Source organism: Kitasatospora sp. NPDC048722 (genome assembly GCF_040650235.1).
Lineage (GTDB): Bacteria > Actinomycetota > Actinomycetes > Streptomycetales > Streptomycetaceae > Kitasatospora.
Window position 1 is genome coordinate 1 of sequence record NZ_JBEZGX010000009.1, and the last position, 112,995, is coordinate 112,995.

Below are 112,995 nucleotides of genomic sequence, written 5' to 3' on the forward strand. Positions count from 1 at the left end.
CATCGACGTCCACATGGTCACCCACGAGTTCACCGGCCGCGGCAAGCTGCCCTCGCTCGGCCGGCGCCACTCCAAGCGCCGCACCATCGCCGGCTACGCGGCCGGCTTCGTGGTGCCGTGGATCCTGACCGGGATCCTCTCCCAGGCGCACCACAGCGTGAACCTCACCACCGACGCGCTGATCTTCCAGCTCGGCGTCGTCGTCGTCGCCCTGCTCGGCGGCGCCACCTCAGCGCTGCTGGCCGCCGTCATCGCCTCGGTGCTGCTCAACTACTTCTTCATCCCGCCCGTCCACACCCTGACCATCACCGAGACGAACAACATCGTCGCCCTGGTGGTCTTCGCCGCCGTCGCGCTGGCCGTCTCCACCGTCGTCGACCACGCCGGCCGGCTCACCAGCCGGGCCGCCCGCGCCACCGCCGAGGCCGAGACCCTCTCCACCCTGGCGGGCAGCGTGCTGCGCGGCGCCGACGCGCTGCCCGCGCTGCTGGAGAAGTCCCGGACGGCCTTCGGCATGGACGCCGTCGCCCTGCTCTCCCGCACCGGCGGCGAGGTGCTGGCCCACTCCGAGGCCGAACACCCGGGCGAGCCGGGCGGGGAGACCACCGAGGTGCCGGTCGGCACCGACGCCGTCCTGGTGCTCACCGGCCGCCGACTGCCCGCCGCCGACCAACGCGTCCTGACCGCCTTCGCCGCCCACGTCGGCGCCGCGCTGGAGCGCGACCGGCTGGCCGTCGTCGCCGCGGAGGTCGAGCCGATCAAGGCCGCCGACCGGATGCGCACCGCCCTGCTCGCCGCCGTCAGCCACGACCTGCGCACCCCGCTGGCCGCCGCGCTCGCCTCGGTCGGCTCGCTGCGCAGCCCCGACGTCGAGTTCTCGCCCGAGGACCAGGCCGAACTCCTCGCCACCGCCGACGAGTCGCTGGTCAAGCTCACCCGCCTGGTCGACAACCTGCTCGACATGAGCCGCCTCCAGGCCGGCGCCCTCACCCTGCACCTCTCCGATATCCACCTCGACGAGATCCTGCCGCGGGCGCTGGACAGCCTCCCCGACCCGTACGCGCCGGTCCAGCCGCTCGACCTCGACACCGCCCCGCCGGTGCTCGCCGACCCCCCGCTGCTGGAGCGCGTCCTCGCCAACGTGATCACCAACGCGCTGCGCCACAACGCGCCCGGTGCGCCCGTCCTGGTCACCGCCAGCCACCACGCGGACCAGGTCGAGATCAGGGTGATCGACCGCGGCCCCGGCATCGCCCCCGAGGACCGGGACCGGGTCTTCCTGCCGTTCCAGCGCCTCGGCGACACCGACAACACGACCGGCGTCGGCCTCGGCCTCGCCCTCTCGCGCGGCCTCGCCGAAGCCATGGGCGGCAGCCTGGAGGTCGAGGACACCCCCGGGGGCGGCACCACGATGCTGCTCACCCTGCCCTCAGCAGCCACTCGGGAGGAGCCCGGAAATGAATGAGCGCAGCACGGGGGTCCCCCGGCCGGAGACCGGGGGAGAAGCATCGAGAGGTGCGTGTTCCGCGAAGCGACCGCCGAGCGGGTCGAGGTGGCCGCATGAGTGAGATCCTGATCGTCGACGACGAACCGGCTCTGCTGCGCACGCTGAGGATCAACCTCAGCGCCCGGCACTACGCCGTCCGGACGGCCGCCAGCGGCGGTGAGGCGCTCGACCGCGCCGCCCGCACCAGCCCGGACGCCGTCCTGCTCGACCTCGGCCTGCCGGACGTCGACGGCATGGACGTCCTGCGCGGCCTGCGCAGCCACAGCGCGATGCCGATCATCGTGCTGTCCGGCCGCTCCGGCGCCGCCGACAAGGTGGGCGCCCTCGACGCCGGCGCCGACGACTACCTCACCAAGCCCTTCCAGATGGAGGAGTTGCTCGCCCGGCTCCGCGCGGTGCTGCGCCGGCCCTTAGGCGGCCTCCCGCTGCTCCGGCCGGTCATCGGCGACCACACCGTGGACCTCGCCGCCACCACGGTCACCGGCCCGTCCGGCCCGGTGCGGCTCACCCCGACGGAGTGGCGCATCCTCGCCCTGCTGCTCGCCAACCCGGGCCGGCTCGTGCCCGGACGGCAGATCCTGCGCGAGGTGTGGGGGCCGGCCCAGGAGGAGCGCGGCAATTACCTGCGGGTCTACCTGGCCGGGCTGCGCCGCAAACTGGAGCGGGACCCGGCCCGGCCGCGGCACCTGATCACCGAACCGGGCATCGGGTACCGGTACGAGCCCTGACGGGACGGCTCCGCCGTCAAAGGCCCGTCAAGAGGCGCCGGTTCACCGACAGGAGGGCGTCAAGGCCGGTCGGGAGCGGTCGTGCGCGGGCGTAGCGTCAGTGCTGTCCGAGCGGGCGCCGGCTCCAATGTGGGGGAGGCAGGGGCCCGCTCCCGCCGCCGCAAGGCGGCCAGCAGGTGGGGGAGGGGCGCGCAACTGTCCATTGCGCGCCCCTACGCCTGTTCCCGACGGGCTCAGCCCCCGCCGCTGCTCCCCGACTGCCGCGGCAGCGCCAGCGCCACGGTGTCCGCGAACTCCCGTACGGCGCTGGTCCGGCTGACCACCCGCCCGCTGTGCACCACCAGCCGGCTGTGCCCGCCGGCGAGCGCCCCGGCCAGGCTGTCGCCGCGCACCGCCAGGAGCTCCGCCGGGAACCCGGCGTCCACCCGGACCGGCGGCAGCCCGAGCGCCGTCCGGGCCCGGTTCGCCACCGCGTCGTACGCCTCCTCCGGGCCCAGCGCCCCGCTCGCCGCCAGCAGGTACGCGGCCTCCAGCGGATCCGCCCGGCCGACCGGGTTCGACTGGTCCCGCAGCGTGCCGCTGCCCGCCGACAGCTCGACCCGGGCCTCCGTCAACTCCCTGAGCAGGCCCGGCCGCAGGCCCGTCGGAGGGCCTTCGAGGCCGGAGCAGCCGCCGTTCTGCGGCAGGCACACCACCCGTACCCCGGCGGTGGCCAGCACCGTCGCCGCGCCGCGGGCCAGCGACCCGCACGGGCCGAGCGTCACGCGCGGCTGCAACGGAGCCAACGCGCTGACCAGGCGGGCGAGTTGGGCCGGATCGGCGGCGGTGGTGTGGAGGTCCACCGGGCAGTCCGCCTCGCGGGCGGCCTCCAGCAGCACCTGTACGTACCCGGCCGGGTCCGGGTCCAGCTCCGGACAACCGCCGGCCGCGGTGGCACCCAGCTTGAGCGCGTCGCGCAGCTGCGCCCGGCCGTCCGCCCCGGCCCGGCCGGTCAGCAGCCGGGGCATCGCCACCGCCTGGAGCTCGGCCAGCCCGCGCAGCGCCTGCCGGGCGGTGAGCACCGCCTCCAGCCGGCCCAGCCCGTGCACGTCGCCGATCCGGACGTGGGTGCGCTGGGCGGTGGCGCCGTAGCCGAGCGAGGTGAGTGCGGCCTCGGTGACCCGCCGGGTGAGGTCGGCGGGCGTCTCGGGCGGCGGGGTGGGCAGCGCGGCCGAGAAGGCGACGTCGTAGTGGGCGTGCGCCTCGACGGGCGCGGGAAGCAGCAGGTAGCCCGTGAGGTCGATCTTGGCGCCGGTGGTGACGGTGGGCGTGCCGGGCATGGCGGGCAGCGGGCCGAGGCTGCCCACGGTGCCGACGGCCTGGATCCGGTCGCCGCTGATCCGGACGTCCACCACCCGCCCGTCGGCCAGCCGGGCGCCGGTGAGCAGGAGGACCGGGCCGTGCCCGAGCGGGTTGGCCGCCGGGCCGGGCCCCTGGTGCGGCCCGTCGGCGGCTGCGCTGTCCATCGCCGGCTCCTTCTCGCGCTGGCCCGTCGGGTGGCAGGCCGTCCCGATCAATGAGGGTCGAGCCTATGGGGCCGGGGGGCGGGCTGCTGGGAGGCGGGCAATAGTCGTATCGGCTCGGGCCGCGCGGCTCGCAGGCCGCTCGAACGCGGTGCCTTGGATCGCTCGTCCGTGCACCTCGCCCACCTGCGGTCTTCACGGCCGGATACGGATTTCACCTCTGGGCGCGGAACGTGTAATCTCTTCCTCGTTCGCCCCTATAGCTCAGTCGGTAGAGCGTCTCCATGGTAAGGAGAAGGTCTGCGGTTCGATTCCGCATGGGGGCTCTGGTGAAAAGCAGTCAGCTTCGGCTGTGCTGCGGATCACCGTGGCGGTGTAGCTCAGTTGGTAGAGCAAGCGGCTCATAATCGCTGTGTCACCGGTTCAAGTCCGGTCACCGCTACCCCGCGTAGTCGGTCGGGAGATCGCACTCCCGGTCGGCTACTCTTGTTGTGTTCTTATTCGTTGTCCAAGGAAGGCACTCCCGTGGCTGCCACCGACGTCCGCCCGAAGATCACGCTGGCCTGCGTGGAGTGCAAGGAGCGGAACTACATCACCAAGAAGAACCGGCGTAACGACCCGGACCGTCTTGAGATGAAGAAGCACTGCCCCCGCTGCAACTCGCACACCGCGCACCGCGAGACCCGCTGACCCTCTCGCAGGGCATCGGGCCTGTGTGAATCCAGGTCTCATACTCCGGGCCGCATCCCTCACTGGGTTGCGGCCCGGAGTTTTTTCGTACCCACCGCTTCGTATCCACCGCGTCCTCGAGGAGTTGCCGCCATGGCGCTCGATCCCTCCTTCATCGGGCGGACCTATCCGCCGACCGAGCCCTACGAGGTCGGTCGCGAGAAGATCCGTGAGTTCGCCGTCGCCGTCGGTGACCACAACCCGGCCTACACCGACCCCGAGGCTGCCAAGGCGCTCGGCCACCCCGACGTGATCGCCCCGCCGACGTTCCCGTTCCTGATCACCTACCGGGCCGCGGCCCAGGTGGTCGAGGACCCGGAGCTCGGCCTGGACTTCACCCGGGTGGTGCACGGCGACCAGAAGTTCGCCTACACCCGCCCGGTGCGGGCCGGCGACCGGCTGTCGGTCGACGTGACCATCGACAACATCAAGTCGCTGGCGGGCAACGACGTGCTCACCGTCCGCGGCGAGGTGACGGACGCGACCGGCGAGCACGTGGTGACGTCGGTCATGACCCTGGTGGCCCGGGCCGCCGACGAGGCGGGGGAGTGAGCCCGATGGCGATCAGCTACGACGAGGTCGAGGTCGGCACCGAGCTGCCGGCGCAGTCCTTCCCCGTGACGCGCGACACCCTGGTGCGCTACGCGGGTGCCTCCGGCGACTTCAACCCGATCCACTGGAACGAGAAGTTCGCCCTGGAGGTCGGCCTGCCCGACGTCATCGCCCACGGCATGTTCACCATGGCCGAGGCGATCCGGGTGGTCACCGACTGGGTGGGCGACCCGGCGGCCGTGGTCGAGTACGGCGTCCGCTTCACCCGCCCGGTGCCCGTCCCGAACGACGGCGTCGGCTCCGTGATCGAGGTCTCCGGCAAGGTCGCCAAGCTCCTCGACGACCGCAAGGTCCAGGTCGACCTCGTCGCCACCTTCGGCGGCCAGAAGGTCCTCGGCATGTCCCGGGCCGTCGTCCGCCTCGGCTAGAACCCGTACCGGGTGGAAGGGGTGCCGGGTGGCGTTCCTTCCACCCGTACGCTGGGGGGCGTGCTGGTAGAAAACGACGCCCCCCTTGCCCCGCTGACCACGCTCCGGCTCGGCGGGCCGGCCCGCAGGCTGGTCACCGCGCACACCGACGACGAGGTCGTCGCCGCCGTCCGCGAGGCCGACGCGGCGGGCGAGCCGCTGCTGGTGATCGGCGGCGGCTCGAACCTGGTGATCGGCGACGCCGGCTTCCCCGGCACGGTGCTGCGGATCGCCACCACCGGCTTCGCGCTGGACGGGACGGTCCTGGAGCTGGCGGCCGGCGAGGTCTGGTCGGCGGCGGTCGAACGGACCGTCCTCGACCACGGCCTGGCGGGCATCGAGTTCCTGGCCGGCATCCCCGGCTCGGCCGGTGCCACACCGGTGCAGAACGTCGGCGCGTACGGCCAGGAGGTCGCGCAGACGATCACCGAGGTCGTCGCGTACGACCGCACCGCCGACGAGGTCGTCACGCTGGCGAACGAGGCGTGCGGGTTCTCCTACCGGCACAGTCGCTTCAAGGCGGAGCCGCACCGCTACGTCGTGCTGCGGGTGCGTTTCGCCCTCGCGGACCACGACGGTCTCTCCAGCCCGGTCAAGTACGCCGAGGTGGCGAAGCACTTCGGCGTCGAGCAGGGCGAGCGGGTGCCGCTGGTGAAGGCCCACGACGCGGTGCTCGGGCTGCGCGCGGGCAAGGGCATGGTGCTGGACCCGGCGGACCACGACACCTGGTCGGCCGGCTCCTTCTTCACCAATCCGGTGCTCACGGCTGCGCAGTACGAGTCCTTCCGCACCCGCCCGGGCACCGAGAACGCCCCCGCCTACCCGGCGCCGGAGGGCTGCACCAAGACCTCGGCCGCGTGGCTGATCGACAAGGCGGGCTTCGGCAAGGGCTACGGCAGCGGTCCGGCCACGCTCTCCACCAAGCACACGCTGGCCCTGACCAACCGCGGCTCCGCCACCGCCGAGGACCTGCTCGCACTCGCCCGGGAGATCCGGGACGGCGTGCGGGCGGCCTTCGGGGTGGAGCTCGTCAACGAGCCGGTGATGGTGGGCGTGCAGCTCTAGAGCCGTGGCCCCGGCGCCTCAGGGCGTCGCGCCCGCGGGGCCGTGCCCGTCGGCCAGCCAGGCGTCGATGTCCGCCAGGAGCTCCTTGCGGACGGCCTCCGGCGCGCACGAGCCGCGGACGGACTGGCGGGCCAGCTCGGCGAGTTCGGCGTCGGTGAAGCCCAGCGCGTCACGGGCCAGGTCGTACTGGGCGGCCAGCCGGGTGCCGAACAGCAGCGGGTCGTCCGCGCCGAGCGCGAGCGGCACCCCGGCGTCGAACAGCTTCCGCAGCGGCACCTCGTCCGGGTGCTCGTAGACGCCCAGCGAGACGTTGGACGACGGGCAGACCTCGCAGGTGACCTGCCGGGCGGCCAGCCGCTCCATCAGCCGGGGGTCCTCGGCCGCCCGCACGCCGTGGCCGATCCGGCCCGCGCCCAGGTCGTCCAGGCAGTCCCGGACGGACTCCGGGCCGGACAGCTCGCCGCCGTGCGGGGCGGCCAGCAGCCCGCCCCGGCGGGCGATCGCGAAGGCCCGGTCGAAGTCCCGGGCGAGGCCGCGGCGCTCGTCGTTGGAGAGGCCGAAGCCGACCACGCCGTGGTCGGCGTAGCGGACGGCGAGCCGGGCCAGCGTCCGGGCGTCCATGGGCGACTTCATCCGGTTCGCCGCGACCAGGACCCGGATGCCCACGCCGGTGGCCGCGGCGGCCTGTTCGACGGCGTCGAGGATGAGTTCCAGCGCGGGGATCAGTCCGCCCAGCCGGGGGGCGTACGAGGTCGGGTCGACCTGGATCTCCAGCCAGCGGGAGCCGTCCCGCAGTTCGTCCTGCGCGGTCTCCAGGACCAGCCGGCGGATGTCGGCCTCGTCCCGGAGCACCGAGCGCGCGGTGTCGTAGAGGCGCTGGAAGCGGAACCAGCCGCGTTCGTCGGTCGCCCGCAGCTTGGGCGGCTCGCCGGAACTGAGCGCCTCCGGCAGCCGGACGCCGTGCTTGTCGGCCAGTTCCAGCAGGGTGGCCGGACGCATCGAGCCGGTGAAGTGCAGGTGCAGGTGGGCCTTCGGGAGGCCCCTGACGTCTCGCGGATTCAACAGGCGTTCCATTTGCCGATACTGCCCTATCGGGCCCCCGAACGGGAACCGCCCTCCCCGCATCCCCCGATGGGGTGAAAGGAGGGCGGTCCGCCGGTGAATCCGGCGCGTCGGGTCGACGACGGCCGTCGACCGGGCGTCAGTCGCGGGCCTCGCCGAGCAGCTGCTGGATCCGGCTGATGCCCTCGACCAGGTCGGCGTCGCCGAGCGCGTAGGAGAAGCGCAGGTAGCCGGGGGTGCCGAAGGCCTCGCCCGGGACGGCGGCGACCTCGACCTCGTCCAGGATCAGGCTCGCCAGCTCGCCGGAGGTCTGCGGGCGCTTGCCGCGGATCTCCTTGCCCAGCAGGCCCTTGACGGACGGGTAGGCGTAGAACGCGCCCTCGGGCTCGGGGCAGACGACGCCCTCGATCTCGTTGAGCATCTTCACGATGGTCTTGCGGCGGCGGTCGAACGCGGTGCGCATCTCGTGCACGGCCGAGAGGTCGCCGCTGACGGCGGCGATCGCGGCCCGCTGGGCGACGTTGGAGACGTTCGAGGTGGCGTGCGACTGCAGGTTGGTCGCGGCCTTGATGACGTCCTTCGGGCCGATCACCCAGCCCACCCGCCAGCCGGTCATCGCGTAGGTCTTGGCGACGCCGTTGACGACGATGCACTTGTCGGCCAGGCCGGGCAGCAGGGCCGGCAGCGAGGTGAAGGTCGCGTCGCCGTAGACGAGGTGCTCGTAGATCTCGTCGGTGAGCACCCACAGGCCGTGCTCCAGCGCCCAGCGGCCGATCTCCTCGGCCTCGGCCCGGGTGTACACCGCGCCGGTCGGGTTGGACGGCGAGACGAAGAGCACCACCTTGGTGTTCTCGGTGCGGGCGGCCTCCAGCTGCTCGACCGAGACCTTGTAGCCCGTGGTCTCGTCGGAGACGACCTCCACCGGGACGCCGCCGGCGAGCTGGACCGACTCCGGGTAGGTGGTCCAGTACGGGGCCGGGATGATGACCTCGTCGCCCGGGTCGAGGATCGCCGCGAACGCCTCGTAGATCGCCTGCTTGCCGCCGTTGGTCACGAGCACCTGCGAGGCGTCCACCGCGTAGCCCGAGTCGCGCAGGGTCTTGGCGACGATCGCGTCCTTCAGCTCGGGCAGGCCGCCGGCCGGGGTGTAGCGGTGGTTCTTCGGGTCGCGGCAGGCCTCGACGGCCGCCTCGACGATGTAGTCCGGGGTGGGGAAGTCGGGCTCGCCGGCGCCGAAGCCGATCACCGGACGGCCGGCCGCCTTGAGGGCCTTGGCCTTGGCGTCCACGGCGAGGGTCGCGGACTCGGCGATCGCGCCGATCCGGGCGGAGACCCGGCGGTCGGCGGGGCGGATGGAGGGGTCGGGCTGCGGGGTGGAAGCGCTCATGCCTGCATCGTCGCAGAACCGGGACGGACCGGGCAGCGTGGTTTCACCATCCGTACGGGCCCGTCCGAATCGCGGCCGCCGATGATCGGACGGTGATCATGCGGGCATGCCGGACATAAGCCGGGCAACCGGTGCTCCGGCGAGAAGAGGTTCGACCAAACAGCCCCGGACCACGTACACTCACTGCTCGACGGCCACCGAAAACGACCGGAGCTTTCACCGCATGTGCAGACAGCGGCGGGAGATGCGGTAGGTTGGTCGCTACCGGAGCCGCGAGGCACCGTAGGGCAATAGCTCAATTGGTAGAGCACCGGTCTCCAAAACCGGCGGTTGGGGGTTCAAGTCCCTCTTGCCCTGCTGCTTGACCCGCATTCAGCCCGTTCGCTCCGCAGAGCGAGCGGGCTTGATGCGGAGAGGGCACCGATCAGCACCGCTTTAGCCGGCTAGCACGTGCCCGACCGGGTACGCAGGTGATGCTCGGCAGGACCCGGATTCAGGTGAGGACGAGTGACGGAGACCACGGGCTCCACCGCAACGCCTGAGAGCGGCAACCCCGAGGGTGCCGACGGCGCTGCCGAGAACGCGCCCGCCGAGGGCGAGGAGAAGGCGCTCTCGCGCCGCGACCGCAAGCGCGCCAAGCGTTCGGGCGACAAGTCCGGCAAGCGGGCCAAGAAGGGCCTGTTCGCCAGGATCGGCCTGTTCTACCGCCAGATCATCGCCGAGCTGCGCAAGGTCGTCTGGCCCACCCGCGGCGAGCTCACCAGCTACACCACCGTCGTGGTCACCTTCGTCGTGGTCATGATGGCCCTGGTGGCCGGTCTGGACTACGGCTTCTCCAAGCTCAGCCTGCTGGTCTTCGGCTGACCGAGCCGACCGCCTTCGAAAAGCTTCCCGACCCGGGCCGATCCTTCGGCCCGGGTCGAGCTGTCTGCGCCGCACGTACACGGCCGCTACCGTTGACTCGGTACTGTTGAAGTCTCCGGACATCCACCTGGCGCCCGCGCGAGCGGGGCGCGCGGGCGGGCGTAGCGGAGCGCGCCACCTTCACCATCTCCAGGAAAGAAGCAGCCACCGTGTCTGAGTCCCCCCTGTACGACGCCGACGAGACCGTCCGCGAGGCGGATGTCGCCGCCGAGCTGGACGCGGCCGAGCTGGCTGACGACGCAGAGTCCGCCGAGCAGATCGTGGACGCCGTGGACGGCGACGAGGACGAGGTCGAGGCGTTCGACGAGGCCGAGGCCGGCGAGCCCGCCGAGGAGGCCGCGCTGCACGTGGAGACCGTCGAGGAGCCCGCCGCCGAGGCCGAGGAGGCCGAGGAGGAGGCCGCCGAGGTCGAGGAGGCCGTCGAGGTCGACCCGGTCGCCAAGTTCCGCGAGGACCTGCGCTTCATGCCCGGCGAGTGGTACGTGATCCACACCTACGCCGGCTACGAGAACCGGGTGAAGCAGAACCTGGAGCAGCGCGCCGTCTCGCTGAACGTCGAGGAGTACATCTTCCAGGCCGAGGTGCCGCAGGAGGAGGTCGTCCAGATCAAGAACGGCGACCGCAAGACCATCCGCCAGAACAAGCTCCCCGGCTACGTCCTGGTGCGCATGGACCTCACCCCCGAGTCCTGGGGCGTCGTGCGCAACACCCCCGGTGTCACCGGCTTCGTGGGCAACGCCTACGACCCGTACCCGCTGACCCTGGACGAGGTCGTCAAGATGCTCGCCCCGGACGTCGAGCGCCAGGCGGCCAAGGAGGCCGGCAAGCCCTCGCCGGTCAAGCCGAGCGAGATCCAGGTCCTGGACTTCGAGGTCGGCGACTCGGTCACCGTCACCGACGGCCCGTTCGCGACCCTCCAGGCGACCATCAACGAGATCAACCCCGACTCGAAGAAGGTCAAGGGCCTGGTCGAGATCTTCGGCCGGGAGACCCCGGTCGAGCTGTCCTTCGACCAGATCCAGAAGAACTAGTCGTACGGTCTTCGGATCCGGGGCGGGGCCGTCGGGCCCCGCCCCGGATCCGTTTTGGTCCAGCGGCGCGGACGCGTTAGCCTGGTCCGATGTGTGTGCTGGCGACCGGGTGTCGCCCCGGTTCCGCACGCACCAGCAATCACCTCTCGGAAGGACCCGGAGAGACATGCCTCCCAAGAAGAAGAAGGTCACGGGGCTTATCAAGCTCCAGATCAACGCCGGCGCGGCCAACCCGGCTCCGCCGGTCGGCCCCGCGCTGGGCCAGCACGGCGTCAACATCATGGAGTTCTGCAAGGCCTACAACGCTGCGACCGAGTCGCAGCGCGGCATGATCGTGCCGGTGGAGATCACGGTCTACGAGGACCGCACCTTCACCTTCATCACGAAGACGCCGCCGGCCGCGCGCCTCATCCTGAAGGCCGCCGGTATCGAGAAGGGCTCCAGCGAGCCGCACAAGACCAAGGTCGCCAAGCTCACCAGCGCCCAGGTCCGCGAGATCGCCACGACGAAGATGCCCGACCTCAACGCCAACGACCTGGACGCGGCGGAGAAGATCATCGCCGGCACCGCCCGGTCGATGGGCATCACCGTCGAGGGCTGATCTCCCTTCTCGTCCCCTGTGGTAGGGCCTGCGCAGGTCCGTTGAATACCACAACTCCAATCACCATTCAGGAGCAGCAGTGAAGCGCAGCAAGGCTCTGAAGGCCGCGGACGCCAAGGTCGACCGCGAGCGCCTTTACGCCCCCCTCGAGGCCGTCCGCCTCGCCAAGGCGACCAGCACCACCAAGTTCGACGGCACCGTCGAGGTCGCCATGCGTCTGGGCGTCGACCCGCGCAAGGCCGACCAGATGGTCCGCAGCACCGTGATCCTCCCGCACGGCACCGGTAAGACCGCTCGGGTCCTGGTCTTCGCGACCGGCGAGCGTGCCGAGGCCGCGCGTGCTGCGGGTGCCGACATCGTCGGTGCCGACGAGCTCATCGACGAGGTCGCGAAGGGCAAGCTGGACTTCGACGCCGTCGTCGCCACCCCGGACCTCATGGGCAAGGTCGGCCGCCTGGGCCGCGTGCTCGGCCCCCGTGGCCTGATGCCGAACCCGAAGACCGGCACCGTGACCCCGGACGTCGCCAAGGCTGTCAACGACATCAAGGGCGGCAAGATCGAGTTCCGCGTCGACAAGCACTCGAACCTGCACTTCATCATCGGTAAGGCCTCCTTCACCGACGAGCAGCTGGTCGAGAACTACGCCGCCGCGCTGGACGAGGTGCTCCGCGCCAAGCCGTCCGCCGCCAAGGGCCGCTACATCAAGAAGACCGCGTTCTCGACCACCATGGGCCCCGGCATCCAGGTGGACCCGAACCGCACCCGCAACCTCCTCGTCGAAGAGGACCCGGCCGCGGTCTGACGCCGAGCGAGCGCGAGCGAGCGAAGCGGCGGATCCCGGCCCATGGCCGGTGCCGCGGTCTGAGCCACAGCGCTCCAGAGCAGTCCGTTACGGCGGGCCCGTACTCCCCACGCCGGGAGTACGGGCCCGCCGTCGTTGCGTTGCTGGGCGCGTCGTACGCTCGGCCGGTCGGATCATGTGACCGACTCGTGTCGACCGTCGGAGCGTGCCGTGCTGCCGTCCGCCCAACGCCTCGCCGCCCTCGGGGCCGTCCTGCTCCTGCTCGGGGGCACCACCGGGTGCAGCCTGCTGGCCGTCCCGGAAGCCCGCACCCCCGGCAACGTCGCGGCGGCGGTGCCGCCCAGGCAGGTGGTGCTCGCGGCGGCCCAGGCGCTCGACGACGCCGGCGGGGCCCGGATCGACGTCGTGACGGAGGGCCCGGCCGGCCGTCGCACCGCGAGCGGCACGCTGGTCTGGGGCGACCGGGACGAGACCGACCTGAGCGTCACCGACGAGCTGGGCACGGGGCGGCTGACCGGCCGCGACGGCGAGTTCGACCTCGTCTACCAGGGCGGCGCGGCCAAGCACGCGGACCGTGCGGGCGCCGAGTCGCTGGACCCCCGCGCGGGCGCCTCGCCCGGCGGGTACGCGGGCGGCTGGACGAGCTGGCTGATCAGCACCCCGGGCAGCACGGCGTACACGATGGTCCAGGCCGGGGCGCTCGGTTCGCTCGGTGCCGAGCAGCTGGCCGGGACGACGGTCGCGCACTACCAGGGCGCGGCGCCGGTGGCCGACTACTTCGGTGCGGACAAGGACTTCTCGGCCGAGCGGCTCGCCGGGGTGCTCGCCTACTACCGCGGACTCGGGGTCACCACGATCGGGTTCGACGTGTGGGTCGGGCCGGGCGGTCGGCTGCTGCGGTTGCGCGAGACGGCCAGGGGGAGCGGCGGAACCGTGGTGACCACGACGGACGTCTCCGCCCCCGGGGAGGGAGAGGGAACGCCCGCCCCGACAGGGTGACGGGCGCGCGGGCATCCCCGCGTGCCGGTTCTGGCGATCCGTTAGAGTCCGCCTGAGCGGGAGCCGAAAATCGGCTCTTCAGCGGATCATTCGGATCTTACGGGGGGACTCCCATGCGTGCTGTGCGTCTCGCTTCGGTCGTTGTCACGGCCGCCGTGCTGGTGGGGGGCGTGACCGCCTGCGGCAGCAGCGCCAAGAGCGCGGCCGACACCAAGGGCGGTGACACCAAGGCCGCGGGCGACGCCGTCGCCGGGGCCCTGGCCGGGGACCCGAAGGCCGCGCTGGCCGCCTCCGCGCTGGTGATGCAGAAGGCCGGCAACGGCAAGGTCACCATGGTCGCCCCGGACGGCTCCACCCACACCGGCGGCAGCGGCGACGCCGACTGGAAGGACCCGGGCAAGACGTCCGTGGACCTCACCGGCGAGATGGACACCAAGAAGCTGCGCATCCGGGTGGTCGGGACCGACGTCTACCTCGGCGGAGGGGACGCCGAGGCCGCGGCGCTCGGCGGCAAGCACTGGGTGAAGATGCCGGCCGGCAACGAGATGGGCGACGGCCTCCTGCTGATGACCCAGATGCTCAACCCGGTCGTCCAGCTGACCCTGGCCGCGGCGAACAAGCCGACCAAGGTCGGCCAGGAGGCCGTCGAAGGCACCCAGGCCACCCACATCCGCTCGGTGGAGGACGCCTCCACCATGGTGGCCGGCATGACGGGGCTCAGCCCGGAGCAGCGCCAGGCCGTCCAGAAGTCGCTGGAGCAGGACGGCAAGACCATCACCGTCGACCTCTGGCTCGACGCCAAGCAGCAGCTCGTCCAGCTCCAGGAGTTCGGCGACAAGAACGGCGAGCACGACGCCGTCACCGTCAAGTACACGGGCCTCGGCAGCGCGGCGAAGATCGCGGAGCCCGCCGCGGCGGACCTCGGCAACCCGGCCGACATCCTCAAGCTGCTCGGCTGAGCCGCCCGACCACCGCACGGGGAGCCCATCGGGCTCCCCGGACCACGACTGGCTGCAGCCCCGGACGCGTCGCGCGCCCGGGGCTCCTCAAAGGGGGGGAACCATGGCCGGAACCCGCAAGGCCGCACTCGCCGTCGTCGTCGCCGCACTGGCGCTGACCGCGACCGCGTGCAACGACGACAACGACACCAAGAAGGACGCCGCGCCCGCGGCCCCGACGGCCGCCGCCCCGACGGCCGCCGCCCCGACCGCCGGCGCCCCCGCCTCGTCGGCCCCGGCGCCCGAGAAGCTGACCCCGGCGGCCTTCCTGGAGCAGGTCACCCGCAGGACCGGTGCGGCGCAGAGCGCGAAGATCACCGAAGAGATCTCGATCGCCACCACCAAGATGACCGGGCAGGGCGCGATCTCCTGGGTCGACGGGCTCCAGGGCGACGTCACGATGGACATGTCGGGCTCCCCGCTCGGCAAGCTCCTGGCGCCCCTCACCGGCGGCCAGTCGGCCCCGTACCGCTACACCAAGGACGCGATGTACCTGCGCCTGGGCGGTCAGGCCGCCGGTGCCATGGGCGGGCGGCACTGGCTGCACTACGACAAGGCGGCCATGGCGAAGGCCTCCGGGGGGACGGCCGACCAGCTCCAGAACGCCGACCCGGTCCAGGGCGTGCGCACCCTGATCGCCTCCGGCAAGGTCACCGAGGCCGGCCGGGAGACGGTGAACGGCAAGCCGGCCACCCACTACACCGGTCAGCTCACCGCGGCGGACATCGCGAGCGCCCCGGGCAACGGCCTCACGGCGGAGCAGCTGGAGCAGACCAAGAAGAACCTGGCCACGGCCGGCATCAGCACCGAGCAGATCGACGTCTGGGTGGACGCCGACCAGCTGGTGGTCAAGCGCACCGAGCAGGGCGAGACCAAGAACGGCGCGTTCAAGGTCACCGTCACATACTCGGACTACGGCACCCCGGTGATCGCCCCTGCTCCGGACCCCGCCGACACGGTGGAGCCGTCCGAGCTGGCGGCGATGGACAAGGGGGGCGCCGCCGGCTGACCCGGTCCCGGGTGGCATGGTGGCCGGAACAGCGAGGCCGCCGCGTGCGGCGACCCGGCGGAAGGGGAAGGCGATGGCGGGACGGCGGCGGCTGACGGCCGTGGCGGTCGTCGTGCTGCTGGCGAGCGGGCTGAGCGCGTGCGGCGGTGGCGGCGACGCCGGGCCGACGCCCACCGGCAGCCCGACCCCGACCAGCGCCTCCCCGACCGGGCCGGCCAAGCCGACCGACCGCTCGCCGCACGGCGTCCTGCTCTCCGCCGAGCTGGCCATGCAGACCGCCCGCCGGGCCAAGGTCAGCTACCGGCTGGGGGCCGATGCCGGCGCCGGGCCGCTGTTCTGGCAGCCCAAGACGGCGCTGCAGGTCAAGCGGTCCACCCCGGCCGACGCCGAGCAGCTGATCGTCGTGGACACCGTCGCCTACCAGGGCGGCGACGCGGCCACGGCGGCCCGGCAGGGCGGCAAGCACTGGGAGCGCTTCTCCACGCCGCCGGGCCCGGACGGTCACAAGGAGGTCCCGTACGCGGGGCTGATCGACCTGTTGAACCCGGTCGAGGCGCTGACCGCCGCGACGTCGGACGGCGTGGAGCCGCGGTTCGTCGCCGAGGAGAAGTTCGAGGACTCGACCGTCGAGCACTACCAGGTGACGACGACCGCGGAGAAGTACGCGGCCGCCCAGACCCAGCTGAGCCAGTCCCGCCGGGACGGGCTGCGGGCGGCGCTCGCCCCCGGCGGCTCGCTGTCGCTGACCCTGGACCTGTGGCTGAACGACAAGGACCAGCTGGTCAAGCTGCAGCGCACCGGGACCGGGGACTCCGGCCGGGCGGACGACTCGGTGCTCTACGCCGACCTCGCCGGTGCCCTGCTCTCCGTCCAGGCCCCCGCCGAGACCGACGCCGTGGACACCGGAACGCGCACCGTGTCCCCGCTGGCCCGCTGAGCTTCCGGCGTCCCGGGGACGATTTGCCCCGGACGGCGGAGTCCGGTTACTGTTGCCGAAGCCAAAGACCGCTGGTTGTCGCCACGCGCCCGTCAGGGAGCCGGTGACCGAAGGATCTGCGCCCAGTGCGCAGGCAGCCCGCGCAGGTGTGTCTGGAGCTTCGACTTCCGGGTCCGCGTTCGCGCGAATGCCCGTCGAGGTCGTTCCGAGCCCCGTGCGCCTGCGCACCGGGGCTCATTGCATTTTCCGCAAGAGCTTTCCTTCCGTCCGGTCGGTTCGAGGTGTGAATGGTCGACTTTCGCGGTCGGCCGGACTTCGACATCACGGAAGGAGGCGTAAGCCTATGGCCAGGCCCGACAAGGCTGCTGCCGTTGCCGAGATCACGGACAAGTTCCGTGGCTCCTCCGCGGCGCTGCTGACCGAGTACCGCGGTCTCTCGGTGAAGCAGGTCAAGACCCTGCGTCGCTCGCTCGGCGACAACGCCGAGTACGCCGTGGTGAAGAACACGCTGACCAAGATCGCGGCCAATGAGGCCGGGATCTCCGAGCTGGACGACCTGTTCAACGGTCCGACGGCTGTCGCCTTCGTCACCGGTGACCCGGTGGAGTCGGCGAAGGCTCTGCGTGACTTCGCCAAGGAGAACCCCGCTCTCATCATCAAGGGCGGTGTCCTTGACGGCAAGGCGCTGTCCGCCGATGAGATCAAGAAGCTCGCGGACCTCGAGTCCCGCGAGGTGCTGCTCGCCAAGCTGGCGGGTGCCCTGAAGGCCAAGCAGTCCCAGGCTGCCGCGCTCTTCCAGGCCCTGCCGTCGAAGCTCGTCCGCACTGTGGACGCGCTGCGCGACAAGGTCGAGCAGGGCGGTGCCGGTACGCCGGCTCCCGCCGCCGAGGACGCCGCCGCCGAGTAATTCGGCAGGCTCACGCCTCGCTGCGGGCCCGTGCCCGCCCAACCCGTACATACGGCACCACCTGCCGATTTAGTGGAAGGACGCCATCATGGCGAAGCTGTCCCAGGACGAGCTGCTCGCGCAGTTCGAGGAGCTCACCCTCATCGAGCTCGCTGCCTTCGTGAAGGCCTTCGAGGAGAAGTTCGACGTCACCGCCGCCGCCCCGGTCGCCGTTGCCGCCGCCGGTGTCCCCGGTGCCGCCGCTGAGGCCGTCGAGGAGCAGGACGAGTTCGACGTCATCCTCGAGGCCGCTGGCGACAAGAAGATCCAGGTCATCAAGGAGGTGCGCACCCTGACCTCCCTCGGCCTGAAGGAGGCCAAGGACCTCGTTGACACCGCTGGTGCCAAGGTCCTGGAGAAGGTTGCCAAGGACGTTGCCGAGAAGGCCAAGGCCGCCCTCGAGGGTGCCGGCGCCAAGGTCACCGTCAAGTGATCTCGGGCCCCCTCTGAGGGGGCTCCGGGCCGGGCCGATCACCCTTGCGGGTGGTCGGCCCGGCCTTTTCGCGTTCCCGGCCGCCGGCCGGGACCACCGGTGTGGCCCATCGCTCACTCGGCACTGTCGGTGCCGGGAGGTATGGTGATCACCGTCATCGGGAGTAGCCCCCACCACGGCTTCTGTAACGCCGGAGGGGTTCCGATCGATAGACAGGGCGAGGTCCGCGCCGGAGGCGGGGCCCTTGACGAACCTGGCGTGGCGCGCGATTCTCGAGGCGCGAGTCCCCCCGGTTGGTTTGCGGCTGGATGCATAACCAGCGGCTCCGGCGGGAAGTGACTCCACGTGAGGTGAGCGGCCCGGCTCGGTCCGGGCCGGTGCAGTGCCCAGAGCAGTACCGGTGAGCGCCCGCGCCCGCCGGCTACCGGGAGGAGTCTCCGATTCGGTTTCCGAATCAGAGCTGGACAGCAGTGTGCCCTTTGGCTACACTGTCCCTTTGCGCTGCCTGTTAGCTGCTCCGTGACTCGTCGCCCGGAGTTTGCGTTGCCCTGAAGGGGTCTGGCACCACCTCCGCAAAGCGGCTCTGACCTGGGACTTCGGCCCCGGCGGAGGCCAGTGGCGAGGGAGGCGGGACCAAGCCCAAGCAGGCCCGGCTGGTACGCGCGTAGTGAGCTCCGAGCCCTCGGAAGGACCCCCCTCTTGGCCGCGCCGCGCAACGCCTCGAACAATTCCGCCGCATCCACCGCCCCGCTCCGCGTCTCCTTCGCGAAGATCAAGGAGCCCCTCGAGGTCCCCAACCTCCTGGCCCTGCAGACCGAGAGCTTTGACTGGCTGCTCGGCAATGCGGCCTGGAAGTCCCGGGTCGAGGCGGCGCTGGAGAACGGTCAGGACGTCCCCACCAAGTCCGGTCTGGAGGAGATCTTCGAGGAGATCTCCCCGATCGAGGACTTCAGCGGGTCGATGTCCCTGACCTTCCGCGACCACCGTTTCGAGCCGCCGAAGAACTCGATTGACGAGTGCAAGGACCGTGACTTCACGTACGCGGCCCCGCTCTTCGTCACGGCCGAGTTCACCAACAACGAGACCGGTGAGATCAAGTCTCAGACGGTCTTCATGGGCGACTTCCCGCTCATGACCCACAAGGGCACGTTCGTGATCAACGGCACCGAGCGTGTCGTCGTGTCGCAGCTGGTCCGTTCCCCGGGTGTGTACTTCGACTCCACCCTGGACAAGGTCTCCGACAAGGACATCTACTCCTGCAAGGTCATCCCCTCGCGTGGTGCCTGGCTGGAGATGGAGATCGACAAGCGCGACATGGTCGGCGTTCGCATCGACCGCAAGCGCAAGCAGTCCGTCACCGTGCTGCTCAAGGCGCTCGGCTGGACCAACGAGATGATTCTCGAGGAGTTCGGCGAGTACGAGTCCATGCGCAACACCCTGGAGAAGGACCACACCCAGGGCCAGGACGACGCGCTGCTGGACATCTACCGCAAGCTGCGTCCGGGCGAGCCGCCGACGCGCGAGGCCGCGCAGACGCTGCTGGAGAACCTGTACTTCAACCCGAAGCGCTACGACCTCGCGAAGGTCGGCCGCTACAAGGTGAACCGGAAGCTGGGCAACGCCGAGTCGCTGGACTCCGGCGTGCTCACCGAGCCCGACATCATCGGTGCGATCAAGTACCTGGTGAAGCTGCACGCCGGCGAGACCGAGTGGAACGACGAGACCGGCCGCGACATCGTGGTCGAGGTCGACGACATCGACCACTTCGGCAACCGCCGCCTGCGCAACGTCGGCGAGCTCATCCAGAACCAGGTCCGTACGGGTCTGGCCCGCATGGAGCGCGTCGTGCGCGAGCGCATGACCACCCAGGACGTCGAGGCGATCACGCCGCAGACCCTGATCAACATCCGGCCGGTCGTCGCCTCCATCAAGGAGTTCTTCGGCACCAGCCAGCTGTCGCAGTTCATGGACCAGACGAACCCGCTGTCGGGCCTGACCCACAAGCGCCGTCTGTCCGCCCTCGGCCCCGGTGGTCTCTCCCGTGAGCGCGCCGGCTTCGAGGTCCGTGACGTGCACCCCTCGCACTACGGCCGCATGTGTCCGATCGAGACCCCCGAAGGCCCGAACATCGGTCTGATCGGGTCGCTGGCCTCGTACGGCCGGGTCAACGCGTTCGGCTTCATCGAGACCCCGTACCGCAAGGTCGTCGACGGTGTCGTCACCGAGCAGGTGGACTACCTCACCGCCGACGAGGAGGACCGCTACGTCATCGCCCAGGCGAACGCCCCGCTGACCGCGGACCTGCACTTCGCCGAGCCGCGCGTCCTGGTCCGCCGCCGTGGTGGCGAGATCGACTACATCCCGGGCTCCGAGATCGACTACATGGACGTCTCGCCGCGCCAGATGGTGTCGGTCGCGACCGCCATGATCCCGTTCCTCGAGCACGACGACGCCAACCGCGCGCTCATGGGCTCGAACATGATGCGCCAGGCGGTGCCGCTGCTGAAGAGCGAGGCCCCGCTGGTCGGCACCGGCATGGAGTACCGCTGCGCCGTCGACGCCGCCGACGTCATCACCGCCGAGAAGGCCGGTGTCGTCCAGGAGGTCTCGGCCGACTACGTCACCGTGGCGAACGACGACGGCACCTACACCACGTACCGCGCCGCCAAGTTCACCCGCTCGAACCAGGGCACCGCCTTCAACCAGAAGGTGCTCGTGGACGAGGGCGCCCGGGTCGAGACCGGCCAGGTCCTGGCCGACGGCCCGTGCACCGACGAGGGCGAGATGGCCCTCGGCAAGAACCTGCTCGTGGCGTTCATGTCGTGGGAGGGTCACAACTACGAGGACGCGATCATCCTGTCGCAGCGCCTCGTGCAGGACGACGTCCTCTCCTCGATCCACATCGAGGAGCACGAGGTCGACGCCCGTGACACCAAGCTCGGCCCCGAGGAGATCACCCGGGACATCCCGAACGTCTCCGAGGAGGTCCTCGCCGACCTCGACGAGCGCGGCATCATCCGCATCGGCGCCGACGTGGTCACCGGCGACATCCTGGTCGGCAAGGTCACCCCGAAGGGCGAGACCGAGCTGACCCCGGAGGAGCGCCTGCTCCGCGCGATCTTCGGTGAGAAGGCCCGTGAGGTCCGTGACACCTCGCTGAAGGTCCCGCACGGTGAGTCCGGCAAGGTCATCGGCGTCCGCGTCTTCGACCGCGAAGAGGGCGACGAGCTGCCCCCGGGCGTCAACCAGCTGGTCCGCGTCTACGTGGCCCAGAAGCGCAAGATCACCAACGGTGACAAGCTCGCCGGCCGTCACGGCAACAAGGGCGTCATCTCCAAGATCCTGCCGGTCGAGGACATGCCGTTCCTGGAGGACGGCACCCCGGTCGACATCATCCTCAACCCGCTGGGCGTCCCGTCCCGAATGAACCCCGGGCAGGTCCTGGAGATTCACCTCGGGTGGCTCGCCAAGCAGGGCTGGGACGTCTCCGGCCTCGCCGACGAGTGGGCCCAGCGCCTGCAGGCGATCGGCGCCGACACCGTCCAGGGCGGCACCAACCTCGCCACCCCGGTCTTCGACGGCGCCCGCGAGGACGAGATCACCGGCCTGCTGGACAACACCACGCTCACCCGTGACGGCGAGCGCCTGGTGAACTCCACCGGCAAGGCCCGACTGTTCGACGGCCGCTCCGGCGAGCCGTTCCCGATGCCGGTCTCGGTCGGCTACATGTACATCCTCAAGCTGCACCACCTGGTCGACGACAAGCTGCACGCCCGCTCGACCGGTCCGTACTCGATGATCACCCAGCAGCCGCTCGGTGGTAAGGCGCAGTTCGGTGGTCAGCGCTTCGGTGAGATGGAGGTGTGGGCCCTTGAGGCGTACGGCGCGGCCTACGCGCTGCAGGAGCTGCTCACCATCAAGTCCGACGACGTGCTCGGCCGCGTGAAGGTCTACGAGGCCATCGTCAAGGGCGAGAACATCCCCGAGCCCGGCATTCCCGAGTCCTTCAAGGTCCTCATCAAGGAAATGCAGTCGCTCTGCCTCAACGTGGAGGTGCTGTCCTCGGACGGCCAGTCCATCGAGATGCGGGACTCCGACGAGGACGTCTTCCGCGCCGCCGAGGAGCTCGGCATCGACCTGTCCCGGCGCGAGCCGAGCAGCGTCGAAGAGGTCTGACGGAGGTTGGGCCGGCCCGCTGACCGGGCCGGCCCGCCCCCAGGCCCCCCTCAGACCACATGAACGACTCTCGACTTACGAAAGAGGGCTTGACGACCAGTGCTTGACGTCAACTTCTTCGACGAGCTCCGCATCGGCCTGGCCACCGCCGACGACATCCGCCAGTGGTCGCACGGCGAGGTCAAGAAGCCGGAGACCATCAACTACCGCACCCTGAAGCCCGAAAAGGACGGACTCTTCTGCGAGAAGATCTTCGGCCCCACCCGGGACTGGGAGTGCTACTGCGGTAAGTACAAGCGCGTCCGCTTCAAGGGCATCATCTGCGAGCGCTGCGGCGTCGAGGTGACCCGCGCCAAGGTGCGCCGCGAGCGGATGGGCCACATCGAGCTGGCCGCCCCGGTCACCCACATCTGGTACTTCAAGGGTGTGCCGTCCCGCCTCGGCTACCTGCTCGACCTGGCGCCGAAGGACCTCGAGAAGGTCATCTACTTCGCCGCCTACATGATCACCTGGGTCGACGACGAGCGCCGTCAGCGCGACCTGCCGTCGCTGGAGGCGCACGTCTCCGTCGAGCGCCAGCAGATCGAGAACCGCCGCGACGCCGACCTCGAAGGCCGTGCCAAGAAGGCCGAGACCGACCTGGCCGAGCTGGAGGCCGAGGGCGCCAAGGCCGACGTGCGCCGCAAGGTGCGCGAGAGCGCCGAGCGCGAGATGAAGCAGCTGCGCGACCGCGCGCAGCGCGAGCTCGACCGCCTCGACGAGGTGTGGGCCCGCTTCAAGAACCTCAAGGTCCAGGACCTCGAGGGCGACGAGCTGCTCTACCGCGAGCTGCGCGACCGCTTCGGCACCTACTTCTCCGGCTCGATGGGCGCGGCGGCCCTCAAGGACCGCCTGGAGACCTTCGACCTGGCGGAGGAGTCCGAGCGCCTGCGCGAGATCATCCGCACCGGCAAGGGCCAGAAGAAGACCCGTGCGCTCAAGCGCCTGAAGGTCGTCTCCGCGTTCCTGCAGACCACCAACAAGCCCAACGGCATGGTGCTGGACTGCGTCCCGGTCATCCCGCCGGACCTGCGTCCGATGGTGCAGCTGGACGGTGGCCGCTTCGCGACCTCCGACCTGAACGACCTGTACCGCCGCGTCATCAACCGCAACAACCGCCTGAAGCGCCTGCTCGACCTCGGTGCCCCCGAGATCATCGTGAACAACGAGAAGCGCATGCTCCAGGAGGCCGTCGACGCGCTGTTCGACAACGGCCGCCGCGGCCGTCCGGTCACCGGCCCGGGCAACCGCCCGCTGAAGTCCCTCAGCGACATGCTGAAGGGCAAGCAGGGTCGTTTCCGCCAGAACCTCCTCGGCAAGCGAGTCGACTACTCGGCCCGTTCGGTCATCGTCGTCGGCCCGCAGCTCAAGCTGCACCAGTGCGGTCTGCCGAAGGCCATGGCGCTGGAGCTCTTCAAGCCGTTCGTGATGAAGCGCCTGGTGGACCTGAACCACGCGCAGAACATCAAGTCGGCCAAGCGCATGGTCGAGCGCGCCCGCCCGGTCGTGTGGGACGTGCTCGAGGAGGTCATCGCCGAGCACCCGGTCCTGCTGAACCGTGCGCCCACCCTGCACCGCCTCGGCATCCAGGCCTTCGAGCCGCAGCTGGTCGAGGGCAAGGCCATCCAGATCCACCCGCTCGTCTGCACCGCGTTCAACGCGGACTTCGACGGTGACCAGATGGCCGTCCACCTGCCGCTCTCCGCGGAGGCGCAGGCCGAGGCCCGCATCCTGATGCTGTCCTCGAACAACATCCTGAAGCCGGCCGACGGTCGCCCCGTCACCATGCCGACCCAGGACATGGTGCTCGGTCTGTTCTTCCTGACCTCGGACCGCGACAACGTGAAGGGCGCCGGCCGCACCTTCTCGTCGACCGCCGAGGCGATCATGGCCTTCGACGCCCGCGAGCTGGACGTCCAGGCCCCGATCGAGCTGCGCCTCGGCGCCGGCACCGTCCCGCCGCGCGGCTGGACCGCCCCGGTGGACGAGGACGGCCAGCCGACCTGGTTCGAGGGCGAGCCCTTCCGCCTGGGCACCACCCTGGGCCGCGCGCTCTTCAACGAGCTGCTGCCCGAGGACTACCCGTTCGTCGACTACGAGGTGGGCAAGAAGCAGCTCTCCGCGATCGTCAACGACCTGGCGGAGCGCTACCCCAAGGTCGTCGTCGCGGCGACCCTGGACAACCTGAAGTCGGCCGGCTTCCACTGGTCGACCCGCTCCGGCGTCACCGTCTCGATCTCGGACGTCATCGTCCCGCCGAGCAAGCCCCAGATCCTGGAGGGCTTCGAGGCCAAGGCGGAGAAGGTCCAGAAGCAGTACGAGCGCGGTCTGATCACCAACGACGAGCGCAAGCAGGAGCTCGTCGGCATCTGGACCCAGGCGACCAACGAGGTCGCGGACGCCATGGCCGCGAACTTCCCGAAGACGAACCCCATCTTCATGATGGTCGACTCGGGTGCTCGTGGAAACATGATGCAGATGCGCCAGATCGCCGGTATGCGTGGTCTGGTGTCGAACGCCAAGAACGAGACCATCCCGCGACCCATCAAGGCGTCGTTCCGTGAGGGTCTCACCGTGCTGGAGTACTTCATCTCCACCCACGGTGCCCGTAAGGGTCTGGCCGACACCGCCCTCCGTACCGCCGACTCCGGTTACCTCACCCGTCGTCTGGTCGACGTCTCCCAGGACGTCATCATTCGCGAGGAGGACTGCGGCACCGAGCGCGGCCTGAAGCTGGCGATCGGCTCCGTGGGCGCCGACGGCGTGCTGCGCAAGGCCGACGACGTCGAGACCAGCGTCTACGCCCGCATGCTCGCCGAGGACATCACGGTGGACGGCAAGCTCCTCGCCACCGCCAACACCGACCTCGGTGACGTGCTGATCGACGAGCTGATCCGCCACGGCATCGCCGAGGTCAAGGTCCGCTCGATCCTGACCTGTGAGTCGGCCGTCGGCACCTGTGCCTTCTGCTACGGCCGTTCGCTGGCCACCGGCAAGCTGGTCGACATCGGTGAGGCGGTCGGCATCATCGCCGCCCAGTCCATCGGTGAGCCCGGTACCCAGCTGACCATGCGTACCTTCCACACCGGTGGTGTGGCCGGTGACGACATCACCCAGGGTCTGCCGCGTGTCGTCGAGCTCTTCGAGGCCCGTACCCCCAAGGGTGTGGCCCCGATCTCGGAGGCCACCGGCCGGGCGCGGATCGAGGACACCGAGAAGACCCGCAAGATCGTCATCACGCCGGACGACGGCACCGACGAGATCGCGTACCCGGTGTCCAAGCGCGTGAAGCTGCTCGTCAGCGAGGGCGAGGCGGTCGAGGTCGGCCAGAAGCTGACCATGGGTGCCACCAACCCGCACGACGTCCTGCGCATCATGGGCCAGCGTGCCGTCCAGATCCACCTGGTCGCCGAGGTCCAGAAGGTCTACAACTCGCAGGGCGTGTCGATCCACGACAAGCACATCGAGATCATCATCCGGCAGATGCTGCGCCGCGTGACGATCATCGAGTCGGGCGACGCCGAGCTGCTCCCGGGCGAGCTCGTCGAGCGCGGCCGCTTCGAGCAGGAGAACCGTCGCGTGGTCTCGGAGGGCGGTCACCCCGCCTCCGGCCGTCCGCAGCTGATGGGTATCACCAAGGCCTCGCTGGCCACCGAGTCCTGGCTGTCGGCCGCCTCCTTCCAGGAGACGACCCGGGTCCTCACCGACGCGGCGATCCACGCCAAGTCGGACCCGCTGCTGGGCCTCAAGGAGAACGTCATCCTCGGTAAGCTCATCCCGGCCGGTACGGGTCTGCCCCGCTACCGCAACATCCGGGTCGAGCCGACCGAGGAGGCCAAGGCCGCCATGTACTCGGCCGTCGGCTACGACGACTACGACCTGTCGCCCTTCGGCGCCGGCTCCGGCCAGGCGGTTCCGCTGGACGACTACGACTACGGCCCGTACACCGGCTGAGTCGAGCAGCACTGAGCCGCAGGGCGGTCACCCCTCACGGGGTGGCCGCCCTGCGGCGTTTCCGGGCCCGGATCCCCCGTGCGGGGGAGTGGTGAGGACCGCTCCGGGGAGGGAGGCGGGGGAGGGGGTCGCTGCGGGAGTCTTCTCGGTGTCGGGATGACGGGCTGGCGAAGGGGGCCGGAGATGAAGCGGGTACTGGGTGCGGTGGCGATCACGGGGGCCGTGCTGTTCGGGATGTCGGCGTGCCTGCCGTTCGGGGGCGGCGACGAGGAACACCGCACGGTGAGCTACGGCATCACGGACGGCGTCCGGGAGCTGGTGGTCGAGGGGCACACCGGCGGGGTCGTCGTCACGGGCGGCGGCACCGCGGTCCAGGTGACCGAGAAGCAGAACTACAAGGGGGACGCGCCGAGCACCACGCACGAGGTGAAGGACGGCGTGCTGCGGCTGACGTACGACTGCGACGCGTGCGGCGTCGGGTACGACGTGCAGGTGCCGACCGGGACGAAGGTGACCGTCAAGGAGGCGACCGGCGGGGTGCGCCTGGTCGGGCTGGCCGCCGACGTCGACGCGACGGTGGACAACGGGGGCGTCGAGGCGACCGGGCTCACCTCGCCGCAGGTGCGGCTGAGCGCCACCAACGGCGGGGTGCGGGCGGACTTCGCGGCGGCCCCGACGAAGGTCGAGGCCAGGGTGTCGACCGGCGGCGTGCGGCTCAAGGTGCCGGCCGGCGCGGAGTACGCGGTGGACGCGCAGGCGGGGGTCGGCGGGGTGGACGTCGGCATCCCGTCGAAGGCGGGGGCGGCGCGCAGCATCACCGCGCGGGCCGCGACCGGCGGTGTGACGGTCTCCGGTGCCTGACCGGGCCGTCCTGGCCGGCCCCGTGCGTCCGGCCGCCCGGGCCGTCCCGGAGGTCCTGCCGGTAGGGCATGATCTTCTCCGCGGGGGCGGCGTCCCCGGGTACGGGGGAGGTACGACGGTGGAGCGCGCTGCGCGCTGGCGGGGCTGGACGGCTGGGCGGAGTCCGTACGTGCTGGACACGCTGCTGGCGCTGGCCTCGGCGGCGGTCTCGGTGTGGTCGGTCTACAACGACGACGTGTCGTGGCCCTGGTGGGTCTACCTGGTCGCGGTCTCGACCGCGCTGCCCCTGCCGTGGCGGCGCCGGTTCACGCTGACTTCGCTGGCGGTGGTCAGCGCGGCGTCGGTGGTGCTGTCGCTGGTCGCGCACTCGGCGAACCCGCAGCTGCCGCTGTACGCGGTGATCGGCATCTACACGGTGGCGGAGCGCTCCTCGGAGCGGCAGCGCTGGACGGTCTTCGCGGTGGTGCTGCTCGCCAACGTGCTGGGCACCCACTCGCCGAACGGCATGCTGTTCAGCCTGCTCACCTCGGTCGGCTCGTTCGTCTTCGGCTCGTTGGTGCGCGCCCAGCGGCAGCTGGCCCGGGTGGAGGCGGCGCGGGCCCGCGAGGTCGGAGAGCGGGCGGCCAGCGAGGCGGCCAGGGCGGTCGCCGAGGAACGGGCCCGGATCGCGCGGGAGATGCACGACATCCTGGCGCACGCCGTGTCGCTGATGGTGATCCAGGCCGAGGCGGGGCCGCTGGTGGTGCACAGCAAGCCGGAGCGGGCGATCCGCGCGTTCGACACGATCGCCGATTCCGGCCGCGACGCGATGGTCCAACTGCGGCGCGTGCTGGGGGTGTTGAAGGAGGACGGGGCGAGCCCCGAGCTGGCCCCGCAGCCGCGGCTGGCCGAACTGGCCGACGTCGCCGAGCGGGTGCGCCGGGCCGGCCTGCGGGTGGAGCTCGACCTCGCGGAGGGGCTGGGCGCGGTGCCCGCCGACGTCCAGGCGGCGGCGTACCGGATCGTGCAGGAGGCGCTGACCAACACCGTCAAGCACTCCGGTGCCGACCGGGCCGCGATCCGGGTGCGCCGGGCCGGCGAGGCGCTGGAGGTCGTGGTGTCCGACAACGGCCGCGGCGTGCCGCTCGCCGCCGACCGCGCGGTGGGCGGCTGGTCCGGCGGGCGCGGGCTGGTCGGCATCCGGGAGCGGGCCGCCGCCTGCGGCGGGCGGGCCGAGGCCGGTCCGGGGCCGGCCGGCGAGGGCTTCCTGGTGACTGCCCGGCTGCCGTTGGGGCCGGCCGGGGTGGCGGAGAGGGTGGGCGGATGACGCCGATACGGGTGGTCGTCGCGGACGACCAGGAGCTGGTGCGGGCCGGGTTCGGAATGATCCTGGACGCCCAGCCGGACATCGAGGTGGTGGCCGAGGCGTGCGACGGCGCCGAGGCCGTAGAGGCCGTGCGCGAGCACGGCCCCGACGTGCTGCTGCTGGACGTCCGCATGCCGGTGATGGACGGGCTGGAGGCGGCCCGGCGGGTGTGCGCGGAGTTCCCGGCCACCAAGGTGATCATGCTGACCACCTTCGACGTCGACGACTACGTCTTCGACGCGCTGTACGCGGGTGCGAGCGGCTTCCTGTTGAAGGACGTCCGCCGGGACGACCTGGCGCACGGCGTGCGGATGGTCGCCTCGGGGGAGGCGCTGCTCGCGCCCTCGGTGACGAAGCGGCTGATCGGCGAGTTCGCGGCACGCCGCCCGGGGGCACCGGAGCGGGCCGTCCGCCCGCCGTCCAAGCTGCTGGAGCAGCTGACCCTGCGCGAGCAGGAGACGCTGCGGCTGCTGGCGCGCGGGCTGTCCAACGCGGAGATCGCGGTGGAGCTGGTGGTCAGCGAGCACACGGTGAAGACGCATGTCAGCAACGTGCTGAGCAAGCTGGGGCTGCGCGACCGGGTGCACGCGGTGGTGTTCGCCTACGAGTCCGGCGCGGTGGTGGCCGGGGAGGATTAGGGCGTGTCCTGGGCCCTCCCCCGCGCGGGGGAGGCGGGCAGTTCGCCGGTGCGGGCGATCCGCGACGAGGGCCCCGGCGGACAGCATCTGGGGTGTCGGAGAACGGATCACGGACACCACGGGAGAACGCAGATGAACGCCGCTCGGACCACCAGTACCCGCCTCACCGCCTACGCCGCCGTCGGCGCCCCCGCCCTGATGGCGCTGTACGGCGGAATCCGCCTCGTGCCCGGCTCCCGCGAGCCGGGCCTCGGCTGGACGACCGGGCACGCGCTGATGCTCGCCGGGCTGTTGCTGTTCGCTCCGGTCCTCCTCGGGCTGCGCCGGCTGATCGCCCCGCGCGGCACGCTGGCCGGGCGGCTCGCGGCGGGCACCGCGCTGGGGGTGGCGTTCACGGGGCTGGTGGCCTCGGTGGTCCAGATCGGGATCGACCTGTACGTCGGGGTGGCATCGGCGACCAAGGCCGAGCAGGTGCGGATGTTCGAGCGGATCCAGGCCGTCCCCGGCGTGCTCGAGGCCGTGTACAAGGTCGGCCCGCTGCTGTTCTACGTCGGCCTGCTGGCCCTGCTGGTCGCCGCCTCGGTGGGCGCGGCCCGGGCGCTGCGCTGGTGGAGCCCGGTCCTCATGGTGGTCGGGACGCTCGCGTCGATGGTCGACCTGGCGTTCATCCCGCTGGCCGCCGCCTGCTACCTGATCGCGTTCGTCCCGCTGATTTCCGGTGGCCGTCAGTGGGCCCGTCCCCGTACGGTCCGGGTATGACCAAGCGTCCACTGATCGCCGTGCTCACCGGCGCGGGCATTTCGACCGACTCCGGCATCCCCGACTACCGCGGCCCGAACGGGCTTTGGCACCGCGACCCGTCGGCCCAGAAGCTGGTCACCCTCGGCCCGTACCTGGCCGACCCCGAGGTGCGCCGCCAGGCCTGGCTGATGCGCCGGGACGCCGGCGCGCTGGGCGCCGAGCCGAACGCCGGGCACCGCGCGCTGGTCGACCTGGAGCGCTCCGGGCTGCCCGTGCGGGTGCTGACGCAGAACGTCGACGGTCTGCAGCAGCGGGCCGGCCTGCCGGCCCGCAAGGTGCTCGAACTGCACGGCACCGCACGGGAGGTGCAGTGCGCCCGCTGCCGGGTGGTCGGCGACATGGCCGAGGCGCTGGCCCGGGTCGAGGCGGGCGAGCCGGACCCGGACTGCCGGGAGTGCGGCGGGATCCTGCGCCCGCGGACGGTGATGTTCGGGGAGGCGCTGGACCCGGTGGTGCTCCAGCAGGCCGACGCGATCGCCAAGGCCTGCGACCTCTTCGTCGCGGTCGGCACCAGCCTCCAGGTCTACCCGGTCGCCTCGCTGCCGCAGATCGCGCTGGAGGGCGGCGCCCGCCTGGTCGTCGTGAACGGCGAGCCGACGCCGTTCGACGAGGCCGCGGACGAGGTGATCAGGGAGCCGATCTCCACGGCCCTCCCGGCGCTGGTGCGGAAGTTGCTCGCCGAACACTCTTAAATTCGGACGAACCGCCTGCGTACGATGATCCTTCCGGCTGGCCCCCCTCTTGGCCTGGAGTGATCGACCGATGACGACGACGGCGAAGTTCGACCCCTGGTCGGCGGCGTTCGTGGCCCACCCGTACGACGCGTACGCCGAACTGCGCGAGCACGCGCCGGTGACGTACTACGAGCCGACGAAGCAGTGGCTCGTCTCGCGCCACGAGGACGTCAGCGCGCTCCTGCGCGACCGGCGCCTCGGGCGCACGTACACCCACCGCTTCAGCCACGAGGAGTTCGGCCGGCCCGCGCCCGACCCGGCGCACGAGCCGTTCCACACCCTCAACGACCACGGGCTGCTCGACCTGGAGGCGCCCGACCACACCCGGATCCGCCGGCTGGTCTCCAAGGCCTTCACCCCGCGCATGGTCGAGGGCCTGCGCCCGACCGTCAGGCGGCTCGCCGGGGAGCTCGTGGACGGACTGCTCGCGGACGGCGGCGGCGACCTCGTCGCCGCCGTCGCCGAGCCGCTGCCGGTCGCCGTGATCGCCGAGATGCTGGGCGTCCCGGAGGCCGACCGGCACCTGCTGCGGCCCTGGTCGGCCGACATCACCGGGATGTTCGAGCTCAACCCCACCGAGGAGGCGGCCCGCCGGGCCGTCACCGCGAGCATCGAGTTCTCCGACTACCTGCGCGCCCTGATCCGCGAGCGCCGCGCCGCCCCCGGCACCGACCTGATCAGCGCGCTCGTCCAGGCCCAGGAGGGCACCGACGCGCTCAGCGAGCAGGAGATGATCTCCACCTGCGTGCTGCTGCTCAACGCCGGCCACGAGGCCACCGTCAACACCACCGGCAACGGCTGGTGGGCGCTGCTGCGCAACCCCGGCGAACTCGCCCGGCTGCGCGGCGACGTGGACGGCCTGCTGCCCACCGCCGTCGAGGAACTGATGCGCTGGGACACCCCGCTGCAGATGTTCGAGCGCTGGGTGCTGGAGGACGTCGAGGTCCGCGGCGTGACCATTCCGCGCGGCTCCGAGATCGCCCTGCTCTTCGGCTCCGCCAACCGCGACCCGGAGCGCTTCGCCGACCCCGACCGGCTCGACCTCGGCCGCACCGACAACCCGCACGTCACCTTCGGCGCCGGAATCCACTTTTGCCTCGGCGCCCCGCTCGCCAGACTGGAGCTCACCGAGTCGTACGGCGCGCTGCTGCGCCGGGCGCCGGGCCTGCGGCTCGTCCGTGAGCCCGCGTGGCGCCCGGGCTACGTGATCCGGGGGCTGGAAGAGCTGTTGGTCGAGGTGTGACGGAAGAGGGGGAGCGGCCGTGGGCAAGGCGACGGGCACGCTGCTGGGTCTGGCGATCGGGGACGCGATCGGCCGGGTGACGGAGTTCAAGACGGTCGAGGCGATCGCGAACGACTGGCCCGACTGGCGACAACTGCCCTTGCCGAGGAAGGCGCTGATCACCGACGACACCCAGATGACGCTCGCCCTCGCCCGCGGCCTGCGCACCGCCCTCGCCCGCGGGCCGCTGACGCCGCTCCGGCTGGAGCGGCCCGTCCGCGAGGAGTTCGTCGACTGGTGGCGCTCCCCGGACAACAACCGGGCCCCCGGTATGACCTGCCTGCGCGCCTGCGAGCGGCTCAGTCACGAGAAGGTCCGCTGGCAGCAGGCGAGCGACGTCGGCTCCAAGGGCTGCGGCGCCAACATGCGGGTCGCCCCGATCGGCCTGATCCGCGAGCTCGACGCCCGGCAGCACTCCGGCGCCGCGCAGCTGCAGTCCGCGCTCACCCACGGCCACCCGACCGCGCTCGCCGCGAGCGACCTGACCGCGTACGCCGTCCGCAAGCTCGCCGAGGGCGTTCCGCCGGCCGGCCTGACCGCGGTGCTGCGGGCGTACGCGCTCGCCCGGCGCGACCGGTACGACGACTTCTGGCTCGGCGACCTCGCCGACCGCTGGTTCGGCAGCTCCCCGCAGTCCGTCATCGCCCGCGGCTGGGACGACTGCCTGAAGTCGCTCGACCAGGTCGACGCCGCCCTCGCCGAGCCCGACGTCGAGGCCGACCCGTGCCTGGCCACCGGCGAGGGCTGGATCGCCGAGGAGGCCTTCGCCACCGGCCTGCTCTGCTTCCTGCTGCTGCCGGACGACCCGGTGGCCGCCGTCCGCCGCGCCGCCTACTCCAGCGGCGACTCCGACTCCCTCGCCTGCCTGACCGGCGCCTTCGCCGGTGCCCACCACGGAGAGACGGCCTGGCCGGCCGACTGGGTCGAGCGGATCGAGCACCGCGACGAACTCCTGGAGTTCGGCGCGCTCTGGGACTGAGCCGGACGGCGGGAACCGGTGGGCGGGCGGGCGCGTCGAAGGGCCATGACGTACCGCAGCCCTCACGGAACCCGCCGTAGCTCCCGTCGCCCGGCGGCGGTGCTCCTCGCCGCCGCGCTCGCCGCCCCGCTGGTCGCGGGCTGCGGCAGCACCGGTGCCACCACGCCCGCCGCGCCCGCGGTGATCCGGGTGTCGGTGTCCGGCACCCGCCCCGCGGTCGATCCGGCGCAGGTGACCGCCACCGCCGCCGGCACCGGCGCCTTCGGTCTGGACCTCTTCCACACCCTCACCGCCACCCCGGACGGCGCCGGCCGCAACGTCGTGCTCTCCCCGTCCGGCCTGGCCGCCCTGCTCGCGATGCTGGCGCCCGGCGCCCGCGGCACCACCGCCGACGAGCTGACCAAGGCCCTGCACACGAGCCTCACCCCGCAGCAGTACGCCCTCGCCACCGGCGCGCTCGACCACCCGGTCCAGGGCGGCGACGACGTCACGCTGCGCCAGACCGACGACCTCTGGACGCAGCAGGGCTACCCCGTGCAGCCCGACTACCTGCAGACCCTGGCCGACGCCTTCGACACCGGGCTGCACCCCGCCGACTTCCGCAAGGATCCGGAGGGGGCCCGCAAGGCCGTCAACGCAGCCGTGGAGAAGGCCACCGACGGACGGATCAAGGACCTCTTCGCGCAGGGCCAGGTCACCGCCCAGACCCGCCTGGTCCTCACCGACGCGCTCTACCTGAAGGCGAAGTGGGCCTCCCCGTTCAAGCCGGAGCACACCGCCGACCGCCCGTTCCACAAGCTCGACGGCTCCGCCCCGAACGTGAGCACGATGTCCCAGAGCGGCAGCCTCAAGTACGCCGAGGGCTCCGGCGGGATCGTCGGCGAGCCCTGGCAGGCCGTCGAACTCCCGTACGCTGGTGGCGGGTTGGCGATGGACGTGATCGTCCCCGCGCAGGGCGGCTTCGCCGCCTTCACCAAGGGGTTCGACCAGGCCCAGCTCGACCGCATCCTCGGCGGCCTCGCCACCAGGCCCGTCGACCTGGAGCTCCCGCGCTTCCACTTCGACACGTCCAACGAGCTCACCCCGGCCCTGCGCGCGCTCGGCGTCAACGCGGCCTTCGGCGACAAGGCCGACTTCGGCGGCATCTCCAAGGAGCCGCTCGTCGTCGGCCCGGTGGTGCAGAAGGCCACCATCGAGGTGGACGAGGAGGGCACGGTCGCGGCGGCCGGCAGCGGCGCCGGGATGGCCGGGGCGGCGGCCCCGGCCGCGCACCCCGCCCAGCTGCACGTCGACCGGCCGTTCCTGTTCCTGATCCGGGACACCGCCGGCGGGCGGCCGCTCTTCCTCGGACAGGTCACCGACCCGGCCGCGAGGTAGGCCGCCGGAACCGGCTCACCAGGCCGGGTAGCGCCCGCCGAGCGCCGGGTGGGACGGATCGCGGCTGCCGAACAGCACCAGCAGGTCGTCCGCGACCCGCAGCAGCTCCGCCCGGCCCTCGACGGCCCCCGCCCACTCGGGCGGCAGGGCCGCGGCGCCGTACGCGGCACCGGTCAGGTTGCCGCAGACGGCGCCGGTGGAGTCGCTGTCCCCGGAGTGGTTCACCGACAGCAGCAGCGCGGTGCGCACCGGGTCGGGGTCGAGGGTCGCGGCCAGCAGCGAGTACACCGCGATGGCCAGGCACTCCTCGGCGGTCCAGCCGAGCCCGACCCGCTCCACCGCCTCGGCCGACGGTTCCGACTCCTGCGCCACCCGCACGGCCCGCGCCAGCGCCTGCACCGTCTCCTTCGAACCCGGCAGCTCGCGGATCTGGTCGACGGTCTCGCCGACCGCCGCCCACGGCTCGGTGCCGCCCACGAGCCGTTCGACGAGCGCGGCGAACGCGCCCGCCGAGAGGTAGCCGGTGGGGTGCCCGTGGGTCAGCTGGGCGCACTGCACGGCCAGCCCGAACGCCTGGTCCGCGCCCAGCCCGGCCAGCCCGAACGGCGCCGACCGCATCACCGTGCCGCAGCCCTTGGAGCCGGGGTTGATCGGTCCCGGCTGCCCGATCCGGGCCGGCGGCTCGAACACCGGGTGCTCGGACACCCCGCTCAGGCAGGCGTTGCCCGGTGCCCGCCGGGCGTACAGGAACGGCTGCCGCAGCAGCCAGCCGTCGTACGGGCGGGGGAGCGGCGCGGCGTCGGGCGCGGGCTGGTACTGGGTCAGAAGCCAGCGCCGGTAGGCGCCGTGGACGGCCTCCGGCACCGATCCGCCGCCGCCCGACCAGCCGCGGACGAAGCCGCGGATCAGGCCCTCGGCGGTGAACAGCGTCATCTGGGTGTCGTCGGTGACCTCGACCGTCCCGGGGCGCGCCGCGGGCGGCGGCCCGGTCACGCCGTCCGGCCCGTGCTGGTCCCGGATCTGGTGCAGCTGCTGGAACTCCACCGGCCAGCCCAGCGCGTCGCCGATCGCGCCGCCGAGCAGCGTTCCGCGCACGCGGTCGCGGTAGCCCGCGTCGGCCGCCGAATCCGTCACGTCGATCCCCCTTGTGTTCGTGGCGGACTACGTTCTATCAGGTCACCCCGGCCGTCAGGTCACCCGGCGCGAACGGCCCGCTACCGACGGATCTCTCCCGCGCGCCCGTGCAGGGCGGCCCGGTCCGCGGCGGCCCTGCCGGCCGCCCAGCCCTCGCCGTCGCTCACCCGCACGCGCTGCGACACCAACTTCGGGAAGAGCCGGCCGACCTCCTCGTCCACCGCCTCGGAACGGGCGGCGAGGGCGGGCAACAGCCGCTCGTCCGGCAGCAGTTGCTCCTCGGTGCCGTCCTCGCGCAGGTGCCGTCCGGCGGCCGCGGCGCTGGTCGTCCGCTCGGTGGCGGCGGTCAGCCGCTCGCGGATCCGCGCCGCGTACGCGACCAGGAACGACTGCCGGAACGCCTTGGTGCGCGAGTCCCGGCCCGCGCCGGCCTTGTTGAGCGCGTGCGTGGCCTGCACCAGCAGCGAGGTGTACAGCAGCTCGACGCCGTCCAGGTCGCCGTCGAAGCCGACCACCGTGCAGAAGCCGAACTCCTTGGCCCACACCACCCGGCACCGGTTCGCCGCCGCTACCGCGTCCAGCAGCATCGTCTTCGGGCCCTCGTACGGGTTGTCCACGCCGATCCGCAGCGCCGCCGGGGCGTCGCGGTCCGCGCCGGCGGCGGCCAGCAGCGCCTCGTCGATGCTGTGCTGGGCCATCAGCTGCTGGGCCTTGGCGGTCAGCGCCTCGGCCTCCTCCGGGTACTCGGTGGACTCGGCCTTCGCGAGCAGCGCCCGGATGCGCGCCAGCATCCGCGGCTCGCCCGCCACCGGCCCGGCCGGACCGCGCGCGGGTGCGGATCCCGGCGCGGGTCCGACCGGGGCGATCGGGGGCAGCCGGCCCCAGGTGCGGATCAGTTCCAGGGCGGCCGTGGCGAGCGCGAAGCGGTCCAGCCGGTGGCGCTGGGCGAAGGCGGCCAGGTAGCCGTCGTCGCCGGGCCACCACACCTCGGTCTCCAGCTCGCGCAGCTGCTCCTGCCAGCGCCGGTCCAGCGCGGCCGCCGGGTGACGGCGGCCCTCGGCGGCGATCAGGTCGACGGCGAGCGCGAGGTGGACGGGCTTCAGCTCACGCCGGACCACCCGCACCAGGTCGGCCGGGCGCCACCCCGCCGACCAGCACCGCCCGACGGCGGTGTCCGCGTACCCGAGCACCGCCCGGCTCACCGCCGGCCACTGCCCGGCCGACGCCGCCAGCAGCGACGCGCCCGTGTCCAGCGCGAGGTCCAGCATCTCGTCCGGGGCCGTCAGCACCGACCGCACCGCCTGCTCCAGCAGCGGCCCGACGTCCCCGCCGCCCTGCTGCGCCCGCTTGCCCACGGTGTGTCCCTGCTCTCGTCGACGGCCCGTTTCCTCCAGCCCATGATGCCGGAGCGTCGGGCGTCACCCGGGGGCGGCCGAGGGGCGGTGGGGGAACGGGCCGTCGAGCGCTGCCGGGCCGGTGGCGCGTGGGCGCGCGGGGTGGGGACGGGTACGGCCGGAGCGCCGGGCCGTGCCGACGAGTCGGACGGACCGCGTACGAGTGAGCGCCCGGTCCTCCGTCGCCGGGGGCCGGGCGCTCACCGCACCGCTCAGCGTTCGATGGCCTTGGCCAGGATCTCCGGGGTGCGCTCCAGCAGGCGGGCGCCCGCCATGCGGACGCCGAGGTACGCGATCAGTCCGCCGTAGGCCGGCCCGACCGCCAGCAGCGGCCAGGTGGGCCGGTCGGCGGCGAGGGCCCAGCCCAGGTAGCCGCCCACGGGCAGCGCCAGCAGCGCGACGCCGAGCATCGACCCGAACTGGTTGAGCAGCACCAGCCCGCTCTGCCCGGGTGCGGCGTTGCGCATCGGATTGCTGTCCGCGGGCATCGTGTACGGCGCGAGCACGCTCAGCATCGAACCGACGGCGATGCCGCAGCCGAGCAGCGCGAGGGCGAGGCCGAGCGCGGACGGCAGGTGCGCCCAGTCCCCGGTGACGACGGTCAGCACCACGGCGAGCACCAGCGTCACCGGCACCGCGTACGACAGCACCGCGTACGCCCGTCCGCGCAGCTCGTCGCGGGCGTCGGCCGGGGTGCGCAGGGTCGCGGCGATCATCCAGAAGGCCGAGCCGTCCATGCCGAACAGGTTGAGCATCTGCAGCCCGAGGAACATCCCGGTCGCCGCCAGCAGGTAGACGCTCGACCAGCCCTGGACCACCGACAGCACGCAGATCACCAGCGTCATGCCGATGCTGGTGAACACCGCCGCCTTGGCCCGCGGCTCGCGCCAGGCGTACCGCAGGTGGCGCTGCATCACCGCGCCGGTCCGGCCGGCCGGCAGGAAGCCCCAGCCGCGCGAGCTCTGCACCCCGCGGGCCACCTCCAGGGTCGAGGAGTCCGCGGTGACCATCAGCTCCTGGAGGCTCCGCCGCCACCAGCGCAGCAGCAGTGCCAGCAGCGCACCGGCCAGCGCCAGCTGGAGCAGCGCGAGCGCGTACCGGCCCTCGCCGGCGGTCCGGCCCGCGTCCATCGCGCCGATCGGGGGGATCCAGCGCAGTACGGCGGCGATCGGCCGCAGCGGGCTGAGGTCGAGGTGCCCGTTGGCGTCGGGGCGGCCGAAGGTGCTCTGCCAGCCGACGTTGGCGCCCTGGACGAGCAGCGCGAACAGCAGTCCGCCGAAGATCGCGAAGTCCTTGCCGCGCCGGCTGGACAGCATCCGGGCGTTGCCGGCCGCGACCGCCCGGGAGAGCGTGACCAGGCAGAGCACGGCCAGCGGCACGCCGATCAGGTCGGCCGCCGCGGAGGCGCCACCGTTCGCGCCGGACAGCGCCGCACCGGTGACGAGCACCAGGCTGACCAGCGGTCCCGGCCCGATCAGGCTGGCCAGCAGCGAGCCGCGCAGCAGCGGTCCGGGCCGCAGCGGCAGCATGGTGAGCCGGGTCGGGTCGGCGCTCTCGTCGCTGGAGAACAGGAACAGCGGGATGGCGGCCCAGCCGAGGGTGAGCACGCCGAGCAGCATCACGCCGGCGTCCCCGGAGCCGGCGACCCGGCCGTTGAGCGCGGCCAGGGCGAGGGCGATCCCGGCGGCGAAGAGCAGGCCGAACACCGCACCGACGACGTACACCCCGGCCCGGCCCCGGCTGCGCTTCAGCCCGTTGCGCAGCAACCGCAGCTTGAGCGCCACGAGCGCGCGGACGACCGTCCCCGCGTCGGGGACGGCCGTCGTCACTGCTCGCCCCCGGTGTTCCCGCCGCCGAGCCAGCCGAGCGCCTGCCCGTCGTCCTCGCGGACGCCGATCAGGTCGAGGAAGGCCTCGTGCAGGCTGCGCCCGCCGCGGACGGCGTCCAGCGGCCCGTGGGCTATGACCCGGCCGGCGTTGACGACGGCGACCCAGTCGCAGAGCTGCTCGACGAGCTCCATGACGTGGCTGGAGAAGACCACCGTCGACCCGGCGGCCGCGTACCGCTTGAGCACGCCGCGGATGGTCTGCGCGGAGACCGGGTCGACGCCCTCGAAGGGTTCGTCGAGGAACAGCACGTCGGGGTTGTGCAGCAGCGCGGCGGCGAGGCCGATCTTCTTGCGCATGCCGGTGGAGTAGTCGGCGACGAGCTTGTCGGCGTCGGCGGCGAGGTCCAGGACGGCCAGCAGTTCCTCGGCCCGGCGGTCCACCTCGGCGCCGGGCAGGCCGCGCAACCGACCGTTGTACTGCAGCAGCTCGCGCCCGCTGAGCCGTTCGAACATCCGCAGGCCCTCGGGCAGGATGCCGATCCGCGCCTTGACGGCGACCGGGTCGGCCCAGACGTCGCCGCCGTGCACGAGGACGGTGCCCTGGTCGGGCCGCAGCAGGCCGGTGACCATGGAGAGCGTCGTGGTCTTGCCCGCGCCGTTCGGGCCGACCAGTCCGACGAAGGCGCCGGCCGGCAGCTCCAGGCTGAGCCCGGCGACGGCGGCCTGGGTGCCGAAGTGCTTCCAGAGCCCCTGGATGCTCACCGCGGAGGCGGCGGGAGCGGTGGACGGGGTGGCGGCGGAGGCGGCGGACGGGGTGGCGGGTCCGGATGCTCCGGACGGCGGAGGCGCTGACGCCTGCATGGTTGCCTTCTCTGGTCGACGGATCGTTCGGATCCAGCCTGTCACTCGCCGAACGGGCTGTCGTCCGAGTTGAGGATGCCCTGAGTTTGTCCCTCGAACGGGTGAGGCACACCGACTCCCGCAATCCCCTGCCGCGAACTGGCAACTACTCAGCCGCCCCGTTCGTCCGGCACTATGAGGACCAGTTGGGCGCGCGGTGCGCGCCGGGGTGTCGGGAGGCGACGGATGGCTGTGCAGCCGTGGGGCGAGCCTTCGCCGCAGTCCGCCATGCGGGCGGCGCACGCGGACCGCGACCGCACGATCGACGTGCTGAAGGCGGCGTACGTCGAGGGTCGGCTGTCGAAGGAGGAGTACGAGCAGCGCCACGAGGCGGCGGCCCACGCGCAGACCTACGGCCAGCTGTCCGTGCTGGTCGCCGACCTGCCGTCCGGGCCGGTGGCGCCGCCGGCGGCGTTCGACGGGCGCCCGGTGCCGCAGACGTTCCAGCCGTACCCGCCGCCCCCGGTGCCGTACCCGCCGTACCAGGTGCGGTCCACGAACGGCCTGGCCGTCACGTCGATGGTGCTCGGCCTGTCGGGGCTGTCGCTGCCCGCGGTGATCACCGGCCACATCGCCCGCTCGCAGATCAGGCAGCGCAACCAGGACGGCGACTGGGCGGCGGTCATCGGCCTGGTGGTCGGCTACCTGGGCTCCGCGTTCTGGGCCCTGATGTTCCTGGGGGTCGTGCTGGCGGCGGGCCGGGGCTGAGAGCCGGAGGGCGCGGCCGCGCGGGGCGCCCGAGTGGCGCACGCCACTCCGGTGTGGTAGAGCGGCAGGAGGGCGGCTCGTCACCGGGGTGCCGTTCGCGGGACACCCCCGCGACATCCGGCCGACAGCCGCGACCTGCGGCGTTGCATTTGTTTTGACCGCGCCCCATGCGCTAGGTACGCTCTGACCTTGTGCCTGGGGTGTCCCCGGGTCCTTGTGCGTGCATGCACACCGGCCGCCGCGCCGAGCCGGAGCGCCCTCCAGCGCTCCGCGCGTAGAGCGCCGTCGCTGTACATCAGCCATGGGATTCCGTGTCGTAACAAGCCCAACACACCCGACCGCGTGGGTCGACCACGGGTCGTGTGCGAGGGAGACACCGCAGGTTAGTTCCACCAAGCCTTGGCACACAGAAAACGGAGAAACGGTGCCTACGATCCAGCAGCTGGTCCGAAAGGGCCGGCAGGACAAGGTCGAGAAGAACAAGACTCCCGCGCTGAAGGGCTCCCCGCAGCGCCGTGGGGTCTGCACGCGTGTGTACACGACCACCCCGAAGAAGCCGAACTCGGCGCTTCGTAAGGTCGCCCGTGTGCGCCTCACCAGCGGGATCGAGGTCACCGCTTACATCCCGGGCGAGGGCCACAACCTGCAGGAGCACTCCATCGTGCTGGTGCGCGGTGGCCGTGTGAAGGACCTTCCTGGTGTCCGCTACAAGATCATCCGCGGCTCGCTCGACACCCAGGGTGTCAAGAACCGCAAGCAGGCTCGCAGCCGCTACGGCGCCAAGAAGGAGAAGTAAGAATGCCTCGTAAGGGCCCCGCCCCGAAGCGCCCGGTCATCATCGACCCGGTTTACGGCTCCCCGGTCGTCACCCAGCTGGTCAACAAGATCCTGCTGCACGGCAAGCGCTCCACCGCCGAGCGGATCGTCTACGGCGCCCTCGAGGGCGTCCGTGAGAAGACCGGCTCGGACCCGGTCGTCACGCTGAAGCGTGCGCTGGAGAACGTCAAGCCGGCCCTCGAGGTCAAGTCCCGCCGTGTCGGTGGCGCGACCTACCAGGTTCCGGTCGAGGTCCGTCCGGGCCGCGCCAGCACCCTGGCGCTGCGCTGGATGGTCGGTTACTCCCGCGCCCGTCGCGAGAAGACCATGACCGAGCGTCTGATGAACGAGATCCTCGACGCCAGCAACGGCCTGGGCGCTTCCGTGAAGCGTCGTGAGGACACCCACAAGATGGCCGAGTCCAACAAGGCCTTCGCGCACTACCGCTGGTAGTCCGTACCCCGTCACTAGACAGAGAGAGAACGAGCCACCATGGCTGCAACCTCCCTTGACCTCGCCAGGGTCCGCAACATCGGGATCATGGCGCACATCGACGCGGGCAAGACCACCACCACCGAGCGGATCCTGTTCTACACCGGTGTCTCGTACAAGATCGGTGAGGTCCACGATGGCGCTGCCACCATGGACTGGATGGAGCAGGAGCAGGAGCGCGGCATCACGATCACGTCGGCCGCGACGACCTGTCACTGGACGGTCGACGACGTCGACAACACGATCAACATCATCGACACCCCGGGTCACGTCGACTTCACCGTCGAGGTGGAGCGTTCGCTGCGCGTCCTCGACGGTGCCGTGACGGTGTTCGACGGTGTCGCCGGTGTCGAGCCCCAGTCCGAGACCGTGTGGCGGCAGGCTGACCGCTACGGCGTCCCGCGCATCTGCTTCATCAACAAGCTGGACCGCACGGGCGCGAACTTCTTCTTCTGCGTGCAGACCATCGTGGACCGCCTCGGCGCGACCCCGCTGGTCATGCAGCTCCCGATCGGTGCCGAGGCGGACTTCAAGGGCGTTGTCGACCTTGTCCGCATGAAGGCCCTCGTTTGGTCGGCCGAGGCCGCCAAGGGCGAGATGTACGACATCGTCGACATCCCGGCCGAGCTGCAGGAGCAGGCGGAGGAGTACCGCGAGGCGCTGATCGACACCGTCTCCAACGTCAGCGACGAGATCATGGAGCTCGCCCTGGAGGGCGAGGAGATCCCGGTCGAGCTGCTGCAGACGGCGATCCGCAAGGGCACCCTGAACTCGGACTTCACCCCGATCTTCTGTGGTACCGCCTTCAAGAACAAGGGCGTTCAGCCCCTGCTCGACGCGGTCGTCAAGTACCTGCCGTCGCCGCTGGACATCGAGTCCATCGAGGGCACCAAGCCCAACGACCCGGACACCAAGATCTCCCGCAAGGCGTCGGACGACGAGCCGCTGTCCGCCCTGGCGTTCAAGATCATGTCCGACCCGCACCTGGGCAAGCTCACCTTCGTCCGGATCTACTCCGGCCGCCTGGAGTCCGGCACCTCGGTGCTGAACGCCGTCAAGGGCAAGAAGGAGCGCATCGGCAAGATCTACCGCATGCACGCGAACAAGCGTGAGGAGATCGAGTCGGTGGGCGCCGGCGACATCGTCGCCGTCATGGGCCTGAAGCAGACCACCACCGGTGAGACGCTGTCCGACGAGAAGAACCCGGTCATCCTGGAGTCCATGGACTTCCCGGCCCCGGTCATCCGCGTCGCGATCGAGCCCAAGTCCAAGGGTGACCAGGAGAAGCTGGGTGTCGCCATCCAGCGTCTCGCCGAGGAGGACCCGTCCTTCCAGGTCAACACGGACGAGGAGACCGGCCAGACCATCATCGCGGGCATGGGCGAGCTGCACCTCGAGGTGCTGGTCGACCGCATGAAGCGTGAGTTCAAGGTCGAGGCCAACGTCGGCAAGCCGCAGGTCGCCTACCGCGAGACGATCCGTTCGGCCGTCGAGCGCATCGACTACACGCACAAGAAGCAGACCGGTGGTTCGGGCCAGTTCGCGAAGATCCAGATCGCGATCGAGCCGCTCGAGCAGGCCGAGGGCTACGAGTTCGTGAACAAGGTCACCGGTGGCCGCGTGCCGAAGGAGTACATCCCTTCGGTCGACGCCGGTTGCCAGGAGGCCATGGAGTTCGGTGTGCTCGCCGGCTACCCGCTCCAGGGTGTCCGCGTCACGCTGCTCGACGGTGCGTCGCACGACGTCGACTCCTCCGAGCTCGCGTTCAAGATCGCCGGTTCGATGGCCTTCAAGGAAGGCGCCAAGAAGGCCAAGCCGGTCCTTCTTGAGCCGATGATGGCCGTCGAGGTCACCACGCCCGAGGACTACATGGGCGACGTGATCGGTGACATCAACTCTCGCCGTGGCCAGATCCGGTCCATGGACGAGCGTCACGGTGCCCGCGTCGTCACGGCGCTGGTGCCGCTCTCCGAGATGTTCGGCTACGTCGGTGATCTGCGCAGCAAGACCTCTGGTCGCGCGAGCTACTCGATGCAGTTCGACTCGTACGCCGAGGTTCCGAAGAACGTGGCGGACGACATCATCGCCAAGGCCAAGGGCGAGTAACGTCCCGACATTCGGGACGATTGCCACCCCTTAGGCTATTAGGAGGCGACCCGGGAGGATCCGGACGGATTCTCCCGGGCCCTCCGGCCCCCACCCGCGGGACGGTACGAGGTGTCCTCGGGCATCCCGCACCCAACCCGACCAAGACCAACTGACGTCAGCACGGCGTACAGGAACTGTCCTCAGGAGGACTCAGTGGCGAAGGCGAAGTTCGAGCGGACGAAGCCCCACGTCAACATCGGCACCATCGGTCACATCGACCACGGTAAGACCACGCTGACCGCGGCCATCACCAAGGTGCTGCACGACGCGTACCCGGAGATCAACCCCTTCACGCCGTTCGACCAGATCGACAAGGCCCCGGAGGAGCGTCAGCGCGGTATCACCATCTCGATCGCGCACGTCGAGTACCAGACCGAGGCGCGTCACTACGCCCACGTCGACTGCCCGGGTCACGCTGACTACATCAAGAACATGATCACCGGTGCCGCCCAGATGGACGGCGCCATCCTGGTGGTCGCCGCCACCGACGGCCCGATGCCGCAGACCAAGGAGCACGTCCTCCTGGCCCGCCAGGTCGGCGTCCCCTACATCGTCGTCGCCCTGAACAAGGCCGACATGGTGGACGACGAGGAGATCCTGGAGCTCGTCGAGCTCGAGGTCCGCGAGCTCCTCTCCGAGTACGAGTTCCCGGGCGACGACCTGCCGGTCGTCCGCGTCTCCGCGCTGAAGGCGCTGGAGGGCGACAAGGAGTGGGGCGAGAAGCTCCTCGGCCTGATGCACGCCGTGGACGAGGCCATCCCGACCCCGGCCCGCGCCGTGGACCAGCCGTTCCTGATGCCGATCGAGGACGTCTTCACGATCACCGGTCGTGGCACCGTCGTCACCGGCCGCATCGAGCGCGGCATCCTCAAGGTCAACGAGACTGTCGACATCATCGGCATCAAGGAGACCAAGACCACCACCACGGTCACCGGCATCGAGATGTTCCGCAAGCTGCTCGACGAGGGCCAGGCCGGTGAGAACGTCGGTCTGCTGCTCCGCGGCATCAAGCGCGAGGACGTCGAGCGCGGCCAGGTCATCATCAAGCCGGGTTCGGTTACCCCGCACACCGACTTCGAGGCCCAGGCCTACATCCTGTCGAAGGACGAGGGTGGTCGCCACACCCCGTTCTTCAACAACTACCGCCCGCAGTTCTACTTCCGCACCACCGACGTGACCGGCGTCGTGACCCTCCCCGAGGGCACCGAGATGGTCATGCCGGGCGACAACACCGGCATGACGGTCGCGCTGATCCAGCCGATCGCCATGGAGGAGGGCCTGAAGTTCGCCATCCGTGAGGGTGGCCGCACCGTCGGCGCCGGCCAGGTCACCAAGATCATCAAGTAATTGATGCTCTGACCTGCCTGCTCCGCACAGGCCAGTCCGAAGGGCCCCGCACACTCCAGGGTGTGCGGGGCCCTTCGGCGTGTCGGCTGGCATCGGGGGCACCGGTGTGGGTGGGTGCTTTCCGCGCCGGATAGACTGAGGCACCCGCAGCCGTCGCCAGAGCGAGGCTGACCGTGGCTCTCTTCGCCCCACTCGCCGAAAGTGCTCCGGAATGACCTCTGCTCCGCTTCTGACGAAGCCCTCGTTGCTCCGGCGCCGCGCCTCGGCCCGGACCGGCGGTTCCGGCGCCCTCAAGTCGAAGCGCCCCCGCCTCTACGCGTTGGACGGCATGCGGCTGTTCGCCGCCCTCAGCGTGATGTCCTTCCACTGGACGGCTTACGTGGGCATCGCGGGCGTCTGGCAGGGCGTGACCCCCAAGCAGGCGTTGCCGCTGGTGAACCGCATGGCGGCGTACGGCTGGCTCGGCGTCGAGCTGTTCTTCGTGATCAGTGGCTTCGTGATCTGCATGAGCTGCTGGGGGAAGCGACCGGGCGAGTTCTTCGTCTCCCGGGTGGTCCGGCTCTACCCGGCCTACTGGGCCGGCATCGCGCTGACCAGCTCCGTGGTGCTCAACTTCAAGCACTTCGCCCGGCTCGGCGCCGCGGACGGGCTCAACCTGACCACGATCCTCGGCAACCTGACGATGCTGCAGACCCCGCTCGGGATGCGGCACGTCGACGGCGTGTACTGGACCCTCTGGGTCGAGATGCGGTTCTACCTGCTGTTCGCCGTCGTCGTGGCGACCGGCCTCACCTACCGCAAGGTGGTGGCGTTCTGCGGGATCTGGACCATCTTCGCGGTCCTCGCCCCGCAGGCCGGGATACCGCTGCTGACCACGATGGCCATGCCGAACGAGTCTCCGTTCTTCATCGCCGGTGTCGCCATGTTCCTCATGTACAAGTTCGGGCCGAACCTGCTGCTCTGGGGCATCGTCGGCTTCTCCTGGATCCTGGCGCTGACCAGGCTGAACTCCATCAAGGACATGTACGTCAACGTCCTCGGCCACCCGCTCTCCTGGAACGTCATGGCGGCCGCGGTCACGCTGGCGTTCCTGCTGGTCCTGGGCGCGGCACTGGGCTGGTTCGACTGGGTGCAGTGGAAGTGGCTGACCGTCGCGGGCGCGCTGACCTACCCGCTGTACCTGATCCACCAGGAGGTCGGTTGGACGCTGATCCACTTCCTCCTCACCCGGGGCCTCGGCGTCAAGGCGGCCCTGCTCGCGGCACTGGCCACGGTCCTGGTCACCGCCTGGCTGATCCACCGGCTGGTCGAGAAGCCGCTGTCGAAGGTTCTCAAGAAGGCCCTCGACCGGTCCATGGCGACCCTGCGCCAGGCTTCGGACGAACCTGCCCCCCGCCGCCCCTGAACGGCGGGCTCCCGGATGAATGCTCCGCCCAAGAAGTATTCATCAAGAGGTAAAAACCTGCTGCTAGCCTGGCCGTCACCAGGGCCCCGGCACTGATCGAACATCCCCATTCACAAGGAAACAGGCGACAACTGATGTTCACCGCAGCTGTATCGGCAGAGCCGGAGGCCACCAGGCCGGCGCCGCTGTTGTCGGTCGTCATGCCGATCTACAACGAGCAGGAGGCGCTGCCCCTGACCGTTGAGCGGCTGCGTCCGATCCTCGACGACCTCGGCATCAGCTACGAGGTCGTCGGCATCGACGACGGCAGTACCGACGCGACCCCGGCGCTCATGCAGAAGATCCACCAGGACTGGCCGGAGTTCCGCATCGTCCGCTTCGCCCGCAACTCCGGGCACCAGGCGGCGCTGACCGCGGGCATCCACCGCGCCTTCGGCGACTACGTCGTGTCGATCGACGCCGACCTGCAGGACCCGCCGGAGAAGATCCCCGAGATGCTCTCGCTCGCGCGCGAGCAGAACCTCGACATCGTCTACGGCGTGCGCGGCGACCGCGGCACCGACACCGTGTTCAAGCGGCGCACGGCCGGCGCCTACTACTGGCTGATGCGCAAGCTCGTCGGGAAGAAGATGCCCAACCAGGCCGGTGACTTCCGCCTGCTCAGCCGGGCCGCCGTCGAGGCGCTGAAGGCGCTGCCCGAGCACCAGCCGGTCTACCGCCTGCTCGTGCCGTGGCTGGGCTTCCCGAGCGGCGAGGTCGTCTACGTGCGCGAGGAGCGGGTCGCCGGCAGCACCCACTACCCGCTGTCGAAGATGCTCCGCCTGGCCATCGACAGCATCACCAACTTCTCGGCCGCCCCGCTGCGGCTGGCCACCTGGCTCGGCGTGCTGAGCTTCGTGCTCTGCTTCGGCCTCGGCGTCTACACCACGGTCGCGTACGCGCTCGGCAAGACCGTGCCCGGCTGGTCCTCGTTGTTCATCGGGATGCTCTTCCTCGGCGCCGTCCAGCTGATCTGCATGGGTCTGCTCGGCGAGTACGTCGGCCGGATCTACTCGGCGGCCCAGGCACGACCGGCCTACTTCGTGGGCTACGACTCGGCCGAGGGCCGCAGCGCGAAGTCGGCGAAGGTCTCCGAGTTCGTGGCGTGAGCGCGCGTCCGGTCCCGCCCGGACCGGACGCCGCCACCGACCGCCGTGACCCCGACGCCGAGCCCGCAGGAGAAAGAACACGCGATGGGCACCACTGACAGCACCGCACCCGCTCTCGGGACGCCGTCCGCGGCCGAGGGGCGGGTCGGCGCGCCGGTGTCCGGCACCCCCCGGCCCGGCAGCGGAGGGCGACTGGCGCGGTTCCTGCCCGCGCTGGCCGCGTACGGTCTGCTCGTGGCCCTGCTCCTGGCCTCGGACACCTCCGTCTCGGACGTCGCGCGCTACACCTTCTACGTGCTCTGGGGCGTCCTGCTGCCGGGCACGCTGGTGTTCCGGGCCCTGCGCCGCCGGCCGCACACCCTGGTCGAGGACCTCGCCTTCGGCGCCGTCGTCGGTCTCGTGCTGGAGCTGGCGGCGTGGGCGGTCCTGGTCGGGCTCGGCCTCCAGTCGGCCGCCACGGCGTGGCCGCTAGCCGTGGTGGTCCCGTTCCTCGCGGTGCCGCGGCTGCGGCGGCACTGGTTCCCGCGTGGGTACCGGCGGACCTCGACGGGCTGGAACTGGTCCGTCGCCGGCGTCGTCGGCCTCACGAGCGCGTACCTCTACGCGGCCGTCCTCAGCCGCAACCCGATCATCCCGGACACCGAGACCACCCGGCAGTACATCGACCTGCCGTACCTGCTCTCGCTGGCCGGCAACGCGAAGAACAACTTCCCGCTGACCTTCCCGCAGGCGGCGGGGGAGCCCCTGCACTACCACTGGTTCACCTTCGCGCACATGGCGATGACCGACCTGGTCGGCCACATCGACCTGCCGGTGGTCCAGATGCGGCTCATGGTGCCCGCGCTGGTCGCCCTCGCGATGGTGATCACCGCGGTGGTGGGGCACCGGCTGTCCGGCCGGGCCTGGGCCGGGCCGGTCGCGGCGCTGCTGGTGTTCGCGGTCGGCGAGTTCAACGCGGTCTACCCGAACAACACCCCCAACTGGACCTTCGGCGCGCCGCTGGTGCCGCTGATGTCCTGGGCGAGCCTGTCGCTGACCTACAGCCAGCCACTGCTGATGGCGCTGATCGGCGTGATCGCGGACGTGCTGCGCGGCCGCGGCGACGAGGACGAGGACGCGGACGGTCCCGTGCGGGACCGGGTGCCGGTGCTCGGCCGGGGCGCCTACGTCCTGGTCGCGCTGTTCGCGCTGGCCTCCAGCGCGGCCAAGGCGAGCTCACTGCCGGTCACCCTTGCGGGCCTGGCCTTCGCGGGCCTGATGGTGCTCATCGGCACCCGGCGGATCCCGTGGGCGATCGTCCGCCTCGGCGCGATCGTGGCCGGTGCCCAGCTGTTCGCCACCGCCGTGCTCTTCAAGTTCGAGAGCTACGGTCTGGAGGTCGTGCCCTTCGGCAACGTCCAGAAGTACTGGGCCGACCCCGCGCACACCAGGACCGCGGTGACGCAGGCGGTGGTCGTCGCGGCGACGCTGATCGCCTTCGTGCTCAACCACCAGCTCCGCGTGGTGGGCATGGTCCCGCTGATCTGGCGGCGCAGGCTGCGACTGGAGCAGTCGCAGTGGTTCCTGCTCGGCGGCGCCCTGGCCGGCCCGACGGTCTACCTGGTGGTCAACGGATTCAACGCGAGCTACTTCACGCTGGCCGGACTGCCGTTCGGCGTACTGCTGTCGGCCTGGGGCTACTGCGAGGTCTTCGGGCGGGCCGCGCTGCCCGCCCGGGGCAAGGCCGCGCTCGCGGTCGGCACGCTCGCCTTCGTGGGCCTGCTGACCTACGGCATCTACAACTACGCGGGGGACTGGGCGACCTTCGCGCTCAAGGCGGTCGGCGACGCCAAGGGCACCAAGTCGTACACCCCGCTGGTGCCCGCACTGGCCGCCGCGGCCGCGCTCGCCGCCGTGGCCGCGGTCGTCGGACTGCTCTGGTGGGCTGCCGGGCGGGCGCTGCCCGGGCTGCGCCGGCGCGGCGGGCTGGTGCTCCTCACGGGCGCGCTCGTGGCCGGTGCGCCGTCGCTGCTGCTCGACGTCCAGCAGTCGAAGCACGTCGTCTGGGACGGCGCCTGGCCGATGCCGGCCGGCCAGGTCGAGGCCGCGCGCTGGGTGCGTGCGCACAGCCGGCCGACCGACGTCCTGGTCACCAACGACCACTGCCGCTCCGAGAACGACTGGGCGGTCGCGGGCCAGAACTGCTGGAACTCGCTCTCGTTCTGGCTCAGCGCCTACTCCGAGCGCTCGGTGCTGGTGGAGGGCTGGGCGTACTCGCCGCGGCTGATGTCGGAGAAGTCCGCCAGCTTCTGGGACCAGCCGCTGCTCAAGCTCAACGACGACGCGATCCACCACCCGACCGCCGACATCCTCCGGGAACTGCGGGACCGGTACCACGTCCGGTACCTGGTGGCGGACCGCAAGCCGGCTCCGGAGTCGCCGCTCCTGAAGTCCCTCGCCACCCCCGTCTTCGACAACGGCCGGGTGGCCGTGTACGAGCTCTCCTGACCCCGACAAGCAGATCGCATGGGTTCCCACATGGTTTCCACCAACGAGTCGACCGACGCGGCCGCGGCGCCGGGCACCGCGGAGCAGGGCTCCGCCGCCGGCGGCGGCAAGGCCAACCGCCAGATCCCGTCCTTCCTGGTCATCGGGGTGCTGAGCACGCTGTTCTACCTCGGGCTGTACGTCGTGGCCCGGATGGTGGTCAACCCCCAGGCCGCCAACCTGATCGCGCTCGCGGTGAGCGCCGTCGCCAACACCGCCGCCAACCGGCGGTTCACCTTCGGGATCACCGGGAGCGAGGGGGCCCTGCGCCACCAGCTGCAGGGGGCCGTCGCGTTCGTGATCGGGCTCGCACTGAGCTCGGGCGTGCTCGCCCTGCTCGACGTGGTGGCCCCGCACGCCTCCAAGGTCGTCGAGGTCGGCGGCCTGATCGTGGCGAACGGCCTGGCCACCGTGGTCCGCTTCCTGCTGATGAAGGTGTGGGTCTTCAAGAAGTGATGCGGGCGGCGGAGCCGTCCCGGTCGGCGCTGCGGCGCAGCGGCCGGGGCGTCCAGCCGCGCAGCCGCGTGGCCGGTTCCTCGACGAGGTGCCAGGAGAGGGCGGCCAGCACGCCCGTCACGGTGAGCGCGCAGGCCAGGAAGCCCAGCCGGCCGTACGCGGCGCAGCCGACCAGCGCCAGGGCCTGTTCGACGGGGAAGCCGTAGATGTAGACCCCGTACGAGTAGTCGCCGATTCCGTCGAGGCGCCGGCACCACCGGGGGAGCCGGGCCGCGGCCCAGAACAGCAGGTAGACCAGGGCCGGTTGGCCGAGGGAGCCGAAGCCGCCCCAGCGGAGCGTGGCGGCCAGCGCCACGGCGGAGGCGAGGGCGAGGCGGTCGTCCACCGGTATGCGTTCGGCGTGGAGCCGGCAGGCGGTGCCGAGCAGGAACGTGAAGGCCAGGACGGCGGCGAGGTGCCAGGTGAGCCGGCCGACGAGCGGCAGGGTGGCGCCCGGTCCGCCGGCCGGGGGCACGTCCGGGGGCAGGTCGGTGGCGCCGGAGAGGATCAGCACCCAGAGCGCGAGCGCCAGCGCGGGGACGGCGGCCCGTCGCCGCAGCAGTCCGGCCAGGGCGAGCAGGGCGGCCAGGAGGTAGCACAGGAGCTCGTACTTGAGCGACCACAGGGCGCCGTTGAGGCTGCCGTCGAAGTTCGTCCCGGCACGGATGCCCGTGGCGATGACCCCGGAGACGTCCCAGCCCGCGGTCGGGCTGCTGCTGCCGAGGCTGGTGACGTAGCTGAGCGGCCCGTCCGAGCGGTCCCAGAAGCCGGTGAGGGCACCGTGCTGCCACCGGTAGAGCACGGGCATCAGGACGGCCGCGGACAGGAGCAGCGAGACCCAGAGCCCGGGGACGATCCGCAGGGCGCGGTGCCAGACGAACCGTAGGGTGCCGAGGCGTCGGGCGCTGCCGGTGATGACGAAGCCGGAGATCGCGAAGAAGCCGAGGACCGCGCTCTTGCCCAGGTCGGTCTGCTGCCCGCTCCAGGACCACAGCGGGTCCTGGCGGCCCCAGCCGAGCGGGTAGACGTGCGACACCACCACGGTGGCGGCGAGCAGCAGGCGCAGCGCCCCGAAGGCGTTCGCCCGGCCGGCGGTCAGGTCGGCGAAGGTCCCGCGCCGGAAACGGTCTCCGATGGCTCCCCCTCGTGCGCGGATGCGGGTGCGGCGCCCGGAGCCGTGCTCCGGGCGCCGCAGGACGACGGGTCGGCCGTTACGCGACGGGCGCGGTGGTCTGGGCGGTCCACAGCTCGCGGACGGCCTCGCGCAGGGTGCGGCGGGGGGTCCAGCCGAGGCTGTCGCGGGCGACGGTGACGTCGAGCTGCTGCCACTCGGTCTCCGGGCCGGTGCCGTCGGGGGCCGGGACCTCGGTGATCTCGGTGGGCACGCCGCTCTCCTCGATCAGGAGCTCGACCAGGTGGCGGGCGGTGGAGGCGGAGCCGGTGCCGACGTTGACGACCGGCGGGGCCGAGCGGTCGGCGGCGGCCAGCAGGACGGCGTCGAGGGTGTCGGTGAGGTCGACGAAGTCGCGCAGGGCGGTGAGCGGCTGCAGCGAGAGCTGTGCGGTCTCGCCGGCCGCGCGGGCGGCGTCGAGCTTGGCGGCCATGACGCCGAGCAGGCTGTGGCCGGGCTGGCCGGCGCCGACGACGTTGCCGAGCCGCAGCACGACACCGGAGATCCGGCCGGCCTCGACGGCGCGCACGACGGCCTCGGTGGCGGCGAGCTTGAGCTTGCCGTACTCCATGACCGGGGCGGCCGGGTCGCTCTCGCGCTGGCTGGTGCCGACCGGGGCCATGCCGTACTCGTGGACGGTGCCGAGGTGGACCAGGCGGGCGGGGGAGGCCATGGCGGCGACGGCCTCGATCAGCCGCTCGGTGAGGACGACGTTGGCCTGGTACATCTGCTCGTCGTTCAGGCCCCACATGCCGCCGGCCGCGTTGACGACGGTGTCGATCCGCTCGCGGTCGAGCAGCGCGGTGAGCTCGGCGGGGTCGCCGTTGGAGAGGTCGAAGGCGACGAACCGGCCGGGCGCCGGCTCGGCCGGGGCCTTGCGGGCGAGGCTGAGGACCTCGGCGCCCTGCGCCAGGAGGCGGGCGCCGAGCACCCGGCCGATGAAGCCGGTGCCACCGAGGACGGCCACCCGGGCCGGTGCCGTGTGCGGAGCGGTCATTGCGGGGACTCCAGGGGGTTCGTGGGTCAGCGGGGACGGCGGGCCGTGCTGGTGGCGTTGCGCAGCAGGGCCTTCGCACCGTTCCACTGGCCGGCGCGCATCGCTCCCGGGACCAGGGTGAGGGCGTGGATGCGGGCGGACAGGTGGATCCGGGCGGCGCGCGCCGCCCTCGGCCAGCCCTGCGCGTCGAGGCGGTCGGCGGCGTCGAGGAAGTAGCGCCGGGCCTCGGTGAAGCGGGTGCCGCTGAACGCGGACGAGGAGGAGATGCTGACGGCGTGCCGGCGGTACTGGAAGGCGCGGACGTCGTCGACGACCATCTGCTCGCCGGCCTGGAGGAGGTCGATGACCAGGGCGAGGTCCTGGATGATCTCCAGGTTGTCGCGGAAGCCGGTGGTCTTCACGGCCTCGGTGCGCCAGCAGATGGAGGGGAAGTAGAGCCAGTTGCCCTTGAGCAGGCTGACGGCGAGCTCCTCGCCGTCCATCAGGACGCGGCCCTGCGCCTTGGGCGCGTAGATGCGGCGCTTGGACTCGTCGGCGAGCGAGGTGCTCGGCCGGCCGTCGCTGCCGATGACCTGGACGCCGGGCTGGATCATCGCGACGCCGGGGTGCTGGGTGAGGATCGAGCGGATCGTGGCGACGTAGTTGGGCAGCATGACGTCGTCGGTGCCCATGAACACCATGTGCTCGTGCTCGGCCATGCCCAGGCACTTGCGGTAGTTGCCGGTGACGCCGAGGTTCTGCTCGTTGCGGAAGTACCGCACCCGCGGGTCGCCGAGCTCCGCGAACCACTCCGGGACCCCGGGCTCCTTGCCGTCGTCCACGACGGTCAGCCGCCAGTCCGGGTCGGTCTGGGCCAGGACGCTGCGGACCGCCTCCTGCATCAGTGCGACGTCGCCGTAGTACGGAAGCAGGATTTCCAGAGTGGTCATGGTGGAGGCACATCCGGTGGTCGGGTTCGGGGCCTGCGGGCGGGAGCACGACCCCGCGGCGGGCCCATCATACTGAGCCCCGCGAGGCCCTCCGCCGACGGCGATGCCCGGACCGGGGCCGCTGCGGGCGGCCGGTCCGGGCACCGGTCGGTTCAGCCGGCGCGCAGGCCCTCGGTGTACGCCAGGCACTTCTGGTAGTCCGGCAGCAGGCCGCTCGCGATCGCCTCGGCGAGCGTGGGCGCGGCCGCGTCGCGGGCCGACAGCTGGGGGGCGTCGGCGGGCCACTCGATGCCGAGGTCCGGGTCGAGCGGGTGCACCGCGTGCTCGCCGGTCGGGTTGTACGTCTCGGAGCAGACGTACGACAGGGTGGCGTCGTCGGTCAGCGCGCAGAAGCCGTGGCCGACGCCCTCGGGGATGTAGACGGACTTGCGCTCGGCGTCGTCGAGGCGGACGAACTCCCACTTCCCGAAGGCGGGGGAGCCCACCCGCAGGTCGACGACGACGTCCAGGACGGCGCCGCGCACGCAGCTGACGTACTTGGCCTGGCCGGGCGGGACGTCGGCGAAGTGGATGCCGCGCACGACGTCCTTGGCCGACACCGACAGGTTGCCCTGGGCGAGCCGCAGCGGGTGGCCGACGACCTCCTCCAGGCGGTCGAAGCGGTACCACTCCATGAACAGGCCGCGCGGGTCGCCGTGCTGCTGCGGGGTGACCTCGAAGGCGCCGGGGATGGACAGCTCGCGGAACTTCACTTGGCCGCCTCCTCGTCGAGCAGCGCGACCAGGTAGTCGCCGTAGCCGCTCTTGCGCAGCGGCTCGGCCAGCTCGCGCAGCTGCTCGGCGTCGATCAGGCCGGCCCGCCAGGCGGCCTCCTCGATGCAGCCGATCTTGAAGCCCTGGCGCTCCTCGATGACCCGGACGAACTCCGAGGCCTGGACCATCGAGACGAACGTGCCGGTGTCCAGCCACGCGGTGCCGCGGTCGAGGACGGTGACGTGCAGCTCGCCGAGCTTGAGGTACTCCTCGTTGACGGCGGTGATCTCCAGCTCGCCGCGGGCGCTCGGGGTCAGGCCGCGGGAGATCTCCACGACGCGGTTGTCGTAGAAGTAGAGGCCGGGCACGGCGTAGCGGGACTTCGGGGCGTCCGGCTTCTCCTCGATGGAGATGACCTGGCCGTTGTCGTCGAACTCGACGACGCCGTAGGCGGTCGGGTCGGCGACCGGGTAGGCGAAGACCATGCCGCCCTTGGGGTCGGTGCGCTGGGCGAGCCGGGTGCCGAGGCCGCTGCCGTGGAAGATGTTGTCGCCCAGGATCAGCGCGACCGGCTCGTCGCCGATGAAGTCGGCGCCGAGGACGAAGGCCTGGGCGATGCCCTCGGGCTTCTCCTGGACGGCGTACTCCAGCTTCAGGCCGAACTGGGAGCCGTCGCCGAGCAGGCGCTGGAACTGCTCCTGGTCCTGGGGGGTGGTAATGATCAGGATCTCGCTGATCCCCGCCATGACCAGGGTCGACAGCGGGTAGTAGATCATCGGCTTGTCGAAGACCGGGAGGAGCTGCTTCGAGACAGCCCGGGTCAGCGGCCAGAGTCGGGAGCCGGTGCCGCCGGCCAAGAGGATTCCACGCATGCCGAGCAGCTTATGTGAGGTCCGGGGGCGCTTCGGAAGCCCCCGTCGGCCCGGCGGCCGGGGTTCGATTCACCCCGGTAGACTGCCCGCACTATGCGCATCCTCGTCACCGGCGGCGCCGGCTTCATCGGTTCAGAGTTCGTCCGCCAGCTGCTCGGCGCCGACGCAACGGATCAGATCACCGTCTTCGACAAGCTCACCTACTCGGGCGTCGAGGCCAACCTGGCCCCGGTCGCCGACCACCGCGGCTACGCCTTCGTGCGCGGCGACATCTGCGACGCCGACGCCGTCGACCAGGTGATGCCCGGACACGACGTGGTCGTGCACTTCGCGGCCGAGTCGCACGTCGACCGCTCGATCGAGGGCGCCGGCCCGTTCGTGGTGACCAACGTCCTCGGCACCCAGGTGCTGCTGGACGCGGCCCGCAAGCACGGCGTCGCCCGCTTCGTCCACGTCTCCACCGACGAGGTGTACGGCTCGATCTCCGAGGGCTCGTGGACCGAGGAGTGGCCGCTCGCCCCGAACTCCCCGTACTCCGCCTCCAAGGCCGGGTCCGACCTGCTGGCGCTCGCCTACCACCGAACCCACGGCATGGACGTGGTGGTCACCCGCTGCTCCAACAACTACGGGCACTACCAGTTCCCGGAGAAGGTCATCCCGCTGTTCACCACGAACCTGCTGGACGGCAAGAAGGTGCCGCTGTACGGCACCGGCGGCAACATCCGTGACTGGCTGCACGTCTCCGACCACTGCCGCGGCATCGAGCTCGCCATGCGCAAGGGCCGCGCCGGCGAGGTCTACAACATCGGCGGCGGCACCGAGCTGACCAACAAGGAGCTCACCGAGCTGCTGCTCCAGGCCGCGGGCGCCGACTGGTCGTCCGTGGAGCCGGTCGCCGACCGCAAGGGCCACGACCTGCGCTACTCGCTGGACATCACCAAGATCAGCGAGGAGCTCGGCTACGCCCCGCAGGTCCGCTTCGAGGACGGCCTCGCGGCCACCATCGCCTGGTACCGCGAGAACCGCGCCTGGTGGGAGCCGCTGAAGGCCAAGGCCGCGCTGCGATGACGAACCCGGTGGCCAGGCTGCTGGGGGCGCTGCCCCCCGGCGTGCGGCTCGTCGCGGGGGGCACCGTCGTGCTCGGTGCCTCCTCGTACATCTTCCTGGCGCTCGCCGGGCACGGCCTGGACACCACGCAGGTCGCCGGCGTCTCCATGCTGTGGACGCTGGTCATGTCGGTCGGGTACGGCCTGTTCTCGCCGGTCGAGCTGGAGCTGAACCGGCTGGTGGCCGCCCGCGACGTGGCCGGCCACGGCCCCGGTCCGGCCATCCGCCGGGTGCTGCTGGCCACCGCCGCCGTGCTGGCCGTCGTGCTGGCCGGCGTCGCGGCGGCGGCCCGCCCGATCGCGGACCGCTTCTTCTCCGGCGACATCGGCCTGGTGGCCGGCATGGGCGGTGCCCTGATCGGACTGGCCGTCAGCTCGGTGGCCCGCGGCGCGCTGGCCGGCCTCGGCCGGTTCGGCTCGTACGGCCTCCAGCTGGGCGTCGACGGCGGTCTGCGGATCGGCCTGGCCGCGCTGATCCCGTTGTTCGGCGTGCACTCGGCGTTCGCGTTCAGCCTGATCCTCGTCGTGGCGCCGCTCGCCGCCTCGGTGATCGGGATGCGCTCGGTGCTCGCCGACCGGCGCGGCGGCCCGGCCCCGGCCTGGCGCGACGTCGTCACCGGGCTCGGCCTGCTGACCGGTTCGACGCTGCTCGCGCAGCTCATGGTCAACGCCGCGGTGGTGAGCGTGGGCGTGCTCTCGCCGTCCTCCAAGGCACTGATCGCCGCGCTGCTCAACGCGGTGGTGCTGGCCCGGGTGCCGCTCTTCGCGTACGCGGCCATCCAGGCCTCGCTGGTCTCCTCGCTGTCCGGCGCCGCGGCGGCCGGCAACCACGCGGAGTTCCGCAAGGTCCTGCTGCGCACCGGCGGCATCGTCGCCCTGATGTGCACCGCGGCCGGCGTGCCGACGGTGATCCTCGGCCCGTGGGCGATCCGACTGTTCTTCAAGGCGCAGGACGTGCTCGGCTCGGCCGACTTCCTGTGGCTGTCGCTCGGCACGCTCTGCTACATGCTCGCGACCGTCTTCGGCCAGGCGCTGCTCTCGCTCGGCCGTCACCAGCGGCAGTTGCTGTCCTGGCTGGCCGGCACGGTGGCGCTCGTCGCCGTCACCGCGGCGCCGGGGGCGATCGCGACCCGCGTCGAACTGGCCTACCTGGCTGGTGCCGCGGTGAGCGCTGCTGCCATGCTGTGGGCGCTCGCCCGCTCCCTGACGGCTCCGGCCGCGACCGGCGTGGAACCGGGTGCAACCATGGCGGCGCGTCAGTCGTCAGAAGTCTGACACCATCTGCGCGGGCCCCGTACAACCGGCGGCGGCACTCCGTTCGGCCGCGCCTTTTAAACTGTCGTTACTCTGGCCACGCCACACAGCCGCTGAAAGGCGCTCCCCGTCGTGCATCTCACCGTCATCACTTCGATCACCGGCGTGCTGGTGCTCGTCTACATCCTGGAGCTGCTGCGCCGACAGCAGCTCCGGGAGAAGTACGCGGCGATCTGGCTCGCGATCGGCGTCGTCGTCGCGCCGCTCGGGTTCTTCCCGACGATCCTGGACTCCACCGCCCGCCGGCTCGGCATCGCCTCCGGCGTCAGCCTGGTCCTGTTCGCGGGCTTCATCCTGGTGCTGATGGTCTCGCTGCACCTGAGCTGGGAGGCCTCCCGGCTGGAGGCCGAGACCCGCACGCTGGCCGAGGACGTCGCGATGATGCGCGCCTACCTGGCCGAGCACCACGACTACCCGATCGCGCGCAGCAACAACGACGCCGCCAAGGCGAACGACCCCGGGGTGACGGCATGATCGACGGCAAGCGGGTACTGATCATCCTCCCGGCCTGGAACGAGGCCGAGGGGCTGCCCAAGATCCTGCGGGAGATCCAGCAGAAGCTGCCCGGCGTCGACACCCTGGTCGTCGACGACGGCTCGGTGGACGCCACCGCGGCCGTCGCCGCCGCGCACGGTTCCAAGGTCGCCCAGCTGCCCTACAACCTGGGCGTCGGCGGCGCGATGCGCTTCGGCTACCGCTACGCGCACCTGCACGACTACGACATCGCGCTGCAGTGCGACGCCGACGGCCAGCACGACCCGTCGTACGTGCCGTCGCTGATCGCCAAGCTGGACGAGGCCGACCTGGTCATCGGCGCCCGCTTCGCCGGCGAGGGCTCGTACAAGGTGCGCGGCCCGCGCTCCTGGGCGATGAAGCTGCTCTCCGTGGTGCTGTCCCGGGTCGCCCGCACGCGGCTCACCGACACCACCTCGGGCTTCAAGGCCTGCAACAAGCCGATGATCGAGTTCTTCTCCCAGTGGTACCCGGTCGAGTACCTGGGCGACACGATCGAGAGCATGGTCGGCGCCGCGCGCTGCGGCTTCGTGATCCGGCAGGTGCCGGTCGCGATGCGCGAGCGGACCACCGGCACGCCCAGCGCCTCCCCGATCAAGGCGACCATCTACCTCGCGCGGGCCGGTCTGGTCCTGCTGCTGGCGATGATCCGCCGGATGCCCAAGCACCTCAAGCTGATCCAGCCGGCCACCAAGAAGGCCGCGGCACCGCGCCGCGAACTGGCCGGCCGTAGCTGATCACGGTGCGTGACCGCCGGGCCCGTACCCCGCGACTGAGCGGGTGGGGCCCGGCATCGGCTTGCTAGCGTGTCGGGCGTGGACGTCCCGTCGGCTTTCCGGGAACGTTCCGTGGCGACCGGGGTGCGCCGGCCGGCGCCCGCCGACCCCGCCCGCCCGGCGAGCCGGCCCGACCTGCGGCAGAGTGCCGCTTCACGGAAGCGAATTGACATGACGGATTTGGCACCGGACGTCGTCGGCGCCCCCTCCAGCACGCCCGGCGGCGCCAGAGGCACATCGTCCGGCGGAACGACGACGGCCCGGGCGGGCGGCCGCTTCGAGCGCTGGACGGAGAAGCGCTGGTTCCTCCCGCTGGGGGAGGGCGTGGTCAGTGTCGTCGTCGCCCTCGGGTTCATGCTGCTGTGCACCCACATCAGCGTCAATCCCGTCACCCGGATCGGCCAGGTCAGCGGCCTCGCCAAGATCCAGCAGTACGCGGCGCTGCTCGGCATCCCCGTCCTCGCGGTGCTGCTGTTCCTCGCCTACCGCGGCACGCTGCGCTACTACCAGGTCGCGCAGCGCCTGGCGTGTGCGGCCGTCGCGGGCCTCGGCACCGGTGTCGTCGCCGGCGGCATCGTGGTCGCGCTGCACGGCACCCCGTGGGGCCTGGGCGGCCAGGAGGGCGACCCCGGCAACCTCATGGGCATGGCCAACGACATGATGCGCGGCAAGGGCCTGCCGGGGGTCTACCCCCCGCTGTTCCCCGCCCTGCTCGCGGTCTGGGCCAAGCTCTTCCACAACGGCGTCGCCGGCGTCGGCCACGCTCTCAAGGACCTGCAGCTGATCCTCAGCGCGCTGGTCGGGCCGATGGCCTACCTCTCGTGGCGGATGCTGCTGCGCCCGTTCTGGGCGATGGCCGTCGCCGTGCCGACCTCGATCGTCTTCCTCGACCCGATCCGCCCGTACAGCCACGGCTCCATGCTGGTGCTGCTGCCGCTGCTGGCGGCCTGCTTCCGCGAGATCCGCCGCGCCGACGAGCTCTCGACCCGTGCTGCGGTGCTGCGCGGCCTCGGCTTCGGTGTCGCGTTCGGCGTGATGTTCCTCTGGTACTCGGGCTGGTACCTGTGGGCCGCGCCGGGGTCGTTCATCCTCGGCCTGATGCTGTTCCCGTGGCGCCGGGGCCGGGTCGCGATCAAGCGCGCGGTCGTGTTCCTCGGCACCCTGCTGGTCACCGCCGCCGTGATCGGCGCGCCGCTGCTGTACCAGCTGGTCCGCCTGGGCGCCACGACGATGGACCGCTACGCGTACATCAACACCTACATCGACCCGGCGTACGTCATGGGCTGGGCGTCCGACCGCGCAGGAGACCTGACCTACCACGACTACCCGGCGTCGGGTGAGCTGGCCGGCCAGACCGGTTTCGGCGTCCTGCTGCTCCTGGGCGTGGGCATCGGCGTGGGCCTCGGCCTGCGCAACGTCGTGGTCCGCACCGCGGGCTTCGTGCTCGCCGGCGCCTGGCTGCTGCGCTTCTGGTTCGCCTCCCACATGGAGCACACCCAGGCCGTCCAGCTGTACCCGCGCACCACCTGGATCATCTTCTACTGCCTGATCATCCTGGCCGTCCTCGGCGTGATGCTCACGTACGAGCGCGGCTTCGGCTGGATCCGCGGCACGCTGCAGGAGGTCGCCCCGACCCGGGCCGCCCGGATCTCGCCGCGCGTGCTGTCCCAGCTGGCCGCCGGCCTGATCTGTGCGATCGCCCTGTTCGCCACCATGGGCGGCTCGTGGTCGGCCAACCGCTTCATGCCGTCCACCAACCCGGGCGTCGAGGACATGGGCCTGGACGCGCTGCGTGCCCACCTGCAGCAGCTGGACAACGGGAAGTGCCCCAAGTACTCGCCGTACAACGGGAAGCAGGCCTGCAACCCGATCAACATGAACCTGTCCGAGTACACCTTCGGGCCGGACCAGAAGAAGCTCTACTGCGCCAACGCGACCTCGAAGGAGTACGACGTCGTGTGCGGCCGCCCGCCGAAGGACTGACCCCCAACGGGTGACGATCGGGGCCGGTGAGGTACACCTCACCGGCCCCGATTGGCATCCGGGCTGCTCCATGTGGCAGTATGTCCAAGTTGCTCGGTTGAGTGCCGATGCTGCGCGCCTCCCGCCGGGAGGACTGGAAGCGAGTCCCATGTACTCGTCGTTCCCGTGATGGCCGTCAAGCGTGAGTTCTACGCCACGGCAGCTGCGGGGCGAAAGTACGGGAATCTTCCGGGAAGCGTGTGCGGGGCCTCGACCCGGCTGCCCCAACCCCGAAAGTTCGAAACCGACGAGTTCTTCGCCGGTTTTTTGCAAGCGCGAGTGCGACACGCCCGAGCGCGGGGGTCGGAGGGGGAGTCGTGCAGCAACTAAGGACAAAGGACTACTGAGTAGCCATGGCGGGACAGAAGATCCGCATCCGGCTCAAGGCCTACGACCACGAGGTCATCGACTCCTCGGCGAAGAAGATCGTCGAGACGGTGATCCGTACTGGTGCGCAGGTCGCAGGCCCGGTGCCGCTGCCCACTGAGAAGAACGTGTACTGCGTCATCCGCTCGCCGCACAAGTACAAGGACTCGCGCGAGCACTTCGAGATGCGTACTCACAAGCGTCTGATCGACATCCTCGACCCCACGCCGAAGACGGTTGACTCGCTCATGCGTCTCGACCTGCCGGCGGGCGTCGACATCGAGATCAAGCTCTGAGAGGCGCACCGAAGATGGCTAAGCAGATTAAGGGCATCCTGGGCGAGAAGCTCGGCATGACCCAGGTCTGGGACGAGAACAACCGGATCGTTCCGGTGACCGTCGTCAAGGCTGGGCCCAATGTCGTGACCCAGGTCCACACCGCCGACAGCCCGGCCGGCTACGACGCCGTCCAGATCGGCTTCGGCGAGATCGACCCCCGCAAGGTGAACAAGCCCCTCGCGGGCCACTTCGCCAAGGCCGGTGTCACCCCGCGCCGTCACCTGGTCGAGCTCCGTACCTCGGACGCCTCCGAGTACACCCTGGGCCAGGAGATCACCGCCGAGCTGTTCGAGGCGGGTGTCAAGGTCGACGTGACCGGCACCTCCAAGGGCAAGGGCTTCGCCGGTGTCATGAAGCGCCACAACTTCCGTGGTCTCGGCGCCGGTCACGGCACCCAGCGCAAGCACCGCTCGCCCGGTTCCATCGGTGGCTGCGCCACCCCGGGCCGCGTGTTCAAGGGCCTGCGCATGGCTGGTCGGATGGGCCACGAGCGTGTCACGACCCAGAACCTGACCGTGCACGCGGTCGACGCGGAGAAGGGTCTGCTGCTCATCAAGGGCGCCGTCCCGGGCCCGAACGGCGGCCTCGTCCTCGTCCGCACCGCGGCGAAGGGGCTGTGAGGAAATGAGCACCATTGACATCCTGTCGCCGGCTGGCGACAAGACCGGCAGCATCGAGCTGCCGGCCGAGATCTTCGACGCGAAGGTCAGCGTTCCGCTGATGCACCAGGTCGTCGTGGCGCAGCTCGCTGCGGCCCGTCAGGGCACCCACAAGACCAAGACTCGTGGCGAGGTCCGCGGTGGCGGCAAGAAGCCGTACCGCCAGAAGGGCACCGGCCGCGCCCGTCAGGGCTCGACCCGTGCGCCGCAGTTCGCCGGCGGTGGCGTCGTGCACGGTCCCGTGCCGCGCGACTACTCGCAGCGGACCCCGAAGAAGATGATCGCCGCCGCCCTGCGCGGTGCGCTCACCGACCGGGCCCGCCACAACCGCATCCACGTCATCACCGACGTGACCGCGACCGAGGCGCCGTCGACCAAGGCCGCCAAGAGCCTGTTCGGCAAGATCACCGACCGCAAGAACGTCCTCCTGGTCGTCGAGCGTGCGGACGAGCTGGGCCTCAAGTCCGCTCGCAACCTGCCGAACGTGCACATCCTGGACGCCGGTCAGCTGAACACCTACGACGTGCTCGTCTCCGACGATGTGGTCTTCACCCAGGCCGCCTTCGAGCGTTTCGTGGCCGGTCCGGCCGCGTCCGCCAAGGCCGTTGCCGCTGAGGGCGAGCTCGAAGGGAGCGCCGCCTGATGAGCGACGTTACGAGCAAGACGTTCACGGACCCCCGTGACGTCCTGGTGAAGCCGGTCATCTCCGAGAAGAGCTACAGCCTTCTCGACGAGAACAAGTACACGTTCATCGTGTCGCCGGGCGCCAACAAGACCCAGATCAAGCAGGCCGTCGAGGCGGTCTTCTCGGTCAAGGTCGAGGCTGTCAACACGATCAACCGTCAGGGCAAGCGCAAGCGGTCCAAGACGGGCTTTGGCAAGCGCAAGGACACCAAGCGCGCCATCGTGACGCTGGCCGAGGGCAACCGCATCGACATCTTCGGTGGTCCGGTCTCCTGAATAGGGAGATCGTGATCGTCGATTAGGACGAGGACGAGAGAGCCAAATGGGCATCCGCAAGTACAAGCCGACTACGCCGGGCCGTCGTGGCTCCAGCGTGGCCGACTTCGTAGAAATCACGCGGTCCACGCCGGAGAAGTCGCTGGTTCGCCCCCTGCACAGCAAGGGCGGCCGTAACAACGCCGGTCGTGTCACCGCTCGCCACCAGGGTGGCGGTCACAAGCGCGCCTACCGCGTGATCGACTTCCGTCGTCACGACAAGGACGGCGTGCCGGCCAAGGTCGCGCACATCGAGTACGACCCGAACCGCACCGCGCGCATCGCGCTCCTGCACTACGCGGACGGCGAGAAGCGCTACATCATCGCGCCGCGCGGCATCACGCAGGGCGACCGGATTGAGAACGGCCCCGGCGCCGACATCAAGCCCGGCAACAACCTGCCGCTGCGCAACATCCCGGTCGGTACCACCATCCACGCGGTGGAGCTGCGTCCCGGCGGCGGTGCCAAGCTGGCCCGCTCCGCGGGTTCCGGCATCCAGCTGCTGGCGCGTGAGGGCAAGATGGCGCACCTGCGCATGCCCTCCGGTGAGATCCGTCTGGTCGACGCCCGCTGCCGCGCCACCGTCGGCGAGGTCGGCAACGCCGAGCAGTCGAACATCAACTGGGGCAAGGCCGGCCGCATGCGCTGGAAGGGCGTCCGCCCGACCGTGCGTGGTGTCGCCATGAACCCGATCGACCACCCGCACGGTGGTGGTGAGGGTAAGACCTCCGGTGGTCGCCACCCGGTCTCGCCGTGGGGTAAGCCCGAGGGCCGCACCCGTCGCCCGAACAAGGCGTCGGACAAGCTCATCGTGCGCCGCCGCAAGACCAACAAGAAGCGCTAGGAGCAGGTCAGATGCCGCGCAGTCTTAAGAAGGGCCCCTTCATCGACGGCCACCTCATCAAGAAGGTGGACGCTCAGAACGAGGCGGGTACTCAGAACGTCATCAAGACCTGGTCCCGTCGTTCCGTGATCTCCCCGAGCATGCTCGGTCACACGATCGCGGTCCACGATGGCCGCAAGCACGTCCCGGTGTTCGTCACCGAGTCGATGGTCGGCCACAAGCTCGGCGAGTTCGCTCCGACCCGCACCTTCCGTGGCCACGTGAAGGAAGACCGGAAGTCGAAGCGTCGCTAAGCGCCTGAGCTTCAAGCGCCAGAACGACTCAATGACTTACTCCATTAAGGGGACAACCATGGAAGCCAGGGCACAGGCGCGGTACATCCGCGTGACGCCCATGAAGGCCCGCCGCGTGGTGGACCTCATCCGTGGCATGAATGCCACGGAGGCCCAGGCCGTCCTGCGTTTCGCTCCGCAGGCCGCCACCGTGCCGGTCGGCAAGGTGCTCGACAGCGCCATTGCCAACGCCGCGCACAACTACAACCACTCCAACGTGGACGACCTCTACATCTCCGAGGCGTACGTTGACGAGGGCCCGACCCTGAAGCGGTTCCGCCCGCGTGCCCAGGGCCGCGCCTACCGGATCCGCAAGCGGACCAGCCACATCACCGTGGTCGTCAGCAGCAAGGAAGGGACCCGGTAATGGGCCAGAAGGTTAACCCGCACGGGTTCCGCCTCGGCATCAGCACGGACTTCAAGTCCCGCTGGTACGCCGACAAGCTGTACAAGGACTACGTCAAGGAAGACGTCGCCATTCGTCGCATGATGACGAAGGGCATGGAGCGCGCCGGCATCTCCAAGGTCGAGATCGAGCGCACCCGCGACCGCGTCCGCGTCGACATCCACACCGCCCGCCCCGGCATCGTCATCGGTCGCCGTGGCACCGAGGCCGACCGCATCCGCGGCGACCTCGAGAAGCTGACCGGCAAGCAGGTCCAGCTGAACATCCTCGAGGTCAAGAACCCCGAGCTGGACGCCCAGCTCGTGGCTCAGGGCGTCGCGGAGCAGCTGTCCTCCCGCGTCTCCTTCCGCCGTGCCATGCGCAAGTCGATGCAGGGCACCATGAAGTCCGGCGCCAAGGGCATCAAGGTCCAGTGCTCCGGTCGTCTCGGCGGCGCCGAGATGAGCCGTTCGGAGTTCTACCGCGAGGGTCGCGTGCCGCTGCACACCCTGCGTGCGAACGTCGACTACGGCTTCTTCGAGGCCAAGACCACCTTCGGCCGCATCGGCGTGAAGGTCTGGATCTACAAGGGCGACGTCAAGAACATCGCCGAGGTCCGCGCTGAGAACGCCGCTGCTCGCTCGGGCAACCGCCCGGCCCGCCCCGAGGGTGGTCGTCCCGCCCGCGGTGGCGAGCGCCGTGGTGGCGAGCGCGGTGGCCGTGGCCGTCGTCCCGCCGCTGCCGAGGCCCCCGCGGCCGCGGCCGTCGAGACTCCGGCTGCTGAGAACACCGGAACGGAGGCCTGACCCAAATGCTGATCCCCCGTCGGGTCAAGCACCGCAAGCAGCACCACCCGAAGCGCCGTGGCGCTGCCAAGGGTGGCACCGAGCTGGCGTTCGGCCAGTTCGGCATCCAGGCCGTGACCCCGGCCTACGTGACGAACCGTCAGATCGAGTCCGCTCGTATCGCGATCACCCGTCACATCCGTCGTGGCGGCAAGGTCTGGATCAACATCTACCCGGACCGCCCGCTCACCAAGAAGCCGGCCGAGACCCGCATGGGTTCCGGTAAGGGTTCGCCGGAGTGGTGGATCGCGAACGTGCACCCGGGTCGGGTCATGTTCGAGCTGTCGTACCCGAACGAGAAGGTTGCTCGCGAGGCGCTCACCCGCGCCGCGCACAAGCTGCCGATGAAGTGCCGGATCGTCCGGCGCGAGGACGGTGAGAGCTGATGTCGGCCGCTACCAAGGCTGCTGAGCTTCGCTCGCTGGACAACGAGGGTCTCGTTGCCAAGCTGCGCGAGGCCAAGGAGGAGCTGTTCAACCTCCGCTTCCAGGCGGCGACCGGGCAGCTCGACAACCACGGACGGCTCAAGCTCGTCCGTAAGGACATCGCGCGGATCTACACCCTGATGCGCGAGCGCGAGCTGGGCATCGAGACGGTGGAGAACGCCTGATGACTGAGAACACCAACGAGACGCGCGGTTTCCGCAAGACCCGTGAGGGTCTCGTCGTCAGCGACAAGATGGACAAGACCGTCGTCGTCGCCGTCGAGGACCGCGTCAAGCACGCTCTGTACGGCAAGGTCATCCGCCGTACGAACAAGCTGAAGGCGCACGACGAGCAGAACGCGTGTGGCATCGGCGACCGGGTCCTCCTCGCGGAGACCCGCCCGCTGTCCGCCACCAAGCGCTGGCGCGTCGTCGAGATCCTCGAGAAGGCCAAGTAACGAAGCCGATGAGGTACGGCCGTATGTGCACCGGGTCCCCCAGGGGCCGCCGGTGTGAGCAGCGGCCGGCCCGTCGACTCTCGTTGACGATCAGGAGAAAGCTGTGATCCAGCAGGAGTCGCGACTGCGTGTTGCCGACAACACTGGTGCCAAGGAGATCCTTTGCATCCGTGTTCTCGGTGGCTCCGGTCGCCGCTACGCCGGCATCGGGGACGTCATCGTCGCGACCGTCAAGGACGCGATCCCCGGTGGCTCGGTGAAGAAGGGTGACGTCGTCAAGTGCGTCGTCGTCCGCACCGTCAAGGAGCGTCGTCGTCCGGATGGCTCGTACATCCGTTTCGACGAGAACGCCGCTGTCGTGCTGAAGAACACCGAGGGTGACCCCCGTGGCACCCGCATCTTCGGCCCGGTGGGCCGCGAGCTGCGCGACAAGAAGTTCATGAAGATCATCTCGCTGGCGCCGGAGGTGCTCTAACCCATGGCGAACAGCATGAAGATCAAGAAGGGTGACCTGGTCCAGGTCATCACCGGCAAGGACAAGGGCAAGCAGGGCAAGGTCATCCAGGCCCTGCCGGCCGAGAACAAGGTCCTGGTCGAGGGTGTCAACCGGGTCAAGAAGCACACCAAGCCGGGTCCGGGTACCCAGGGTGGCATCGTGACCGTCGAGGCCCCGGTGCACGTCTCCAACGTCCAGCTGGTCGTGGAGAAGGACGGCAAGAAGGTCGTCACCCGCGTCGGTTACCGCTTCGACGACCAGGGCAACAAGATCCGCGTTGCCAAGCGGACCGGTGAGGACATCTGATGTCTGAGACGACTGTTGAGAAGGTGGCCCCCCGCCTCAAGGAGCGTTACAACTCCGAGATCAAGGGCCAGCTGCAGGAGCAGTTCTCGTACGAGAACGTCATGCTGATCCCCGGCCTGGTCAAGGTCGTGGTCAACATGGGTGTCGGCGAGGCCGCCCGTGACAGCAAGCTGATCGAGGGCGCGATCCGCGACCTGACCGCGATCACCGGTCAGAAGCCGGCCGTGACCAAGGCTCGTAAGTCCATCGCGCAGTTCAAGCTGCGCGAGGGCCAGCCGATCGGCACCCACGTCACCCTCCGTGGTGACCGCATGTGGGAGTTCCTGGACCGTCTGGTGTCGCTGGCCCTGCCGCGTATCCGTGACTTCCGTGGCCTCTCCCCGAAGCAGTTCGACGGCCGTGGCAACTACACGTTCGGTCTGACCGAGCAGGTTATGTTCCACGAGATCGACCAGGACAAGGTCGACCGTCAGCGCGGTATGGACATCACCGTCGTGACCACCGCTCAGACCGACGACGAGGGCCGGGCGCTCCTGCGCGCTCTGGGCTTCCCGTTCAAGGAGGCGTGAGCCAATGGCGAAGAAGTCCCTCATCGCGAAGTCCGAGCGCAAGCCGAAGTTCGGCGTCCGGGCCTACACCCGGTGCCAGCGCTGCGGCCGTCCGCACTCGGTGTACCGCAAGTTCGGCCTGTGCCGTGTCTGCCTCCGTGAGATGGCGCACCGCGGCGAGCTGCCGGGCGTGACCAAGAGCTCCTGGTAGTCCTCCTTCTTCCAGAAGGCAGCCAGCAGCTTTAGGTACCGCTAGCGACGCAGAGGTGCCCGACCCCACATCGGCCCGTTTTGGGCTCCCGTACGGATTCCCGTAAGGTTGTGGGGTCGGGCCCCCTGCCGCGGCTTCCCCATGGATGCCCGTGGCCCTTCTTTGGAAGGGCTCGCACCCAGTCTTACTACGTCGTAGGTCCCCTGCGCTTGTGCCCCCACCGCACTCGATCCGAGTGCGGCGGGGGGACCTGGTGCGGAGAAACCACGGCGAGAGAGGCCTGAGGCCATCATGACCATGACCGACCCCATCGCAGACATGCTCACGCGTCTGCGTAACGCGAACTCGGCGTACCACGACTCTGTCGCGATGCCGTCGAGCAAGATCAAGGCGCACGTCGCCGAGATCCTGCAGCAGGAGGGGTACATCTCCTCCTACAAGGTTGAGGAGCCCGCTGAGGGCGAGGTCGGCAAGAAGCTGACCATCGAGCTCAAGTTCGGCCCCAACCGTGAGCGCTCCATCGCCGGCATCAAGCGCATCAGCAAGCCGGGTCTGCGTGTTTACGCAAAGTCCACCAACCTGCCCAAGGTGCTCGGTGGCCTCGGCGTGGCGATCATCTCCACGTCGTCCGGCCTCCTGACCGACAAGCAGGCCGCCAAGAAGGGCGTAGGCGGAGAAGTTCTCGCCTACGTCTGGTAATTCGGGAAACGGAGGTACAGCAATGTCGCGCATTGGACGGCTGCCCATCCAGGTCCCCGCTGGCGTGGACGTCACCATCGATGGCCAGACGGTCGCGGTGAAGGGCCCCAAGGGCTCCCTCACCCACGTTGTCGCTGAGCCGATCGAGATCGGCAAGGGCGAGGACGGCACCGTGCTGGTCACCCGCCCGAACGACGAGCGTCGCTCGAAGGCCCTGCACGGCCTGACCCGCACGCTGGTGGCGAACATGATCACCGGCGTGACCGCGGGCTACCGCAAGTCGCTGGAGATCAGCGGTGTTGGTTACCGAGTCACGGCGAAGGGCTCCGACATGGAGTTCGCGCTGGGCTACAGCCACCCGATCCTGGTCACCGCGCCGGAGGGCATCTCCTTCGTCGTCGAGTCGCCCACCAAGTTCCACGTGGACGGCATCGACAAGCAGAAGGTCGGCGAGATCGCCGCCAACATCCGCAAGCTGCGCAAGCCCGACCCGTACAAGGCCAAGGGCGTCAAGTACGCGGGCGAGGTCATCCGCCGCAAGGTCGGAAAGAGTGGTAAGTAAGCGATGAGTGTCTCTGTCAAGATCGGCAAGGGCAACGCCTACAAGAGCGCCGCTCGCAAGCGCCGCGCGATCCGCGTTCGCAAGCGCGTCGTCGGCACCGAGGTGCGTCCGCGTCTCGTCGTGACGCGCTCGAACCGTCACATGGTCGCCCAGGTCATCGACGACGCCAAGGGCCACACCCTGGCGTCGGCGTCCACCCTCGACGTGTCCATCAAGGGCGCCGAGGGCGACAAGACCGAGCTGGCCAAGAAGGTCGGGAGCCTGGTCGCCGAGCGCGCCAAGGCCGCCGGCATCGAGTCGGTCGTCTTCGACCGCGCGGGCAACCGGTACGCCGGCCGCATCGCCGCCCTGGCGGACGCGGCCCGTGAGGCCGGGCTCGACTTCTAAGCCGCTCGTCGACTCTGTCGGCGGACGTAATCGAGAGAGGTAATTCCAATGGCTGGACCCCAGCGCCGCGGTAGCGGCGCCGGCGGCGGCACCGGTGGCGAGCGGCGCGACCGTAAGCGTGACGAGCGGGGCAACGCCCCCGCCGTCGAGAAGACCGCTTACGTCGAGCGCGTCGTCGCGATCAACCGTGTCGCCAAGGTTGTCAAGGGTGGTCGTCGCTTCAGCTTCACCGCGCTCGTCGTGGTGGGCGATGGCGATGGCACCGTGGGTGTTGGTTACGGGAAGGCGAAGGAGGTTCCGGCCGCCATCGCCAAGGGCGTTGAGGAGGCCAAGAAGAACTTCTTCAAGGTTCCCCGTATCCAGGGCACCATCCCGCACCCCATCCAGGGTGAGAAGGCCGCCGGCGTCGTGCTCCTGAAGCCCGCCGCCCCCGGTACCGGTGTTATCGCCGGTGGTCCGGTGCGCGCCGTCCTGGAGTGCGCCGGCATCCACGACATCCTGTCGAAGTCGCTCGGCTCGGACAACGCGATCAACATCGTGCACGCCACCGTGGCTGCTCTGAAGGGCCTCGTGCGCCCCGAGGAGATCGCCGCCCGTCGTGGCCTGCCGCTGGAGGACGTGGCCCCCGCCGCTCTGCTGCGGGCGCGTGCTGCTGGGGTGAGCGCCTGATGGCTCGCCTGAAGATCACGCAGACCAAGTCGTACATCGGCAGCAAGCAGAATCACCGTGACACCCTGCGTTCGCTCGGTCTCAAGCGCATGCACGACGTCGTGGTGAAGGAGGACCGTCCCGAGATCCGCGGGATGGCCCACACGGTCCGTCACCTGGTGACGGTTGAGGAGGTGGACTGATCATGGGCGACAACCCGATCAAGATCCACAACCTGCGTCCCGCCCCGGGTGCCAAGACCGACAAGATCCGTGTGGGTCGTGGTGAGGGCTCCAAGGGTAAGACCGCTGGTCGTGGTACCAAGGGCACCAAGGCCCGCTACCAGGTTCCGCAGCGCTTCGAGGGTGGCCAGATGCCCCTCCACATGCGCCTGCCGAAGCTGAAGGGCTTCAAGAACCCGTTCAAGATCACGTTCCAGGTCGTCAACCTCGACAAGCTGGCCGAGCTCTACCCGCAGGGTGGCGAGGTCACGGTCGAGGACCTGGTCGCCAAGGGCGCGGTTCGCAAGAACTCGCTCGTCAAGGTGCTCGGCACCGGCGAGATCTCGGTCGCGCTGCAGGTGACGGTCGACGCCGTCTCCGGCTCCGCCGCCGCGAAGATCACCGCCGCCGGCGGTACGGTCACCGAGCTCGTCTGAGCCCGCTGACCACAGCTCCGAACCCCGCACTTCCTCCAGGAGGTGCGGGGTTCGCGCTTTTCCGGCATAAGCATCCAAAGAGTAATTGGAGCTCAATTCCAGGCAATTTGACAAATGAATTGCGGGCGTTGTCATGTTCGGCTACTGTCTTTCTTGGCCCTGAAACGGGGCCAGTACTCGGTAAAAGCGCTTGTATCGGCCATGTCTCTTCCGGAGGGGGAAATGAAGAAGCTCGCAGCTCGCATTGCGACAGCCGCTGTCGCAATTCCAGCTCTGATTTTCGGCATGTCGGGCACGTCATACGCCGACAGTGACAACGTCACCTGGCGGGATGACGCCACCGGGCTCTGTCTCGCTTGGGATAGCAACTACATCACCGGAGCCCTTGACTGGGTCGGCACGCGGAACTGCAACAGTGGCCGCGGCTCCACGCGCTGGCGGGATGTCAACGTCGGCGGTGCCTGGCGGCAGATGCCGGCGGCGACCAACTCCAGTGGTGGCTGGGTCAACGTCTGCCTGGCGGCCTGGAAGCCGGGCGGTAGTGGGAGCGACTCGGTTTATCTCGAGGGCTGCACCGACAACAACCCGTGGCAGCAGTGGCAGGAGGTGCAGGCCTTCGGCGGCTGGCACCTCAAGCACGTTCAGGACGGCTATCTCCTGGACAGCAACGCGAATGGCGATGTTTACGCGACGCCGGATCCGGGCTGGAACTACAACAACACTTACCAGCTGTGGCACTAGCGTAATTCCAGATTCGTGGTCGCTGCCGGATTTGGGTGACCTCGCGGCTGAATGGCGTCGCGGCAGTCAGGCGTCGGTGATTTCGCCGGCTGACGAGAAGTTATCGGCCGATGTTGGCTGAAGCGGCCCGCCGACCTTCGGGTCTGGCGGGCCGCTTCGGTTGTAACGGGCTCTACGGTTGTTCTGGTCGGAATCGAACCGACCGGCCGGATGTGACTCCGCCGCTCTTGATCACTACGGCGCAGGGGAAGAACGGTCGGGATCCGATGGACGGAGCGGCGAGCGTAGGGCCGGGCGTCCTGGCGATGACGCGGGAGTCGGCCGGGGCTGCCGTCTGTGGGCAAACCTGGGCATCCCGTACCCCGTGAGTGGGGGAGCGGCCGTACGCGCTTCTTCCGAGTGGCTGCGCACTGTTAGAGTCCGTGGAGTTCCCTTGTAGGCTGCGCGTAGGCTCGCCTGTGCCGTCTGTACGGGGGCCCGAACCGCAAACTCCCCATTCAGGACCGACCCTCCCGCCGACGACGTGCGGGAGGCGCAGGAGGCACCGTGCTCAGTGCGTTCGCGCGGGCGTTCCAGACGCCCGACCTGCGCAAGAAGCTGCTGTTCACGCTGGGCATCATGGTGCTGTTCCGGCTGGGCTCGCACATTCCGATTCCGGGCGTCAACTTCGAGGCCGTCAACGTCTGCGTGACTGCCAGCAAGAAGAGCGGTCTGTTCGGGCTCGTCAACCTGTTCAGCGGTGGCGCGCTACTCCAGCTCACGATCTTCGCGCTCGGCATCATGCCGTACATCACGGCCAGCATCATCCTCCAGCTCCTCACCGTCGTGATCCCGCGACTCGAGGCGCTGAAGAAGGAGGGCCAGGCCGGCACGGCGAAGATCACCCAGTACACCCGCTACCTGACCATCGCGCTCGCCGTGCTCCAGGGCACCGGCATCGTCGCGACGGCCTCCAGTGGTGCGCTGTTCTCCGGCTGCCCGCTGGCGAACCAGATCGTGCCGGACAACGGTGTGTTCCGCACGGCGGTCATGGTCATCACGATGACTGCTGGCACCACGGTGATCATGTGGCTCGGCGAGCTGATCACGGACCGGGGCATCGGTAACGGCATGTCGCTGCTGATCTTCACCTCGATCGCGGCGCAGTTCCCCTCCAACATGTGGGCGATCAAGCAGTCCGGCACCATCGGTGGCGGCTGGGTCGAGTTCCTCTCGGTCGTGGCCGTCGGCGTCATCGTTGTGATGCTGGTCATCTTCGTCGAGCAGGCCCAGCGCCGGATCCCGGTGCAGTACGCGAAGCGCATGATCGGCCGCCGCGCGTTCGGCGGGACCTCCACCTACATCCCGCTCAAGGTGAACCAGGCCGGTGTCATCCCGGTCATCTTCGCCTCGTCGCTGCTGTACATCCCCGCCCTGGTGGTCCAGCTGACCAACAGCCAGGCCGGTTGGGCGGTGTGGATCAGCCGGAACTTCATCAAGGGTGACCACCCGATCTACATGGCCACCTACTTCCTGCTGATCGTCTTCTTCGCGTTCTTCTACGTCGCCATCTCCTTCAACCCCGAAGAAGTTGCCGACAATATGAAGAAGTATGGTGGCTTCATCCCGGGCATCCGGGCCGGCCGGCCGACGGCCGAGTACCTGAACTACGTGCTGACCCGAATCACGTGGCCGGGTTCGCTCTACCTGGGCCTGATCGCGTTGATCCCGATGATCGCCCTGGTCGCCTTCGGACAGCAGACCAACTTCCCGTTCGGCGGCACCAGCGTTCTCATCGTCGTCGGCGTCGGACTCGAAACTGTGAAGCAGATCGAGAGCCAGCTCCAGCAGCGCAATTACGAAGGGTTCCTCCGCTGATGCGTATCGTCCTCGTTGGTCCTCCCGGGGCCGGGAAGGGTACTCAGGCGCACCTGCTCGCCAAGACCCTGTCCATCCCCCACATCTCCACCGGAGACCTGTTCCGCGCCAACATCGGCCAGGGCACCCCGCTGGGGCTCGAGGCCAAGAGCTACATGGACGCGGGTCGCCTGGTGCCGGACGAGGTGACCATCGGGATGGCCAAGGACCGGATGCTGCAGGCGGACGCCGTGAACGGCTTCCTGCTCGACGGCTTCCCCCGCAACCTGGGCCAGGCGAAGGCGCTGGACGAGTTCCTCGTCGAGCAGGGCATCAAGCTCGACGGCGTGCTGGACCTGGAGGTCCCCGAGGACGAGGTCGTCCGCCGGATCGCCGGCCGGCGACTGTGCCGCAACGACGGCGGCCACGTGTTCCACGTGGACTACAACCCGCCGAAGGCCGAGGGCGTCTGCGACGAGTGCGGCGGCGAGCTGTACCAGCGCTCGGACGACACCGAGGAGAAGGTGCGCACGCGCCTGGAGGTCTACCACACGGAGACCGAGCCGATCATCGACTACTACGTCCAGCAGGGCCTGGTGGCGACGATCTCGGCGCTCGGCAAGGTCGACGAGGTGACGCAGCGCGCGATCGAGGCGCTGAAGCAGGACGGCTGAGTTTTTCGGCGACGTACGTACGGCCGCGCTCCCTATCCCGGGCAGCGCGGCCGTACGGCGTCGTACGGTGGTACGCAGTGGCAAACGGAACGTGGAAGGCGTGACCCAGATGGTGGAGATCAAGACCCCCGAGCAGATCGCGAAGATGCGAGCGGCCGGGCTGGTCGTCGCCGAAGCGCTGAAGGCCTGCCGTGAGGCGGTCGCCCCGGGGGTGACGACCCAGGAGCTGAACGACGTCGCGGACAAGGTGATCACCGACCACGGGGCCACCTCCAACTTCCGCGCGCACCACGGCGGCCTGTGGTTCCCGGGCGTGATCTGCGCCTCGGTGAACAACGAGGTCGTCCACGGCATCCCCGGCGACCGGGTGCTGCAGGAGGGCGACATCATCTCGATCGACTGCGGCGCCATCGTGGACGGCTGGCACGGCGACGCGGCGATCACCGTCGCGGTCGGCGAGGTCCGCCCCGAGGTCGAGATGCTGAGCCGGGTCACCGAGGGCTCGATGTGGGCCGGCATCGCCCAGATGAAGAAGAGCAACCGCCTGGTCGACGTCTCGAAGGCGATCGAGGGCTTCATCCGCCGCCAGCCGCTGCCGCCGAAGGGCAAGTGGGGCATCACCGAGGGCTACGGCGGCCACGGCATCGGCACCGCGATGCACATGGAGCCGCACGTCCTGAACTACGTCGAGCGCGGCCGCGGCAAGGGCCCGAAGCTGGTCCCCGGCACCGTGCTGGCGATCGAGCCGATGGTCTCGCTGGGCACCCCGCACACCACCGTGCTGGAGGACGACTGGACGGTCGTCACCAACGACGGCACCTGGGCCTCGCACTGGGAGCACTCCGTCGCCGTCACCGAGCAGGGTCCGCTGGTCCTGACCGCCTTCGACGGCGGCAAGGCGGAGCTCGCGAAGCTCGGCGTCACGGCCGCGCCGGACCCGCTCGCGTAGTCGGCCGGCGGCCGAGTGCCGCCGCTGACAAGGCCGGAGCCCTGGAGGTTTGGACCTCCAGGGCTTTTGTCCTATTTTTATCGGCTGGCAGTGGCTACTTGTGGGCTCAGAACGAGGAGAGAGCACGTGCTCAAGGGATTCCGCGACTTCATGATGCGCGGCAACGTCGTCGACATGGCGGTCGGTGTCGTCATCGGGGCCGCGTTCACCGGGGTGGTGACCGGCTTCGTGTCCGCGTTCCTCACCCCGCTGGTCGGCGTGGTCGTCGGCGCGGCCGGCGACTTCAGCTCGTACAAGGCGACGGTCGCCCACGTCACCTTCCCGTACGGGCAGTTCCTCAACGTGGTGATCGCGTTCGTGATGACCGCCGCGGTGCTCTACTTCTGCGTCGTCCTGCCGGTGAGCAAGGCCACCGCCCGGTACATGCCGAAGAAGCCGGCCACCCCGAAGCGCCCGTGCCCCGAGTGCCTGACCGAGATCCCCGAGGCGGCCCGCCGCTGCTCGGCCTGCACCGCCCACGTCGAGCCGCTGACGGTCTCCGCCGGGGTGTGACGCCGACGGTGTGACGTCTCGGCCTTCCGGGAGCCCCGTTTTGGCCCATCGGACGCGCTGGCGTAGGATGGACCGTCGGCTCACTCGTAGCGTGCTTCAGCACGCCCTCTTCCCCTCGGGGACGGGGTGAACCCAGGTTCGCACGAGCGTTCCGCATACGGTAGCCGGTCCCGGAAGGTGGATCTCGCAGTTCATGGCTAAGAAGCAAGGCGCCATTGAGATCGAGGGCACCGTGATCGAGTCTCTGCCGAACGCGATGTTCAAGGTCGAGCTGCAGAACGGTCACAAGGTCCTCGCGCACATCAGTGGCAAGATGCGCATGCACTACATCCGCATCCTGCCGGACGACCGGGTCGTCGTGGAGCTCAGCCCCTACGACCTCACGCGCGGCCGGATCGTCTACCGCTACAAGTAAGAACGTCAGATCTAGACCCGGAGAACCTGAACATGAAGGTCAAGCCGAGCGTCAAGAAGATCTGCGACAAGTGCAAGGTGATCCGCCGCCACGGCCGGGTCATGGTGATCTGCGACAACCTGCGCCACAAGCAGCGCCAGGGCTGATCTCTCCCCAGCATTTCTCGTAGTACTTCGCGCGACGCGAAAACGTCATAAGCGGGCTACCCGATCCGTCTACGGGACACCGGACGGACTGCCGCCCCCGGTCAGAGGCCGGGGCTCCCTCATCGTGAGATGTCGGAGTAGGTAGCACGCAAGACCTCTGAAGAAACACAGGAGCCTTGAATGGCACGCCTCGCCGGCGTTGATCTCCCCCGTGAGAAGCGGATCGAGATCGCCCTCACCTACGTGTACGGCATCGGCCGTACCCGCGCCCAGCAGACCCTGGCCGAGACCGGTGTCAACCCGGATGTCCGCGTTCGCGACATCTCCGAGGAAGACCTCGTCAAGCTGAGCCAGTACATCGACGCCAACTACACGGTCGAGGGTGACCTCCGCCGTGAGGTGGCCGCCGACATCCGCCGCAAGGTCGAGATCGGCTGCTACGAGGGTCTGCGTCACCGCCGCGGCCTGCCGGTCCGCGGCCAGCGCACCCACACCAACGCGCGTACCCGCAAGGGCCCGCGTCGCGCGATCGCCGGTAAGAAGAAGCCGGGCAAGAAGTAGTCCGTCCCGTAACCGGACATCCCTCCGGCCCGCGGGTCAGCGGACCGACCACCTCAGTAGGAGAACAGACTTATGCCCCCCAAGGGTCGTCAGGCTGCCGGCGCGAAGAAGATCCGCCGCAAGGAAAAGAAGAACGTCGCTCACGGCCACGCGCACATCAAGAGCACGTTCAACAACACCATCGTTTCGATCACCGACCCCGCGGGCAACGTGATCTCCTGGGCCTCCGCCGGCCACGTCGGCTTCAAGGGCTCGCGCAAGTCCACCCCGTTCGCCGCGCAGATGGCCGCCGAGGCCGCTGCCCGTCGCGCGCAGGAGCACGGCATGCGCAAGGTTGACGTCTTCGTGAAGGGTCCGGGCTCCGGCCGCGAGACCGCGATCCGTTCGCTCCAGGCCACCGGCCTGGAGGTCGGCTCGATCCAGGACGTCACCCCCACCCCGCACAACGGCTGCCGTCCGCCGAAGCGCCGCCGCGTCTGACGCAGCGCCTTCGGGCACGCAGTACCTGCTGTAAACCTCGTACGGGGTCCCGTTTCAGGCGGGACCCCGTACGCTTGGTCCTGTCGGCATCAAATAGTGGGTGCCGAAGACAACCGGAGGATTATCCCCCATGCTTATCGCTCAGCGTCCCTCGCTGACCGAAGAGGTCGTCGACGAGTTCCGCTCGCGGTTCGTGATCGAGCCGCTGGAGCCGGGCTTCGGCTACACCCTCGGCAACTCCCTGCGCCGCACGCTCCTGTCGTCGATCCCGGGTGCCGCTGTCACCAGCATCCGCATCGACGGCGTCCTGCACGAGTTCACCACCGTGCCGGGCGTCAAGGAGGACGTGACCGACCTCATCCTCAACATCAAGCAGCTGGTCGTCTCCTCGGAGCACGACGAGCCGGTCGTGATGTACCTGCGCAAGCAGGGCCCGGGTGTCGTCACCGCCGCCGACATCGCGCCGCCGGCCGGTGTCGAGGTGCACAACCCGGAGCTGGTCCTCGCCACGCTGAACGGCAAGGGCAAGCTGGAGATGGAGCTGACCGTCGAGCGCGGTCGCGGCTACGTCTCCGCCGTCCAGAACAAGGCCTCCGGCCAGGAGATCGGCCGCATCCCGGTCGACTCGATCTACAGCCCCGTGCTGAAGGTCACCTACAAGGTCGAGGCCACCCGTGTCGAGCAGCGGACCGACTTCGACAAGCTGATCGTCGACGTCGAGACCAAGCCCGCCATGCGTCCGCGCGACGCCATGGCCTCGGCCGGCAAGACCCTGGTGGAGCTGTTCGGCCTCGCCCGCGAGCTGAACATCGACGCCGAGGGCATCGACATGGGCCCGTCCCCGACGGACGCCGCCCTGGCCGCCGACCTGGCGCTGCCGATCGAGGAGCTGGAGCTCACGGTCCGCTCCTACAACTGCCTCAAGCGCGAGGGCATCCACACCGTGGGTGAGCTCGTGGCCCGCTCCGAGGCCGACCTGCTCGACATCCGCAACTTCGGTGCGAAGTCGATCGACGAGGTCAAGGCGAAGCTGGCCGGCATGGGCCTGGCCCTCAAGGACAGCCCGCCCGGGTTCGACCCGACCGCGGCCGCCGACGCCTTCGGCGCCGACGACCTGGACGACGCGGGTTACGCCGAGACCGAGCAGTACTAAGAGATTTGGCCGCGGGGGCGGTTCTTCCGAGGACCGTCCCCGTCGTCGTGAAAGTCGTGCGGGCACAGTGCCCGTACGCCCGCTGCGGTACCTGGTACGGCCGCAGTCGGAGATCCAAGGAGTAATTCCATGCCGCGTCCCACCAAGGGTGCCCGCCTCGGCGGTGGCCCGCACCACGAGCCGCTGCTGCTCGCCGGTCTGGCCCGTGAGCTGTTCCAGTACGGCCGCATCACCACCACCGAGGCCAAGGCCCGCCGCCTGCGCCCGCTGGCGGAGAAGCTGATCACCAAGGCGAAGAAGGGCGACATCCACAACCGTCGCCTGGTGCGCAAGACGATCACCGACATCGCCGTGCTGCACACCCTCTTCACCGAGATCGCGCCGCGCTACGAGAACCGCCCGGGTGGCTACACCCGCATCACCAAGGTCGGTCCCCGTCGTGGCGACAACGCCCCGATGGCCGTGATCGAGCTGGTCGAGGCGCTGACCGTCGCGCAGACCGCCGTCGGCGAGGCCGAGGCCGCCACCAAGCGCGCCGTCAAGGAGGCCGACGAGGCCGCCGCCGTCGAGACCAAGGCCGACGAGGCCGAGGCCGCCGAGCAGGCCTGACACCTCTAGGTGTACCGCGGGCCCGTTCTCCCAGCGATGGGGGAGCGGGCCCGTTCCTTGTCCTCGAGGTCCCCGGGAGAAGAGAAGCAGTGGTCAACGATTGCGCCGAGCAGCCGCCGGTGAAGGACGGCCCGGCCGACGGGTACGTCCGCGTCCGGCTCGACCTGGCCTACCACGGCGCCGAGTTCTCCGGCTGGGCCCGCCAGAAGGGCGGCCGCCGGACGGTCCAGGAGGAGATCGAGAGCGCGCTGCAGGTCGTCACCCGCAGCGGCGAGCTGTTCCCGCTGACCGTGGCCGGCCGCACCGACGCCGGCGTCCACGCGCGCGGCCAGGTCGCGCACGTCGACCTGCCGGCCGAGCTGTGGGAGGCGCACCGCGAGAAGCTGCTGCGCCGGCTGGCCGGGCGGCTGCCCGGGGACGTCCGGATCTACCGGGTCGGCGAGGCGCCGGCCGGGTTCGACGCGCGCTTCTCGGCGATCTGGCGGCGCTACGCGTACCGCGTGGCCGACCACCCGGGCGGGGTGGACCCGCTGCTGCGCGGGCACGTGCTCTGGCACGACCGGCCGCTCGACCTCGACCGGATGAACGAGGCCGCGAAGCTGCTGCTCGGCGAGCACGACTTCGCCGCCTACTGCAAGAAGCGCGAGGGCGCGACCACCATCCGCACCCTGCTGGAGCTCCACTGGGACCGCGTCCCGGTGGACCCCTACGCCGCCCAGGAGGGCTCGCTCGCGGTCGCCACCGTCCGCGCCGACGCGTTCTGCCACAACATGGTCCGGGCGCTGGTCGGCGCGATGCTGCTGGTCGGCGACGGGCACCGGCCGGTGGAGTTCCCCGGGGAGGTGCTGGCCGGGGGCGTCCGCAACTCGGCCGTCAACGTGATCCGGCCGTACGGGCTCACGCTGGAGGAGGTCGGCTACCCGGCCGACGACCAGCTGGCCGAGCGCAACCGCCAGGCCCGGCGCATGCGGACCCTGCCGGGGCAGCCGGCCGCCGGTTAGGGCCCGTCTGCGGAGACCGGCCCCAAATCCGTTTTGGCCGGAGGCGCCGGCTTGGGACAATCGCTCCCATGGGACACGTCGAGATTTCGCACCTTGAGTACTACCTGCCGGACGGACGGGTGCTGTTCGACGACGCGTCCTTCCGGGTCGGCGAGGGCGCCGCGGTCGCCCTGGTCGGGGCCAACGGCGCCGGCAAGACGACGCTGCTGCGCATGATCGCGGGCGACATCCAGCCGCACGGCGGCTCGGTGACGATCAGCGGCGGGCTCGGCGTGATGCGCCAGTTCGTCGGCACCACCGGCCGCGAGGACCAGTCGGCCACCCCCGGCGCGCTGCCGGCCGACGCCTCCGTCCGCGACCTGCTGGTCTCCGTCGCCCCCGAGCGGATCGCCACCGCCGCCCGCGCGGTGGACGCCGCCGAGCTCGCGATGATCGCGCAGGACGACGAGAAGACCCAGATGGCCTACGCCCAGGCGCTCTCCGACTGGGCCGACGTCGGCGGCTACGACTACGAGACCGACTGGGACGTCTGCACCATGGCGGCCCTCGGCGTGCCCTTCGACAAGGCCCAGTGGCGCGGCCTGAACACCCTCTCCGGCGGCGAGCAGAAGCGGCTCGTCCTGGAGACGCTGCTGCGCGGCCCGGAGGAGGTGCTCCTCCTCGACGAGCCGGACAACTACCTGGACGTCCCGGGCAAGCGCTGGCTGGAGGAGGCCATCAAGACCACCTCGAAGACCGTGCTGTACATCTCACACGACCGCGAGCTGCTCTCGAAGACCGCGGACAAGATCATCGCCGTCGAGTCCGGTGCGGCCGGCAGCAGCGTGTGGGTGCACGGCGGCGGCTTCGACAGCTTCCACGAGGCCCGCAAGGACCGCTTCGCGCGCTTCGAGGAGCTGGGCCGGCGCTGGGACGAGGAGCACGCCAAGCTCAAGAAGCTGGTCGTCACCCTGCGCCAGGCCGCCTCCGTCAGCCACGCGCTCGCCACCCGCTACGCCGCCGCCCAGACGCGGCTGAAGAAGTTCGAGGAGGCCGGCCGTCCGGAGGAGCCGCCGCGTGAGCAGAGCATCACCATGCGGCTCAAGGGCGGGCGCACCGGCGTGCGGGCCTTCACCATGGAGCAGCTGGAGCTCACCGGCCTGATGCAGCCCTTCGACCTGGAGGTCTTCTACGGCGAGCGGGTCGGGGTGCTCGGCGCCAACGGCGCCGGCAAGTCGCACCTCCTGCGGCTGCTGGCCGGCGACGAGACGGTCGCGCACACGGGGGCGTGGAAGCTCGGCGCCCGGGTCGTCCCGGGCCACTTCCGGCAGACGCACGCCCACCCGGAGCTGTTCGGGCGCACCGTCCGCTCGATCGTGGAGGAGGAGCACGCGCTCAGCCGCGGCGCCGCGATGGGCGCGCTGCGCCGGTACGAGCTGGACCGGCAGGAGGAGCAGAAGTTCGAGTCGCTGTCCGGCGGCCAGCAGGCCCGGCTGATGATCCTGAAGCTCGAACTCTCCGGCGTGACGGCCCTGTTGCTCGATGAGCCGACCGACAACCTGGACCTGGAGAGCGCCGAGGCGCTGCAGGCCGGGCTGGAGGCCTTCGAGGGCACGGTGCTGTGCGTCACCCACGACCGGTGGTTCGCCCGGACCTTCGACCGCTACCTGGTGTTCGGGGCCGACGGCCGGGTGTTCGAGTCGCCCGAGCCGGTCTGGGACGTCACCCGGGTCGAGCGCGAACGCTGAGTGACGGGGCGGCGTGCCCCCGGCCGGCGGCAGCGGGATTTTGACCCCTTCCCGCCCGCCCGGTAACCTGGACGCTTGATGTGCGTATTGGCTCGCTCTATCTCACGTGAGAGGTCGGTACGCCGGAGACATCAGGTCGACGACCAGCGATCACCCTTGAATTGCGTCCAAGGTTGATCAGGCTGCTCTTCCGTCCGGGTGCTCCTGTCAGGACTCACTCACTGAAAAGCGAAGGCTACGACCGTGCGTACGTACAGCCCCAAGCCCGGCGACGTCCAGCGTCAGTGGCACGTCATCGACGCGACCGACGTCGTGCTCGGCCGCCTGGCCTCCCAGGCCGCCAACCTCCTCCGGGGCAAGCACAAGGCGATCTACGCGCCGCACGTTGACACTGGTGACTTCGTCATCATCATCAACGCCGACAAGGTGCACCTGTCCGGCAACAAGAAGACCCAGAAGCTGGCCTACCGCCACTCGGGCTTCCCGGGCGGTCTGCGCTCGGTGCGCTACGACGACCTGCTGGCGAACAACCCGGAGAAGGCCGTCGAGAAGGCCATCAAGGGCATGATCCCCAAGAACAGCCTGGGCCGTCAGATGCTCTCGAAGCTGAAGGTCTACTCGGGCGACCAGCACCCCCACGCTGCCCAGCAGCCGGTGCCGTTCGAGATCACCCAGGTCGCGCAGTAATTCGGCCACCAAGCCCCCCAACACTGAAAAGAGCTGAGGAACACCGTGGCCGAGACCACTGAAACCCTTGAGGTCGACTTCGACGAGACCGTCGTCGAGGGCGAGTACACCTCCGAGGAGAGCTACACCTCCGAGTCGCTGGCCGGCCGCTTCGGCGAGGCCGTCCCCGGCGCCGGCCTGGGCCGTCGCAAGGAGGCGATCGCCCGCGTGCGCATCGTCCCCGGCACCGGCCAGTGGAAGATCAACGGTCGCACCCTCGAGGGCTACTTCCCCAACAAGGTGCACCAGCAGACCGTGAACGAGCCCTTCAAGCTCCTTGAGCTGGACGGCCGTTACGACGTCGTCGCCCGCATCAGCGGTGGCGGCGTCTCCGGCCAGGCCTACGCGCTGCGCCTCGGCGTGGCCCGTGCCCTGAACGAGGCCGACGTGGACAACAACCGCGGCGCGCTGAAGAAGGCCGGCTTCCTGACCCGTGACGCCCGCGCCGTCGAGCGCAAGAAGGCCGGTCTGAAGAAGGCCCGCAAGGCGCCGCAGTACAGCAAGCGCTAATCGCGTCCCAGGGGGTGCGTACCGCCCTGGCGGCGCCGCCCCCTGGTTTTGCGCAACCGTCGCCCCGGAGTACCACGTGTACTCCGGGGCGACGCGTTCCCCGGCTACTGTGCGGCGGCCGGGGACCGAGTGGACTTCCGGGACTGGTTGATGGAGGACGGGACAGTGGGACGACTCTTCGGTACGGACGGCGTGCGCGGAGTGGCCAACGTGGGCCTGACGGCGGAGCTCGCGCTCGGCCTGTCGGTCGCGGCGGCCCACGTGCTCGGCGAGGCCGGCGCCTTCGACGGCCACCGGCCGGTCGCGGTGGTCGGCCGCGATCCGCGGGCGTCGGGCGAGTTCCTGGAGGCCGCGGTCATCGCCGGCCTGGCCAGTTCCGGCGTCGACGTGCTGCGCGTCGGCGTGCTGCCCACCCCGGCCGTGGCGTACCTCACCGGCGCACTCGGCGCCGACTTCGGCGTGATGCTCTCCGCCAGCCACAACGCGATGCCCGACAACGGCATCAAGTTCCTCGCCCGCGGCGGCCACAAGCTGGACGACACGATCGAGGACGCGATCGAGGCCCACTACCGCGCCCACACCCTCGGCGGCGAGGAGTGGAACCGTCCGACCGGCGCGGCCGTCGGCCGGGTGCGCGAGTACACCGAGGGCTTCGACAAGTACGTCGCCCACCTGATCGGCGTCCTGCCCAACCGCCTGGACGGCATCAAGGTCGTCATCGACGGCGCCCACGGCGCCGCCGCCTACGTCGCCCCCGAGGCCTTCGCCCGGGCCGGCGCAGAGGTCGTCCACACCCTGGGGGCGGAACCCACCGGCCTCAACATCAACGACGGCGTCGGCTCCACCCACCTGGACCGGCTGCGCACCGCGATGAAGGAGTACGAGGCCGACCTCGGCATCGCCCTCGACGGCGACGCCGACCGCTGCCTGGCCGCCGACGCCGACGGCAACGAGGTGGACGGCGACCAGATCATCGCCATCCTCGCCGTCGCCATGAAGGAGGCCGGCACCCTTCGCCGCAACACCGCGGTCGCCACCGTGATGTCCAACCTCGGCTTCAAACTGGCGATGGAGCGCGAGGGCGTCGACCTGGTGGAGACCGCCGTCGGTGACCGCTACGTGCTGGAGGCGATGAAGGAGCACGGCTTCGCGCTCGGCGGCGAGCAGTCCGGCCACGTCATCCTCCTGGACCACGCCACCACCGGCGACGGCACCCTGACCGGCCTGATGCTGGGCGCCCGCCTGGCCGCCACCAAGCAGCCGCTGGCCGACCTGGCCGCCGTGATGACCCGGCTGCCGCAGGTCCTGATCAACGTCAAGGGCGTCGACAAGAGCCGCGTGAAGACCAGCACCGAGCTGGCCGCCGCGGTCGCCGAGGCCGAGGCCGAGCTGGGCTCCACCGGCCGGGTGCTGCTGCGCCCGTCGGGCACCGAGCCGCTGGTGCGCGTCATGGTCGAGGCCGCGGACGCCATCCAGGCCGAGGGCGTCGCCGCCAAGCTGGCCGAGGCCGTGCGGACGCACCTGGGCTGAGCCCGGACGTGACGAAGGCCCCCGCCACGGCCCCTTGGAATCCAAGGGGCCGTGGCGGGGGCCTTCGCGGTCTGTTCCGGGGCGTCAGAGCTTGCGCAGCAGGGCCCGGCGGACCTTGTGGTCCGGGCCCTTCTGCAGGACCAGGGTGGCCCGGCCGCGGGTCGGCAGCACGTTCTCCAGCAGGTTGGGCTTGTTGATGGTGCGCCAGACCTGCCGCCCGTAGTCCATCGCCTCCTCCTCCGGCACCTCGGTGAAGCGGCGGAAGTAGGAGTTCGGGTCCTGGAAGGCGGTCTCGCGCAGCTTGCGGAAACGGTCCAGGTACCAGTGCTCGATGTCGTCGGTGCGGGCGTCGACGTAGATCGAGAAGTCGAAGTAGTCGGCCACCGCCAGGCGGGTCCGGCCGTCGGTGCCGGGCAGGGCGGGCTGGAGGACGTTCAGGCCCTCGACGATCAGGATGTCCGGGCGCTCCACGGTGAGCCGCTCGTCCGGCACGATGTCGTACACCAGGTGCGAGTAGACCGGGGCACTGACGCGGTCCTTGCCCGCCTTCACGTCCGCGACGAAGCGCATCAGCGCGCGGCGGTCGTAGGACTCGGGGAAGCCCTTGCGGGCCATCAGGCCCCGGCGGCGCAGCTCGGCGTTGGGCAGCAGGAAGCCGTCGGTGGTGACCAGTTCGACCCGCGGGTGCTCGGGCCAGCGGGCCAGCAGGGCCTGCAGCAGCCGTGCGGTGGTCGACTTGCCGACCGCGACGGAGCCGGCCACGCCGATGATGAACGGCGTGCGGGTGCGCTCGGTGTCCGGGGTGTCCAGGAACGTGCCCAGCGCGCCCCGCAGGTCGTGCGTGGCGTGGATGTACAGGTTCAGCAGCCGGGACAGCGGCAGGTAGACGTCCCGGACCTCGTCCAGGTCGAGCGCTGTGCCGAGACCGCGCAGCCGCTCGACCTCCTCGGCGGTCAGTGGCAGCGGCGTACGCTCGCGAAGAGCGCTCCACTCGGCCCGGCTGAGGTCCACGTAGGGGGACGGTGACGGGCCGGGGGTGGTCGCGCCCCGTGTACAGAGTTCGGTCAGCACATGCTCCATTGTGAGCCGTGGCGGGGTTCACGGTGGTTGTGGTGTCGGTCACGCACTGTTCGCGAAAGGTGGGAAAACGGGCCCAGACCCGCCCTTATGCTGGCACGCATGTGCGGAATTGTTGGATACGTGGGCGCGCAGTCCGCCCTCGACGTAGTAATCGCAGGCCTGCAGCGACTGGAGTACCGGGGCTACGACTCCGCCGGTGTCGCCGTGCAGGTCCAGGGCTCCGACGGGCAGTGGAGCCTCGCCACCGACAAGCGGGCCGGCAAGCTCGCCAACCTGGAGAAGTCGCTCGCCGAGTCCCCTCTGCCCGGCGGCACCACCGGCATCGGCCACACCCGCTGGGCCACCCACGGCGGCCCGACGGACGCCAACGCCCACCCCCACCTGGACGACGACGGCCGCGTGGCCGTCGTGCACAACGGCATCATCGAGAACTTCGCCCAGCTGCGCGCCGAGATCGCCGAGCGCGGCCACACCCTGCGCTCCGAGACCGACACCGAGGTCGTGGCGCACCTGCTCGGCGAGGCCTACCAGGGCGACCTCGCGGAGGCCATGCGGGTGGTCTGCCGCCGGCTGGACGGCGCCTTCACCCTCGTCGCCGTGCACGCCGACATGCCGGACGTCGTCGTCGGCGCCCGCCGCAACTCGCCGCTGGTCGTCGGGCGCGGCGAGGGCGAGAACTTCCTCGCCTCGGACGTCGCCGCGTTCATCGCGCACACCCGCGAGGCCGTCGAGCTGGGCCAGGACCAGGTCGTCGAGCTGCGCCGCGACGGCGTGACCGTCACCAACTTCGACGGCACCCCGGCCGACGTGCGCGAGTACCACGTCGACTGGGACGCCTCCGCCGCCGAGAAGGGCGGCTACGACTACTTCATGCTCAAGGAGATCGCCGAGCAGCCGAAGGCCGTCGCCGACACCCTCCTCGGCCGGATCGGCACCGACGGTCGCCTGACCCTCGACGAGCTGCGCATCTCCGACGCCGACCTGCGCTCCGTCGACAAGGTCGTCATCGTCGCCTGCGGCACCGCGTTCCACGCCGGCATGATCGCCAAGTACGCGATCGAGCACTGGACCCGCATCCCCTGCGAGGTCGAGGTCGCCTCGGAGTTCCGCTACCGCGACCCGATCATGGGCCCGGGCACGCTGGTCATCGCGATCTCGCAGTCCGGCGAGACCATGGACACCCTGATGGCCCTGCGGCACGCCCGCGAGCAGGGTGCCAAGGTGCTGGCGATCTGCAACACCAACGGCTCGACGATCCCGCGCGAGTCGGACGCGGTGCTGTACACGCACGCCGGTCCCGAGGTCGCCGTCGCGTCGACCAAGGCGTTCCTCACCCAGCTGGTCGCCTGCTACCTGGTCGCCCTGTACCTGGGTCAGGTCCGCGGCACCAAGTGGGGCGACGAGATCTTCACGATCATCCGCGAGCTCGGCGACGCGCCGAAGCAGGTCGAGCAGGTGCTGGAGACGATGGAGCCGGTGCGCGAGCTGGCCCGCTCGCTGGCCGACGCCCGCTCGGTGCTGTTCCTCGGCCGCCACGTCGGCTTCCCGGTGGCCCTGGAGGGCGCGCTCAAGCTCAAGGAGCTCGCCTACATGCACGCCGAGGGCTTCGCGGCCGGCGAGCTGAAGCACGGCCCGATCGCGCTCATCGAGGAGGGGCTGCCGGTCGTCGTGGTCGTGCCCTCGCCGCGCGGGCGCTCGATCCTGCACGACAAGATCGTCTCCAACATCCAGGAGATCCGCGCCCGTGGCGCCCGGACGATCGTGATCGCCGAGGAGGGCGACGAGGCGGTCGTGCCGTACGCCGACCACCTGATCCGCATCCCGGCCACCCCGACGCTGCTCCAGCCGCTGGTGTCCACCGTCCCGCTCCAGGTCTTCGCCTGCGAGCTGGCCACGGCCAAGGGTCACGAGGTCGACCAGCCGCGGAACCTGGCGAAGTCCGTCACGGTCGAGTAGTCCCGGCTCCTCTCCACGGCGCCCCTGCGGTCACCGCAGGGGCGCCGTGTCGAACGTGAAGGCAGAAGGGTTTCGGCAGGTCGACCCGCCTGACGTGGAGCTCCTCGAAGGCTTCCCGGGCCGCGGTACGGGCGAACCACGCGACCGCGTGCCCGTGACGGCCGCCCGCTGACGGCACGACGGCGATCTCCTCTTCGAGCTGGAAGAGCTCGGATTCGAAGAACCGGGGCACATGCAGCCTCAGGAACGCCTGGAGCAGGTCCACGCGCGACACCACAGGCGTACGGACCGGTGCCGGTGGGGATCGAAGTAGGGTCACTCGCAAGTGTGCCGCGGGCCGGCGTCGGCGTCTGCTGAAGGAGCTTCCGAATGCGTCATGCACACCGTGTGGAAGTCGTCCGGGCCGCCGAAGGCGAGCTGATGGCCCGCCTGCCGGACGGGACGCTCATGCAGCGGGCGGCCGCGGGGCTCGCGGCGACGTGCGCGCGGCTGCTGACGGGCCGTCGGGGCCGGGTGTACGGCAGCCGGGTGGTGGTGCTCGCGGGCAGCGGGGACAACGGGGGTGACGCCCTGTACGCCGCCGCCGCGCTGGCCCGGCGCGGTGCGCGGGCGACGGCAGTACTGCTCACGCCCGAACGGGCGCACGCGGGCGGGCTCGCCGCGGTGCGGGCGGCAGGTGGACGGGTGGTCGTGGAGCAGGAAGTCGGCCTGGCCGACTTCTCACGCGCGGACCTGGTGTTGGACGGGATCGTCGGCATCGGCGGACGCGGCGGGTTGCGGCCCGGGGCGCTGCCGTACGCACAGGCCGCCCGGCGCGGCCTGGTGGTGGCCGTGGACCTGCCGAGCGGGGTCGACGCCGACACCGGTGAGGTGCCGGGCGGAGCGCTGCGCGCCGACGTCACGGTGTGCTTCGGAACGTACAAGCCCGGCCTGCTGGTCGACCCGGGTGCCTCGCACGCGGGGACCGTCCGACTCGTCGGGATCGGGCTGGAACTGCCGGAGGCGGACGTGACCGCCCTCCAGCACGCGGACGTGGCGGCGCTGCTGCCCGAGCCGGGCGTCGAGAGCGACAAGTACCGGCGCGGCGTCGTCGGCGTGGCGGCGGGGTCGGCGACGTACCCCGGCGCGGCGCTGCTGGCCGTCGCCGCGGCGCTGCGCGGCGGCGCGGGCGCCGTCCGGTACGTCGGCGCGGCGGCCGAGGAGGTCGTGCGGCGCTTCCCCGAGACGCTCGTCACCGAGGGCGGGCCGCACGGCGCCGGACGGGTGCAGGCGTGGGTGGTCGGCCCGGGCGGCGGCGAGACCGCTCGGCAGACCCTCACCGAGGCGCTCGCGAGCGACGTCCCGGTGCTGGTCGACGCGGACGGGCTGACCGAACTCGGCCGCCTCGGCCCGGCCGCCCTGGCCGGCCGCACCGCGCCCACCCTGCTCACCCCGCACACCGGCGAGGCCGCCCGCCTGCTCGCCGGCGCCGACGGCACACCACCCCCGGCCGCCGACGACCTGGCCGCCGCCCGGCTGACCACCGCCCGCCGCCTGGCCGCCGCCTACCGGGCGACCGTCCTGCTCAAGGGGTCCACGACGGTGATCGCCGACCCCGGCGGCGCGGTCCGCGTCAACCCGACCGGCACCTCCTGGCTGGCGACCGCCGGCAGCGGCGACGTCCTGGCAGGCCTCGCCGGCTCCCTCCTCGCCGCCGGTCTGACCCCACTGGACGCCGCCTCGGCCGCCGCCTACCTCCACGGCCTGGCCGGCCGCCGGGCAGCGGGCACACCGGGCGCCCCGGCGACGGCGCTGGCGGTGGCCGAGGAGCTGCCGGCGGCGTGGCGGGACGTACGGGAGGGTTAGGACGCGGCCTACCTCCAAGCCGGTGTGCCCGGCGCTCCGGGGCTGAGGGTGAGGAGCGGGAAGTCGGTGCGGCCGACTTCTCGCGTGCTGCTCTGGTGCCGGGCTTGGATCTCGCGTCGGCGGGCAGCGGGCGCGGAGCGGGAGCGGGAAGTCGGTGCGGCCGACTTCTCGCGTGTGGAGGGAAGCGGAACCGGGGGTGGGGACCGGGGCGTCCGTGGAAGCGGAGAGCCGGTCCGGTGCAGGTCGGAGCAGCGGGTGGACGGCGGCCGTGGGTCGCCGCGCCGACGGGGCGTTCGGCGAGGACTCCGGGACGTCTGGGAGACTGACCCTGATGACAACTGCGAAGACGGCCGGCTCGGCCACCCTCACCGACGGCGTACGGGCCGAGGCGACCATCGATCTGGGCGCCCTGCGCGGCAACCTCGCCGCGCTGCGCGAACGCGTCGGAAACGCGGCGGTGATGCTCGCGGTCAAGGCGGACGCCTACGGCCACGGCGCGGTCGCGTGTGCCCGCGAGGCGGTCGCGAACGGGGTCGGGTGGCTGGGCTGCGCGACGCCCGAGGAGGCACTGGCACTGCGGGCCGCGGGCATCCGCCCGGAGCAGGCCCGCGTCCTGTGCTGGCTGTGGACGCCGGGCGGCCCGTGGCGGCAGGCACTCCTCTCCGACCTGGACATCTCGGTCAGCGGCCAGTGGGCGCTCGACGAGCTGCTCCCCGCGGTCCGCGAGACCGGCATCCCGGCCCGCGTGCACCTGAAGGCGGACACCGGCCTCGGCCGCAACGGCTGCCAGCCGCACGACTGGCCGGCCCTGGTCGACGCCGCCCGCCGCGCCGAGGCCGAGGGGCTGCTCACGGTCGTCGGCGTCTGGTCGCACTTCGCCGCCGCAGACGAGCCCGGGCACCCGTCGATCCAGGCCCAGCTGGACGCCTTCCACACCGCGCTGGCGTACGCGGAGGCCGCCGGGCTGCGCCCCGAGGTGCGGCACCTGGCGAACTCGCCGGCCGCGCTGCTGCTACCGGAGTCGCACTTCGACCTGGTCCGTACGGGCCTGGCCGCGTACGGGCTGTCGCCGGTGCCCGAGGTGGGTTCGCCAGCCGACTTCGGGCTGCGCCCGGTGATGTCGCTGAGGGCGCGGCTGGCGCTGGTGAAGCACGTGCCGGGCGGGCACGGGGTCAGCTACGGCCACCACTACACCACCCCGGGGCCGACCACGCTGGGGCTCGTCCCGGTGGGCTACGGCGACGGCGTCCCGCGGCACGCGAGCGGCACCGGTCCGGTGCAGATCGGCGGCAAGTGGCGCACGGTGGCGGGCCGGGTCGCGATGGACCAGTTCGTCGTGGACCTCGGCGGGGACACCCCGCAGGTCGGCGACGAGGTGCTGCTGTTCGGCAGCGGTGAGCGCGGCGAGCCGACCGCGGAGGACTGGGCCCGGGCCTGCGGCACCATCGCGTACGAGATCGTGACCCGGATCGGCGCCCGGGTGCCGCGGCGCCACCTGGACGGCACGGTCGGCGCATGACGGAGTCCGACGGCCCGGTCGGGGCGGCCGCCAGGGCGGCGTCCGGGGTGAGCCGGGCGGGCGTGATCGGGATCTCGGTCGGCGTACTGGCGGCGGGGGCCGCGGCCGGCGTGGCGATCGAACGGCTGACGGTCGGCCGGGCGACCCGCCGCCGGGCCCGGGCCGAGCTGGACGCCGGTGCGCCGTACGGTTCGCTGCGCGGGCGCCCGCGGACGGTGGCCGCACCGGACGGCACCGAGCTGTACGTCGAGCTGGACGGTACCGGCTGGGACGACGCGGGCGACGCCGCCGAGCCGCTGACCGTGGTCTTCAGCCACGGCTACTGCCTGAACCAGGACAGCTGGCACTTCCAGCGGGCCGCGCTGCGCGACGGTTTGCGGCTGGTCTTCTGGGACCAGCGCAGCCACGGCCGTTCGGAGCGCTCCCGCTCCTACCTGGCCGGGGAGCCCGCGAGCATCGACCAGCTGGGCGGGGACCTCAAGGCGGTGATCGACGCCGTCGCGCCGACCGGGCCGCTGGTGCTGGTCGGCCACTCGATGGGTGGCATGACGGTGATGGCGCTGGCCGACCAGCACCCGGAGCTGTTCCGCGAGCGCGTGGCCGGGGTGGCGCTGGTGGGCACGCTGGCGGGGAACTGGGACCAGGTCAGCCTGGGCCTGCCGTCGGCGGGCGCGAAGCTGTTCAAGCGGGTCGCGCCCGGGGTGGTCAAGCTGCTGGGCCGTCAGGTGGAGCTGGTGGAGGCGACCCGCCGGTTCGGCTCGGACGTCGCGGCCGTCTTCTACCGGAAGTTCTCGTTCGGCTCGAAGGACGTCGACCCGGGTGTGGTGCGCTTCGCCGAGCAGCTGCTGGACGCCACGCCGATCGACGTCGTCGCCGAGTTCTACCCGGTGTTCGGCGCGCACGAGAAGACCGCCGCGCTGGCGGCTCTGCGCGGCTTGCCGGCGCTGGTGCTGGCCGGCGCCAAGGACCTCCTGACGCCGCCCGCGCACAGCGAGGCGATGGCCGAGCAGCTGCCCGGCGCCGAACTGGTGATCGTCGAGGGCGTCGGCCACCTGGTGATGCTGGAGCGCCCGGAGCTGGTGGACCGCCACCTGGCCGTGCTGCTGAGGCGGGCCGCGGAGTTCGGCGGGGCCGCCGAGCCGCCGCCGTCCGTCCTCGATTCGGTCTGAGGGGCGGCCGGGGACCGCGGCGCGCGCCGGGCCGCGGATGTGGCACGGTAGCGGGGGCGGCCGGTGGTCGGCGCGCCCGGTACGGACCGAAGGGCAAGACACGCGCATGGGCTCGCACGCCACTCTCACCGTCCCCACCCCGGAGCGGATGGGCCGGCTCGGCCGGGAGCTGGCCGCGCTGCTGAGGCCGGGGGACCTGGTGCTCCTTTCGGGTGAGCTGGGCGCCGGGAAGACGACGCTGACCAGGGGACTGGGGGAGGGCCTCCAGGTGCGTGGCGCGGTGACCTCGCCGACCTTCGTGATCGCCCGGGTGCACCCGTCGCTGGTGGGCGGTCCGGCACTGGTGCACGTGGACGCGTACCGGCTGGGCGGCGACCTGGACGAGATGGAGGACCTCGACCTCGACGTGTCGTTGCCGGAGTCGGTGGTCGTGGTCGAGTGGGGCGAAGGCAAGGTCGAGCGGCTGTCCGAGGATCGCCTGGAGGTGCGGATCGAGCGGGCGATCGGCGACACCGCGGGCGAGGACCACGACCCGCGCCGGGTGCTGCTGACCGGTATCGGGGCGCGCTGGGAGGACGTCGAGCTGGCGAAGCTGGCGTGACGGCCCGTCGGACCGTCCGAGGGCTTCGCCGCCCGTTTGCCGACAGGCTGTCGGGAAAGTGTTGCGAGGGGGGCACCGGGCGTGATGGGATGGGTGCTGCGGTTAGGTCTGCCTAACTAGGGAGGCGCCATGTCGAGCACCACCCCCGCCCCGGAGCGCGCCGTGCGCACCGCCGGGGCCGGAGAGTCCGCCCGTCGCGCTCCGGGGGAGCCGATGCGGGCGCTGCTGGCCGCGTGCGCCGCGGCCGAGGCGGTGTCCACCCCGCCCGAACCGGCGCCGCGCCGGGCCGACGGCGCCGAGACGGACACGCCCCGCGCGGCCTGACGGCCCCGGTCGGACGGGCCCGCCTCAGGCGACCACGACCACCTTGGTGTCCTTCGGCGCGAAGTCCCACAGCAGCTGACCGTCCTGGCGGGAGCTGCGGATGCCGCCGGTCTTGGCCTTGGGGTCGGCGGTCGGCGTCGCGCCGTCCACCGCCGCGCTGAAGCCGAACACCACACCGTTCTGCTGCGCGAAGCGCACCACGTGCTCGATCTGCTTGCCGTCCGTCCCGGTGGTGGTGGCCGTGCGGCTGTACACCGGGTACGCGCCGGGGGTCGGCTCGACCGTGCCCGGGGTGACCGGGAACGCCGCGACCACCTGCGGGTTCTTCTTCGGCTCGATCAGCCACACGTAGTGGCTGGAGACCGAGTAGACGACCCGCGTGCCGGTGCCCGAGGAGGCCGGCAGCGTCGGTGCCGCCGGGGTCGGGGTCGTGCTCGGCGCCGCCGAGGTGGCCGGCCCGCCGGCCGTCGCGGTGGCGGTCGGCCGCGCGGCGACCGCGCGGCCCTGGGCGCCGTTCGCCTGGAAGGCCAGCAGGCTCACGACCGCCAGGGCTCCCAGGGTCAGCCCCGTGACCACCACTCCAGGACCCATCTTCGCCACTGCCGCTCCCGCCGCCGTCCGCTGTACGTACCGCCCTAATCGTGCCAGGTCCCCCGGGTCGCTCCGCAGCGGCTCGGACGTGTGTTCCGCACTGGTACGCCGTCTCGATCGGCCGGTCGGGTCAACGGCGGTCTAACCTTGACCCGTGCTGCTGCTCGCGTTCGACACCGCTACCCCCGCCGTCACCGCCGCCGTCCACGACGGCGCGGCCGTCCTCGCCGAGACCGACCAGGTCGACGCCCGGCGCCACGGCGAACTGCTCCTGCCCGCCATCGACCGGGTGCTACGGACGGCCGGCGTCGACAAGCATCAGCTCACCGGCATCGCGGTCGGCGTCGGCCCGGGCCCGTACACCGGCCTGCGGGTCGGCCTGGTGACCGCCGCCGCGCTCGGCCACGCGCTCGGCCTGCCGGTGCACGGCGTCTGCACCCTGGACGCGATCGCCTTCCAGGCGCGCGCCGAGGGCCTGGCCGGCCAGCCGTTCACGGTGGCCACCGACGCGCGCCGCAAGGAGGTCTACTGGGCCTCCTACGACGCCGACGGCCGCCGCACCGAGGGCCCCGGCGTGGACCGCCCGGCCGAACTCACGCCGCAGCCGCGTTCGGTCGGCGCCGGCGCGCTGCTCTACCCCGACGCCTTCCCGGGCGCGCACGGTCCCGAGCACGTCTCGGCCGGCGCCCTGGCGGGCTTCGCCGCGGCCGAGCTGGCAGCCGGGCGCGAGCTGCTGCCGAACGTGCCGCTGTACCTGCGCCGCCCGGACGCCCAGGTGCCGGCCGGCTACAAGGCGGTGCTCCCGGCGTGAACCACGGCACCACCCTGCGCCCGATGCGCTGGTGGGACATCGAGCCGGTGATGGAACTGGAGCTGCGGCTCTTCCCGGAGGACGCCTGGTCCCACGGGATGTACTGGTCCGAGCTGGCCGAGACCCACCCCGGCGGCACCCGCCACTACACCGTGGCCACCGCCGCGGACGGCACGATCGTCGGCTACGCCGGACTGATGGCGATCGCCGGCGAGGGCGACGTCCAGACCATCGCCGTCGACGAGCGCCACCAGGGCGCCGGCCTCGGCGCGGCGCTGCTCACCGACCTGATCCGGGAGTCCGCCCGGCGCGGCTGCGCCGAACTGCTGCTGGAGGTGCGGGTGGACAACCCGCGCGCCCAGCGGCTGTACGAGCGCCACGGCTTCCAGCCGGTGGGCATCCGGCGCGGCTACTACCAGCCCGCCAACGTCGACGCGCTGGTGATGCGCCTCGACCACCCCAGCACCGACAGCACCGACCCGAAGGACATTGAGGACACCCGCCATGGCTGACGAACCGCTCGTCCTCGGCATCGAGACCTCCTGCGACGAGACCGGCGTCGGCATCGTGCGCGGCACCACGCTGCTGGCCGACGCGGTCGCCTCCAGCGTCAACGACCACGCCCGCTTCGGCGGCGTCGTCCCGGAGATCGCCAGCCGGGCCCACCTGGAGGCGATGGTCCCGACCATCCAGCGCGCCCTGGACACCGCCGGGGTCAAGGCGAGCGACCTCGACGGCATCGCCGTGACGGCGGGCCCCGGCCTGGCCGGCGCGCTGCTGGTCGGCGTCAGCGCCGCGAAGGCGTACGCCTGGGCGCTCGACAAGCCGCTGTACGGGGTCAACCACCTCGCCTCGCACATCTGCGTCGACCAGCTGGAGCACGGCCGGCTGCCCTCGCCGACGATGGCACTGCTGGTGTCCGGCGGCCACTCCTCGCTGCTGCTGAGCGAGGACATCACGACCGACGTCCGCCCGCTCGGCGCGACCATCGACGACGCGGCCGGCGAGGCCTTCGACAAGGTGGCCCGGGTGCTCGGCCTGGGCTTCCCCGGCGGCCCGATCGTGGACCGCACGGCCCGCGAGGGCGACCCCGAGGCGATCGCCTTCCCGCGGGGCCTGAGCGGCCGGAACGACCCCGCGTACGACTTCTCCTTCTCGGGCCTGAAGACCGCCGTCGCCCGCTGGGTGGAGGCCAAGCGCCGGGTCGGCGAGGAGGTGCCGATCGCCGACGTGGCGGCGTCCTTCCAGGAGGCGGTCACCGACGTGCTCACCCGCAAGGCCGTCAAGGCGTGCAGGGACAACGGCGTCGACCACCTGATGATCGGCGGCGGGGTCGCGGCCAACTCGCGGCTGCGCGAGATGGCCCAGCAGCGCTGCGACCGGGCCGGGATCCGGCTGCGGGTGCCGCGGCCCGGCCTGTGCACCGACAACGGCGCGATGGTGGCCGCCCTGGGCTCCGAGATGGTGTGGCGCGACCGCGCACCGTCCGCCTTCGACCTGTCGGCGGACTCCTCGCTGCCCGTCACCGACGTCCATGTCCCGGCCGCGGACCTCCACCACGGCGACGTCCACGGCCAGGCGTACGACGCCCTCGGCGGCGGTGCCGCGTGACCGTCGCCATGATGTGGGAGGCCCGCGCCGCCGACGGCCGCGGGGCCGAACTGGCCTCCTGGGCACGGGAGACGGCGATCCCGGCACTGCGCGGCTCGGCGGGCCTGGAGCGCCTCGAACTGTTCGGCGCCCCCGGAGAGCGGGTGCTGCTGATCGCCTGGTGGAGCGGCGAGCCGGTGCCCGTCGCCGAGCCGCCGGCCGAGCTGCTCGGCCGTCCGGTGCACCGCTGGTCCTTCATCAGCGAGCACGTCGAGTAGGCCGGTACGGGAACCGCGCGCCAGGCCACTACCGTGCTAGCTGAGAAACGGCGGACGGACCAGGAGCGCGGTGCGGTGAAGCAGGACGGCCGGAACAGGACCAAGGCGTACGCGGCGGGGGCGCTGGCCCTGCTGGCCCTCGCCACCGGGTGCGGCGGCAACGGGGACGGCGCCGCCGCCCCGGCACCCACGAGCGCGGCCCCGGCCGGGGGCCGACCCTCCGGCGGCGCCGCACCGACCGCCGCGGCGACCACGCCCGCGGCGGCGCAGGCCGCTGGCGACGCCGCGTGGGCGAAGTGGAACCTCAAACCGCTGGCCCCGGCTCCCGCCCCGCCCGCCGACAAGCCCGTCAAGCTCGAACGGACCGGCACCGTACCGGTGTTCAGCGACGTGAAGACGAGCGACAAGGTCGTCTTCATCACCATCGACGACGGCGCCGAGAAGGACCCAAAGTTCGTCGAGATGCTGACCGACCTCAAGGTGCCGATCACGATGTTCCTGACCAAGGACATCGTCAAGAACGACTACGGCTACTTCAAGCCGCTCCAGGCGCTCGGCAACCACATCCAGAACCACACCGTCACCCACCCGGTGATGAGCAAGCTCACGCCGGACAAGCAGAAGTCCGAGATCTGCGAGGACCAGAGCGCGCTCACCCAGCAGTACGGCACCGCGCCGCTGCTGTTCCGCCCGCCGTTCGGGGACGGCGCCAACACGCCGACGCTCAACACCTCGGTGCAGGAGTGCGGTCCACGGGCGATCGTGCTGTGGCGCGAGTCGATGCAGATCCACGACATGCAGTACCAGGCGGCGGACAAGAAGCTGAAGCCCGGCGACATCATCCTGGCCCACTTCCGCGGGCCGAAGGAGCTCAAGGGCGCCACGATGACCCAGATGTTCGGCGAACTGCTGGCCCGGATCCAGGAGCAGGGCTTCTCGGTGGCCCGGCTGGACGACTACGTCCAGCCGCCGGCGTAGCCGTCCGGCCGGTCCGCCCGGCCCGGCCGCTCAGACCGGCTGACCGAGCATCATCAGCGGGCCGTGGTCGGTGCGGCTGAGGATCACCGTGACGGAGTTCGGCCCGGAGGGCTTGAGCTGGCGGCGCAGCTCCTCCGGGGTGATCGCCATCCCGCGCTTCTTGATCACCACCGTGCCGACCCCGCGCTCGCGCAGCAGGGCCTTCAGCTTCTTGATGTGGAAGGGCAGCACGTCGGTCAGCTCGAAGGCGTGCGCGTACGGCGTCGGGACCAGCTCGTCCGAGGTCAGGTAGGCGATCTTCGGGTCGATCAGCCGCCCGCCCACCTGCTCGGCCACCTCGGCCACCAGGTGGGCGCGGATCACGGCGCCGTCCGGCTCGTACAGGTAGCGGCCGACCGGCCCGGCCGCGGGGTCGGGCAGGTCGCCGCCGGTGAGGCTCGCGGCGTGCGGCAGCAGGGTCGCGCGGTGCGGGTGGGCGGCCTTGGTGCCGAACCAGAGCACCGCCTCCTTCACGTCCCCGTGGTCCGAGACCCACTCGGCCTCGGCGTCCTCGGGGACGGCCTCGTGCGGGATGCCCGGCGCGACCTTCAACGCGCCGATCGGGGTCCGGCGGCCGGCTCGGACGGCCCACGAGAGCGGCGGGGCGTACGCCTCCGGGTCGAACACCCGGCCGCGCGCCGTCCGTCGCGCCGGGTCGGTGAACACCGCGTCGTACCCGGTGACGTCCACGTCGGTGACGTCCGCGCAGCGCACCTCGACCAGGTCGGCGAGGCCCAGCGCGGCGGCGTTGGCGGCGGTGGCCGCGCAGGCGGCCGGGTCCCGGTCGACGGCCAGCACCTCGATCCCGGCCCGGGCCAGCGCCAGGACGTCCCCGCCGATCCCGCAGCACAGGTCGGCCATGCGCCGCACCCCGAGCCCGGCGAAGCGCTGCGCGCGCCACTCGGCGACGCTGCGCCGGGTGGACTGCTCGACGCCGTTGGGCGTGAAGTACATCAGGTCGGCGTCCGCCCCGAACTTCGCGCGGGCGCGCTGGCGCAGCCGCGCCTGCCCGAACGCCGCCGACACCAGGTCGGCCGGGTGCTCGCGCCGCAGCCGGGTGGCCAGCGCGAGCTCCTCCTCGGGCGTGAACTCGCGCAGTGCGGCGAGCAGGTCCTGTCCCTCGGGGGTCAGCAGCGGCTGGAGGTTCTCGGTGTCCACGGGGCCATTCTCGCCGGTCGGGGCGGGTGGTGGCCGGTCCCGGGCGGTCGCGCCGGGCCGCGCGGGACGGCGGCCGCTCGTCCGCGGGCCGGGACGGCGGGGCGCGCCGTTGGCACTCTGGTTGACTGAGTGCTAACACAGGCCTATGGTCGTCCTTGGCACTCTCCACCTGGGGAGTGCTAACGCGAAGACGCGTGCCTGACCCCCGCGACGGCAGGCCCGCAGGTTCGCCCCTTACCCGTTAGAAAACCCCGTAATCTCCGAAGGGGAGCTCGGACGTGACCACCAGCAGCAAGGTTGCCATCAAGCCGCTCGAGGACCGCATCGTGGTCCAGCCGCTCGACGCCGAGACCACCACGGCCTCCGGCCTGGTTATCCCGGACACCGCCAAGGAGAAGCCCCAGGAGGGTGTCGTCCTGGCCGTCGGCCCGGGCCGCTTCGAGGACGGCCAGCGTCTGCCGCTCGACGTCGCCGTCGGTGACATCGTCCTGTACTCGAAGTACGGCGGCACCGAGGTGAAGTACCAGGGCGAGGAGTACCTCGTCCTCTCCGCCCGCGACGTTCTCGCCATCATCGAGAAGTAAGTCGTTCCGACCCGCCCCGGATCCGTGTCCCAAGTGACAGGGGCCCGGGGCGTGGTTGTTGGTTCACGTAGTTCGGCGGCCGGTGGGCCGGCCGCAGCCCCGAGGGAATAGGGAACATGGCGAAGATCCTGCAGTTCGACGAGGACGCCCGCCGCTCGCTGGAGCGCGGTGTCAACAAGCTGGCCGACACCGTCAAGGTGACCATCGGCCCCAAGGGCCGCAACGTCGTCATCGACAAGAAGTTCGGCGCCCCGACCATCACCAACGACGGCGTCACCATCGCCCGTGAGGTCGAGCTGGACGACCCGTACGAGAACCTTGGCGCGCAGCTCGTCAAGGAGGTCGCCACCAAGACCAACGACGTCGCGGGCGACGGCACCACCACCGCCACCGTGCTGGCCCAGGCCCTGGTCAACGAGGGTCTGCGCAACGTCGCCGCCGGTGCCGGCCCGGCCGCCCTGAAGAAGGGCATCGACAAGGCCGTCGCCGCCGTCTCCGAGCACCTGCTCTCGGTGGCCCGCGAGATCGAGGGCAAGGACGACGTCGCCGCCGTCGCGTCCCTCTCCGCCCAGGACACCCAGGTCGGCGAGCTGATCGCCGAGGCGATCGACAAGGTCGGCAAGGACGGTGTCATCACCGTCGAGGAGTCGAACACCTTCGGCGTGGAGCTCGAGTTCACCGAGGGCATGCAGTTCGACAAGGGCTACCTGTCGCCGTACTTCGTCACCGACGCGGAGCGGCAGGAGGCGGTCCTGGAGGACCCGTACATCCTGATCCACCAGGGCAAGATCTCCGCGATCCAGGAGCTCCTGCCGCTGCTGGAGAAGATCCTGCAGGGCGGTGCCTCGAAGCCGCTGCTGATCATCGCCGAGGACGTCGACGGCGAGGCGCTGTCGACCCTGGTGCTGAACAAGATCCGCGGCATCTTCAACGCCGTCGCCGTCAAGGCCCCGGGCTTCGGCGACCGCCGCAAGGCGATCCTCGGCGACCTGGCCACCCTGACCGGCGGCACCGTGATCTCCGAGGAGGTCGGCCTCAAGCTCGACCAGGCCGGTCTGGACGTGCTGGGCAGCGCCCGCCGCGTGACCATCACCAAGGACGAGACCACCATCGTCGAGGGCGCCGGCGACGCCGAGGCCGTGGCCGGCCGCGTCGCCCAGATCAAGGGCGAGATCGCCGGCACCGACTCCGACTGGGACCGCGAGAAGCTGCAGGAGCGCCTGGCCAAGCTGGCCGGCGGCGTCTGCGTCATCAAGGTCGGCGCCGCCACCGAGGTGGAGCTGAAGGAGCGCAAGCACCGCCTGGAGGACGCCATCTCGGCGACCCGTGCCGCGGTCGAGGAGGGCATCGTCGCCGGCGGTGGCGCCTCCCTGGTGCACGCCGCCAAGGTGCTGGACGGTGGCCTGGGCCTGTCGGGCGACGAGGCCACCGGTGTCGCCGTGGTCCGCAAGGCGCTGCACGAGCCGCTGCGCTGGATCGCCCAGAACGCCGGCCTGGAGGGCTACGTCATCACCTCCAAGGTCGCCGAGCTGGAGGCCGGTCAGGGCTACAACGCGGCCACCGGCGAGTACGGCGACCTGGTGAAGGCCGGCGTCATCGACCCGGTCAAGGTCACCCGCTCCGCCCTGGAGAACGCCGCCTCGATCGCCTCCCTGCTGCTCACCACCGAGACCCTCGTGGTGGAGAAGAAGGAGGAGGCCGCGGACAACGGTCACGGCCACTCGCACGGCGGTCACGGCCACTCGCACTGAGGCCCGTGAAGTGGACCGGAGGCCCGGTCCGCCCCCATCCTGGGAGGCGGGCCGGGCCTCCGGCGTTCGGGCCCGGAGTCCGCTTGAAGACTCAACTATCAGGGAAATTTTGCGTTCAGCAAAGATTGCCTTATAACTGAGGCATGATCGAGGCCCGCCACCTGCGCGTCCTGCGTGCCGTCGCCCGCACCGGCTCCTTCTCCGCCGCCGCCCGCGAGCTGGGCTGCACCCAGCCCGCCATCAGCCAGCAGATGAAGGCCCTGGAGAAGTCCGTGGACACCCCGCTGGTGGTCCGTTCGGGCCGGGGCATGCAGCTGAGCGAGGCCGGACGGGTGCTCCTCAAGCACGCCACCGGGATCCTGGCCGGGCTGTCGGCGGCCGAGGAGGAGGTCGCGGCCATCGCCGGGCTGCGGGCCGGGCGGGTGCGACTGGTGTCCTTCCCGACCGCGAGTTCCACCCTGGTGCCGCCCGCCGTCGCCCGCCTGCGGGACAGCCATCCGGGTGTGCGCGTGTCGCTGGTCGAGGCGGAGCCGCCGGAGTCGCTGGCGATGTTGCGCGGCGGCGAGTGCGAGATCGCGCTGGCCTTCCGCTATCCGCAGTCCGAGGGCGCCGCCGTCCTCCCGGTGCCCGCGCACGGAACGCCGCGCGAGGCGCGGGCCGAGGCGAACCTGGAGGCGCAGCAGCTGAGCGCCGGCACCGACTGGTCCGACCTGGTGGTCACGCCGCTGCTGGACGACCCGCTGGTGGGCCTGCTGCCGGCCGCGCACCCGCTGGCGGGGCGCGGCGGCGCGGTGGAGCTGGCCGAGCTGGCGGGGGAGCAGTGGATCGCCGGCTGCCCGCAGTGCCGCGGGCACCTGGTGGAGCTGTGCGCCGGGGCGGGGTTCGAGCCCCGGATCGACTTCGCGACGGACGACTACCCGGCGGTGGTCGGCCTGGTGGCGGCCGGGCTGGGGGTGGCGGTGCTGCCGCGGCTGGCGCTGGAGTCGGTGCGGCCTGACGGGGTGTCGACGGCGCCGGTGCGGACGGCCTCGGGGACGCCGGCGGTGCGGCAGGTGGTCGCGCTGACCCTGCCGGACCTGGCCGAGGTGCCGGCCGTGGCGCTGATGCTGGAGCGGCTCGCGGGGGCCGCCGGGGCCCGCTGACACAGGGTCACCGGTCGGAGGCTTGAAGCGCCGCGAAGAAACGTTTCTCCACGGCGCAGCCTCGGCGTGGCGCTAACGCTGGGCGACCGTCGGTGCGACCAGTGGGACCTCCACCAGCCGGTGGCGCGAGCGCCCGAGCATCTCTTCGCGCTCGTCCTCGGTCATTCCGCCCCAGACGCCGTACGGCTCGCGGACCGCCAGCGCGTGCGCCGCGCACTCGGCGATCACGGGGCAGCGCGTGCAGACCTCCTTGGCACTGGCCTCGCGCGAGCTCCGCGCGGCCCCTCGTTCGCCTTCGGGGTGGAAGAAGAGCGAGCTGTCCACGCCACGGCAGGCTGCGGAGAGCTGCCAGTCCCAGAGGTCCGCGTTGGGACCGGGGAGGCGGGAGAAATCTGCCATGGCTCATTCCCTTCAGAGGCTCGTCGGCCGCGGGCCGGCCCCAGCGGATCTCGCTGCGGGCGTGGCGGGGCGTCGATGCACTGGTGTGGACACCTGGAAATATGACTTAAGGCAACTCCATGGACAAGTCACCCACAGAGTGGCACAACAGTCAATGACCATACGAAAGCTATAAAAACGGGCGAAGTGGGCATGGACTTTCGCAGGCACAGGCGTGGCAATCGGGTGGCCCGAGGGGCGCACGGAGCCCGCGCCGGTGTGCGGGTCGCACGCCGACCGCGCGCGAGCTGCACAAAAGTGCGGCGTGTGCACCGCGATGCGGCTGATCGGTAATGGGTTGGCCACGTACAGTGGTGGAGATGGCCCCGAAGGCCGTAACTCATTCGAGTGACGGTCGTTGGAAGTGCGGAGGCGGTTAGCGGGCGCCGGACGTCGGGAACGATCGCGGGAAGTTGAGGCGATCAGCACGGACTCTGTCGCCGATCGGCCGTGTCGGAGAGGTTCGTACCAGCCAGGAGGCTCAACGTGACGCGGATCAGCTGCGGAGGACGACGGTCATGACTTCCGTTCTCGTTTGCGACGATTCCCCGCTCGCCCGCGAGGCGCTTCGCCGCGCCGTCGCGACCGTACCCGGTGTGGACCGGGTCACCACCGCGACGAACGGGGAGGAGGTCCTCCGTCGCTGGGTGGCCGACCGCTCCGATCTCGTGCTGATGGACGTCCGGATGCCCGGCCTCGGCGGGGTCGAGACGGTCCGGCGGCTGCTGTCGGCCGACCCGGGTGCGCGCATCATCATGCTCACCGTCGCCGAGGACCTCGACGGTGTCGCCCTCGCGGTCGCCGCCGGTGCCCGCGGGTACCTGCACAAGGACGCCTCGCGCGCCGAGCTGCGGGCCACCGTCACCCAGGCCCTCGCCGATCCGACCTGGCGGCTCGCCCCGCGCCGGCTGCGCAGCCCCGACATGGGCGCGGCGCCGACCCTGACGGCGCGTGAGATCCAGGTGCTGGAGGGCATGAGCCACGGCCGCAGCAACGCCGAGATCGGCCGCGAGCTGTTCCTCTCCGAGGACACCGTCAAGACCCACGCCCGGCGCCTGTTCAAGAAGCTCGGGGCCTCGGACCGTGCCCACGCGGTGGCGCTGGGTTTCCGCTGGGGCCTGGTCCGCTGACCGCAGGCGGCGCCGCCGGTTGCGGCGCGCCGCCGGTGTTTCCGGGGACGAGCGCCGCACGGGCGTGTGACGTTGCGGTCCCGAGGTTGCACCATGGAGTGGTGGAGCACCTCGGGGACCAGCGGACAGGCACTGCGGCGAACCACGCAGCCGCAGGACACTCGGCGGACGGCGCGGCGAACGGGACCACCGACGGCGGCGGGGCGGGAGGCGGCACGGTGCAGGAGGGGCCGGTGGTGCCCGGCGGCACGCCGCGCGGTGCCGCAGCGCATAACGTTCCGGTGCACAACTCCGGACGCGGTGCCGCGTTTTCCCGTTCGACCAGGCACCATGGACCGATGCGTGACGACGTCGCCGGTGCGGCCGGCCAGGCGGACCCGGTGGAGGCCGAGCCCTCCGGCCCGGGTGGCGATCCGTCGTACGCCGATTCCGGCCCGGCAGGTGCGGTTCCCGGCGGTGGTGTCGGCCCCGGTCGTCCGCCCGTGCTCGGCGGTGGTGGGTCGCCGCTGGTGGGGGAGCTGGTCGCGGCCGCCGTCCGCGGCGAGGGCCCGGCCATCGACGCGCTGCTCGCGTACGTCCATCCGCTGGCGCTGCGGTACTGCCGCGGCCGGCTGGTCCGGCTGCCCGGCGGGGCCCGGCACCACGTGGACGACATCGCGCAGGAGGTGTGCGTCGCCGTGCTGTGCGCGCTGCCCCGGTACAAGGACCAGGGGCGGCCGTTCGAGGCCTTCGTCTACGGCATCGCCGCGCACAAGATCGCCGACCTGCAGCGGGCCGCGATGCGCGGGCCCGCCTCGACGGTGGTGCCGCAGGACGACCTGCCGGAGGTCCCGGACGAGGCGCTGGGCCCGGAGGAGCAGGCGCTGCTGAGCAGTGACGCGGCCTGGGCCAAGGAACTGCTCTCCAACCTGCCGGCCCGTCAGCGCGAGCTGGTGCTGCTGCGGGTGGCCGCCGGGTTGTCCGCCGAGGAGACCGGCGAGGTGCTGGGGATGTCTCCGGGGGCCGTCCGGGTGGCGCAGCACCGTGCCCTGAGCCGGCTGCGGGCGCTCGCGGAGGAGTCCTCCTGACGCTGCCGCCGGACGGCCGGAATGGCTCACGGGGCGACGGGTGTTGTCAAGGGCACACGAGGACCACAATCCCGGTGCCAGTACCATGGGGTATCGGCGCCTGGGCAGGTTGCCAAAGTTTCACGGGTGCGAACGGGGTTCCCCTGGAGGATCCTCCAAAGTCCACCCGGCTTTCGGCGGTCTGCGCGAGTGAGCGATGAACGCGCCCCCACCCTCAGGGCGTGTGCGGATCAAAAGGCCGGCCACGGAAGGTACCCCCGAAATGTCTTACAACGCCGCAGGCGTACCCGAGAAGTTCGCCATGCTCGGGCTCACGTTCGACGACGTCCTGCTGCTGCCCGGGGCCTCCGAGGTGCTGCCGAACCAGGTCGACACCTCCTCGCGGGTCTCCCGGAACGTGCGCGTCAACATCCCGCTGCTCTCCGCCGCGATGGACAAGGTCACCGAGGCCCGGATGGCGATCGCCATGGCCCGCCAGGGCGGCGTCGGCGTCCTGCACCGGAACCTGTCGGTCGAGGACCAGGCCAACCAGGTCGACCTGGTGAAGCGCTCCGAGTCCGGCATGGTCACCGACCCGATCACGGTCGGCCCGCTGACCACCCTGGCCGAGGCCGACGCGCTGTGCGCCAAGTTCCGCATCTCCGGCGTGCCGGTCGCGGACGAGGCGGGCAAGCTGCTCGGCATCGTCACCAACCGCGACATGGCCTTCGAGTCGGACCGCAGCCGCCAGGTCCGCGAGATCATGACCCCGATGCCGCTGATCACCGGCAAGGTCGGCATCTCGGGCGAGGACGCGATGGCGCTGCTGCGCCGTCACAAGATCGAGAAGCTGCCGCTGGTCGACGACGAGGGCCGGATCAAGGGCCTGATCACCGTCAAGGACTTCGTCAAGGCCGAGAAGTACCCGAACGCCGCCAAGGACGCCGAGGGCCGTCTGCTGGTCGGTGCCGCCGTGGGTGCCAGCGCCGAGGCGTTCGACCGGGCCCAGGCCCTGGTCGCGGCCGGTGTGGACTTCCTGGTCGTGGACACCTCGCACGGTCACAGCCACAACGCGCTGGCCTGGATCGAGAAGATCAAGTCGGCCGTCAAGGTCGACGTGGTCGGCGGCAACGTCGCCACCCGCGACGGCGCCCAGGCGCTGATCGACGCCGGCGTGGACGGCGTCAAGGTCGGCGTCGGCCCGGGCTCGATCTGCACCACCCGCGTGGTCGCCGGCATCGGCGTCCCGCAGATCACCGCGATCTACGAGGCCGCCCAGGCCTGCCAGGCGGCCGGCGTTCCGGTCATCGGCGACGGCGGCCTGCAGTACTCCGGCGACATCGGCAAGGCGCTGGCCGCCGGTGCCGACACCGTCATGCTCGGCTCGCTGCTGGCCGGCTGCGAGGAGTCCCCGGGCGAGCTGCTGTTCATCAACGGCAAGCAGTACAAGTCCTACCGCGGCATGGGCTCGCTGGGCGCCATGCAGTCCCGCGGTCAGGGCCGCTCGTACTCCAAGGACCGCTACTTCCAGGCCGAGGTGTCCTCGGACGACAAGCTCGTCCCCGAGGGCATCGAGGGCCAGGTGCAGTACCGCGGCCCGCTGTCGGCCGTGCTGCACCAGCTCGTCGGCGGTCTGCGCCAGACCATGGGCTACGTCGGCGCCGCCAGCATCGCCGAGATGGAGAGCAAGGGCCGCTTCGTGCGGATCACCGCGGCGGGCCTCAAGGAGAGCCACCCGCACGACATCCAGATGACCGTCGAGGCGCCGAACTACTCGTCGCGCTGATCGTCCGGACCCCCCGAGGGGCCCGTCGCTGTCCGCAGCGGCGGGCCCCTCGCGCGTGTCCGGGGGCCGGGCCGTCGGGGCGTGTGCACTGTCCGTGCGGGATACTGGGGGCGGCCGGGGTGACCCGGCGGGCATGAGCAACACAGCAGAAGGGCTCGAAGTGACTGAGATCGAGATCGGGCGAGGCAAGCGCGGCCGCCGGGCGTACGCCTTCGACGACATCGCCGTCGTCCCCAGCCGCCGTACCCGGGACCCGAAGGAGGTCTCGATCGCCTGGCAGATCGACGCCTACCGCTTCGAGCTGCCGTTCCTGGCCGCCCCGATGGACAGCGTGGTCTCGCCGCAGCAGGCCATCGCCATCGGCCGCCTCGGCGGCCTGGGCGTGCTGAACCTGGAAGGCCTGTGGACCCGCTACGACGACCCGCAGCCGCTGCTCGACGAGATCGCCTCGATCACCGACGAGCCCGTCGCCACCCGCCGCCTCCAGGAGATCTACGCCGCGCCGATCCGCGCCGAGCTGATCAAGCAGCGCATCCAGGAGGTCCGCGAGTCCGGCGTGGTCACCGCCGCCGCGCTCTCGCCGCAGCGCACCGCCGAGTTCTCCAAGGCCGTCGTGGACGCCGGCGTCGACGTCTTCGTCATCCGCGGCACCACCGTCTCGGCCGAGCACGTCTCCAGCGCCGCCGAGCCGCTGAACCTCAAGCAGTTCATCTACGAGCTGGACGTCCCGGTCATCGTCGGCGGCTGCGCCACGTACACCGCCGCCCTGCACCTGATGCGCACCGGCGCGGCCGGCGTGCTGGTCGGCTTCGGCGGCGGCGCCGCCCACACCACCCGCAACGTGCTCGGCATCCAGGTGCCGATGGCCACCGCCGTCGCGGACGTGGCCGCCGCCCGCCGCGACTACATGGACGAGTCCGGCGGCCGCTACGTGCACGTGATCGCGGACGGCGGCGTCGGCTACAGCGGCGACATCCCGAAGGCCGTCGCCTGCGGCGCCGACGCGGTCATGATCGGCGCCGCGCTGGCCCGCGCCACCGACGCGCCCGGCAAGGGCTGCCACTGGGGCATGGAGGCCGTCCACGAGGAGCTGCCGCGCGGCAAGCGGGTGGACCTCGGAACGGTCGGCACCACCGAGGAGATCCTCACCGGTCCGTCGCACACCCCGGACGGCACCATGAACCTGTTCGGCGCGCTGCGCCGGGCGATGGCCACCACCGGCTACACGGAGCTCAAGGAGTTCCAGCGGGTCGAGGTCACCGTCAACCCGGCGCTCGACCTCCGCTGAGGCGAACGCCGACGAGGGCCCCCGCCGTGCGAACGGCGGGGGCCCTCGTCGTTCCCGTCAGCCGCGGACGGCGGTGCGGCGGGTGAGGATGAAGCCGCCGACCAGCGCTATGCCGTAGAAGGCGAGGTCCAGCGGGCGCAGGTCGGCGCGCCACGCGGCCAGGACGTCGTGGACGAGGGTGCGCGGCGGGGTGCCGGACAGGCCGCGCGAGTGGAGCACGCGGCCCTGGAGGAGCAACTGGCCGAGGAAGAGCGCTCCGGCCGCGAGCAGCGCGCCCAGCAGGGGCAGCACCCGGCTGCGGCCACCGAGCCGGCCGAGCGGCCAGGAGACGGCGGCGGCGGGGGCGATGGCCAGCCAGCCGACGCTGTCCTCGGCCCGCAGCGGCGCGCAGCCGTAGGCGAGGGCGCAGAGGAACATCGCCGCGACCGCGACGGTGGCGGCGAGCCCGACCCGCCGGCGGGGGTGCCGGCGGCGCGTGGCGGGGACGACGGGTTCGTATCCGGCCACCGGGACACCGGGCATGCCGGGCGCGACGTAGCCCTCCGGGGCGCCGACGGCGGGCGCCACCGTGTAGTGCTGGGCCGTTCGCGGTCGGCCCGACTGTTCGTCAGTGCCCCAGGCGGGTGCGGTCATGGGTGTCGGATCCCCCCGGAAAAGACGATGAGCTGCCGCACCGTAACAGTGTTCGGGACGAATCTTGGCGAGTTTTCGATCACAGATCGGGCACGGAGAGCCGGGGTTGTTGCGGCCCGTCGTACCCCGTGCCGGGGGCCGGGTGGTCGCGGGCCCCGTGGACAGGGGATGATGGAGGCTTGGCGTTCGGGCCCAGACGCCGGGCCGACGCGCCGTCACCTCGACCGCCAGCAGCACATGGGGGAACGTTCCGAATGACCCAGGCGCAGGGTTCCACCGGCCGACTCCTGGCCGGACGCTACCGGCTGGACGCGGTGCTCGGGCGCGGCGGTATGGGCACCGTCTGGCGCGCCGAGGACGAGATGCTGGGCCGGATTGTCGCGGTCAAGGAACTGCGCATGAACGCCAGCGTCGAGGAGGAGGAGAAGCACCGGCTGATCGTCCGGACGCTGCGCGAGGCCAAGGCCACCGCGCGGATCCGGCACAGCTCGGCGGTCACCGTCTTCGACGTGGTCGAGGAGGACGACCGGCCGTGGATCGTCATGGAGCTGGTCGAGTCCCGCTCGCTGGCCGACGTCATCAAGGAGGACGGGCCGCTGGCGCCCGCCCGGGCCGCCGAGATCGCGCTCGACGTGCTGGGCGTGCTGAGCGCCGCGCACGCGCTGGGCATCCTGCACCGGGACGTGAAGCCGTCGAACGTGCTGATCGGTGAGGACGGCCGGGTGGTGCTCACCGACTTCGGCATCGCCAGCGTGGAGGGTGACGCCTCGGTCACCTCGACCGGCATGCTGGTCGGTGCGCCCTCGTACATATCCCCGGAGCGCGCGCGGGGGCAGAAGCCCGGGCCGCCGGCCGACCTGTGGTCGCTGGGCGGCACGCTGTACGCGATGGTGGAGGGCCGGCCCCCGTACGACCGCGGGTCGGCGCTGGCCACCCTGACGGCGGTGATGACCGAGGAGCTCGTCACGCCGAAGAACGCCGGGGCGCTGCTGCCGGTGATCGAGGGGCTGCTGGAGAAGGACCCGGCCGACCGGCTGGACGCCTCGCAGACCCGGTCGATGCTCAAGCGGGTGGTCGCCGAGGCCACCGCCAAGGCCGAGTCGACGACCGAGCACGCGATGCCGGTCGCGTCGGCCGCCGGACCGGCGGCTGCGGCCCCGGCGGCGAAGGCCGCCGAGACGGCCGCCGAGAAGACCGGCGAGAAGTCCGAGGATCAGCCGCCGTCCCCCGACGGCACCGTGAAGCGGACGATCGGCGGGTTGCTCGGGACCGTCCGGGTCGGCAGCAAGGCGAAGGACCAGGAGCCCACGGCCGTCCCGGCGGTGCTCCCCGCGGCGGAGCCGGCCCGGCCCGCGGCGCCGGAGACCGAGCCGATCCGGCCGGTGACCAGCGAGTGGACGCTGGGTGCGACGCAGGCGGCGGGCGCCGATCCGCGCAAGGGCCGGCGGCGGCTGGCCGTGGTGACGATCGTCCTGGTGCTGCTGCTGATCGCCGGGATCGTCGCGGTCGTGAAGGCCGTCGGCGGTTCGGACGCCAGCACGGCGCACGGCGCGGGCGCGACCTCGCCGGTGGCGGTCACCACGGAGGCGACGCCGAGCGGGGCCGCGGCGCCCACCGCCGCCGCACCGACCACGGCGGCGGCCGAGCCCGCGCCGGCCGGCACCGAGGCGCCCCCGCCGCAGGCCCCGGCCACCGCGGCGACGACCCCGGCGGGCGGCCAGGCGCCCGCCCCGGCGGCGACGCCCACCCCGACCCCGGCCGCCACGCCGAGCGCGGCCCAGCCGGCCCCGGCCGGCGCGGTGCCGGCCGGGTACCACCTGTACAAGGACCCGACCGGCTTCTCGGTCGTGCTGCCGGACTGGCTCCAGCAGAGCGGCTCGGAGGCCACCCGCCGGACCTTCCAGGGCAACGGCAGCACGCTGCGGATCGAGTGGACCACCAGCCCCGACCCGAGCGCGCTGGCGGACTGGCAGGAGGCCGAGCCCGGCCTTCGCGGGCAGGTGACCAACTACCAGCGGGTCAACCTCGCGGCCGTCAGCTACCGGCAGTGGAGCAACGCGGCCGACTGGGAGTGGACCAACGGCACGCCGAGGATGCACTCGCTCAACCGCGGCTTCGTGACCGGCAGCCCGGCCAAGTACGGCTACGCGATCTACTGGACCACGCCGGACGCGGACTGGGCCGCCCCGGCCAACTCCCAGGCCAGGGACCAGGCGTTCGCCAGCTTCCAGCCCGCGCCGTAACCCGGCGGCCGTCGGGCCGGTCGGCCGGGCAGGCGCTCCCCGGCCTTGCGAACTCCTCGTCGGTGAGCGCCCCGGAGAGTGCCGGGCGGCCGACCGCTCCAGCCGGCCCGGCAGTTGCTCGCCCGCGCCGAGCTCCTCGGGGGCGGCGGCGGACGGCGCCTCGGTCAGGGCGGCGGCGGCCTGCGCGGCCCGTGCGGCGGTCCTGATCGGCTCGGCGAACTCCCCGGCCCCGGCCGCGTCCTCGAAGCGGTGCGAACCAATCGGGGCGACGACCGTCGGGACGTCGCCGTCGAGCCTGGCCCGGGTCACGGTCGCGTCGGGTGACGGCGGCAAGCGGAACCGGCACCGGCGGTTTCCCGTCCTTCAGGAAGAGCAGCCGGTGGGTGGTCAGGACGAGCGTGCCCTTGCGGAAGCGGCCGGGGCCGCGACCGGCGGAGGAGGCGGGCCGCGCACCGTCGATCACGGCCGCCTCGACCGTGCGCACGGCCTCGGCCCGCGTCGCCCGGGTGCCGTTGCCGGCGACCCGGAACGCCGTGTCGATCAGATCGGCCCGGATGGGGCCGAGCCCGAGGGAGCCGCTCAGTAGGCTGCTCGGTGAGCGAGAGGAACTGGCATGCGAGCGGGCCCTGGGCAGGTGCTGGCGGGGCGTTACCGGCTGACGGACCGTCCGGAGGCGCTGCGGGCGGCCGCGGTGGACGAGGGCACCGGCGAGTCGGTGCTGCTGCGCGCCCTGGAGCTGCCCGCGCTGCTGACCGGCGGCCACGATCCGCAGGACGGCGATCCGCCGCAGGCCGACCGGCTGGTCCGGCGGGTCGGGGCGGTCGGCTCGACGGCGCCGGCCTGGCACCCGCGGTTGCTGCGCGGGGTCGGGGCCTTCGTCGACGGCGAGCTGCTGTGGACGGTCGAGGAGCGGCCGGCCGGCGTCCCGCTGGCCGAACTCGCCGCCGCCGGGCCGCTGCCGCCGTACCGGGCGGCCGAGCTGGCGGCGGACCTGGCGGGCGCGCTGCGCTCGCTGCACGAGGCCGGGCTCAGCCACGGCAACCTGACCGCCGAGTCGGTGCTGGTCTGCGAGGACGGTGCGGCGATGCTCGGCGGACTGCTGTCCGGGGTGGCCGAGGAGGCACTGGCCGAGGACCTCGGCGGGCCCGGCGGGCGCCGCCGCTACGAGGTGCGGGCCACCCTGGTGGGTCCGGTGGCGGAGCGCTGGCCGCTGGACGGCGGCCCGGCCGGGGACTGCTGGGCGCTCGGCGTGCTGCTGCAGCGGCTGCTGACCGGGCGTTCGCCCTATCCCGAGGGCGGGGTGCCGGAGCTGGTGACGGCGGTCCGGGACGGGCGGCGCGAGCCGTCCGCGTCCTGCGGGCCGCTGGCGCCGCTCGTCGAGCGGCTGCTCCAGCCCGACCCGGCGCTGCGGCCGACCGCCGACGAGGTCCGCCGGGAGCTGGCGGTGCTGCTGGCGGGCGCGCCGGAGCCGGCCGACGGCGAGCGGGCGGCCCGGGAGGTCGTGCCGCGGCCGGCCGGTCCGCTGGTGAGGTCCGCGCGCGGGCGCGGCCGGGGCGCCGCCGTGCCCTCCGCGGGCCGTGGCGCGGGGACGGGCGGGGGGAAGCCGCCCCGGATACCCCCGGCCCTGCTGGGGCCGCTACTGGTCGGAGGCGTCTTCCTGCTGCTGGTGCTGGGGGTGGTGGCCGTGGTGATGTTCGCGGGCTGACGGCCCGGCCCGGCCGGGGTTCACGGACGCAGCCGGCCGGGGAGATTACCCGGGTCGGCGAGGTGGGCCTAATGTGTGCGTGGGATTTGTTCGAACAGTGGTCTGCACCAGGCCCTCCGTCGCAGTGACGGCAGCCGAAGCGAGGGGGAGCGGTCGCCGATGGGCGTGCAGGACCGGCCGGAGACGGCCGAGACGGAGCGGCTGCTGGCCGGGCGGTACGAGCTGGGCGAGCGGCTCGGCAGGGGCGGCATGGGCACGGTCTGGCGGGCCTGGGACCGGATGCTGGACCGCGAGGTCGCGGTCAAGGAACTGACCGTCAACCACCTCCCCGAGGACGAGCTGGAGATCCTGCACGCCCGGATGAAGCGCGAGGCGAGCGCGGCGGCCCGGATCAAGCATCCCGGCGTCATCACCGTGCACGACGTGCTGGAGCAGGACGGCCGGCCGTGGATCGTCATGGAGCTGGTCGACGGCCGCTCGCTGGCCGACGTGATCAGTCAGGACGGCACCCTCCAGCCGCGCGCCGCCGCCGAGGTCGGCAGCCAGGTGCTGGCCGCGCTGCACCGCGGGCACCAGCTGGGCGTGCTGCACCGGGACGTCAAGCCGGCCAACGTGCTGCTGGAGCGCGGCACCGGCCGGGTCGTCCTGCTGGACTTCGGGATCGCGAAGTTCGAGGGCTCCGCCGAGCTGACCCGGCCGGGCGACCTCGTCGGCTCGCCGGACTACCTCGCGCCCGAGCGCGCCCAGGGCGAGCGGCCCGGGCCGGCCTCCGACCTGTGGGGCCTCGGCGCGACGCTGTACGCGGCCGTCGAGGGGCAGTCGCCGTTCCGCCGTACCTCGCCGATCACGACGCTGGCCGCGGTCGTGGGCGAGCCGC

General features: G+C 71.2%; 116 protein-coding genes and 3 tRNA genes (1 of these 119 only partly in view). 101 read left to right on the top strand and 18 right to left on the bottom strand.

Annotation, left to right across the window (positions count from 1 at the left end; translation table 11 throughout):
• Positions 1-1,465: ATP-binding protein (locus AB0C76_RS09375; RefSeq protein ID WP_359962141.1), on the top strand; the 1,465-nt coding region annotated here is incomplete at its 5' end.
• Positions 1,466-1,560: 95 nt separating this feature from the next.
• Positions 1,561-2,235: a response regulator gene (locus tag AB0C76_RS09380; RefSeq protein ID WP_359962144.1), complete on the top strand. Its 675-nt coding sequence runs from the start codon at positions 1,561-1,563 to the stop codon at positions 2,233-2,235.
• Positions 2,236-2,468: 233 nt separating this feature from the next.
• Here the strand turns inward: AB0C76_RS09380 and AB0C76_RS09385 are convergent, their stop codons facing one another.
• A complete protein-coding gene (locus tag AB0C76_RS09385; RefSeq protein ID WP_359962147.1) occupies positions 2,469-3,740 on the bottom strand; it encodes a hydrolase in 1,272 nt (423 codons plus the stop codon).
• Between the two features lie 250 nt (positions 3,741-3,990).
• On the opposite strand from AB0C76_RS09385, the gene AB0C76_RS09390 reads away from it, so the two are divergent.
• From AB0C76_RS09390 to AB0C76_RS09415, 6 genes are all read left to right on the top strand, one after another.
• Positions 3,991-4,063 (top strand) — tRNA-Thr (locus AB0C76_RS09390).
• Between the two features lie 43 nt (positions 4,064-4,106).
• A tRNA-Met gene (locus AB0C76_RS09395) sits at positions 4,107-4,179 on the top strand.
• 83 nt (positions 4,180-4,262) lie between these two features.
• Positions 4,263-4,427, top strand: coding sequence for a 50S ribosomal protein L33 (gene rpmG / locus AB0C76_RS09400; protein WP_006604855.1), 165 nt, complete (start codon positions 4,263-4,265; stop codon positions 4,425-4,427).
• A 132-nt stretch (positions 4,428-4,559) separates the two neighbouring features.
• The gene (locus AB0C76_RS09405) at positions 4,560-5,018 is read left to right on the top strand and encodes a MaoC family dehydratase N-terminal domain-containing protein (RefSeq protein ID WP_359962150.1); all 459 of its coding nucleotides are present in this window, start codon (positions 4,560-4,562) and stop codon (positions 5,016-5,018) included.
• Positions 5,019-5,023: 5 nt separating this feature from the next.
• Positions 5,024-5,446 (top strand): MaoC family dehydratase, encoded by a 423-nt coding sequence (locus tag AB0C76_RS09410; protein WP_359962153.1) that lies wholly within the window; start codon positions 5,024-5,026, stop codon positions 5,444-5,446.
• A 60-nt stretch (positions 5,447-5,506) separates the two neighbouring features.
• Positions 5,507-6,550, top strand: coding sequence for a UDP-N-acetylmuramate dehydrogenase (locus AB0C76_RS09415; protein WP_359962156.1), 1,044 nt, complete (start codon positions 5,507-5,509; stop codon positions 6,548-6,550).
• Positions 6,551-6,568: 18 nt separating this feature from the next.
• On the opposite strand, the gene AB0C76_RS09420 is transcribed toward AB0C76_RS09415, so the two are convergent.
• On the bottom strand, positions 6,569-7,624 hold the full coding sequence (locus AB0C76_RS09420) for an adenosine deaminase (protein WP_359962159.1): 1,056 nt from the start codon (positions 7,622-7,624) through the stop codon (positions 6,569-6,571).
• 127 nt (positions 7,625-7,751) lie between these two features.
• Positions 7,752-8,999 carry a pyridoxal phosphate-dependent aminotransferase gene (locus AB0C76_RS09425; protein ID WP_359962162.1) on the bottom strand — a complete coding sequence of 416 codons (1,248 nt, stop codon included), beginning with the start codon at positions 8,997-8,999 and terminating at the stop codon, positions 7,752-7,754.
• 284 nt (positions 9,000-9,283) lie between these two features.
• On the opposite strand from AB0C76_RS09425, the gene AB0C76_RS09430 reads away from it, so the two are divergent.
• From AB0C76_RS09430 to AB0C76_RS09530, 21 genes are all read left to right on the top strand, one after another.
• Positions 9,284-9,356, top strand: a tRNA-Trp gene (locus AB0C76_RS09430).
• Positions 9,357-9,506: 150 nt separating this feature from the next.
• The gene (gene secE / locus AB0C76_RS09435) at positions 9,507-9,863 is read left to right on the top strand and encodes a preprotein translocase subunit SecE (protein ID WP_359962165.1); all 357 of its coding nucleotides are present in this window, start codon (positions 9,507-9,509) and stop codon (positions 9,861-9,863) included.
• Positions 9,864-10,072: 209 nt separating this feature from the next.
• Positions 10,073-10,954, top strand: a complete 882-nt coding sequence (gene nusG / locus AB0C76_RS09440) for a transcription termination/antitermination protein NusG (protein WP_359962168.1) — start codon at positions 10,073-10,075, stop codon at positions 10,952-10,954.
• Positions 10,955-11,120: 166 nt separating this feature from the next.
• Complete coding sequence (gene rplK, locus AB0C76_RS09445) at positions 11,121-11,555, top strand: 50S ribosomal protein L11 (protein ID WP_359962171.1); 435 nt, start codon at positions 11,121-11,123, stop codon at positions 11,553-11,555.
• A 79-nt stretch (positions 11,556-11,634) separates the two neighbouring features.
• Positions 11,635-12,357 (top strand): 50S ribosomal protein L1, encoded by a 723-nt coding sequence (rplA, locus tag AB0C76_RS09450; protein WP_030290441.1) that lies wholly within the window; start codon positions 11,635-11,637, stop codon positions 12,355-12,357.
• 210 nt (positions 12,358-12,567) lie between these two features.
• Positions 12,568-13,356 (top strand): hypothetical protein, encoded by a 789-nt coding sequence (locus AB0C76_RS09455; RefSeq protein WP_359962174.1) that lies wholly within the window; start codon positions 12,568-12,570, stop codon positions 13,354-13,356.
• A 122-nt stretch (positions 13,357-13,478) separates the two neighbouring features.
• Positions 13,479-14,315 (top strand): hypothetical protein, encoded by an 837-nt coding sequence (locus AB0C76_RS09460; RefSeq protein ID WP_359962177.1) that lies wholly within the window; start codon positions 13,479-13,481, stop codon positions 14,313-14,315.
• Between the two features lie 103 nt (positions 14,316-14,418).
• Complete coding sequence (locus AB0C76_RS09465) at positions 14,419-15,363, top strand: hypothetical protein (protein ID WP_359962180.1); 945 nt, start codon at positions 14,419-14,421, stop codon at positions 15,361-15,363.
• Between the two features lie 73 nt (positions 15,364-15,436).
• Positions 15,437-16,300: a hypothetical protein gene (locus AB0C76_RS09470; RefSeq protein WP_359962183.1), complete on the top strand. Its 864-nt coding sequence runs from the start codon at positions 15,437-15,439 to the stop codon at positions 16,298-16,300.
• Between the two features lie 343 nt (positions 16,301-16,643).
• Positions 16,644-17,207, top strand: a complete 564-nt coding sequence (rplJ, locus tag AB0C76_RS09475) for a 50S ribosomal protein L10 (RefSeq protein ID WP_350503606.1) — start codon at positions 16,644-16,646, stop codon at positions 17,205-17,207.
• An 88-nt stretch (positions 17,208-17,295) separates the two neighbouring features.
• The gene (gene rplL, locus AB0C76_RS09480) at positions 17,296-17,679 is read left to right on the top strand and encodes a 50S ribosomal protein L7/L12 (protein WP_316523480.1); all 384 of its coding nucleotides are present in this window, start codon (positions 17,296-17,298) and stop codon (positions 17,677-17,679) included.
• Positions 17,680-18,378: 699 nt separating this feature from the next.
• A complete protein-coding gene (gene rpoB, locus AB0C76_RS09485; RefSeq protein WP_329930352.1) occupies positions 18,379-21,855 on the top strand; it encodes a DNA-directed RNA polymerase subunit beta in 3,477 nt (1,158 codons plus the stop codon).
• Between the two features lie 99 nt (positions 21,856-21,954).
• On the top strand, positions 21,955-25,848 hold the full coding sequence (locus AB0C76_RS09490) for a DNA-directed RNA polymerase subunit beta' (protein WP_359962188.1): 3,894 nt from the start codon (positions 21,955-21,957) through the stop codon (positions 25,846-25,848).
• 183 nt (positions 25,849-26,031) lie between these two features.
• A complete protein-coding gene (locus AB0C76_RS09495; RefSeq protein WP_359962191.1) occupies positions 26,032-26,709 on the top strand; it encodes a hypothetical protein in 678 nt (225 codons plus the stop codon).
• Between the two features lie 169 nt (positions 26,710-26,878).
• Positions 26,879-28,015, top strand: a complete 1,137-nt coding sequence (locus tag AB0C76_RS09500; protein ID WP_359962194.1) for a histidine kinase — start codon at positions 26,879-26,881, stop codon at positions 28,013-28,015.
• Positions 28,012-28,692, top strand: coding sequence for a response regulator transcription factor (locus AB0C76_RS09505; protein ID WP_359962197.1), 681 nt, complete (start codon positions 28,012-28,014; stop codon positions 28,690-28,692). The genes AB0C76_RS09500 and AB0C76_RS09505 overlap by 4 nt, the downstream gene beginning before the upstream one ends.
• A gap of 132 nt (positions 28,693-28,824) precedes the next feature.
• Positions 28,825-29,451: a hypothetical protein gene (locus AB0C76_RS09510; protein WP_359962200.1), complete on the top strand. Its 627-nt coding sequence runs from the start codon at positions 28,825-28,827 to the stop codon at positions 29,449-29,451.
• On the top strand, positions 29,448-30,185 hold the full coding sequence (locus AB0C76_RS09515; RefSeq protein WP_359962202.1) for a Sir2 family NAD-dependent protein deacetylase: 738 nt from the start codon (positions 29,448-29,450) through the stop codon (positions 30,183-30,185). The genes AB0C76_RS09510 and AB0C76_RS09515 overlap by 4 nt, the downstream gene beginning before the upstream one ends.
• Positions 30,186-30,255: 70 nt before the next feature.
• On the top strand, positions 30,256-31,470 hold the full coding sequence (locus tag AB0C76_RS09520) for a cytochrome P450 (protein WP_359962204.1): 1,215 nt from the start codon (positions 30,256-30,258) through the stop codon (positions 31,468-31,470).
• Between the two features lie 19 nt (positions 31,471-31,489).
• Positions 31,490-32,488, top strand: coding sequence for an ADP-ribosylglycohydrolase family protein (locus AB0C76_RS09525; protein WP_359962206.1), 999 nt, complete (start codon positions 31,490-31,492; stop codon positions 32,486-32,488).
• A 99-nt stretch (positions 32,489-32,587) separates the two neighbouring features.
• On the top strand, positions 32,588-33,865 hold the full coding sequence (locus tag AB0C76_RS09530; RefSeq protein ID WP_359962209.1) for a serpin family protein: 1,278 nt from the start codon (positions 32,588-32,590) through the stop codon (positions 33,863-33,865).
• Between the two features lie 15 nt (positions 33,866-33,880).
• Here AB0C76_RS09530 and AB0C76_RS09535 read toward each other — a convergent pair whose 3' ends face one another.
• From AB0C76_RS09535 to AB0C76_RS09550, 4 genes are all read right to left on the bottom strand, one after another.
• Positions 33,881-34,999 (bottom strand): ADP-ribosylglycohydrolase family protein, encoded by a 1,119-nt coding sequence (locus tag AB0C76_RS09535; protein ID WP_359962212.1) that lies wholly within the window; start codon positions 34,997-34,999, stop codon positions 33,881-33,883.
• Between the two features lie 80 nt (positions 35,000-35,079).
• Positions 35,080-36,354 (bottom strand): DUF2786 domain-containing protein, encoded by a 1,275-nt coding sequence (locus tag AB0C76_RS09540; protein ID WP_359962215.1) that lies wholly within the window; start codon positions 36,352-36,354, stop codon positions 35,080-35,082.
• Between the two features lie 251 nt (positions 36,355-36,605).
• Positions 36,606-38,222: a transporter gene (locus AB0C76_RS09545; protein WP_359962218.1), complete on the bottom strand. Its 1,617-nt coding sequence runs from the start codon at positions 38,220-38,222 to the stop codon at positions 36,606-36,608.
• Positions 38,219-39,082: an ABC transporter ATP-binding protein gene (locus tag AB0C76_RS09550; RefSeq protein ID WP_359962219.1), complete on the bottom strand. Its 864-nt coding sequence runs from the start codon at positions 39,080-39,082 to the stop codon at positions 38,219-38,221. Before AB0C76_RS09550 ends, AB0C76_RS09545 begins: the two co-directional genes overlap by 4 nt.
• 225 nt (positions 39,083-39,307) lie before the next feature.
• Here AB0C76_RS09550 and AB0C76_RS09555 point away from each other — a divergent pair, with 225 nt between their 5' ends.
• From AB0C76_RS09555 to AB0C76_RS09595, 9 genes are all read left to right on the top strand, one after another.
• Positions 39,308-39,829, top strand: a complete 522-nt coding sequence (locus AB0C76_RS09555) for a DUF1707 and DUF4190 domain-containing protein (protein WP_359962221.1) — start codon at positions 39,308-39,310, stop codon at positions 39,827-39,829.
• A 424-nt stretch (positions 39,830-40,253) separates the two neighbouring features.
• A complete protein-coding gene (gene rpsL / locus AB0C76_RS09560) occupies positions 40,254-40,625 on the top strand; it encodes a 30S ribosomal protein S12 (protein WP_014144289.1) in 372 nt (123 codons plus the stop codon).
• 2 nt (positions 40,626-40,627) lie between these two features.
• Entirely contained in the window at positions 40,628-41,098 is a 471-nt protein-coding gene (gene rpsG / locus AB0C76_RS09565; protein ID WP_030055803.1) for a 30S ribosomal protein S7, read from the top strand.
• A 39-nt stretch (positions 41,099-41,137) separates the two neighbouring features.
• Positions 41,138-43,243 carry an elongation factor G gene (gene fusA, locus AB0C76_RS09570; RefSeq protein WP_359962223.1) on the top strand — a complete coding sequence of 702 codons (2,106 nt, stop codon included), beginning with the start codon at positions 41,138-41,140 and terminating at the stop codon, positions 43,241-43,243.
• Positions 43,244-43,438: 195 nt separating this feature from the next.
• Complete coding sequence (tuf, locus tag AB0C76_RS09575) at positions 43,439-44,632, top strand: elongation factor Tu (RefSeq protein WP_326846505.1); 1,194 nt, start codon at positions 43,439-43,441, stop codon at positions 44,630-44,632.
• 211 nt (positions 44,633-44,843) lie between these two features.
• A complete protein-coding gene (locus AB0C76_RS09580; protein WP_359962226.1) occupies positions 44,844-46,037 on the top strand; it encodes an acyltransferase in 1,194 nt (397 codons plus the stop codon).
• Between the two features lie 134 nt (positions 46,038-46,171).
• Entirely contained in the window at positions 46,172-47,185 is a 1,014-nt protein-coding gene (locus AB0C76_RS09585) for a glycosyltransferase family 2 protein (RefSeq protein WP_359962229.1), read from the top strand.
• 84 nt (positions 47,186-47,269) lie between these two features.
• Positions 47,270-49,672: a hypothetical protein gene (locus AB0C76_RS09590; RefSeq protein ID WP_359962232.1), complete on the top strand. Its 2,403-nt coding sequence runs from the start codon at positions 47,270-47,272 to the stop codon at positions 49,670-49,672.
• A 30-nt stretch (positions 49,673-49,702) separates the two neighbouring features.
• Positions 49,703-50,167 (top strand): GtrA family protein, encoded by a 465-nt coding sequence (locus tag AB0C76_RS09595; protein ID WP_359962235.1) that lies wholly within the window; start codon positions 49,703-49,705, stop codon positions 50,165-50,167.
• Here the strand turns inward: AB0C76_RS09595 and AB0C76_RS09600 are convergent.
• From AB0C76_RS09600 to rfbA, 5 genes are all read right to left on the bottom strand, one after another.
• On the bottom strand, positions 50,157-51,401 hold the full coding sequence (locus AB0C76_RS09600; RefSeq protein ID WP_359962453.1) for an acyltransferase: 1,245 nt from the start codon (positions 51,399-51,401) through the stop codon (positions 50,157-50,159). The two genes, AB0C76_RS09595 and AB0C76_RS09600, sit on opposite strands and share 11 nt — an antisense overlap.
• 16 nt (positions 51,402-51,417) lie before the next feature.
• Positions 51,418-52,374, bottom strand: coding sequence for an NAD(P)-dependent oxidoreductase (locus AB0C76_RS09605; protein WP_359962238.1), 957 nt, complete (start codon positions 52,372-52,374; stop codon positions 51,418-51,420).
• A gap of 26 nt (positions 52,375-52,400) precedes the next feature.
• Entirely contained in the window at positions 52,401-53,303 is a 903-nt protein-coding gene (locus tag AB0C76_RS09610; protein WP_359962241.1) for a glycosyltransferase family 2 protein, read from the bottom strand.
• A gap of 152 nt (positions 53,304-53,455) precedes the next feature.
• Positions 53,456-54,055 (bottom strand): dTDP-4-dehydrorhamnose 3,5-epimerase, encoded by a 600-nt coding sequence (rfbC, locus tag AB0C76_RS09615; RefSeq protein ID WP_359962244.1) that lies wholly within the window; start codon positions 54,053-54,055, stop codon positions 53,456-53,458.
• The gene (gene rfbA, locus AB0C76_RS09620) at positions 54,052-54,927 is read right to left on the bottom strand and encodes a glucose-1-phosphate thymidylyltransferase RfbA (protein WP_359962247.1); all 876 of its coding nucleotides are present in this window, start codon (positions 54,925-54,927) and stop codon (positions 54,052-54,054) included. The genes rfbC and rfbA overlap by 4 nt, the downstream gene beginning before the upstream one ends.
• Before the next feature lie 93 nt (positions 54,928-55,020).
• Between rfbA and rfbB the strand changes: the two genes are divergently transcribed.
• From rfbB to glmM, 42 genes are all read left to right on the top strand, one after another.
• Positions 55,021-55,995: a dTDP-glucose 4,6-dehydratase gene (gene rfbB, locus AB0C76_RS09625; protein WP_359962250.1), complete on the top strand. Its 975-nt coding sequence runs from the start codon at positions 55,021-55,023 to the stop codon at positions 55,993-55,995.
• Positions 55,992-57,308, top strand: a complete 1,317-nt coding sequence (locus tag AB0C76_RS09630) for a hypothetical protein (protein WP_359962253.1) — start codon at positions 55,992-55,994, stop codon at positions 57,306-57,308. Before rfbB ends, AB0C76_RS09630 begins: the two co-directional genes overlap by 4 nt.
• Positions 57,309-57,419: 111 nt before the next feature.
• Positions 57,420-57,821, top strand: a complete 402-nt coding sequence (locus AB0C76_RS09635) for a DUF2304 domain-containing protein (protein ID WP_359962256.1) — start codon at positions 57,420-57,422, stop codon at positions 57,819-57,821.
• A complete protein-coding gene (locus tag AB0C76_RS09640) occupies positions 57,818-58,597 on the top strand; it encodes a glycosyltransferase family 2 protein (protein WP_359962258.1) in 780 nt (259 codons plus the stop codon). Before AB0C76_RS09635 ends, AB0C76_RS09640 begins: the two co-directional genes overlap by 4 nt.
• A gap of 210 nt (positions 58,598-58,807) precedes the next feature.
• Complete coding sequence (locus tag AB0C76_RS09645) at positions 58,808-60,619, top strand: hypothetical protein (protein ID WP_359962261.1); 1,812 nt, start codon at positions 58,808-58,810, stop codon at positions 60,617-60,619.
• A 392-nt stretch (positions 60,620-61,011) separates the two neighbouring features.
• The gene (gene rpsJ, locus AB0C76_RS09650; RefSeq protein ID WP_012785157.1) at positions 61,012-61,320 is read left to right on the top strand and encodes a 30S ribosomal protein S10; all 309 of its coding nucleotides are present in this window, start codon (positions 61,012-61,014) and stop codon (positions 61,318-61,320) included.
• A gap of 14 nt (positions 61,321-61,334) precedes the next feature.
• Positions 61,335-61,982, top strand: coding sequence for a 50S ribosomal protein L3 (gene rplC, locus AB0C76_RS09655; protein ID WP_329927665.1), 648 nt, complete (start codon positions 61,335-61,337; stop codon positions 61,980-61,982).
• Positions 61,983-61,986: 4 nt separating this feature from the next.
• Entirely contained in the window at positions 61,987-62,664 is a 678-nt protein-coding gene (rplD, locus tag AB0C76_RS09660; protein ID WP_350573998.1) for a 50S ribosomal protein L4, read from the top strand.
• Positions 62,664-62,981 (top strand): 50S ribosomal protein L23, encoded by a 318-nt coding sequence (gene rplW, locus AB0C76_RS09665; RefSeq protein WP_030280768.1) that lies wholly within the window; start codon positions 62,664-62,666, stop codon positions 62,979-62,981. Before rplD ends, rplW begins: the two co-directional genes overlap by 1 nt.
• 46 nt (positions 62,982-63,027) lie before the next feature.
• Entirely contained in the window at positions 63,028-63,864 is an 837-nt protein-coding gene (gene rplB, locus AB0C76_RS09670; RefSeq protein ID WP_359962265.1) for a 50S ribosomal protein L2, read from the top strand.
• 11 nt (positions 63,865-63,875) lie between these two features.
• Positions 63,876-64,157: a 30S ribosomal protein S19 gene (gene rpsS, locus AB0C76_RS09675; protein WP_030280772.1), complete on the top strand. Its 282-nt coding sequence runs from the start codon at positions 63,876-63,878 to the stop codon at positions 64,155-64,157.
• 58 nt (positions 64,158-64,215) lie between these two features.
• Positions 64,216-64,563, top strand: coding sequence for a 50S ribosomal protein L22 (gene rplV / locus AB0C76_RS09680; protein WP_030280773.1), 348 nt, complete (start codon positions 64,216-64,218; stop codon positions 64,561-64,563).
• Positions 64,563-65,387 carry a 30S ribosomal protein S3 gene (rpsC, locus tag AB0C76_RS09685; RefSeq protein WP_359962268.1) on the top strand — a complete coding sequence of 275 codons (825 nt, stop codon included), beginning with the start codon at positions 64,563-64,565 and terminating at the stop codon, positions 65,385-65,387. Before rplV ends, rpsC begins: the two co-directional genes overlap by 1 nt.
• A 5-nt stretch (positions 65,388-65,392) precedes the next feature.
• A complete protein-coding gene (rplP, locus tag AB0C76_RS09690) occupies positions 65,393-65,812 on the top strand; it encodes a 50S ribosomal protein L16 (RefSeq protein WP_030232476.1) in 420 nt (139 codons plus the stop codon).
• Positions 65,812-66,036 carry a 50S ribosomal protein L29 gene (gene rpmC / locus AB0C76_RS09695; protein ID WP_030232478.1) on the top strand — a complete coding sequence of 75 codons (225 nt, stop codon included), beginning with the start codon at positions 65,812-65,814 and terminating at the stop codon, positions 66,034-66,036. Before rplP ends, rpmC begins: the two co-directional genes overlap by 1 nt.
• The gene (rpsQ, locus tag AB0C76_RS09700) at positions 66,036-66,308 is read left to right on the top strand and encodes a 30S ribosomal protein S17 (protein WP_110670527.1); all 273 of its coding nucleotides are present in this window, start codon (positions 66,036-66,038) and stop codon (positions 66,306-66,308) included. The genes rpmC and rpsQ overlap by 1 nt, the downstream gene beginning before the upstream one ends.
• 103 nt (positions 66,309-66,411) lie before the next feature.
• Positions 66,412-66,783, top strand: coding sequence for a 50S ribosomal protein L14 (gene rplN, locus AB0C76_RS09705; RefSeq protein ID WP_030232481.1), 372 nt, complete (start codon positions 66,412-66,414; stop codon positions 66,781-66,783).
• Between the two features lie 15 nt (positions 66,784-66,798).
• On the top strand, positions 66,799-67,110 hold the full coding sequence (gene rplX / locus AB0C76_RS09710; protein ID WP_270151185.1) for a 50S ribosomal protein L24: 312 nt from the start codon (positions 66,799-66,801) through the stop codon (positions 67,108-67,110).
• Entirely contained in the window at positions 67,110-67,679 is a 570-nt protein-coding gene (rplE, locus tag AB0C76_RS09715; RefSeq protein ID WP_030280779.1) for a 50S ribosomal protein L5, read from the top strand. The genes rplX and rplE overlap by 1 nt, the downstream gene beginning before the upstream one ends.
• A 4-nt stretch (positions 67,680-67,683) precedes the next feature.
• The gene (locus AB0C76_RS09720; RefSeq protein WP_030055830.1) at positions 67,684-67,869 is read left to right on the top strand and encodes a type Z 30S ribosomal protein S14; all 186 of its coding nucleotides are present in this window, start codon (positions 67,684-67,686) and stop codon (positions 67,867-67,869) included.
• Between the two features lie 291 nt (positions 67,870-68,160).
• Positions 68,161-68,568, top strand: coding sequence for a 30S ribosomal protein S8 (gene rpsH / locus AB0C76_RS09725; protein ID WP_207810340.1), 408 nt, complete (start codon positions 68,161-68,163; stop codon positions 68,566-68,568).
• Between the two features lie 22 nt (positions 68,569-68,590).
• Positions 68,591-69,130 (top strand): 50S ribosomal protein L6, encoded by a 540-nt coding sequence (gene rplF, locus AB0C76_RS09730; protein WP_359962271.1) that lies wholly within the window; start codon positions 68,591-68,593, stop codon positions 69,128-69,130.
• Positions 69,131-69,133: 3 nt separating this feature from the next.
• Positions 69,134-69,517 carry a 50S ribosomal protein L18 gene (gene rplR / locus AB0C76_RS09735; RefSeq protein WP_030280785.1) on the top strand — a complete coding sequence of 128 codons (384 nt, stop codon included), beginning with the start codon at positions 69,134-69,136 and terminating at the stop codon, positions 69,515-69,517.
• 48 nt (positions 69,518-69,565) lie between these two features.
• Positions 69,566-70,186 carry a 30S ribosomal protein S5 gene (gene rpsE, locus AB0C76_RS09740; protein WP_359962274.1) on the top strand — a complete coding sequence of 207 codons (621 nt, stop codon included), beginning with the start codon at positions 69,566-69,568 and terminating at the stop codon, positions 70,184-70,186.
• Positions 70,186-70,368: a 50S ribosomal protein L30 gene (gene rpmD / locus AB0C76_RS09745; protein ID WP_030055835.1), complete on the top strand. Its 183-nt coding sequence runs from the start codon at positions 70,186-70,188 to the stop codon at positions 70,366-70,368. Before rpsE ends, rpmD begins: the two co-directional genes overlap by 1 nt.
• Positions 70,368-70,823 carry a 50S ribosomal protein L15 gene (rplO, locus tag AB0C76_RS09750; RefSeq protein ID WP_359962456.1) on the top strand — a complete coding sequence of 152 codons (456 nt, stop codon included), beginning with the start codon at positions 70,368-70,370 and terminating at the stop codon, positions 70,821-70,823. The genes rpmD and rplO overlap by 1 nt, the downstream gene beginning before the upstream one ends.
• A 222-nt stretch (positions 70,824-71,045) precedes the next feature.
• Entirely contained in the window at positions 71,046-71,564 is a 519-nt protein-coding gene (locus AB0C76_RS09755; protein ID WP_359962277.1) for a hypothetical protein, read from the top strand.
• A gap of 546 nt (positions 71,565-72,110) precedes the next feature.
• Positions 72,111-73,421: a preprotein translocase subunit SecY gene (secY, locus tag AB0C76_RS09760; protein WP_359962280.1), complete on the top strand. Its 1,311-nt coding sequence runs from the start codon at positions 72,111-72,113 to the stop codon at positions 73,419-73,421.
• Positions 73,421-74,074 carry an adenylate kinase gene (locus AB0C76_RS09765; RefSeq protein WP_359962282.1) on the top strand — a complete coding sequence of 218 codons (654 nt, stop codon included), beginning with the start codon at positions 73,421-73,423 and terminating at the stop codon, positions 74,072-74,074. Before secY ends, AB0C76_RS09765 begins: the two co-directional genes overlap by 1 nt.
• Before the next feature lie 109 nt (positions 74,075-74,183).
• The gene (map, locus tag AB0C76_RS09770) at positions 74,184-75,023 is read left to right on the top strand and encodes a type I methionyl aminopeptidase (protein WP_359962459.1); all 840 of its coding nucleotides are present in this window, start codon (positions 74,184-74,186) and stop codon (positions 75,021-75,023) included.
• A gap of 126 nt (positions 75,024-75,149) precedes the next feature.
• Positions 75,150-75,575, top strand: coding sequence for a large conductance mechanosensitive channel protein MscL (mscL, locus tag AB0C76_RS09775; protein WP_359962285.1), 426 nt, complete (start codon positions 75,150-75,152; stop codon positions 75,573-75,575).
• A 193-nt stretch (positions 75,576-75,768) separates the two neighbouring features.
• Complete coding sequence (infA, locus tag AB0C76_RS09780) at positions 75,769-75,990, top strand: translation initiation factor IF-1 (RefSeq protein WP_003956442.1); 222 nt, start codon at positions 75,769-75,771, stop codon at positions 75,988-75,990.
• Between the two features lie 32 nt (positions 75,991-76,022).
• Positions 76,023-76,136: a 50S ribosomal protein L36 gene (gene rpmJ, locus AB0C76_RS09785; RefSeq protein ID WP_003956441.1), complete on the top strand. Its 114-nt coding sequence runs from the start codon at positions 76,023-76,025 to the stop codon at positions 76,134-76,136.
• Positions 76,137-76,316: 180 nt separating this feature from the next.
• The gene (gene rpsM, locus AB0C76_RS09790) at positions 76,317-76,697 is read left to right on the top strand and encodes a 30S ribosomal protein S13 (protein ID WP_097237495.1); all 381 of its coding nucleotides are present in this window, start codon (positions 76,317-76,319) and stop codon (positions 76,695-76,697) included.
• Positions 76,698-76,769: 72 nt separating this feature from the next.
• Complete coding sequence (gene rpsK / locus AB0C76_RS09795; protein ID WP_030232513.1) at positions 76,770-77,177, top strand: 30S ribosomal protein S11; 408 nt, start codon at positions 76,770-76,772, stop codon at positions 77,175-77,177.
• A 130-nt stretch (positions 77,178-77,307) separates the two neighbouring features.
• Positions 77,308-78,330 (top strand): DNA-directed RNA polymerase subunit alpha, encoded by a 1,023-nt coding sequence (locus AB0C76_RS09800; protein WP_030055844.1) that lies wholly within the window; start codon positions 77,308-77,310, stop codon positions 78,328-78,330.
• A gap of 129 nt (positions 78,331-78,459) precedes the next feature.
• Entirely contained in the window at positions 78,460-78,939 is a 480-nt protein-coding gene (gene rplQ / locus AB0C76_RS09805) for a 50S ribosomal protein L17 (protein WP_359962289.1), read from the top strand.
• A gap of 89 nt (positions 78,940-79,028) precedes the next feature.
• The gene (gene truA / locus AB0C76_RS09810; RefSeq protein ID WP_329927657.1) at positions 79,029-79,940 is read left to right on the top strand and encodes a tRNA pseudouridine(38-40) synthase TruA; all 912 of its coding nucleotides are present in this window, start codon (positions 79,029-79,031) and stop codon (positions 79,938-79,940) included.
• A gap of 68 nt (positions 79,941-80,008) precedes the next feature.
• Complete coding sequence (locus AB0C76_RS09815) at positions 80,009-81,667, top strand: ATP-binding cassette domain-containing protein (protein ID WP_359962292.1); 1,659 nt, start codon at positions 80,009-80,011, stop codon at positions 81,665-81,667.
• A 243-nt stretch (positions 81,668-81,910) separates the two neighbouring features.
• A complete protein-coding gene (rplM, locus tag AB0C76_RS09820; protein WP_030055846.1) occupies positions 81,911-82,354 on the top strand; it encodes a 50S ribosomal protein L13 in 444 nt (147 codons plus the stop codon).
• Positions 82,355-82,399: 45 nt separating this feature from the next.
• Positions 82,400-82,903, top strand: a complete 504-nt coding sequence (gene rpsI / locus AB0C76_RS09825; RefSeq protein ID WP_224273932.1) for a 30S ribosomal protein S9 — start codon at positions 82,400-82,402, stop codon at positions 82,901-82,903.
• A 165-nt stretch (positions 82,904-83,068) separates the two neighbouring features.
• Positions 83,069-84,433 (top strand): phosphoglucosamine mutase, encoded by a 1,365-nt coding sequence (glmM, locus tag AB0C76_RS09830; protein ID WP_359962295.1) that lies wholly within the window; start codon positions 83,069-83,071, stop codon positions 84,431-84,433.
• A gap of 84 nt (positions 84,434-84,517) precedes the next feature.
• Here glmM and coaA read toward each other — a convergent pair whose 3' ends face one another.
• Positions 84,518-85,513: a type I pantothenate kinase gene (coaA, locus tag AB0C76_RS09835; protein WP_359962297.1), complete on the bottom strand. Its 996-nt coding sequence runs from the start codon at positions 85,511-85,513 to the stop codon at positions 84,518-84,520.
• Between the two features lie 99 nt (positions 85,514-85,612).
• Between coaA and glmS the strand changes: the two genes are divergently transcribed.
• Positions 85,613-87,469 carry a glutamine--fructose-6-phosphate transaminase (isomerizing) gene (gene glmS, locus AB0C76_RS09840; RefSeq protein WP_359962300.1) on the top strand — a complete coding sequence of 619 codons (1,857 nt, stop codon included), beginning with the start codon at positions 85,613-85,615 and terminating at the stop codon, positions 87,467-87,469.
• On the opposite strand, the gene AB0C76_RS09845 is transcribed toward glmS, so the two are convergent.
• Positions 87,456-87,734: a hypothetical protein gene (locus tag AB0C76_RS09845; RefSeq protein ID WP_359962303.1), complete on the bottom strand. Its 279-nt coding sequence runs from the start codon at positions 87,732-87,734 to the stop codon at positions 87,456-87,458. The two genes, glmS and AB0C76_RS09845, sit on opposite strands and share 14 nt — an antisense overlap.
• 104 nt (positions 87,735-87,838) lie before the next feature.
• Here AB0C76_RS09845 and AB0C76_RS09850 point away from each other — a divergent pair, with 104 nt between their 5' ends.
• From AB0C76_RS09850 to AB0C76_RS09870, 5 genes are all read left to right on the top strand, one after another.
• A complete protein-coding gene (locus AB0C76_RS09850; protein WP_359962305.1) occupies positions 87,839-89,314 on the top strand; it encodes an NAD(P)H-hydrate dehydratase in 1,476 nt (491 codons plus the stop codon).
• 331 nt (positions 89,315-89,645) lie between these two features.
• A complete protein-coding gene (gene alr / locus AB0C76_RS09855) occupies positions 89,646-90,833 on the top strand; it encodes an alanine racemase (RefSeq protein ID WP_359962307.1) in 1,188 nt (395 codons plus the stop codon).
• Positions 90,830-92,002, top strand: coding sequence for an alpha/beta hydrolase (locus AB0C76_RS09860; protein WP_359962310.1), 1,173 nt, complete (start codon positions 90,830-90,832; stop codon positions 92,000-92,002). Before alr ends, AB0C76_RS09860 begins: the two co-directional genes overlap by 4 nt.
• A gap of 106 nt (positions 92,003-92,108) precedes the next feature.
• Positions 92,109-92,603 (top strand): tRNA (adenosine(37)-N6)-threonylcarbamoyltransferase complex ATPase subunit type 1 TsaE, encoded by a 495-nt coding sequence (gene tsaE / locus AB0C76_RS09865; protein ID WP_359962313.1) that lies wholly within the window; start codon positions 92,109-92,111, stop codon positions 92,601-92,603.
• Between the two features lie 129 nt (positions 92,604-92,732).
• Positions 92,733-92,927 carry a hypothetical protein gene (locus AB0C76_RS09870; protein ID WP_359962316.1) on the top strand — a complete coding sequence of 65 codons (195 nt, stop codon included), beginning with the start codon at positions 92,733-92,735 and terminating at the stop codon, positions 92,925-92,927.
• Between the two features lie 24 nt (positions 92,928-92,951).
• Here the strand turns inward: AB0C76_RS09870 and AB0C76_RS09875 are convergent, their stop codons facing one another.
• The gene (locus AB0C76_RS09875) at positions 92,952-93,518 is read right to left on the bottom strand and encodes a hypothetical protein (RefSeq protein ID WP_359962462.1); all 567 of its coding nucleotides are present in this window, start codon (positions 93,516-93,518) and stop codon (positions 92,952-92,954) included.
• Positions 93,519-93,672: 154 nt separating this feature from the next.
• On the opposite strand from AB0C76_RS09875, the gene tsaB reads away from it, so the two are divergent.
• The 5 genes from tsaB (at position 93,673) to AB0C76_RS09900 (ending at position 97,175) form a co-directional block, all read left to right on the top strand.
• Positions 93,673-94,329 carry a tRNA (adenosine(37)-N6)-threonylcarbamoyltransferase complex dimerization subunit type 1 TsaB gene (gene tsaB, locus AB0C76_RS09880; RefSeq protein WP_359962319.1) on the top strand — a complete coding sequence of 219 codons (657 nt, stop codon included), beginning with the start codon at positions 93,673-93,675 and terminating at the stop codon, positions 94,327-94,329.
• 23 nt (positions 94,330-94,352) lie between these two features.
• Positions 94,353-94,841, top strand: a complete 489-nt coding sequence (gene rimI, locus AB0C76_RS09885; RefSeq protein WP_359962465.1) for a ribosomal protein S18-alanine N-acetyltransferase — start codon at positions 94,353-94,355, stop codon at positions 94,839-94,841.
• A complete protein-coding gene (gene tsaD, locus AB0C76_RS09890) occupies positions 94,834-95,940 on the top strand; it encodes a tRNA (adenosine(37)-N6)-threonylcarbamoyltransferase complex transferase subunit TsaD (protein ID WP_359962322.1) in 1,107 nt (368 codons plus the stop codon). Before rimI ends, tsaD begins: the two co-directional genes overlap by 8 nt.
• Complete coding sequence (locus tag AB0C76_RS09895; RefSeq protein ID WP_359962325.1) at positions 95,937-96,197, top strand: hypothetical protein; 261 nt, start codon at positions 95,937-95,939, stop codon at positions 96,195-96,197. The genes tsaD and AB0C76_RS09895 overlap by 4 nt, the downstream gene beginning before the upstream one ends.
• A 75-nt stretch (positions 96,198-96,272) precedes the next feature.
• Positions 96,273-97,175 carry a polysaccharide deacetylase family protein gene (locus AB0C76_RS09900; RefSeq protein WP_359962328.1) on the top strand — a complete coding sequence of 301 codons (903 nt, stop codon included), beginning with the start codon at positions 96,273-96,275 and terminating at the stop codon, positions 97,173-97,175.
• A gap of 30 nt (positions 97,176-97,205) precedes the next feature.
• Here AB0C76_RS09900 and AB0C76_RS09905 read toward each other — a convergent pair whose 3' ends face one another.
• Positions 97,206-98,372, bottom strand: a complete 1,167-nt coding sequence (locus tag AB0C76_RS09905) for a class I SAM-dependent methyltransferase (RefSeq protein ID WP_359962331.1) — start codon at positions 98,370-98,372, stop codon at positions 97,206-97,208.
• Between the two features lie 278 nt (positions 98,373-98,650).
• On the opposite strand from AB0C76_RS09905, the gene groES reads away from it, so the two are divergent.
• From groES to AB0C76_RS09920, 3 genes are all read left to right on the top strand, one after another.
• Entirely contained in the window at positions 98,651-98,956 is a 306-nt protein-coding gene (gene groES, locus AB0C76_RS09910; protein ID WP_014136232.1) for a co-chaperone GroES, read from the top strand.
• Between the two features lie 116 nt (positions 98,957-99,072).
• Positions 99,073-100,707, top strand: a complete 1,635-nt coding sequence (gene groL / locus AB0C76_RS09915) for a chaperonin GroEL (RefSeq protein WP_359962334.1) — start codon at positions 99,073-99,075, stop codon at positions 100,705-100,707.
• Positions 100,708-100,850: 143 nt separating this feature from the next.
• On the top strand, positions 100,851-101,849 hold the full coding sequence (locus AB0C76_RS09920; protein ID WP_359962337.1) for a LysR family transcriptional regulator: 999 nt from the start codon (positions 100,851-100,853) through the stop codon (positions 101,847-101,849).
• A gap of 72 nt (positions 101,850-101,921) precedes the next feature.
• Here the strand turns inward: AB0C76_RS09920 and AB0C76_RS09925 are convergent, their stop codons facing one another.
• Entirely contained in the window at positions 101,922-102,248 is a 327-nt protein-coding gene (locus AB0C76_RS09925; RefSeq protein WP_359962339.1) for a WhiB family transcriptional regulator, read from the bottom strand.
• A 557-nt stretch (positions 102,249-102,805) separates the two neighbouring features.
• On the opposite strand from AB0C76_RS09925, the gene AB0C76_RS09930 reads away from it, so the two are divergent.
• The 4 genes from AB0C76_RS09930 to AB0C76_RS09945 all read left to right on the top strand — a co-directional run bounded on the left by AB0C76_RS09930 (position 102,806) and on the right by AB0C76_RS09945 (position 107,537).
• Positions 102,806-103,417 carry a response regulator transcription factor gene (locus tag AB0C76_RS09930; protein ID WP_014136228.1) on the top strand — a complete coding sequence of 204 codons (612 nt, stop codon included), beginning with the start codon at positions 102,806-102,808 and terminating at the stop codon, positions 103,415-103,417.
• Positions 103,418-103,923: 506 nt separating this feature from the next.
• Positions 103,924-104,484 carry an RNA polymerase sigma factor ShbA gene (shbA, locus tag AB0C76_RS09935; RefSeq protein WP_359962468.1) on the top strand — a complete coding sequence of 187 codons (561 nt, stop codon included), beginning with the start codon at positions 103,924-103,926 and terminating at the stop codon, positions 104,482-104,484.
• 262 nt (positions 104,485-104,746) lie between these two features.
• Entirely contained in the window at positions 104,747-106,249 is a 1,503-nt protein-coding gene (guaB, locus tag AB0C76_RS09940) for an IMP dehydrogenase (protein ID WP_359962341.1), read from the top strand.
• Between the two features lie 160 nt (positions 106,250-106,409).
• Positions 106,410-107,537: a GuaB3 family IMP dehydrogenase-related protein gene (locus AB0C76_RS09945; protein ID WP_359962344.1), complete on the top strand. Its 1,128-nt coding sequence runs from the start codon at positions 106,410-106,412 to the stop codon at positions 107,535-107,537.
• A gap of 57 nt (positions 107,538-107,594) precedes the next feature.
• Here the strand turns inward: AB0C76_RS09945 and AB0C76_RS09950 are convergent, their stop codons facing one another.
• The gene (locus AB0C76_RS09950; protein ID WP_359962347.1) at positions 107,595-108,170 is read right to left on the bottom strand and encodes a hypothetical protein; all 576 of its coding nucleotides are present in this window, start codon (positions 108,168-108,170) and stop codon (positions 107,595-107,597) included.
• A 254-nt stretch (positions 108,171-108,424) separates the two neighbouring features.
• On the opposite strand from AB0C76_RS09950, the gene AB0C76_RS09955 reads away from it, so the two are divergent.
• From AB0C76_RS09955 to AB0C76_RS09965, 3 genes are all read left to right on the top strand, one after another.
• Entirely contained in the window at positions 108,425-110,413 is a 1,989-nt protein-coding gene (locus AB0C76_RS09955) for a serine/threonine-protein kinase (protein ID WP_359962349.1), read from the top strand.
• A gap of 613 nt (positions 110,414-111,026) precedes the next feature.
• A complete protein-coding gene (locus AB0C76_RS09960; RefSeq protein ID WP_359962352.1) occupies positions 111,027-112,118 on the top strand; it encodes a protein kinase in 1,092 nt (363 codons plus the stop codon).
• Between the two features lie 159 nt (positions 112,119-112,277).
• A protein-coding gene (locus AB0C76_RS09965; protein ID WP_359962355.1) for a protein kinase crosses the window boundary here: on the top strand, positions 112,278-112,995 show its 5' portion. It continues 1,070 nt past the right edge of the window; only the first 718 of its 1,788 coding nucleotides appear in the window; it begins with the start codon at positions 112,278-112,280; its stop codon lies off the right edge, out of view.

Coding starts and splice junctions, on each gene's coding strand:
- AB0C76_RS09520 (WP_359962204.1), top strand. CDS start 30,256: ATGACGACGACGGCGAAGTTCGACCCCTGGTCGGCGGCGTTCGTGGCC.
- AB0C76_RS09955 (WP_359962349.1), top strand. CDS start 108,425: ATGACCCAGGCGCAGGGTTCCACCGGCCGACTCCTGGCCGGACGCTAC.
- rplJ (WP_350503606.1), top strand. CDS start 16,644: ATGGCCAGGCCCGACAAGGCTGCTGCCGTTGCCGAGATCACGGACAAG.
- AB0C76_RS09645 (WP_359962261.1), top strand. CDS start 58,808: ATGACGGATTTGGCACCGGACGTCGTCGGCGCCCCCTCCAGCACGCCC.
- AB0C76_RS09930 (WP_014136228.1), top strand. CDS start 102,806: ATGACTTCCGTTCTCGTTTGCGACGATTCCCCGCTCGCCCGCGAGGCG.
- rpsC (WP_359962268.1), top strand. CDS start 64,563: ATGGGCCAGAAGGTTAACCCGCACGGGTTCCGCCTCGGCATCAGCACG.
- AB0C76_RS09405 (WP_359962150.1), top strand. CDS start 4,560: ATGGCGCTCGATCCCTCCTTCATCGGGCGGACCTATCCGCCGACCGAG.
- AB0C76_RS09815 (WP_359962292.1), top strand. CDS start 80,009: ATGGGACACGTCGAGATTTCGCACCTTGAGTACTACCTGCCGGACGGA.
- AB0C76_RS09380 (WP_359962144.1), top strand. CDS start 1,561: ATGAGTGAGATCCTGATCGTCGACGACGAACCGGCTCTGCTGCGCACG.
- AB0C76_RS09605 (WP_359962238.1), bottom strand. CDS start 52,374: ATGACCGCTCCGCACACGGCACCGGCCCGGGTGGCCGTCCTCGGTGGC.
- AB0C76_RS09800 (WP_030055844.1), top strand. CDS start 77,308: ATGCTTATCGCTCAGCGTCCCTCGCTGACCGAAGAGGTCGTCGACGAG.
- rpsK (WP_030232513.1), top strand. CDS start 76,770: ATGCCCCCCAAGGGTCGTCAGGCTGCCGGCGCGAAGAAGATCCGCCGC.
- AB0C76_RS09950 (WP_359962347.1), bottom strand. CDS start 108,170: ATGACCGCACCCGCCTGGGGCACTGACGAACAGTCGGGCCGACCGCGA.
- rpsJ (WP_012785157.1), top strand. CDS start 61,012: ATGGCGGGACAGAAGATCCGCATCCGGCTCAAGGCCTACGACCACGAG.
- rpsH (WP_207810340.1), top strand. CDS start 68,161: ATGACCATGACCGACCCCATCGCAGACATGCTCACGCGTCTGCGTAAC.
- AB0C76_RS09465 (WP_359962180.1), top strand. CDS start 14,419: ATGGCCGGAACCCGCAAGGCCGCACTCGCCGTCGTCGTCGCCGCACTG.
- AB0C76_RS09580 (WP_359962226.1), top strand. CDS start 44,844: ATGACCTCTGCTCCGCTTCTGACGAAGCCCTCGTTGCTCCGGCGCCGC.
- tsaE (WP_359962313.1), top strand. CDS start 92,109: ATGGGCTCGCACGCCACTCTCACCGTCCCCACCCCGGAGCGGATGGGC.
- rfbB (WP_359962250.1), top strand. CDS start 55,021: ATGCGCATCCTCGTCACCGGCGGCGCCGGCTTCATCGGTTCAGAGTTC.
- AB0C76_RS09385 (WP_359962147.1), bottom strand. CDS start 3,740: ATGGACAGCGCAGCCGCCGACGGGCCGCACCAGGGGCCCGGCCCGGCG.
- groL (WP_359962334.1), top strand. CDS start 99,073: ATGGCGAAGATCCTGCAGTTCGACGAGGACGCCCGCCGCTCGCTGGAG.
- map (WP_359962459.1), top strand. CDS start 74,184: ATGGTGGAGATCAAGACCCCCGAGCAGATCGCGAAGATGCGAGCGGCC.
- AB0C76_RS09925 (WP_359962339.1), bottom strand. CDS start 102,248: ATGGCAGATTTCTCCCGCCTCCCCGGTCCCAACGCGGACCTCTGGGAC.
- AB0C76_RS09410 (WP_359962153.1), top strand. CDS start 5,024: ATGGCGATCAGCTACGACGAGGTCGAGGTCGGCACCGAGCTGCCGGCG.
- rimI (WP_359962465.1), top strand. CDS start 94,353: ATGCGCTGGTGGGACATCGAGCCGGTGATGGAACTGGAGCTGCGGCTC.
- rpmJ (WP_003956441.1), top strand. CDS start 76,023: ATGAAGGTCAAGCCGAGCGTCAAGAAGATCTGCGACAAGTGCAAGGTG.
- AB0C76_RS09960 (WP_359962352.1), top strand. CDS start 111,027: ATGCGAGCGGGCCCTGGGCAGGTGCTGGCGGGGCGTTACCGGCTGACG.
- rpsQ (WP_110670527.1), top strand. CDS start 66,036: ATGACTGAGAACACCAACGAGACGCGCGGTTTCCGCAAGACCCGTGAG.
- AB0C76_RS09515 (WP_359962202.1), top strand. CDS start 29,448: ATGACCAAGCGTCCACTGATCGCCGTGCTCACCGGCGCGGGCATTTCG.
- AB0C76_RS09555 (WP_359962221.1), top strand. CDS start 39,308: ATGGCTGTGCAGCCGTGGGGCGAGCCTTCGCCGCAGTCCGCCATGCGG.
- AB0C76_RS09630 (WP_359962253.1), top strand. CDS start 55,992: ATGACGAACCCGGTGGCCAGGCTGCTGGGGGCGCTGCCCCCCGGCGTG.
- AB0C76_RS09420 (WP_359962159.1), bottom strand. CDS start 7,624: ATGGAACGCCTGTTGAATCCGCGAGACGTCAGGGGCCTCCCGAAGGCC.
- rplE (WP_030280779.1), top strand. CDS start 67,110: ATGTCTGAGACGACTGTTGAGAAGGTGGCCCCCCGCCTCAAGGAGCGT.
- rplC (WP_329927665.1), top strand. CDS start 61,335: ATGGCTAAGCAGATTAAGGGCATCCTGGGCGAGAAGCTCGGCATGACC.
- rplF (WP_359962271.1), top strand. CDS start 68,591: ATGTCGCGCATTGGACGGCTGCCCATCCAGGTCCCCGCTGGCGTGGAC.
- AB0C76_RS09755 (WP_359962277.1), top strand. CDS start 71,046: ATGAAGAAGCTCGCAGCTCGCATTGCGACAGCCGCTGTCGCAATTCCA.
- rpsG (WP_030055803.1), top strand. CDS start 40,628: ATGCCTCGTAAGGGCCCCGCCCCGAAGCGCCCGGTCATCATCGACCCG.
- rplB (WP_359962265.1), top strand. CDS start 63,028: ATGGGCATCCGCAAGTACAAGCCGACTACGCCGGGCCGTCGTGGCTCC.
- rplQ (WP_359962289.1), top strand. CDS start 78,460: ATGCCGCGTCCCACCAAGGGTGCCCGCCTCGGCGGTGGCCCGCACCAC.
- rplL (WP_316523480.1), top strand. CDS start 17,296: ATGGCGAAGCTGTCCCAGGACGAGCTGCTCGCGCAGTTCGAGGAGCTC.
- AB0C76_RS09510 (WP_359962200.1), top strand. CDS start 28,825: ATGAACGCCGCTCGGACCACCAGTACCCGCCTCACCGCCTACGCCGCC.
- glmS (WP_359962300.1), top strand. CDS start 85,613: ATGTGCGGAATTGTTGGATACGTGGGCGCGCAGTCCGCCCTCGACGTA.
- AB0C76_RS09640 (WP_359962258.1), top strand. CDS start 57,818: ATGATCGACGGCAAGCGGGTACTGATCATCCTCCCGGCCTGGAACGAG.
- AB0C76_RS09610 (WP_359962241.1), bottom strand. CDS start 53,303: ATGACCACTCTGGAAATCCTGCTTCCGTACTACGGCGACGTCGCACTG.
- rplW (WP_030280768.1), top strand. CDS start 62,664: ATGAGCGACGTTACGAGCAAGACGTTCACGGACCCCCGTGACGTCCTG.
- AB0C76_RS09425 (WP_359962162.1), bottom strand. CDS start 8,999: ATGAGCGCTTCCACCCCGCAGCCCGACCCCTCCATCCGCCCCGCCGAC.
- rplP (WP_030232476.1), top strand. CDS start 65,393: ATGCTGATCCCCCGTCGGGTCAAGCACCGCAAGCAGCACCACCCGAAG.
- rplD (WP_350573998.1), top strand. CDS start 61,987: ATGAGCACCATTGACATCCTGTCGCCGGCTGGCGACAAGACCGGCAGC.
- guaB (WP_359962341.1), top strand. CDS start 104,747: ATGTCTTACAACGCCGCAGGCGTACCCGAGAAGTTCGCCATGCTCGGG.
- rplK (WP_359962171.1), top strand. CDS start 11,121: ATGCCTCCCAAGAAGAAGAAGGTCACGGGGCTTATCAAGCTCCAGATC.
- AB0C76_RS09765 (WP_359962282.1), top strand. CDS start 73,421: ATGCGTATCGTCCTCGTTGGTCCTCCCGGGGCCGGGAAGGGTACTCAG.
- rpmD (WP_030055835.1), top strand. CDS start 70,186: ATGGCTCGCCTGAAGATCACGCAGACCAAGTCGTACATCGGCAGCAAG.
- rpsE (WP_359962274.1), top strand. CDS start 69,566: ATGGCTGGACCCCAGCGCCGCGGTAGCGGCGCCGGCGGCGGCACCGGT.
- rplV (WP_030280773.1), top strand. CDS start 64,216: ATGGAAGCCAGGGCACAGGCGCGGTACATCCGCGTGACGCCCATGAAG.
- AB0C76_RS09875 (WP_359962462.1), bottom strand. CDS start 93,518: ATGGGTCCTGGAGTGGTGGTCACGGGGCTGACCCTGGGAGCCCTGGCG.
- AB0C76_RS09470 (WP_359962183.1), top strand. CDS start 15,437: ATGGCGGGACGGCGGCGGCTGACGGCCGTGGCGGTCGTCGTGCTGCTG.
- AB0C76_RS09550 (WP_359962219.1), bottom strand. CDS start 39,082: ATGCAGGCGTCAGCGCCTCCGCCGTCCGGAGCATCCGGACCCGCCACC.
- rpsM (WP_097237495.1), top strand. CDS start 76,317: ATGGCACGCCTCGCCGGCGTTGATCTCCCCCGTGAGAAGCGGATCGAG.
- AB0C76_RS09850 (WP_359962305.1), top strand. CDS start 87,839: ATGCGTCATGCACACCGTGTGGAAGTCGTCCGGGCCGCCGAAGGCGAG.
- fusA (WP_359962223.1), top strand. CDS start 41,138: ATGGCTGCAACCTCCCTTGACCTCGCCAGGGTCCGCAACATCGGGATC.
- coaA (WP_359962297.1), bottom strand. CDS start 85,513: ATGGAGCATGTGCTGACCGAACTCTGTACACGGGGCGCGACCACCCCC.
- AB0C76_RS09590 (WP_359962232.1), top strand. CDS start 47,270: ATGGGCACCACTGACAGCACCGCACCCGCTCTCGGGACGCCGTCCGCG.
- AB0C76_RS09505 (WP_359962197.1), top strand. CDS start 28,012: ATGACGCCGATACGGGTGGTCGTCGCGGACGACCAGGAGCTGGTGCGG.
- AB0C76_RS09495 (WP_359962191.1), top strand. CDS start 26,032: ATGAAGCGGGTACTGGGTGCGGTGGCGATCACGGGGGCCGTGCTGTTC.
- AB0C76_RS09860 (WP_359962310.1), top strand. CDS start 90,830: ATGACGGAGTCCGACGGCCCGGTCGGGGCGGCCGCCAGGGCGGCGTCC.
- rfbA (WP_359962247.1), bottom strand. CDS start 54,927: ATGCGTGGAATCCTCTTGGCCGGCGGCACCGGCTCCCGACTCTGGCCG.
- AB0C76_RS09595 (WP_359962235.1), top strand. CDS start 49,703: ATGGTTTCCACCAACGAGTCGACCGACGCGGCCGCGGCGCCGGGCACC.
- rpsS (WP_030280772.1), top strand. CDS start 63,876: ATGCCGCGCAGTCTTAAGAAGGGCCCCTTCATCGACGGCCACCTCATC.
- AB0C76_RS09920 (WP_359962337.1), top strand. CDS start 100,851: ATGATCGAGGCCCGCCACCTGCGCGTCCTGCGTGCCGTCGCCCGCACC.
- AB0C76_RS09870 (WP_359962316.1), top strand. CDS start 92,733: ATGTCGAGCACCACCCCCGCCCCGGAGCGCGCCGTGCGCACCGCCGGG.
- AB0C76_RS09720 (WP_030055830.1), top strand. CDS start 67,684: ATGGCGAAGAAGTCCCTCATCGCGAAGTCCGAGCGCAAGCCGAAGTTC.
- tsaD (WP_359962322.1), top strand. CDS start 94,834: ATGGCTGACGAACCGCTCGTCCTCGGCATCGAGACCTCCTGCGACGAG.
- rplX (WP_270151185.1), top strand. CDS start 66,799: ATGAAGATCAAGAAGGGTGACCTGGTCCAGGTCATCACCGGCAAGGAC.
- infA (WP_003956442.1), top strand. CDS start 75,769: ATGGCTAAGAAGCAAGGCGCCATTGAGATCGAGGGCACCGTGATCGAG.
- alr (WP_359962307.1), top strand. CDS start 89,646: ATGACAACTGCGAAGACGGCCGGCTCGGCCACCCTCACCGACGGCGTA.
- rplR (WP_030280785.1), top strand. CDS start 69,134: ATGAGTGTCTCTGTCAAGATCGGCAAGGGCAACGCCTACAAGAGCGCC.
- AB0C76_RS09585 (WP_359962229.1), top strand. CDS start 46,172: ATGTTCACCGCAGCTGTATCGGCAGAGCCGGAGGCCACCAGGCCGGCG.
- rpmC (WP_030232478.1), top strand. CDS start 65,812: ATGTCGGCCGCTACCAAGGCTGCTGAGCTTCGCTCGCTGGACAACGAG.